The sequence below is a fragment of the Chromobacterium sp. LK11 genome, assembly GCF_001043705.1.
GTDB classification, from domain to species: Bacteria; Pseudomonadota; Gammaproteobacteria; order Burkholderiales; family Chromobacteriaceae; genus Chromobacterium; species Chromobacterium alkanivorans.
Window position 1 is genome coordinate 1 of record NZ_LDUR01000016.1, and the last position, 112,041, is coordinate 112,041.

The 112,041-nt window shown below is 65.4% G+C and carries 105 protein-coding genes, 1 tRNA gene and 1 pseudogene (1 of these 107 only partly in view); 61 read left to right on the forward strand and 46 right to left on the reverse strand.

The window, feature by feature from the left end:
- Window positions 1-127 precede the first annotated feature (127 nt).
- A complete protein-coding gene (locus VK98_RS10745; RefSeq protein ID WP_156187826.1) occupies window positions 128-1,324 on the reverse strand; it encodes an MFS transporter in 1,197 nt (398 codons plus the stop codon).
- Between the two features lie 101 nt (window positions 1,325-1,425).
- Here VK98_RS10745 and VK98_RS10750 point away from each other — a divergent pair, with 101 nt between their 5' ends.
- On the forward strand, window positions 1,426-2,205 hold the full coding sequence (locus VK98_RS10750; RefSeq protein ID WP_053077334.1) for a helix-turn-helix domain-containing protein: 780 nt from the start codon (window positions 1,426-1,428) through the stop codon (window positions 2,203-2,205).
- On the opposite strand, the gene wrbA is transcribed toward VK98_RS10750, so the two are convergent.
- On the reverse strand, window positions 2,202-2,801 hold the full coding sequence (wrbA, locus tag VK98_RS10755) for an NAD(P)H:quinone oxidoreductase (protein WP_048414334.1): 600 nt from the start codon (window positions 2,799-2,801) through the stop codon (window positions 2,202-2,204). The genes VK98_RS10750 and wrbA overlap by 4 nt on opposite strands.
- On the opposite strand from wrbA, the gene VK98_RS23690 reads away from it, so the two are divergent.
- Together VK98_RS23690 and VK98_RS10760 are read left to right on the forward strand one after the other, a co-directional pair.
- On the forward strand, window positions 2,800-2,937 hold the full coding sequence (locus VK98_RS23690; protein ID WP_156187827.1) for a hypothetical protein: 138 nt from the start codon (window positions 2,800-2,802) through the stop codon (window positions 2,935-2,937). The two genes, wrbA and VK98_RS23690, sit on opposite strands and share 2 nt — an antisense overlap.
- Window positions 2,934-4,136 carry a YihY family inner membrane protein gene (locus VK98_RS10760; protein WP_082158910.1) on the forward strand — a complete coding sequence of 401 codons (1,203 nt, stop codon included), beginning with the start codon at window positions 2,934-2,936 and terminating at the stop codon, window positions 4,134-4,136. The genes VK98_RS23690 and VK98_RS10760 overlap by 4 nt, the downstream gene beginning before the upstream one ends.
- Here VK98_RS10760 and VK98_RS10765 read toward each other — a convergent pair.
- Both VK98_RS10765 and VK98_RS10770 read right to left on the reverse strand, forming a co-directional pair.
- The gene (locus VK98_RS10765) at window positions 4,088-4,909 is read right to left on the reverse strand and encodes a DUF3025 domain-containing protein (protein ID WP_369700242.1); all 822 of its coding nucleotides are present in this window, start codon (window positions 4,907-4,909) and stop codon (window positions 4,088-4,090) included. The genes VK98_RS10760 and VK98_RS10765 overlap by 49 nt on opposite strands.
- Before the next feature lie 27 nt (window positions 4,910-4,936).
- Window positions 4,937-7,201, reverse strand: a complete 2,265-nt coding sequence (locus VK98_RS10770; RefSeq protein ID WP_053077335.1) for a diguanylate cyclase — start codon at window positions 7,199-7,201, stop codon at window positions 4,937-4,939.
- A gap of 151 nt (window positions 7,202-7,352) precedes the next feature.
- On the opposite strand from VK98_RS10770, the gene cysG reads away from it, so the two are divergent.
- The 10 genes from cysG to msbA all read left to right on the forward strand — a co-directional run bounded on the left by cysG (window position 7,353) and on the right by msbA (window position 18,968).
- A complete protein-coding gene (gene cysG / locus VK98_RS10775; protein WP_048414042.1) occupies window positions 7,353-8,744 on the forward strand; it encodes a siroheme synthase CysG in 1,392 nt (463 codons plus the stop codon).
- 190 nt (window positions 8,745-8,934) lie between these two features.
- Complete coding sequence (locus VK98_RS10780) at window positions 8,935-9,342, forward strand: PTS sugar transporter subunit IIA (protein ID WP_048414043.1); 408 nt, start codon at window positions 8,935-8,937, stop codon at window positions 9,340-9,342.
- Complete coding sequence (locus VK98_RS10785; protein ID WP_019100446.1) at window positions 9,329-9,598, forward strand: HPr family phosphocarrier protein; 270 nt, start codon at window positions 9,329-9,331, stop codon at window positions 9,596-9,598. The genes VK98_RS10780 and VK98_RS10785 overlap by 14 nt, the downstream gene beginning before the upstream one ends.
- Window positions 9,599-9,620: 22 nt before the next feature.
- The gene (gene ptsP / locus VK98_RS10790) at window positions 9,621-11,360 is read left to right on the forward strand and encodes a phosphoenolpyruvate--protein phosphotransferase (RefSeq protein WP_048414044.1); all 1,740 of its coding nucleotides are present in this window, start codon (window positions 9,621-9,623) and stop codon (window positions 11,358-11,360) included.
- A 19-nt stretch (window positions 11,361-11,379) separates the two neighbouring features.
- Window positions 11,380-12,462: a putative lipopolysaccharide heptosyltransferase III gene (gene rfaQ, locus VK98_RS10795; protein WP_048414045.1), complete on the forward strand. Its 1,083-nt coding sequence runs from the start codon at window positions 11,380-11,382 to the stop codon at window positions 12,460-12,462.
- On the forward strand, window positions 12,459-13,613 hold the full coding sequence (locus VK98_RS10800; protein WP_048414046.1) for a glycosyltransferase family 4 protein: 1,155 nt from the start codon (window positions 12,459-12,461) through the stop codon (window positions 13,611-13,613). Before rfaQ ends, VK98_RS10800 begins: the two co-directional genes overlap by 4 nt.
- 157 nt (window positions 13,614-13,770) lie before the next feature.
- Window positions 13,771-14,745, forward strand: a complete 975-nt coding sequence (locus VK98_RS10805) for a glycosyltransferase family 9 protein (protein WP_197083029.1) — start codon at window positions 13,771-13,773, stop codon at window positions 14,743-14,745.
- On the forward strand, window positions 14,738-16,060 hold the full coding sequence (locus tag VK98_RS10810; RefSeq protein ID WP_048414047.1) for an O-antigen ligase family protein: 1,323 nt from the start codon (window positions 14,738-14,740) through the stop codon (window positions 16,058-16,060). The genes VK98_RS10805 and VK98_RS10810 overlap by 8 nt, the downstream gene beginning before the upstream one ends.
- On the forward strand, window positions 16,053-17,156 hold the full coding sequence (locus tag VK98_RS10815; protein WP_048414048.1) for a glycosyltransferase family 4 protein: 1,104 nt from the start codon (window positions 16,053-16,055) through the stop codon (window positions 17,154-17,156). The genes VK98_RS10810 and VK98_RS10815 overlap by 8 nt, the downstream gene beginning before the upstream one ends.
- A gap of 51 nt (window positions 17,157-17,207) precedes the next feature.
- Window positions 17,208-18,968, forward strand: coding sequence for a lipid A export permease/ATP-binding protein MsbA (gene msbA, locus VK98_RS10820; RefSeq protein ID WP_048414049.1), 1,761 nt, complete (start codon window positions 17,208-17,210; stop codon window positions 18,966-18,968).
- A 111-nt stretch (window positions 18,969-19,079) separates the two neighbouring features.
- Here the strand turns inward: msbA and VK98_RS10825 are convergent, their stop codons facing one another.
- From VK98_RS10825 to VK98_RS10860, 8 genes are all read right to left on the reverse strand, one after another.
- Window positions 19,080-19,463 (reverse strand): FimV family protein, encoded by a 384-nt coding sequence (locus VK98_RS10825; RefSeq protein ID WP_231589254.1) that lies wholly within the window; start codon window positions 19,461-19,463, stop codon window positions 19,080-19,082.
- A 197-nt stretch (window positions 19,464-19,660) separates the two neighbouring features.
- Window positions 19,661-20,740: a 3-dehydroquinate synthase gene (gene aroB / locus VK98_RS10830; RefSeq protein ID WP_048414050.1), complete on the reverse strand. Its 1,080-nt coding sequence runs from the start codon at window positions 20,738-20,740 to the stop codon at window positions 19,661-19,663.
- Window positions 20,741-20,742: 2 nt separating this feature from the next.
- Window positions 20,743-21,303: a shikimate kinase AroK gene (gene aroK / locus VK98_RS10835; protein WP_048414051.1), complete on the reverse strand. Its 561-nt coding sequence runs from the start codon at window positions 21,301-21,303 to the stop codon at window positions 20,743-20,745.
- A 69-nt stretch (window positions 21,304-21,372) separates the two neighbouring features.
- Window positions 21,373-23,487, reverse strand: coding sequence for a type IV pilus secretin PilQ (gene pilQ, locus VK98_RS10840; protein ID WP_048414052.1), 2,115 nt, complete (start codon window positions 23,485-23,487; stop codon window positions 21,373-21,375).
- On the reverse strand, window positions 23,484-24,002 hold the full coding sequence (locus tag VK98_RS10845; RefSeq protein ID WP_048414053.1) for a pilus assembly protein PilP: 519 nt from the start codon (window positions 24,000-24,002) through the stop codon (window positions 23,484-23,486). The genes pilQ and VK98_RS10845 overlap by 4 nt, the downstream gene beginning before the upstream one ends.
- 12 nt (window positions 24,003-24,014) lie before the next feature.
- Window positions 24,015-24,629, reverse strand: a complete 615-nt coding sequence (locus VK98_RS10850) for a type 4a pilus biogenesis protein PilO (RefSeq protein WP_048414054.1) — start codon at window positions 24,627-24,629, stop codon at window positions 24,015-24,017.
- Entirely contained in the window at window positions 24,626-25,216 is a 591-nt protein-coding gene (locus VK98_RS10855; protein WP_048414055.1) for a PilN domain-containing protein, read from the reverse strand. Before VK98_RS10855 ends, VK98_RS10850 begins: the two co-directional genes overlap by 4 nt.
- Complete coding sequence (locus VK98_RS10860) at window positions 25,216-26,253, reverse strand: pilus assembly protein PilM (RefSeq protein ID WP_231589255.1); 1,038 nt, start codon at window positions 26,251-26,253, stop codon at window positions 25,216-25,218. The genes VK98_RS10855 and VK98_RS10860 overlap by 1 nt, the downstream gene beginning before the upstream one ends.
- A 191-nt stretch (window positions 26,254-26,444) precedes the next feature.
- On the opposite strand from VK98_RS10860, the gene VK98_RS10865 reads away from it, so the two are divergent.
- Window positions 26,445-28,808 (forward strand): penicillin-binding protein 1A, encoded by a 2,364-nt coding sequence (locus VK98_RS10865; protein ID WP_048414057.1) that lies wholly within the window; start codon window positions 26,445-26,447, stop codon window positions 28,806-28,808.
- A 60-nt stretch (window positions 28,809-28,868) separates the two neighbouring features.
- Here VK98_RS10865 and gdhA read toward each other — a convergent pair whose 3' ends face one another.
- Window positions 28,869-30,209, reverse strand: coding sequence for an NADP-specific glutamate dehydrogenase (gene gdhA / locus VK98_RS10870; protein ID WP_048414339.1), 1,341 nt, complete (start codon window positions 30,207-30,209; stop codon window positions 28,869-28,871).
- A 398-nt stretch (window positions 30,210-30,607) separates the two neighbouring features.
- Between gdhA and VK98_RS10875 the strand changes: the two genes are divergently transcribed.
- Window positions 30,608-30,964: an NADH-quinone oxidoreductase subunit A gene (locus VK98_RS10875; protein WP_048414058.1), complete on the forward strand. Its 357-nt coding sequence runs from the start codon at window positions 30,608-30,610 to the stop codon at window positions 30,962-30,964.
- Between the two features lie 97 nt (window positions 30,965-31,061).
- Here the strand turns inward: VK98_RS10875 and VK98_RS10880 are convergent, their stop codons facing one another.
- Genes VK98_RS10880 through cobA form a run of 4 tightly spaced genes read right to left on the reverse strand, consistent with a single transcriptional unit; the run spans window position 31,062 to window position 33,851 of the window.
- Window positions 31,062-32,324 carry a hypothetical protein gene (locus tag VK98_RS10880; RefSeq protein WP_053077337.1) on the reverse strand — a complete coding sequence of 421 codons (1,263 nt, stop codon included), beginning with the start codon at window positions 32,322-32,324 and terminating at the stop codon, window positions 31,062-31,064.
- Window positions 32,321-32,533 (reverse strand): DUF2249 domain-containing protein, encoded by a 213-nt coding sequence (locus VK98_RS10885; RefSeq protein WP_048414059.1) that lies wholly within the window; start codon window positions 32,531-32,533, stop codon window positions 32,321-32,323. Before VK98_RS10885 ends, VK98_RS10880 begins: the two co-directional genes overlap by 4 nt.
- The gene (locus VK98_RS10890; protein ID WP_048414060.1) at window positions 32,530-32,958 is read right to left on the reverse strand and encodes a hemerythrin domain-containing protein; all 429 of its coding nucleotides are present in this window, start codon (window positions 32,956-32,958) and stop codon (window positions 32,530-32,532) included. Before VK98_RS10890 ends, VK98_RS10885 begins: the two co-directional genes overlap by 4 nt.
- On the reverse strand, window positions 32,955-33,851 hold the full coding sequence (gene cobA, locus VK98_RS10895; RefSeq protein ID WP_082158916.1) for a uroporphyrinogen-III C-methyltransferase: 897 nt from the start codon (window positions 33,849-33,851) through the stop codon (window positions 32,955-32,957). The genes VK98_RS10890 and cobA overlap by 4 nt, the downstream gene beginning before the upstream one ends.
- Before the next feature lie 90 nt (window positions 33,852-33,941).
- Between cobA and VK98_RS10900 the strand changes: the two genes are divergently transcribed.
- From VK98_RS10900 to VK98_RS23695, 16 genes are all read left to right on the forward strand, one after another.
- Entirely contained in the window at window positions 33,942-34,433 is a 492-nt protein-coding gene (locus tag VK98_RS10900; protein ID WP_269473792.1) for a cytochrome c, read from the forward strand.
- Between the two features lie 33 nt (window positions 34,434-34,466).
- Window positions 34,467-35,894 carry a cbb3-type cytochrome c oxidase subunit I gene (locus VK98_RS10905; RefSeq protein WP_048414061.1) on the forward strand — a complete coding sequence of 476 codons (1,428 nt, stop codon included), beginning with the start codon at window positions 34,467-34,469 and terminating at the stop codon, window positions 35,892-35,894.
- Between the two features lie 40 nt (window positions 35,895-35,934).
- Complete coding sequence (locus tag VK98_RS10910; protein ID WP_048414062.1) at window positions 35,935-36,510, forward strand: cytochrome c oxidase subunit 3; 576 nt, start codon at window positions 35,935-35,937, stop codon at window positions 36,508-36,510.
- A gap of 65 nt (window positions 36,511-36,575) precedes the next feature.
- On the forward strand, window positions 36,576-36,830 hold the full coding sequence (locus tag VK98_RS10915; RefSeq protein WP_048414063.1) for a cytochrome C oxidase subunit IV family protein: 255 nt from the start codon (window positions 36,576-36,578) through the stop codon (window positions 36,828-36,830).
- Between the two features lie 10 nt (window positions 36,831-36,840).
- A complete protein-coding gene (locus tag VK98_RS10920) occupies window positions 36,841-37,644 on the forward strand; it encodes a CbbQ/NirQ/NorQ/GpvN family protein (RefSeq protein WP_048414064.1) in 804 nt (267 codons plus the stop codon).
- A 5-nt stretch (window positions 37,645-37,649) separates the two neighbouring features.
- A complete protein-coding gene (locus VK98_RS10925) occupies window positions 37,650-39,479 on the forward strand; it encodes a nitric oxide reductase activation protein NorD (protein WP_048414065.1) in 1,830 nt (609 codons plus the stop codon).
- A gap of 542 nt (window positions 39,480-40,021) precedes the next feature.
- Window positions 40,022-40,234: a DUF3079 domain-containing protein gene (locus tag VK98_RS10930; RefSeq protein WP_048414066.1), complete on the forward strand. Its 213-nt coding sequence runs from the start codon at window positions 40,022-40,024 to the stop codon at window positions 40,232-40,234.
- Window positions 40,235-40,312: 78 nt separating this feature from the next.
- Window positions 40,313-41,995 (forward strand): nitrite reductase, encoded by a 1,683-nt coding sequence (locus tag VK98_RS10935; protein WP_048414067.1) that lies wholly within the window; start codon window positions 40,313-40,315, stop codon window positions 41,993-41,995.
- A 50-nt stretch (window positions 41,996-42,045) separates the two neighbouring features.
- Window positions 42,046-42,354: a c-type cytochrome gene (locus tag VK98_RS10940; protein ID WP_048414068.1), complete on the forward strand. Its 309-nt coding sequence runs from the start codon at window positions 42,046-42,048 to the stop codon at window positions 42,352-42,354.
- Window positions 42,351-42,668: a cytochrome c gene (locus tag VK98_RS10945; protein ID WP_304413554.1), complete on the forward strand. Its 318-nt coding sequence runs from the start codon at window positions 42,351-42,353 to the stop codon at window positions 42,666-42,668. Before VK98_RS10940 ends, VK98_RS10945 begins: the two co-directional genes overlap by 4 nt.
- A complete protein-coding gene (locus VK98_RS10950) occupies window positions 42,629-43,816 on the forward strand; it encodes a cytochrome D1 domain-containing protein (RefSeq protein WP_048414070.1) in 1,188 nt (395 codons plus the stop codon). Before VK98_RS10945 ends, VK98_RS10950 begins: the two co-directional genes overlap by 40 nt.
- A 2-nt stretch (window positions 43,817-43,818) precedes the next feature.
- Window positions 43,819-44,814 (forward strand): Lrp/AsnC family transcriptional regulator, encoded by a 996-nt coding sequence (locus VK98_RS10955; RefSeq protein WP_048414071.1) that lies wholly within the window; start codon window positions 43,819-43,821, stop codon window positions 44,812-44,814.
- Entirely contained in the window at window positions 44,801-45,802 is a 1,002-nt protein-coding gene (locus VK98_RS10960) for an Lrp/AsnC family transcriptional regulator (RefSeq protein ID WP_231589257.1), read from the forward strand. Before VK98_RS10955 ends, VK98_RS10960 begins: the two co-directional genes overlap by 14 nt.
- An 87-nt stretch (window positions 45,803-45,889) precedes the next feature.
- The gene (nirJ, locus tag VK98_RS10965) at window positions 45,890-47,101 is read left to right on the forward strand and encodes a heme d1 biosynthesis radical SAM protein NirJ (RefSeq protein ID WP_048414073.1); all 1,212 of its coding nucleotides are present in this window, start codon (window positions 45,890-45,892) and stop codon (window positions 47,099-47,101) included.
- A 225-nt stretch (window positions 47,102-47,326) separates the two neighbouring features.
- Window positions 47,327-48,016, forward strand: coding sequence for a Crp/Fnr family transcriptional regulator (locus VK98_RS10970; RefSeq protein WP_048414074.1), 690 nt, complete (start codon window positions 47,327-47,329; stop codon window positions 48,014-48,016).
- A 171-nt stretch (window positions 48,017-48,187) separates the two neighbouring features.
- Window positions 48,188-48,784 (forward strand): hypothetical protein, encoded by a 597-nt coding sequence (locus tag VK98_RS23695; protein ID WP_156187829.1) that lies wholly within the window; start codon window positions 48,188-48,190, stop codon window positions 48,782-48,784.
- Between the two features lie 241 nt (window positions 48,785-49,025).
- Here VK98_RS23695 and VK98_RS10975 read toward each other — a convergent pair whose 3' ends face one another.
- Entirely contained in the window at window positions 49,026-49,415 is a 390-nt protein-coding gene (locus tag VK98_RS10975; protein WP_197083030.1) for a hypothetical protein, read from the reverse strand.
- Window positions 49,416-49,438: 23 nt separating this feature from the next.
- On the reverse strand, window positions 49,439-49,729 hold the full coding sequence (locus tag VK98_RS10980) for a hypothetical protein (protein ID WP_048413730.1): 291 nt from the start codon (window positions 49,727-49,729) through the stop codon (window positions 49,439-49,441).
- 857 nt (window positions 49,730-50,586) lie between these two features.
- Here VK98_RS10980 and VK98_RS23320 point away from each other — a divergent pair.
- Window positions 50,587-51,417, forward strand: coding sequence for an HNH endonuclease (locus tag VK98_RS23320; protein WP_082158918.1), 831 nt, complete (start codon window positions 50,587-50,589; stop codon window positions 51,415-51,417).
- Between the two features lie 326 nt (window positions 51,418-51,743).
- On the opposite strand, the gene VK98_RS23325 is transcribed toward VK98_RS23320, so the two are convergent.
- From VK98_RS23325 to VK98_RS11000, 6 genes are all read right to left on the reverse strand, one after another.
- The gene (locus tag VK98_RS23325; protein WP_197083031.1) at window positions 51,744-52,598 is read right to left on the reverse strand and encodes a DUF2971 domain-containing protein; all 855 of its coding nucleotides are present in this window, start codon (window positions 52,596-52,598) and stop codon (window positions 51,744-51,746) included.
- A 204-nt stretch (window positions 52,599-52,802) separates the two neighbouring features.
- Window positions 52,803-53,291: a hypothetical protein gene (locus VK98_RS23700; protein ID WP_156187830.1), complete on the reverse strand. Its 489-nt coding sequence runs from the start codon at window positions 53,289-53,291 to the stop codon at window positions 52,803-52,805.
- Between the two features lie 255 nt (window positions 53,292-53,546).
- A complete protein-coding gene (locus tag VK98_RS10985; protein ID WP_048414076.1) occupies window positions 53,547-55,115 on the reverse strand; it encodes a sensor domain-containing diguanylate cyclase in 1,569 nt (522 codons plus the stop codon).
- A 324-nt stretch (window positions 55,116-55,439) separates the two neighbouring features.
- The gene (locus VK98_RS10990; protein ID WP_048414077.1) at window positions 55,440-56,858 is read right to left on the reverse strand and encodes an efflux transporter outer membrane subunit; all 1,419 of its coding nucleotides are present in this window, start codon (window positions 56,856-56,858) and stop codon (window positions 55,440-55,442) included.
- Window positions 56,855-59,989, reverse strand: a complete 3,135-nt coding sequence (locus VK98_RS10995; RefSeq protein ID WP_048414078.1) for a multidrug efflux RND transporter permease subunit — start codon at window positions 59,987-59,989, stop codon at window positions 56,855-56,857. The genes VK98_RS10990 and VK98_RS10995 overlap by 4 nt, the downstream gene beginning before the upstream one ends.
- A 15-nt stretch (window positions 59,990-60,004) precedes the next feature.
- Window positions 60,005-61,147 (reverse strand): efflux RND transporter periplasmic adaptor subunit, encoded by a 1,143-nt coding sequence (locus VK98_RS11000; protein ID WP_048414079.1) that lies wholly within the window; start codon window positions 61,145-61,147, stop codon window positions 60,005-60,007.
- Between the two features lie 134 nt (window positions 61,148-61,281).
- Between VK98_RS11000 and VK98_RS11005 the strand changes: the two genes are divergently transcribed.
- Entirely contained in the window at window positions 61,282-62,019 is a 738-nt protein-coding gene (locus tag VK98_RS11005; RefSeq protein WP_048414342.1) for a response regulator, read from the forward strand.
- Window positions 62,016-63,086, forward strand: coding sequence for an ATP-binding protein (locus tag VK98_RS11010; RefSeq protein ID WP_048414080.1), 1,071 nt, complete (start codon window positions 62,016-62,018; stop codon window positions 63,084-63,086). Before VK98_RS11005 ends, VK98_RS11010 begins: the two co-directional genes overlap by 4 nt.
- Window positions 63,087-63,175: 89 nt before the next feature.
- Here the strand turns inward: VK98_RS11010 and VK98_RS11015 are convergent.
- Both VK98_RS11015 and ispB read right to left on the reverse strand, forming a co-directional pair.
- A tRNA-Arg gene (locus VK98_RS11015) sits at window positions 63,176-63,250 on the reverse strand.
- A gap of 19 nt (window positions 63,251-63,269) precedes the next feature.
- Window positions 63,270-64,199 carry an octaprenyl diphosphate synthase gene (gene ispB / locus VK98_RS11020; protein WP_048414081.1) on the reverse strand — a complete coding sequence of 310 codons (930 nt, stop codon included), beginning with the start codon at window positions 64,197-64,199 and terminating at the stop codon, window positions 63,270-63,272.
- 230 nt (window positions 64,200-64,429) lie between these two features.
- Here ispB and rplU point away from each other — a divergent pair, with 230 nt between their 5' ends.
- From rplU to obgE, 3 genes are all read left to right on the forward strand, one after another.
- Window positions 64,430-64,741, forward strand: a complete 312-nt coding sequence (gene rplU / locus VK98_RS11025) for a 50S ribosomal protein L21 (RefSeq protein ID WP_039753142.1) — start codon at window positions 64,430-64,432, stop codon at window positions 64,739-64,741.
- A 12-nt stretch (window positions 64,742-64,753) separates the two neighbouring features.
- Complete coding sequence (gene rpmA / locus VK98_RS11030; RefSeq protein WP_019099926.1) at window positions 64,754-65,029, forward strand: 50S ribosomal protein L27; 276 nt, start codon at window positions 64,754-64,756, stop codon at window positions 65,027-65,029.
- Window positions 65,030-65,174: 145 nt separating this feature from the next.
- A complete protein-coding gene (gene obgE, locus VK98_RS11035; RefSeq protein ID WP_048414082.1) occupies window positions 65,175-66,335 on the forward strand; it encodes a GTPase ObgE in 1,161 nt (386 codons plus the stop codon).
- Window positions 66,336-66,391: 56 nt separating this feature from the next.
- Here the strand turns inward: obgE and VK98_RS11040 are convergent, their stop codons facing one another.
- The gene (locus VK98_RS11040) at window positions 66,392-67,618 is read right to left on the reverse strand and encodes an MFS transporter (RefSeq protein ID WP_048414083.1); all 1,227 of its coding nucleotides are present in this window, start codon (window positions 67,616-67,618) and stop codon (window positions 66,392-66,394) included.
- A gap of 111 nt (window positions 67,619-67,729) precedes the next feature.
- Between VK98_RS11040 and VK98_RS11045 the strand changes: the two genes are divergently transcribed.
- From VK98_RS11045 to VK98_RS11065, 5 genes are all read left to right on the forward strand, one after another.
- On the forward strand, window positions 67,730-68,176 hold the full coding sequence (locus tag VK98_RS11045; RefSeq protein WP_048414084.1) for a helix-turn-helix domain-containing protein: 447 nt from the start codon (window positions 67,730-67,732) through the stop codon (window positions 68,174-68,176).
- A 489-nt stretch (window positions 68,177-68,665) separates the two neighbouring features.
- Entirely contained in the window at window positions 68,666-69,445 is a 780-nt protein-coding gene (locus VK98_RS11050; protein ID WP_048414085.1) for an ABC transporter substrate-binding protein, read from the forward strand.
- Between the two features lie 199 nt (window positions 69,446-69,644).
- Entirely contained in the window at window positions 69,645-70,334 is a 690-nt protein-coding gene (locus tag VK98_RS11055; protein WP_048414086.1) for an ABC transporter permease, read from the forward strand.
- Window positions 70,331-71,044 (forward strand): ABC transporter permease, encoded by a 714-nt coding sequence (locus VK98_RS11060; RefSeq protein WP_048414087.1) that lies wholly within the window; start codon window positions 70,331-70,333, stop codon window positions 71,042-71,044. The genes VK98_RS11055 and VK98_RS11060 overlap by 4 nt, the downstream gene beginning before the upstream one ends.
- Before the next feature lie 15 nt (window positions 71,045-71,059).
- A complete protein-coding gene (locus VK98_RS11065) occupies window positions 71,060-71,827 on the forward strand; it encodes an ABC transporter ATP-binding protein (RefSeq protein ID WP_048414088.1) in 768 nt (255 codons plus the stop codon).
- Window positions 71,828-72,097: 270 nt separating this feature from the next.
- Here VK98_RS11065 and VK98_RS11070 read toward each other — a convergent pair whose 3' ends face one another.
- Both VK98_RS11070 and VK98_RS11075 read right to left on the reverse strand, forming a co-directional pair.
- Entirely contained in the window at window positions 72,098-72,334 is a 237-nt protein-coding gene (locus VK98_RS11070) for a DUF333 domain-containing protein (protein ID WP_048414089.1), read from the reverse strand.
- Window positions 72,335-72,352: 18 nt separating this feature from the next.
- A complete protein-coding gene (locus VK98_RS11075; protein WP_048414090.1) occupies window positions 72,353-73,480 on the reverse strand; it encodes a succinylglutamate desuccinylase/aspartoacylase family protein in 1,128 nt (375 codons plus the stop codon).
- 153 nt (window positions 73,481-73,633) lie between these two features.
- On the opposite strand from VK98_RS11075, the gene VK98_RS11080 reads away from it, so the two are divergent.
- From VK98_RS11080 to VK98_RS11095, 4 genes are all read left to right on the forward strand, one after another.
- The gene (locus VK98_RS11080; protein WP_231589258.1) at window positions 73,634-74,911 is read left to right on the forward strand and encodes a hypothetical protein; all 1,278 of its coding nucleotides are present in this window, start codon (window positions 73,634-73,636) and stop codon (window positions 74,909-74,911) included.
- Window positions 74,911-75,672: a hypothetical protein gene (locus VK98_RS11085; protein WP_048414092.1), complete on the forward strand. Its 762-nt coding sequence runs from the start codon at window positions 74,911-74,913 to the stop codon at window positions 75,670-75,672. Before VK98_RS11080 ends, VK98_RS11085 begins: the two co-directional genes overlap by 1 nt.
- Window positions 75,672-78,482, forward strand: coding sequence for an AAA family ATPase (locus VK98_RS11090; protein WP_048414093.1), 2,811 nt, complete (start codon window positions 75,672-75,674; stop codon window positions 78,480-78,482). The genes VK98_RS11085 and VK98_RS11090 overlap by 1 nt, the downstream gene beginning before the upstream one ends.
- 80 nt (window positions 78,483-78,562) lie before the next feature.
- Window positions 78,563-79,114: a transposase gene (locus tag VK98_RS11095; protein ID WP_048414094.1), complete on the forward strand. Its 552-nt coding sequence runs from the start codon at window positions 78,563-78,565 to the stop codon at window positions 79,112-79,114.
- Window positions 79,115-79,498: 384 nt separating this feature from the next.
- On the opposite strand, the gene VK98_RS22775 is transcribed toward VK98_RS11095, so the two are convergent.
- On the reverse strand, window positions 79,499-79,906 hold the full coding sequence (locus tag VK98_RS22775) for a hypothetical protein (RefSeq protein ID WP_053077338.1): 408 nt from the start codon (window positions 79,904-79,906) through the stop codon (window positions 79,499-79,501).
- A gap of 315 nt (window positions 79,907-80,221) precedes the next feature.
- On the opposite strand from VK98_RS22775, the gene VK98_RS11105 reads away from it, so the two are divergent.
- Together VK98_RS11105 and VK98_RS11110 are read left to right on the forward strand one after the other, a co-directional pair.
- Window positions 80,222-80,491, forward strand: a complete 270-nt coding sequence (locus VK98_RS11105; protein WP_048414095.1) for a hypothetical protein — start codon at window positions 80,222-80,224, stop codon at window positions 80,489-80,491.
- 696 nt (window positions 80,492-81,187) lie between these two features.
- Complete coding sequence (locus VK98_RS11110; RefSeq protein WP_048414096.1) at window positions 81,188-81,526, forward strand: DUF1484 family protein; 339 nt, start codon at window positions 81,188-81,190, stop codon at window positions 81,524-81,526.
- Between the two features lie 234 nt (window positions 81,527-81,760).
- Here VK98_RS11110 and VK98_RS11115 read toward each other — a convergent pair whose 3' ends face one another.
- The 3 genes from VK98_RS11115 to VK98_RS11125 all read right to left on the reverse strand — a co-directional run bounded on the left by VK98_RS11115 (window position 81,761) and on the right by VK98_RS11125 (window position 83,548).
- Complete coding sequence (locus VK98_RS11115) at window positions 81,761-82,228, reverse strand: DUF1842 domain-containing protein (RefSeq protein ID WP_043589836.1); 468 nt, start codon at window positions 82,226-82,228, stop codon at window positions 81,761-81,763.
- Window positions 82,229-82,472: 244 nt separating this feature from the next.
- A complete protein-coding gene (locus VK98_RS11120; protein ID WP_048414097.1) occupies window positions 82,473-83,000 on the reverse strand; it encodes an RDD family protein in 528 nt (175 codons plus the stop codon).
- A gap of 2 nt (window positions 83,001-83,002) precedes the next feature.
- Window positions 83,003-83,548: a gamma carbonic anhydrase family protein gene (locus VK98_RS11125; RefSeq protein ID WP_048414098.1), complete on the reverse strand. Its 546-nt coding sequence runs from the start codon at window positions 83,546-83,548 to the stop codon at window positions 83,003-83,005.
- Between the two features lie 59 nt (window positions 83,549-83,607).
- Here VK98_RS11125 and VK98_RS11130 point away from each other — a divergent pair, with 59 nt between their 5' ends.
- On the forward strand, window positions 83,608-85,641 hold the full coding sequence (locus VK98_RS11130) for a M3 family metallopeptidase (RefSeq protein ID WP_048414099.1): 2,034 nt from the start codon (window positions 83,608-83,610) through the stop codon (window positions 85,639-85,641).
- Between the two features lie 210 nt (window positions 85,642-85,851).
- On the opposite strand, the gene VK98_RS23705 is transcribed toward VK98_RS11130, so the two are convergent.
- Complete coding sequence (locus tag VK98_RS23705) at window positions 85,852-86,028, reverse strand: hypothetical protein (RefSeq protein ID WP_156187831.1); 177 nt, start codon at window positions 86,026-86,028, stop codon at window positions 85,852-85,854.
- Window positions 86,029-86,248: 220 nt separating this feature from the next.
- Between VK98_RS23705 and xth the strand changes: the two genes are divergently transcribed.
- The 4 genes from xth (at window position 86,249) to VK98_RS11150 (ending at window position 89,880) form a co-directional block, all read left to right on the forward strand.
- On the forward strand, window positions 86,249-87,022 hold the full coding sequence (gene xth, locus VK98_RS11135) for an exodeoxyribonuclease III (protein WP_048414100.1): 774 nt from the start codon (window positions 86,249-86,251) through the stop codon (window positions 87,020-87,022).
- Between the two features lie 122 nt (window positions 87,023-87,144).
- Window positions 87,145-87,852 (forward strand): rhodoquinone biosynthesis methyltransferase RquA, encoded by a 708-nt coding sequence (gene rquA, locus VK98_RS11140; RefSeq protein ID WP_048414101.1) that lies wholly within the window; start codon window positions 87,145-87,147, stop codon window positions 87,850-87,852.
- 155 nt (window positions 87,853-88,007) lie between these two features.
- Window positions 88,008-88,538, forward strand: a complete 531-nt coding sequence (locus tag VK98_RS24180) for a hypothetical protein (RefSeq protein WP_048414102.1) — start codon at window positions 88,008-88,010, stop codon at window positions 88,536-88,538.
- A gap of 214 nt (window positions 88,539-88,752) precedes the next feature.
- Window positions 88,753-89,880, forward strand: a complete 1,128-nt coding sequence (locus VK98_RS11150) for an alanine--glyoxylate aminotransferase family protein (protein ID WP_048414103.1) — start codon at window positions 88,753-88,755, stop codon at window positions 89,878-89,880.
- Between the two features lie 112 nt (window positions 89,881-89,992).
- On the opposite strand, the gene VK98_RS11155 is transcribed toward VK98_RS11150, so the two are convergent.
- The 3 genes from VK98_RS11155 to VK98_RS11165 form a co-directional block, all read right to left on the reverse strand.
- Complete coding sequence (locus VK98_RS11155) at window positions 89,993-90,775, reverse strand: ferredoxin--NADP reductase (protein ID WP_048414104.1); 783 nt, start codon at window positions 90,773-90,775, stop codon at window positions 89,993-89,995.
- Between the two features lie 729 nt (window positions 90,776-91,504).
- Window positions 91,505-92,545, reverse strand: coding sequence for a glycosyltransferase family 1 protein (locus VK98_RS11160; protein ID WP_048414105.1), 1,041 nt, complete (start codon window positions 92,543-92,545; stop codon window positions 91,505-91,507).
- Window positions 92,533-93,363 (reverse strand): UDP-2,3-diacylglucosamine diphosphatase, encoded by an 831-nt coding sequence (locus VK98_RS11165; RefSeq protein WP_048414106.1) that lies wholly within the window; start codon window positions 93,361-93,363, stop codon window positions 92,533-92,535. Before VK98_RS11165 ends, VK98_RS11160 begins: the two co-directional genes overlap by 13 nt.
- Window positions 93,364-93,596: 233 nt before the next feature.
- Here VK98_RS11165 and VK98_RS11170 point away from each other — a divergent pair, with 233 nt between their 5' ends.
- Together VK98_RS11170 and VK98_RS24430 are read left to right on the forward strand one after the other, a co-directional pair.
- Complete coding sequence (locus VK98_RS11170) at window positions 93,597-94,259, forward strand: response regulator (protein WP_048414107.1); 663 nt, start codon at window positions 93,597-93,599, stop codon at window positions 94,257-94,259.
- Window positions 94,256-95,608, forward strand: a complete 1,353-nt coding sequence (locus tag VK98_RS24430) for an ATP-binding protein (protein ID WP_048414108.1) — start codon at window positions 94,256-94,258, stop codon at window positions 95,606-95,608. Before VK98_RS11170 ends, VK98_RS24430 begins: the two co-directional genes overlap by 4 nt.
- A gap of 125 nt (window positions 95,609-95,733) precedes the next feature.
- On the opposite strand, the gene VK98_RS11180 is transcribed toward VK98_RS24430, so the two are convergent.
- Both VK98_RS11180 and VK98_RS11185 read right to left on the reverse strand, forming a co-directional pair.
- Window positions 95,734-96,135, reverse strand: coding sequence for a hypothetical protein (locus tag VK98_RS11180; protein WP_048414109.1), 402 nt, complete (start codon window positions 96,133-96,135; stop codon window positions 95,734-95,736).
- 116 nt (window positions 96,136-96,251) lie between these two features.
- Window positions 96,252-98,228 carry a TonB-dependent copper receptor gene (locus tag VK98_RS11185; protein WP_048414110.1) on the reverse strand — a complete coding sequence of 659 codons (1,977 nt, stop codon included), beginning with the start codon at window positions 98,226-98,228 and terminating at the stop codon, window positions 96,252-96,254.
- 120 nt (window positions 98,229-98,348) lie between these two features.
- Between VK98_RS11185 and VK98_RS11190 the strand changes: the two genes are divergently transcribed.
- The 5 genes from VK98_RS11190 to VK98_RS11210 all read left to right on the forward strand — a co-directional run bounded on the left by VK98_RS11190 (window position 98,349) and on the right by VK98_RS11210 (window position 106,434).
- Window positions 98,349-99,626, forward strand: coding sequence for an ATP-binding protein (locus VK98_RS11190; protein ID WP_048414111.1), 1,278 nt, complete (start codon window positions 98,349-98,351; stop codon window positions 99,624-99,626).
- Window positions 99,626-100,150 carry a response regulator transcription factor gene (locus VK98_RS11195; protein ID WP_048414112.1) on the forward strand — a complete coding sequence of 175 codons (525 nt, stop codon included), beginning with the start codon at window positions 99,626-99,628 and terminating at the stop codon, window positions 100,148-100,150. Before VK98_RS11190 ends, VK98_RS11195 begins: the two co-directional genes overlap by 1 nt.
- 204 nt (window positions 100,151-100,354) lie before the next feature.
- Entirely contained in the window at window positions 100,355-101,983 is a 1,629-nt protein-coding gene (locus VK98_RS11200) for a 3-(methylthio)propionyl-CoA ligase (protein WP_082158924.1), read from the forward strand.
- 400 nt (window positions 101,984-102,383) lie between these two features.
- Complete coding sequence (locus VK98_RS11205; RefSeq protein WP_048414114.1) at window positions 102,384-104,261, forward strand: methyl-accepting chemotaxis protein; 1,878 nt, start codon at window positions 102,384-102,386, stop codon at window positions 104,259-104,261.
- 313 nt (window positions 104,262-104,574) lie between these two features.
- On the forward strand, window positions 104,575-106,434 hold the full coding sequence (locus VK98_RS11210) for a tetratricopeptide repeat protein (RefSeq protein ID WP_048414115.1): 1,860 nt from the start codon (window positions 104,575-104,577) through the stop codon (window positions 106,432-106,434).
- Window positions 106,435-106,443: 9 nt separating this feature from the next.
- On the opposite strand, the gene VK98_RS11215 is transcribed toward VK98_RS11210, so the two are convergent.
- The 5 genes and pseudogenes from VK98_RS11215 to VK98_RS22780 all read right to left on the reverse strand — a co-directional run.
- Window positions 106,444-107,826, reverse strand: a complete 1,383-nt coding sequence (locus tag VK98_RS11215; RefSeq protein WP_048414116.1) for an FAD-binding oxidoreductase — start codon at window positions 107,824-107,826, stop codon at window positions 106,444-106,446.
- A gap of 1 nt (window position 107,827) precedes the next feature.
- A complete protein-coding gene (locus tag VK98_RS11220; RefSeq protein WP_048414117.1) occupies window positions 107,828-108,343 on the reverse strand; it encodes a cupin domain-containing protein in 516 nt (171 codons plus the stop codon).
- Window positions 108,344-108,362: 19 nt separating this feature from the next.
- The gene (locus VK98_RS11225) at window positions 108,363-108,986 is read right to left on the reverse strand and encodes a glutathione S-transferase family protein (RefSeq protein WP_048414118.1); all 624 of its coding nucleotides are present in this window, start codon (window positions 108,984-108,986) and stop codon (window positions 108,363-108,365) included.
- Window positions 108,983-110,494 carry a sodium/solute symporter gene (locus tag VK98_RS11230; protein ID WP_053077340.1) on the reverse strand — a complete coding sequence of 504 codons (1,512 nt, stop codon included), beginning with the start codon at window positions 110,492-110,494 and terminating at the stop codon, window positions 108,983-108,985. Before VK98_RS11230 ends, VK98_RS11225 begins: the two co-directional genes overlap by 4 nt.
- Window positions 110,491-110,721, reverse strand: a pseudogene (locus VK98_RS22780) (DUF485 domain-containing protein); the annotation flags it as partial. The gene VK98_RS11230 and the pseudogene VK98_RS22780, both read right to left, overlap by 4 nt.
- Before the next feature lie 216 nt (window positions 110,722-110,937).
- On the opposite strand from VK98_RS22780, the gene VK98_RS11235 reads away from it, so the two are divergent.
- The gene (locus tag VK98_RS11235) at window positions 110,938-111,141 is read left to right on the forward strand and encodes a hypothetical protein (protein ID WP_048414119.1); all 204 of its coding nucleotides are present in this window, start codon (window positions 110,938-110,940) and stop codon (window positions 111,139-111,141) included.
- Window positions 111,142-111,168: 27 nt separating this feature from the next.
- Here VK98_RS11235 and VK98_RS11240 read toward each other — a convergent pair whose 3' ends face one another.
- Window positions 111,169-112,041 carry the 3' portion of a sugar diacid recognition domain-containing protein gene (locus VK98_RS11240; RefSeq protein WP_048414120.1) on the reverse strand. 264 nt of this gene lie beyond the right edge of the window, so only the last 873 of its 1,137 coding nucleotides appear in the window; its start codon lies off the right edge, out of view; it ends in the stop codon at window positions 111,169-111,171.

Here is a 112,041-nt window from a genome sequence, read left to right on the forward strand (position 1 = left end):
CGCTTTCTCAGCCGTTTTCGCCTTGTCTCGCTGTAGCTCGCGAGATCGTAAACACGTTCTCAGACGGCGCCGCAGGCGCGTTGGAAAAATTGAATGGCGGAAGTATCCGGGCAGGGCGGCGCCAGTGTCAAACCTTGTCGCCGCGCAGATCCGGCAGCAGGGCGGCCACCAGGCCCAGCAGCGGCAGGAAGGCGCACAGCCGATAGACGAACTCGATGCCGTGGCTGTCGGCCAGCTGGCCCAGCACCGCGGCGCCGATGCCGCCGATGCCGAAGGCGAAGCCGTAGAACATGCCGGACACCATGCCCACCCGGCCCGGCAACAGTTCCTGCGCGTAAATGATGATGGCGGGGAAGGCCGACGCCAGCACGAAGCCTATGCCCAGCGACAGCACGCTGGTCCAGAACAGATTGGCGTAGGGCAGCAGCAGGGTCAGCGGCGCGATGCCGAGGATGGAGAACCAGATCACCCGCTTGCGGCCGATGGCGTCGCCTATCGGGCCGCCGAAGATGGTGCCCAGCGCGACCGCGAGCAGGAACAGGAACAAATGCAGCTGCGCGGCTTGCACGCCCAGGCCGAAATGCTGGATCAGATAAAAGGTGAAGTAGCTGGTGATGCTGGCGGTGTAGAAATATTTGGAGAACAGCAGCACCAGCAAGGCGAACAGCGTCAGCTTCACGCGCGCCGGCGACAGTTGCGGCGGCGTAGCGGCTGCGGCGGTTTTGGCCTTGCGCTGTTGATGGCCGTACCACTGGCCGATCTTGAACAGCACCGCCATCGCCAGCAGCGCGGCCAGGCCGAACCAGGCGATGCTGCCCTGGCCCAGGGGTATGACGATCAGCGCCGCCAACAGCGGGCCGCTGGCGCTGCCGGCGTTGCCGCCCACCTGAAAGATGGATTGCGCCAGGCCGGGCCGGCCGCCGGAGGCCATGCGCGCCACCCGCGACGATTCCGGATGGAACACCGAGGAGCCGGTGCCCACCAGCGCCGCGGCCAGCAACAGCAGCGGAAAGCTGCCGGCGCTGGACAGCAGCAGCAGGCCGCACAGGGTGGCGCCCATGCCCAGCACCAGCGAGTACGGCATCGGCTTCTTGTCGGTATAGAGGCCGACCAAGGGTTGCAGCAGCGAGGCGGTGCACTGGTAGGTCAGCGTCATCAGGCCGATTTCGGCGAAGCTGAGCTGGTAATTGCCTTTGAGCAAAGGGTAGATCGCCAGCAGCAGCGATTGCAGCATGTCGTTGAGAAAATGGGAGAAACTGATGGCGCCCAGCACGCGGAAGCGAGTGCGGTCTTGGTCGGGCGCGATGGAAGCGGCGGTGGTCATGGACTTGAGCATCATTCAACTAGTGGGTGAATGTCATACTAGCGAGCAAAATAGCGTCCGTCCTGCCAAAATAAGGCAGTTATCTTCGCAAAAGAGGCATTGTGGCGGACTTCGAACATTTGCATGACTATGACGGCGGCGCGGCCCCGGTAGTGGGCAAGGCGCGCGATTACGCGGCCGGCGGCGTGTCGCCGCGTCACGCCCACCCCACCGCCCAGCTGTTGTACGCGGTGGAGGGGGTGATGATGGTCACCACCGATCAGGGGCGCTGGATCGTGCCGCCTACGCGCGGCATCTGGCTGCCCATCGCCACCTGGCATCAGGTGAACATGCTGAGCCGGGTGAGGATGCGCACGGTGTATGTGCGCGGCGACGCCCTGGAGGGCTTGCCGGCGGAGTGTTGCGTGCTGGCGGTGTCTCCCTTGCTGCGCGAGCTGATCCAGGCCGCGACCGGCGTCGCGGTGCCTTATCCGCCGGACAGCCGCGCGGAGCGGGTGATGCGCTTGATTCTGGACGAGATCCGCAGCCTGCCCAGCCTGGCCTTGTCGCTGCCGCAGCCGGCTTCGCCGGCGCTGGATCAGCTGTGCCGACAGTTGCTCAGCCATCCCGGCGACGCGCGCGGCGTCGCCGAGTGGGCGGCGCAGGCGGCGATGGACCCGCGCACTCTGCAGCGCCGTTTTCAGCGCGAGACCGGGCTCAGCTTCGGGCAATGGCGGCGACAGGCGCGGCTGATCGCGGCCTTGGAGCGTCTGGCGCGCGGCGCCAGCGTGCTGGAGGTGGCGCTGGACCTGGGCTACGCCAGCCCCAGCGCCTTCGCGACGATGTTCAAGCGCGAGCTGGGGGCGTCGCCCAGCGCCTTTTTCGACGCGCCGCTGCTTTAAACCGGAGCGGCCAGCTTCAGCGCAATCTCCGCCAGCCGGCGGCCCTGCGCCAGCGCCAGCTGTTTTTCGTCGTCGCTGATCGGCAGTTCGTTGCGCACGCCGGCGACATGGCTGACGCCGTAGGGCGTGCCGCCGGTGCTGGTCCGGGTCAGCGCGGCCTCGGTGTAGGGCAGGCCCACCATCACCATGCCGTGATGCAGCAGCGGCACCATCATGGTCAACAGCGTCGATTCCTGGCCGCCGTGCAGCGAGGCGCTGCTGGTGAACACGCAGGCGGGCTTGCCGGCCAGCGCGCCCTGCATCCATTCCGGGCTGGTGCCGTCCAGAAAGTATTTCACCGCCGCCGCCATATTGCCGAAGCGGGTGGGGCTGCCCAGCGCCAGGCCGACGCATTCGACGAGGTCGGCGGCTTCGACATAGGGCGCGCCGGCTTCGGGGACGGCGGCCTCGGTGGCTTCGCAGACCGCGGACACCTTGGGCACGGTGCGCAGCCGGGCCTGGCAGCCGGGCACGCTTTCGACGCCGCGGGCGATCAGCCGGGCCAGTTCGCGGGTGGCGCCGTGTTGGCTGTAGTAGAGCACCAGGAGGTCCTGCATGGGGTTGGAATCCTTGATTGAGGTGAACAAAAGAACGATTGGCCGCGCGCCGCCGCGCAAGCCGGTGCATGATAAAGCAACTCTTTGCGGCTTGCCTGATCCGCGCTTTGCCATTATTTTGCCGGGATGCAAATGAGTCGAATCGAACCGTATCTGGGCTTCGCGCGCTTCCTGGCCCGGCGCATGGGCAGCCATCGCGTCGCGCAAGTGTCCGGCAGCCTGACCTTCACCACGCTGTTGGCGCTGGTGCCCTTGTTCACCATCGCGCTGACGGTGATTTCCGCGTTTCCGGTGTTCTCCGATCTGAGCACCCGTTTCAAGATCATGCTGTTGTCCACGCTGGTGCCGGAGTTCGCCGGCAAGGTGATCACCGTCTATATGCGCCAGTTCGCCGACAACGCGGAGAAGCTGACCGCCGCCGGCATCGTGATGCTGGGCGTCACCGCGCTGATGCTGATGTCCACCATAGACCGCACTTTCAACGCCATCTGGGGCGTGCGCCGCGGGCGGCCGCTGTTGCAGCAGAGCATGGTGTACTGGACGGTGCTGACCCTGGGGCCGCTGGTGCTGGGCGGCAGCCTGCTGGCCTGGCGCAGCCTGTTCAAGATCAGCAAGTTCGACCACGCGCTGCCGGTGCTGGCCAATGTGGTCGAGGCCGGCGGCTCCATTCTGCTGACCGCGCTGGTGCTGTCTCTGTTGTACCGCATCGTGCCCAACCGTTTCGTGCCGATCAAGCACGCCAGCGTCGGCGCCTTGCTGACCGCGATCTTGCTGGAGGCCACTCGCGCGCTGTTCGGCTTCTACATCGGCCAGGTGGCCAATTACCAGTTGGTGTACGGCGCCTTCGCCAGCATTCCCATCTTCCTGCTGTGGGTGTACTGCCTGTGGATGGTGGTGCTCAGCGGCGCGGTGTTCACCGCCTCGCTGTCCTATTGGGAAGGCGACGCCTGGCGGCGGCGCTTCGAGCCGCGGCGGCGCTTTCTCGACGCGGTGGAGGTGCTGCTGCTGCTGGACGAGGCGCAGAACCGCGGCGAGCTGTTGAGTCCGGTCAAGCTGCGCAGCCAGGTGAAGGTGGGCTACGACGAACTGGGCTGGGTGCTGGACATGTTGAGCTCCCGCGGCTTTGTGCAGAAAAGCCAGCGCGACGGCTGGGTGTTGGGCAAGAAGCTGTCGGCCATCTGCATGGTGGAACTGTTCGAGCTGTTCGTCTATCGCAGCGACAACTACCGCGACGACGATGTCGGCGCCGGGGTGGAAAGCCTGCTGGGGCCGATGACGGCCGAGCTTCAGTCGGTGACGCTGGAGGACTTCGCTCGCCGCGTCGGGCGGAAGTAGTCGCGATTGTCGTAAAAGGCCGGATCTTCGTTGTCCGGCCACCAGCCGGGAACGCCTAGCAGCGGCAAGGGCCACAGCGCTCGCGGCGCCGGCATGAAGGCGTCGTCGTCCAGCCGGCGCGCCAGCGCCTCGTCCAGGTGCGCCAGCCGGCGCGCCTCGTCCCAAACAAAGAACTCCGCCGGCACTTGCAGCGGCAGCGCCTTGCCGCACCAGCCTATATGCGGCCGCAGGCCGACTTCGAACAGCGCGTGGCCGATGGCGTGGACGCCGATGCGGCGGTTCCAGTCGTCGCGGTGTTTCAGGAACAGGTCTTGCCATGCCATATCGTCCAGCATCCGGCTGAAGGCCGGGTCGGCGACGGCGACGATGGCGCCGCATTCGTCCAGCAGCGTGGCCGCGTCGCGCAGCGGGCCGCGCTTGGCCTCGCCGCGGGCGATGGCGCGCAGGTGGCGGCGGTTCAGCGCCAGCTTGCTCTGCGGCCAGGCCAGCCAGGCCAAGGCGTTGAACCAGTCGTGCCAATTGCCGGTGCGGGTGGGAATCTCTCCGGTGTGACCGATGTGCATCTCGTAATAGGCTTCCGGCTCCAGATCGCAGGCGAAGCGCAGTCCGGCCGGCAGCGCGTCCGGACGTTGTTGCCGGTAGCGCTGCAGCAGCAGGTCGTAGTCCGCCTGCTCCGGCCAGGCGGCGGGAGCGATCAGCGCGGCGGCGTCGCGGACGGGCAGATATAGCGGATGGGAGAGGTAGTCGGTTTGCCAGGCGCTCACAGTGGACATCTTGGGAAAGGGATTCAAGCCGCCATTTTAGCGCAACAGCAGCAATTCCTCGCCGCTGATGCAGTTGCGGCCGTTATGTTTGGCCTGGTACAGCTGTTTGTCCGCCCGGCCCAGCACTTCGTCGATTTCGGTTTCGTCGGCGCGCAGCACGGCGACGCCGATGCTGACCGTGTATTGCAGAACGCCGGCCTCGCCGCCCGGCAGGCGGGCGTCTGCGACGACGCGGCGCAGGCGCTCCGCCGCCAGCAGCGCGTCTTCCATCCGCGTGTCGGGCAGCACCGCGGCGAACTCCTCGCCGCCCAGGCGGCCGCAGATGTCGGTGCTGCGCAACACCTTGCGGCAGCTTTGGGCGAAGTGGACGATCACCTCGTCGCCTTTGGCGTGGCCATGGAGGTCGTTGATGCTCTTGAAGTGGTCCAGGTCCATCATCAGCACGGTCAACGACAACTGATAGCGTCGGTTGCGCTCGATCTCGCGGCTGGCCAACGCGATGAACTGGCGGCGGTTGCATAGCCCGGTCAGCTCGTCCAGGGTGGCGAGTTGATAGAGTTTCTTCTCGTGGGCGTCGCGTTGCAGCGCGATGGCGATCAAGTGGGTGCTGCGCTGCGCCAGCTGCAGCTCTTCCGGCTCGGGCTGGCGCGGGTCCGGATGGTAGATGGCGAAAGCGCCGAGCAGGCGGCGATCGCTGGAGAAGATGGGCGTGGACCAGCAGGCGCTCAGGCCGAAGGGGGCCACCAGCTCGCGGTAGCCGGCCCACAGCGGGCTGGTGGCGATGTCTTCGACGATCACCAGGCTTTTACGGTGGACGGCGGTGCCGCAGGAGCCGGCCTCCGGGCCCACCGGCACTTGCTCCAGCAGCTTGCGGTAGCCGGGCGGCAGGCTCTGGCCGGCGGCCAGGCGCAAGGTTTCGCCGACGGCGTCCAAGAGCATGATGGAACAGACGCCGCGGTTCAGCTGCGACTCCATCATCCGGCAGATCTGGTTCAGCGTGTCTTGCAGCGGCGCGTTGCCGGCGATCATTTCCATTACCGCGTTTTCTTCCGCCAGCAAGCGCTCGCTCTGGCGGCTGTCGGTGATTTCGCGTTCCACCGCCAGAATGCTGCGGAGTTCGCCGCCCAGGCCGAACTCGGGAAACAGCCTCACCTCGAAGATGAAGCGCCGGGCGCCCAGGCTCAGCTCCAGCTCGAAGCAGCGCGCCTCGCCGCCGGCGATCAGCAGCTCGCATTCCTCGGCGAAGCGCGCGCGCGCGGCTTCCGGCCAGGCTTTGTCGTGGACGCTGCGGCCTAGGTGTTCCTCGCGCGTCAGCGTCGAGTAGCGGCTGACGCTGCGGTTGATGAATTGGCAGCGCAGATCCAGATCGTAGCGGGCGATGACGTCTTCCGAGTTCTCCACCAGGGTGCGGAACTCCTGTTCGCGCCGCAGCATCGCGGACTCGGCCAGCTTGCGCGCGGTGACGATCTGGCACAGCGCGTGGATATGGCTGATGCGGCCGGTCCCGTCTTTGTGAAACTGGGTGCGTTGCTCCAGCCATTCCCAATGGCCGTGGGCGTGACGCACGCGGAACTCCATGCCGCAGGCGCTTTCCTGCCTTTGCTCCGGATGGCTGAGCAGGGCGCTGAACAGCGAGCGGTCTTCCGGGTGCAGCAGCTCCAGCCAGCGCGAAAACGCCATGCGTTCGGCGTCGGCCGGCAGGCCCAGCAAGGCGTGCAGCGTTTGCGGCGCTCCGCGCACCGCTTGGCCGGCCAGGTCGAACTCCAGCAAGCCCAGCCGCGCGTCCTGCAGCACCAGGCGCCAGTCTCCCAGCTCGCCGCCGGGGCCGTGAACGGGGGACGGTGTCTGCAGGCGCAGCAAGAGGTGGCCGGGGAGCGGGCAGGGCAGGGGAAAGGCCAGCAAATCGGCATGGGCCGCCAGCAGGCCGTCGCGATGGCCGGGATGGTCCGGCTCCAGCAGCAGCGCGAGGTCGTGCCGGCTGAAGCCGTAGTCGGTCAGGTCGCCGTCCTGGCGCGCGGGCGCCGGCGCGCAGCCGGAGACGGCGAGCAGGCGGCCGGCGGCGTCGGTCAGCGCCAGCGGCTGCCGGCTGTCCCGGACCTGGCGGCGGAGCGCGGCCAGCTGTCGCCGGCGCCGCCACGGCGGCACGCCCAGCAGCGCCAGCAAGGGGACCAGCAGCGGCCAGCCGGCGAACCAGTCCTGCGTCGCGGCTTGCGCGTAGTCGGCCCCGAGCAGGCACAGCGAACCCGCGGCGGCAAACAGGCGGCGATGCGGGTTGGCCCGGCGGCGTAAGGCAGGGTTCAAGCGGTTCTCCGGAGGCGCGGTGGCGCGCAAAGCTGCAATGATGGCACCAGGCGCAAAACAGGGCGCTTTTCGTAATATTGATAGCATTCGCCAGCGTCGTTTTTATGCAACAAATGCAGTATGCTGCAAACATTGTTGCGGAGCTGGCCAAATGGATTACTTCCCGATCTTCCTTAAACTGCAAGGCGCTTCCTGTTTGCTGGTGGGCGGCGGCGAGGTGGCGTTGCGCAAGGCGCGGCTACTGTTGTCCGCCGGCGCGGAGCTGACGGTGGCGGCGCCGGAGCTGACGCCCGAGCTGGCCGAGATGGCGAGGCAGGGCCAGCTGACGCATTTGCGCGCCTGTTTCGATCCGGCCCAGGTCAGCGGCCGGCGCCTGGTGGTGGCCGCCACCAACGAGCGCGAGGTCAACCGCCAAGTCTCGGCGTCCTGTCAGGCCTTGAATATCCCCGTCAACGTGGTGGACGACCCCGAGTTGTCCAGCTACATCACCCCGGCCATCGTCGACCGTTCGCCCCTGGTGATCGCCGTCTCCACCGGCGGCGGCGTGCCGGTGCTGGCGCGCTTGATCCGCGGCCGGCTGGAAAGCCTGATTCCCAGCGGTTTTGGCCGGCTGGCGCGTTTCGCCGCCGGCTTCCGCGACCGGGTCAAGGCCGGCATTCCCGACGTCGAGCGTCGGCGGGCGTTCTGGGAGTCGGTGCTGGAGGGGCCGCTGGCCGAGGCGGTGATCAACGGCGACGAGGCCGCCGCCGAGCAGGCGATGGAGCGACGGCTGGAGGACGCCGGCGCGGAGGCGGCGCAGGGCGCGGTCTATCTGGTGGGGGCGGGGCCGGGCAATCCGGATTTGCTGACCTTTCGCGCGCTGCGGCTGATGCAGCAGGCCGACGTGGTCTTGCACGACAATCTGGTGGCGCCGGAGCTGCTGGAACTGGTGCGTCGCGACGCCGAGCGCATTTACGTGGGCAAGGCCAGAGCCAACCATGCGCTGCCGCAAGGCGACATCAATCTCTTGATGGTAGAACTGGCGCAGCAAGGCAAGCGGGTGCTGCGGCTCAAGGGCGGCGATCCGTTCACCTTCGGCCGCGGCGGCGAGGAAATCGAGACGCTGGCGGCGCACGGCGTCGCCTTCGAGGTGGTGCCCGGCATCACCTCCGCCAGCGGCGCGGCGGCGTACGCCGGCATACCGCTGACTCATCGCGATTACGCGCAGTCGGTGACCTTCGTCACCGGCCACAAGCAGGACGGCAGCATTCACCTTGACTGGCCCGCGTTGACCCGGCCGGCCCAGACCGTAGTAGTCTACATGGGGGTCTCCACCGCCCAGGAGCTGTGCCGGGCCTTCATCGAGCACGGCAAGCCGGCGGCGACGCCGGCCGCCGCGGTGGAATGGGCGACCACGGAACGCCAGCGCACGGTGGCCGGCACGCTGCAGGATCTGCCGGAACTGATGTCCCGGCATCACATCGCTTCGCCCGCCTTGATCATCGTCGGCGAGGTGGTGGGATTGGCGGACAAGCTGGGATGGTATCGGACCCGGATCCACTGAGCTTTAAGTTTTGCCGTTGCGCTGCTTGAGAAAAGCGCGCTATACAAGGCGGAGGGCCGCGGGAAAGGCAGACGCCGGCAGACCCGGGAAGAATACTGCTGATACAATGGCGGACTGACGTGTTGATCAACCTTTTTGCTTCAGCGTTCCGGCCTCGGGCCGACGACGCTGCCAACATGAAGAATCAGGCATGGTAGGTGTATTGATAATCGCGCATGGCGACCTGGGGCGCAGTCTGGCGGATTGCGCCAGGCATATCCTGGGCCGAGAGCCGGAAAATCTGGCGGTGATGGCGGTCGACAAGACCGATGACCCGGAAAGCAAGCAAGCTGAAGCCCAGTTGTTGGTGGACAGGCTGGACGCGGGCGACGGGGTGGTGATCCTGACCGATATGTATGGCGGCACGCCGTCCAATATCGCCAGCCGGCTGATCCGGCCTGGGCGGGTGGAGGCGGTGGCCGGGGCGAGTCTGCCCATGGTGGTCCGAGCCTTGTGCTATAGCAGCCAGCCGTTGGAAATCGTCGTCAGCAAGGCGATCACCGGCGGCCTGGAGGGCGTGCTTTATATTATTCCGGGGGAAGGCAATGCTGCGAATTGAAGTGGAAATCATCAACAAGCTTGGCCTGCATGCCCGCGCCTCCAGCAAGTTCACCCAGCTGGCCAGCCGCTACAAAAGCGATATCTTCATCGCGCGCAACAATCGCCGGGTCAACGGCAAGAGCATCATGGGCGTGATGATGCTGGCGGCGGCCAAGGGCGCGACCGTGGAACTGGAGGTGAGCGGGGAGGATGAGCAAGTGGCGCTGGACGCCCTGGTGGCCCTGATCAACAACCGGTTCGACGAAGCCGAATAAGCCGGAGCCTGAGGATGGGACGATGAGCATCATCCTGCACGGGGTGGCCATAGGCGGCGGCATTGCCATTGGCCGCGCCCATTTGATTTCGCGCAGCATGGACGATGTCGCGCATTATCTGCTGGAAGACGAGGAAGTCCCGGCGGAACTGGCGCGTTTCGACGAAGCCATCCGCGACACCCGCAAGGAACTGGAAATGCTGTGGGGCAGCATTCCGGAGAACGCGCCGGCGGAGCTGGGCGCGTTTCTGTCCTTGCACATCATGCTGCTGGGCGACGTCACCATCTCGCGCGAACCGCGCGAAATCATCGAGAAACAGCGCTGCAACGCCGAATGGGCGTTGAAGCTGCAATGCGAGTCCTTGGTCGAGCAGTTCGACGCGATCGAGGAGGACTATCTGCGCGAGCGCAAGAACGATGTGCTGCAAGTGGTCGAGCGCATCTTCAAGAACCTGGACGGCGACGTGCCGCAGCTGCCGGCGCCGGAAGACCTGGTCGACGACCACATCCTGGTGGCGCACGATCTGTCGCCGGCCGACATGGTTTATTTCAAGGACTCCAACTTCGCCGCCTTCATCACCGATGTCGGCGGCGCCACCTCGCATACCGCGATTCTGGGGCGCAGCCTGGACCTGCCGTCGGTGATCGCCTTGCACCACTCGCGCGAACTGATTCGCGAAGACGAGTTGATCATCGTCGACGGCTTGCAGGGCGTGGTGATCATCAATCCGGACGACATTGTGCTGGCCGAGTATCGCCGCCGGCTGCGCGCCTGGCGCGACGCCCGGCGCAAGCTGTCGTCCATCCGCAAATCCAACGCCAAGACCCAGGACGGCACCGCGATCGAACTGCTGGCCAATATCGAGCTGCCGCAGGACGTGGAGGACGTGCGCAAGTCCGGCGCGGTGGGCGTGGGCCTGTTCCGCAGCGAATTCCTGTTCCTGGGCCGCGACACCCTGCCGGACGAGGACGAGCAGTACGAGGCCTACCGGCACGTGGCGGAAACCATGAAGGGCCTGCCGGTGACCATCCGCACCATGGACCTGGGCGCGGACAAAAACCCCAAGTGGCTGAATCACGCGGTGGCGGACAATCCGGCGCTGGGCCTGACCGGCATCCGCCTGTGCCTGGCCGAGCCGCTGATGTTCCGCGAACAGTTGCGGGCCCTGTTGCGCGCCTCGGTGCACGGCAAGATCAAGGTCTTGTTCCCGATGGTGAATTCGCTGCCGGAGTTGAAGCAGGCGCTGGCGCAGTTTGAATACGCCAAGCAGGAGCTGCGCGAGGAGAAGATCGCCTATTCGGAAGAGATCGAAGTGGGCGCGATGATTGAAATCCCGTCGGCGGCGCTGGTGGTGGGCAGCTTTCTTAAGCACATCGACTTCCTGTCGGTGGGCACCAACGACTTGATCCAGTACACGCTGGCGATCGACCGCAACGACGACTCGGTCAGCCATCTGTACGATCCCATTCATCCGGCGGTGCTGAAGCTGATCCTGCACACCATCAAGGCCGGCATCAAGGGCGGGGTGCCGGTGTCGGTGTGCGGCGAGATGGCCGGCGACGCCAGGCTGACGCGCTTGTTGCTGGGCATGGGGTTGCGCAAGTTCTCCATGCATCCGGCCAACCTGCTGGCGGTCAAGCAACAGGTGCTCAACACCCATCTGGATCAGATCGCGCCGATTACGGCGCGCATGCTTAGAACCGAAGACCCTGATAAAATCGCCGATCTTTTGCAACAACTGAATGCCGAGCCGGGCGTCTGATCCGGCTTTTTCCTTTCTTATGCTGAACGATCCCATAGACCTGAACGCCGTGCGGCGGGTGCTGGTCATCAAGCTGCGCCACCATGGCGACGTGCTGCTGACTTCGCCGCTGTTTTCCGCGCTGCGGGAGCAGGCGCCGCATCTGGAGATCGACGCGCTGGTTTATCACGACACCCGTGAGATGCTGAGCCTGCATCCGGCCATTGCGCAACTGCACACCATAGACCGCAATTGGAAAAAACTGGGGCCGCTGGGCCAGTGCCGCGCCGAGCTCGGCCTGCTGGGCCGCTTGCGCGCCCGGCGCTACGATCTGGTGATCACGCTGACCGAGCATAATCGCGGCGCCTGGCTGGCGCGCCTGCTCGCGCCGCGCTGGTCGGTGGGGCCGCAAGGGCCTTACGGGCGCTTCTTCAAGAAAAGCTTCACCCACCGCTATCTGCAGGTGCCGGGCAATCGCCGCCACACCATTGAAATCCATCTGGACGCCTTGCGGCGGATCGGCGTGTATCCGGACGCGGACCAGCGCGAACTGGTGCTGGTGCCGGGGCACAACGCCGAGGCCACGCTGGCGGCCAAGCTGGCCGAGCGCGGCTTGCGGCCGGGCGCTTACATCCTGGTGCATCCGACTTCGCGCTGGTCGTTCAAGAGTTGGCCGGCGGAGAAAATGAGCGCGCTGATCGACGTCTTGAGCGCGCGCGGCGAACAACTGGTGCTGTCGGCCGCGCCGGGCGCGGAAGAGATGGCGATGATCGCCGACATCGAAGCGCGGCTGAAACGGCCGGTGGCCAGTCTGGCCGGCCAGCTGAGCCTGAAGGAGCTGGCGGCGGCGATAGACCAGGCGCGGCTGTACATCGGCGTGGACTCGGTGCCCATGCACATCGCCTCGGCGATGAAGACGCCTTGCGTCGCCTTGTTCGGCCCGTCTGGAGATGTCGAATGGGGTCCGTGGCAGGTGCCGCACCGGGTGGTGTCGGAGCCCGTGCCCTGTCGCCCCTGCGGCAACGCCGGCTGCGGCGGCGGCTGGCGGAGCGAATGTCTGCAGCGCATTGAAGTGGGCGCGGTGCTGGCGGCGGTGGACGCGGTCTTGAAGGAAAGCGCATGAAGCGGCTGGCGATTATCCGGCAGAAGTACAATCCGGCGGGAGGCGCGGAGCGCATCGTCAGCGCCATCGTCAAGCAATTGCAAGCCGGCGGCGAGTTCAGCCCGCTGTTGATCAGCCGCAATTGGGAAAGCCTGCCGGGCGTGGACACGCTGCGGGTCAAGCCGTTTTACCTGGGCAGCGTCTGGCGCGACTGGAGCTTTGCCCGCGCCGCCCGCGCCGCGTGGACGCAGGCCGGCGCCGAGCTGGTGCAGTCGCACGAGCGCATTCCCGGCTGCCATGTGTTCCGCGCCGGCGACGGCGTGCACGCCGCCTGGTTGGACGCGCGGTTGGAGGGCGCGTCCTGGTGGCGGCGGCTGAGCACCTTTTGCAACCCTTACCACCACTTCATGCTGCGCACCGAACGCGCGATGTTCCGGCATTCGGCATTGCGGGCGGTCATTTGCAATTCGGCCCTGGTGCGCGACGACGTGGTCGGTCGTTTCGGCGTGGACCCTGGGCGTTGCGCGGTGATCCACAACGGCGTGGACAGCGACTTTTTCAATCCGGCCGCGGCTCGCGAACAGCGGGTAGCGCTGCGCGAGCGCTACGGCATTCCGCCGACGGCGCCGACGCTGGTCTACGTGGGCTCGGGCTTCGAGCGCAAGGGCGTGGCGCAGGCGCTGCGCGCCGTCGCGCCGCACGCGGCCGTGCATCTGGTGGTGGTGGGCGGCGACAAGAAGCTGGCGCGCTATCAGAGCCTGGCGGCGCGCTTGGGGGTGTCCGAGCGCGCGCACTTCACCGGTCCGCAGCGCGATGTCCGCAGCCATTACGGCCTGGCGGACGGCTTCATCCTGCCTACGCTGTACGAGCCGTTTGGCTCGGTGGTGATAGAGGCGATGGCCTGCGGCCTGCCGGTGCTGACCAGCACCCGTTGCGGCGGCGCGGAGTTGCTGGAGCCGGGCGTCACCGGCTGGTTGGCCGCGGCGGGGGACGCCGCCGCCTGGCAAGACAATGTGGCGGCCTGGCTGGCCGCGCGCGCGGATTGGCCGCGCAGCGGCGAGCTTGCGCGCGCGCGGGTGGCGGGCTTGAGCGAGAGCAATATGGTGGCGCAGATGCTGGCCTTGTACCGGGAGCTGTCGGCCGCCGGCGGCGGGCGCGGAGCTGGCGAATGAGGGACGGGCGATGAGGCCGGGACGCTTTCCCGGGCGCTTGCTGATTTTCGCGGCGCTGTTGTTGCGGCTGCCATTGCAGTGGCTGCGCCGCAAGCCGGACCCCGAGAGCGCGCGCCGGATACTGATTCTGCACCAGTTTCTGCTGGGCGACGCCTTGATGGCGACCAGCCTGCTGGCCAAGGCGCGCGAGCGCTTTCCCAAGGCGGAGATCGTGCTGGCCTGCCCGCCGGGGCAGGCGCCCTTGTATGCGTCGCGGCCGTACGGCATCCGGCCGCTGCCCTGGCTGCCGCGCGATTTCGCTTCGATCCGGCGCTTGTTCGCCGAGGAGCGTTTCGACATCGCCTACCTGATGGGCGAAAACCGGCTGAGCTTTCTGGCGCGCGCGATCGGCGCCCGCTGGATTGTCGGCTTCGCCGGGGAAACGCCGCGTTACAAGAACTGGCTGTTGGACGAGGCGGTGGCGTACGCCGGGCAGCCGGAGGCCTGGACCGATACCGCCGCCCGTTTGATCGACGGGCCCGAGCCCCGGCCGTTTCGTCTGCGGGATTGGCCGACGGAGGCTGAAGGGCTGCCGCCCTTGCCGCCGCGTTTCGTCGTGCTGCACGTCGGCGCGAGTTCGGCGACCCGCTTTTGGCCCGCGTCCAGCTGGAACCGGGTCGCGGCCGCGGTCCGGGCTTGCCGGTGCACGGTGCTGTGGTCGTGCGGGCCCGGAGAGCAGCACTTGCTGTCGGCAGTCGAGGCGGCTCCCGACGATATCGTGATGGCCGGCACGCTGAGCCTGGCGCAATTGCGCGCGGTCTTGAGCCGAGCCAGCGCCTGCGTGTGCCCGGACACCGGCATCGCGCATCTGGCCAAAGTGGCGGGCGCGCCCTTGCTGATGCTGTTCGGACCGGGCAGCGAGACCTTGTTCGGCGCGAGCCGCTTTTTCGCCGGCTTCACCTGCGTCGGCGTCGGCCCCGCATGGTTTCCTTGCCGCAATCAGCGCAGCGTGCATTATCGCGATGTCGATTGGGCTTTGCGTTGTTTCAGAAAATTTGGCGATCAAACCGGCGAATGCCGTCAGGCGCAGTGCATGGCCGCAGTGCCAGCCGGGCAGGTGGCCGAGACCTTGGAAAAACTTCTGCATGCATGATCATCTGAGTATCGAGCCGCGCTGGCATGGCCGCTTGGCGGTTGGCCTGTCCCTGGCGTTTTTGACCTTGGCCAATGTGTCCCACACGATTGCGCTGCGCTATGTGATCTTGCTGGTGATGCTGATCCTGGTGGCGAAAGACTACGCCGGGCTCAGACGTCACTGGCGCGAGCAGCGAGGGCCTGTTGTAGCGATAGGCGCGTTCTTGCTATACGCATTGCTTCACACCCTATTGCTTTCGATGTGGCCGGAAGCCTCCGCCAGCGAATTCCGCAGCCAGTTATTGATCGGAGGCTTGTGGTTTGCGGCTGGCCTGGCCTTGTTCCGCGCGCCTCGCGGCTGGACGATTTCGGACTTGGTCATCGTCGCCGGCTGCGTATTGGCCTTGGTGGAGTTCGGCCATGGCGCTTACGTCTATCTGACGGCTGGGCAGTGGCCGTACAACGAAGTATTCACCACCGCCACCAAGCTGGAGTTCACCTTCTTCATGAACTTTGTGCTGGCGTTCATTGTGGCCGCGTTTTGCTTCGGGCAACGCGGGGCCCAGCCGCTGACGCGCTTTCCACGTTGGGCGCTATGCTTGGCAGCAGCCTTGATCCTGTTCGTCAGTCTCAAAGCGGGCGCTCGCAACGGCATGATTGGTCTTGTTTACCTGATGCTGTCCATGCTGCTGGTTTACTCTGTTTTTGAAGGGGTGAAGACAGGATGGGGCAAGACTTTGGCGATTGCCGTGGTAGTTTTGGCTGCAGTGGGCGGTATCTCGGCGTATACGATCAAGAAGGATAGCCGGAACCAGGTGTTTGTAGAGTCGGCGACTGCCGGATGGCACTATGGCGACACCAAAGCCTGGCTGCGGATGGAGCCCTATCCTAAGTTGTCAAATGGCATGGCGGTAGATGATTCTGCCTATGAGCGAGTGGCCTGGATCCACAGCGGTTTGGATCTCATCGCGGCCAAGCCCATGGGTTATGGCTATAGCCGCAATGCTTTCACCAATGCCTTGACGGCGACGGGTCGTCCCAACCACGTAGGTCATAGCCACAGTGGCTTCATCGATCTGGGCGTGGGTTTGGGCGTGGCCGGCATCGCGCTATGGCTGGCGTTCTGCGGCGTGTTGATCTGGACCGGCTACCAAGCCTTCCGTCTGCGCCGCGATACGCTGGGACTGGTGCTGATGCTGGTGAGCTGCGGTTTCCTCGGACGCATGTTGTTGGAAAGCGTGAACAAGGATCATATGCTGCATATCTTTCTGTTCACCGCCGCCGCCCTGTTGGCGGAGCTGAGACAGCGGGAGAAAGGCGCGGCGCATGAGTGATTGGGTGTTGTTCACCGAGTCCTCCCCCAATGTCGGCGGGCAGGAGTTGCAGCTTATGCAGCAAATGCGCCTGTTGGGGGAGCGCGGTTTTCGTCCGGTGCTCGCCTGCCGGCCGCAGACGCGGGTGATGGAGGAGGCTTGCCGGCGCGGCTTGGAAGTATTGCCGCTGCGTTTTCGCAACAGTCTCCACCTGCCGTCTATCTTGGCCTTGAGCGCCTGGATGCGTCGTCATCGCCCGCGGCTGGCCATCTGCCACAGCGGACACGACAGCAATAATCTGGCCATTGCCGCGCGGCTGACGGGACGCTGCCGGCCCTTCCTGCTGCGTTCGCGCACTTATCAGCCCGGCCAGGCGTCGGCCTGGAGCTATAACCAGCTGATGGACGCGACCATGCTGCCCAGCGCTTATCTGAAGCGCTGCCTGCTGGAAAACCCGGCGATACGAGCCGACAAGCTGCATGTGGTCTACCCCGGCATCGATTTCGCCGCCCTGGACCAAGCCGCCGCGCTGCCCTTGCCGGCAGAGCTGGAGCAGTGGCTGTCCCGTTCCGCAGGCCCCTTGTTGGTGCAGGCGGCGATGTTGCGCGGCGAAAAAGGACATAGGACGGTGTTGGCGGCCTTGGACTTGCTGAAGAACAAATGGCCGGACGCGCGTTATGTGATTGCGGGGGAAGGGCCGGAGCAGCAGGCGATCGCCGAACTGGCGCGGCAACTGGGCTTGCAGCACAAAGTCTTGCTCGCCGGCGTGGTAAGCCCGGTGGCGGCGCTGCTGGCGCGCGCCGATCTGGTGTTGATGCCGTCCAGCTATGAGCCGCTGGGCATGTCGCAGATCGAGGCGTTGGGCCTCGGCGTGCCGGTGATCGCCAGCGATACCGGCGGTATTCCCGAGACCATGCGCCACGGCGAAACCGGCGTGTTGGCGCCGCCGGGAGACGCTGCCGCCTGGGCCGAGGCGATCGACCAGGCGCTGAGCCAGCCGGCAGTGATGAAGGCCTGGGCTCAGGCCGGGCGCGTCGATGTGCGCTCGCGCTTCGCGCCGGAACAGAATTTGCGGCGCATCCTTGAACTTGGCGGTTTGAACGCGCCGGGGATGTGAGGCTCTGATTCATGACCGCCCGCGGACGCGGGCGTTGGACGATAGGAACGAATGAAGAATTCTTTGCATAGCAACTGGGCAATCTACCGCCGTTTGCTGGGATATTTGGGCCGTTATTGGAAGGTCTTTCTGATCTCGCTGGTGTCGATGACGGTGGCGGCCTTGACCGAGCCGGCCTTCGCCCGCCTGATGAAGCCCTTGATCGACAACGGCTTCGTCAACCGCGACCCGCATGCGATCGCCTGGGTGCCCTTGGCCATCATCGGCGTGTTCGCGGTGCGCGGCGTTACCAGCTTCATCAATGAATACACCTCCAGCTGGCTGACCGGGCATCTGGTGCAGACGCTGCGCGAACAGATGTTCGCCAAGATGCTGCGCCTGCCGGTGCAGTACTATGCCGACAACCAGTCCGGCCGTCTGGTGTCGCGGATTTCCTACGACGTCAACCAGGTTACCGAAGCCGGCTTCAGCGTGATCACGGTCACGGTCAAGGACGGCGTCACCGCGATCAGCCTGCTGGCCTGGCTGTTGTACATAGACTGGCAGTTGACGCTGATCTGTCTGCTGGTGCTGCCGGTGGTGTCGTTCTGCATGCGGGTGGTGGGCAAGCGCCTGCGCAATCTGTCGCGCGAGAACCAGCAGAATATGGCCTTGTTGACCCAGGTCTTGGGCGAGGGCATCAGTTGCCAGCGCGTGATCAAGGTCTACGGCGGCGAAGCGCGCGAGAGCGAGCGCTTTCACCAGGCGGCGGCGGCCATCCGCCGCAACGCGGTCAAGCAGAGCGCGGCGACCTCCGCCAACACCGGCGTCACTCAGCTGATGATCGCCTGCGCGCTGGCCGCCATCCTGTATTTCGCCACGCTGCGCGCCCAGGGCGGCGCGTTCACCGCCGGCGACTTCATGTCCTTCTTGACCGCGATGATGCTGCTGTTCGCGCCGGTCAAACGCATCACCGGCATTGCTCAGGCGATGCAGCGCGGCCTGGCGGCGGCGGAGTCGGTCTTCGATTTCCTCGACTTGCCGGAAGAGCCCGATCACGGCCGCACCGCCTTGCCGCGCACGCGCGGCAAGTTGCAGCTGTCGGGGGTGAATTTCCGCTACCCGGCGGCGGAGCGGCAGGTGTTGCGCGATATTAATCTACAGGTCAATCCCGGCGAAACCGTCGCCTTGGTCGGTTCGTCCGGCAGCGGCAAAACCACCCTGGTCAGCCTGATTCCGCGATTTTACGATCCGGACGACGGTGAAATCCGTTTGGACGACGTGCGCTTGCAGGACATGCCCTTGAACGATCTGCGCCGGCATATCGCCATGGTCAGTCAGGACGTGCTGCTGTTCAACGACAGCGTGGCGGCCAATATCGCCTACGGCGAAGCCTCGCACAGCCGCGAAGCGGTGGTGGAAGCCGCGCGCGCGGCCAATGCGCTGGAGTTCATCGAGGCGATGCCGGAGGGCTTTGACACCCTGATAGGCGAAAACGGCGTACGCCTGTCCGGCGGCCAGCGCCAGCGGCTGGCGATTGCTCGCGCCCTGCTGAAGAACGCGCCGTTGTTGATTCTGGACGAGGCGACTTCGGCGCTGGACACGCAGTCCGAAAGACTGGTGCAAAGCGCGCTGGAAAACCTGATGAAAAATCGCACCACCATCGTGATCGCCCATAGACTGTCGACGATTGAAAACGCCGATCGCATCGTGGTGATGCATCACGGCGAGATCGCCGAGGAAGGCTCGCACGCGCAGCTGCTCGCGCGCGAAGGACTCTACGCCAAGCTGCACAGCCTGCAGTTCAAGGACGAGGACGGCGCGGCGGGCTGAGTGGACTCTAGGACGAAATCAAGCCGGCCAGGGCGGAGGCCATGGCCGGTTTGACCGCATCGAGGACTCGGAACGCGTTTACGATCTCGCGAGCTAATCGTAAGCAGGTTCTCAGAGCTTGATTTCGAACAGCGGGTCCTGCGGCGCCAGCCGGCGCCCGTTTTCCTGAATGGTGTGCCAGACCGGCTGACCTTGCACTTGCGATTGAACGTCGCGCGCCAGCAGGCAGTAAGCTTCGCGATTGCATTCGCTGGAATAGGCGCGCAACAGCGTGACCTTGGCCGGAAGATCGTCCGGATTGTCGCGCAGCGAATCTTTCAGCACCCGCACCGCGTCGCGGGTGCGGCCATAGGCGAGAAAAACCTCCGCTTCGCCCACCGGATCGATGCCGCGCTGGCACGGCTTGGTGTAACGTACTTTCTTCCAAAAGAATCGCAGGGCGTAATAACCCGCCATCAGTCCGAAACTGGCGGCGAACGCGCTCAACGCTACCATGTGGCTTCTCCCCTTCCGCTTTGCAACGACTTGGCCTCGCCGGCGGCTCCCCGACATTGTGCGCTCTGGCTTCAAGCTTTGCGCGGGGCTTTCCTGCCGGCCTTCTCCATCTCCAGTAGATTCATTATTCTGATGAAGCGGCGCGAGCGGCAATCCGTAGAAATCCTTATCGAATCTGTACCGATGCCGTTTGAACGCTAACTATTGCCGTCCAGTATTTTCTCGAGTATTGCAGAGGGGAGGCCGGCCTGAATAGTGGCGCGTCCCAGCTGTTGCAATAGTACGAATCGAATGGTGCCCGCTTCGACTTTCTTGTCGTGGCTCATCAGCTCCAGCCAGCGCTCCAGCGGCATCCGCGGGCTCTTGACCGGCAGGCCGGCGGCGGCCACCAGGCGGCGCACGCGTTCGACGTCCGCGGAGGACAGCCAGCCCAGTTCGGCGGAGGCGGCGGCGGCCAGCACCATGCCGGCACCGATGGCCTCGCCGTGCAGCCAGACGCCGTAGCCCAGGCCGGCCTCGATGGCGTGGCCGAAAGTGTGGCCCAGATTGAGCAGGGCGCGCACGCCTTGCTCCTTTTCATCCTGGCCGACGATGTCGGCCTTCATCTCGCAGCTGCGCTTGACCGCGTGTTGCAGCGCGTCCGGGTCGCGCGCGCGCAGGCGCGGCATATTGTCCTCCAGCCAGCCGAGGAAGGCGGCGTCGCCCAGCAGGCCGTACTTGATCACCTCGGCGAGGCCGGCGGACAACTCGCGCTCCGGCAGCGTGTCCAGCAGCGACATGTCGGCGATCACCGCCTTGGGCTGGTAGAACGCGCCTATCATGTTCTTGCCCTGCGGATGGTTGATCGCGGTTTTGCCGCCGACCGAGGAATCGACTTGCGCCAGCAGGGTGGTGGGAATCTGGATGAAGGGCGCGCCGCGCTGGTAGCAGGCGGCGGCGAAGCCGGTCATGTCGCCGACCACGCCGCCGCCCAGCGCGATCAGGGTGGTCTTGCGTTCGGCGTTGCGCGACAGCAAGGCGTCGAAAATCAGGTTCAGCGTGTTCCAGTCCTTGTGCTGCTCGCCATCGGGCAGCACGACGCTGAAGGACTCGATCCGATGTTGGGCCAGCGCCTGTTGCAGCCGGGCCAGATAGAGCGGCGCCACGGTCTCGTTGCAGACGATGGCGACCTTGGGCAAGGGCAGATGGGGAAGCAGCAACTCGACCTGTTCCAGCAAGTCCCGGCCAATGTGAATCGGGTAACGGGTGTCGGGCAGGATCAGGTCGAGGGTAATCACAATCAGCTTCCTTGTGCGGGTCTGTATTTGGGGGGGAGGCCGGCGAGTTGCTCCATCAGGCGGGCAACCAGCAGGCTGACATTCTGCTGCGTGGTGTCGACGACGATGTCGGCCACCTCGCGGTATAAGGGGTCGCGCTCCTGGAACAGGCTTTCCAGCTTGGCCCTGGGGTCGGCGATTTGCAGTAATGGACGGTTTTTGTCGTGCAGGGTGCGGGCCAGCAGATCGTCTATGGTGGCGCGCAGATAGATCACGGTGCCGTGAGCGGCCAGGCAGGCGCGGTTTTGCGGGCGGATCACCGCGCCGCCGCCGGTGGCCAACACGATGTTGTCCAGGCGGGCGAGGTCGGCGATGACCGAGGTTTCTCGGTCGCGGAAGCGCAGCTCTCCCTCGATGTCGAAGATGGTCGCGACGCGAACGCCGGTCCTGGCCTCGATTTCGTGGTCAGAGTCGTAAAAGGTTTTGTCGGTGCGCCGCGCCAAAGCTCGGCCCACCGTGGTCTTGCCCGCGCCCATCAAGCCGACCAGAAAAAAATTGCCTGCCGGTTTCTCCATGGCAGGCATTGTAGCCGAGCTTGGCCGCGCTGTCTTTCGGCGTTGCAGCAGCGCCCAGAGCGCTGCGTGGCCGGGGTTTTATTGATTATTGCCGCTCAGGTCCTCCACCACTCGCGGCGTGATGAAGACCAGCAGCTCGGTGCGGTTGTCGTACTTCTGCGAGCTGCGGAACAGCGCGCCCAAGAAGGGGATGTCGCCTAGCAGCGGCACTTTGTTGACGATGTCGCTGATCTGCTGCTGGTAGATGCCGCCGATCACCACGGTGCCGCCGTTTTCCACCAGCACCTGGGTGGTGACCTTCTTGGTGTCCAGCGCCGGGGTGCCGCCCACGGTCAGCGTCGGGCTGACGCTGTCCTTGTTTACCTTGATGTCCAGCATCACATGATTGTCCGGCGTGATCTGCGGTTTGACGTTCAGGCTGAGCACCGCTTTCTTGAACGAGGTGGAGGTGGCGCCGCTGGACGAGGCCTCTTGATAGGGAATCTCAGTGCCCTGTTCGATGGTGGCCTCCTGGCGGTCCGCGGTCATGATGCGCGGGCTGGAAATCACTCGTCCCTTGTTCTCGGTCTGCAGCGCTTGCAACTCCAGGCCGATGATGGCGGATTTGCCCACGGTGTAAAGCGCGGTTAGCGAGCCGGCGGGGTTGGTAATGGGTAGATTGATGCCGGGCTTGATGACGTAGGGGCTGGCGGTGGCGTTGTTTAGACGGCCATTGGCGTTGGTGATGGCGTTGTCCAGTCCTCCGCCGGAAATGATGCCGTTACTGGTAAAACGGTCATAGGACAGCTTGACGCCCAGATTGCGGCTCCAGTTGTCGGTGGCTTCGACGATGCGCGCCTCGATCAGCACCTGCTTCACCGGCACATCGGTCTTGCCTATGATGTCGCGGATCTTGTCTATGGTGCTGCCGGTGTCGTTGATGATCAGGGTATTGGTCTTGGGGTCGATCAGCGCGCTGCCGCGCTCGGTCAGAATGCTTTCCTTCTTGCCGGTGGTGTTCGTGCCGTCCAGCACCTTCTTGAAGTCTTCCGCCGAGCGGTAGCGCAGCACGAAGGTTTCCGAGCGCACCGGCTCCAGCGTGGCCAGCTGTTGCCTGGCTTCCTGCACCTGCTTGTCGCGCGCCAGCAACTCTTCGCGCGGCGCGATCTGGATGATGTTGCCGGCGCGGCGCTGGTCCAGGCCCTTGGTTTGCAGGATCAGATCCAGCGCCTGGTCCCAGGGCACGTCTTTCAGCCGCAGCGTGATATTGCCGTTGACCGAATCGCTGGTGACGATGTTGAGGCCGGTGAATTCGGCGATCACCTGCAAGACGGTGCGCACTTCGATGTTTTGGAAGTTCAGCGACAGCTTGTCGCCCTTGTACTGCGGTTTCTGATTGACGTCGGCGCTGGCGGCGGATTCCGGCGCCGGCCGGCGGATTTCGACGACCAGTTGGCCGTCGGTCTGGTAGGAGGAGAAGTCCCAGTCGCCCTGCGGCTGAATCTGGATGCGGCTGTTGCCGCCCTGATTGCGGGCGTCGATCTTGGACACCGGGGTGCCGAAGTCGGACACGTCCAGGCGGCGCTGGTTCTGCCTGTCCAGCTGGGAGCCGAGCACGTCCACCAGCAATTGCTTGCCTTCGCGGCGGATGTCGACCGGCGTATTGGCGGACGGCAGCTTGATCTCCACCCGGCCCTCGCCGTTCTTGCCGCGGCGGAAATCCAGCGCCAGCGGCTGAGCATTGGCGGCCTGGACCTGGCTTGGGCGCGCGGCGGCTTGCGGGCTGACGGCGGGACGCTCCACCGGCGTGGCGGCCTGGGCGGCGTTGCCCAGGTTCGGGTTCAGCGTGACCCGCAACGTGTTGCCGGACACGCTGCTGCTGTACAGCGCGTTGCGGCTCAGGCTCAGCACCAGCCGGGAGCGGCCGTTGGCTTCCACCGCCACCGCCGATTTGACCAGCGAGCCGCCGAAGTCTTGCTGCGGCTTGGCCATCTTGACGCTGGCGCCGGCGAAGTCGAAGGCGATGCGCGGCGGATTGGCGATGGCGAAGCTGTTGGGCTGGACGGCGGGGCCGTCGAAGCTGACCTGCAGCACCTGCTGATCGCCGTCGCCGTTGGCCAGCTGGATCGCGGTGATCGCCGGGCCGGCGTCGGCGAAACTGAACAGCAGGGCCAGGCCCAGCCCGGACAACAGTTTGATGGAGTGCTTGCTCATTTGTTTTGCCCTTGTTCGTCCAGGTACATGCTGCTGTTGCGCTGCACCCATTCTCCGTTCAAATCTTCCACGGTCTCAGTCAACTGAATGTCCGTATCGCCGACCTTCTTGATCTGGCCGAAATTGGGCCCGACGAAATTGCCGGCCTGAACGCGGTAGATCGCGCCTTCCGGCGTGCGCACCAGGCCGTAGTTGGCGCCGCCGCGGCGGATGACGCCGACAATCTTCAGCTTGTCCAGATCGTAGTTTTCCAGCGCTTCGCGCGGCCGCTTCATGTCCGGCGCGTTCGCCAGGTTCTGGTTCTTGGCCGCGGCGAGTTTCTGCGAATTGAAGGGATCGAGCAGGTCGAAGGCCTGGTAGGCGAACGGCCGGTAAGACTGCGCCTGGGGCAGCGGCTCGATCTGGCCGCGCAGGCCCTGGGTGCTGGTCTGCATCCACTGGCGCAGATCATCGGTGTCGCTGCTGCCGCAGGCGGCGAGCAGCAAGGGCAGTAAGCAAGCGAGAGTTCTTGTCATGGGCTTGGCGGCTCACTTATTGGGAGGGGCCGGCTGCGCGGCCCGCTCCTCGGGCTCCAGCGCGCGGAAGGTCTTGGCGGTGGCGTCCATGGTCAGGCGCGCGCCCTTGACGTCCGGCGTCAGGCTGATGTCGGCGATGGTGACGATGCGGGACAGCTGGGCCACATCGCTGACGAAGGCGGCCAGATCGTTATAGCTGCCGGTCAGGCGTATGGTGATCGGCACTTCCGCCATCTCGGCCGTCTTGATTTCCGGATTGGGCCGGAACAGCTCGAACTGTAGCCCGCGGCCGATGCCTGCCTGGTTGATCTCGGTCAACAGCGTGTCCATGTTGGACTTGGTCGGCAGCTGTTTGAGCAGGGCGCCGAAGGAGGCGTCTATCTCCTTCAGCTGCTGCTGCAGCGCGTCCAGGTTGACCGCCTGGCGCTTCTTGTCGACATAAGTCTGTTTCAGCTGCTCTTCTTGCTGCTTGGCGGCGTTGAGGCGGTCCAGTTCGTCGCTGAGCACGAAGAAATAGCCGAGGCCGACGAAGCAGGCGACCAGCAGCGCCAGCGCGATGGCCTGGCCTTGCAGCGGCCAGTTGGCGATGTCCTTGGGGTCCAGCGTGCGCAATTCGTCCAGCGTCATGGCTTGGCTCCGGGAGTGGCGGCGGCCTGGCCGGTTTTGGGCGGAGCGGCTTCGCGCAGGCTGCAGTTCAGGGTGAATTCATTGGCGCGCTGGCCGTTGATGTTGGAGGCCTTCACCTCGACCAGCACCGGCGCGTCAAAGACATTGGATTGCGCCAGGCTGCGCATATAGTTGGAAACCCGCGCGCCGGACAAGGCGTAGCCGGACAGCGAGAACTGGTTGCCGGCCTGCTTGAAGCTTTTCAGATAGACGCCGTCCGGAGTTTGCCGCACCAACTGGTCGAAGACGTGAACGCCCTCGTTGCGGCCCTGTTCCAGCCGTTCCACCAACTGCTTGCGCGACAGCAGATCGTCGCGCTGCTTTTTCAAGGTGCCGATATTCTTGATCTGGTTGTCCAGCGTGGAGATTTCGCCTTGCAGGAAATCGTTGCGTTGCTGCTGATGGGACAGGCGGCTGCCTATGATCAGATAGCTGAGTACCACCAGGGCCAGCGAGGCCACCAGGGTCAGCCCCAGCATCAGCTGGAAGCGCAGCCGGTGCGCGGCTCTTTTCTGTTCGCGGTGCGGGAGGAGGTTGATGCGTATCATCAGTCGAACCTCCGCATGGCCAGGCCACAGGCCACCAGCAGCGCCGGCGCGTCCATCAGCAATTCCTTCAGGCGGATATGGCTGGACTGCACCATGGTGCTGAACGGGTTGGCGATCATGGTGCTGATCTGGGTGCGGCCGGCCACCGCGTCGTCCAGGCCCGGCAGCATGCTGCAGCCGCCGGCCAGCAGGATGTAGTCGACGCGCAGGTATTGCGACACGCTGACCGTGGTGTAGAAGAACTGCAGCGCGCGCTGTATCTCTTGCGCCAGCGAGTCGACGAAGGGATGCATCAGCTCGGACTCATAGCCGTCCGGCAGGCTCATCCCGCGTTTGCCGCTTTCCGCCTCTTCATAGCTGATGCCGTAGCGGCGCTGGATGTCGCGCGTCAACTGCTGACCGCCGAACACCTGCTCGCGATAATAGACTTGCTGATTGTTTCGGATGACATTGCAGTGGATGCGGGTGGCGCCGATGTCGAACAGGGCGAAGGTCTGGTTCATGCCCTGTTCCGGCAGTTGCTGCTCGACCTGTTCGAAAGCCGTCATCATGGCGAAGGATTCAACGTCCACCACCTGGGCGCGCAGGCCGGCCATTTCCACCACCGCCACGCGCTCCTCCACTTTTTCCTTGCGGGCGGCGCAGAGCAGCACTTCCAGATCGTCGATGCTGGATGGGGCCGGACCCAGCACCTGATGGTCCAGGTTCACCTCTTCCAGCGGGAAGGGAATGCTCTGATTGGCTTCTGATTCGATCAAGTCCGCCAGGTTGTCGGTCTGGCTGACCGGCACCAGCAGCTTTTTGTAGATCGCCATCGCCGTGGGGATGGCGATGGCGACGTGGCGGGTGGGGCTGCCCAGCCGTTTCCAGGCGCGGCGCAGGGTTTCCGCGATGCCCTCGATGTCCACCAGATTGCCGTCGCTGATCGCGTCCTTGGGCAAGGATTCGATCACATAGCGCTCGACCTGGCAGTTTTTCCCCGAGCGAGACAGCTCCACCAGTTTGACGGCGGTGCTGCTGATATCCAGTCCCAGCATTGGAACATTTTTAGCCTTCCCCAATCCAAGTTGTTCAAGCCAGGGAGGGGCGGATTTGAGTTTGTCGATAAGCATCAGGTGCCTCGATTGGTCCTATGCGACAGTTTTTTGGCCTGTCGCTGCCATTGTTTGTCTTGCGTGCTTTCACAAGACGTTATAATCCGGTTTCCAGTGAAAGCCCATTTGTAAATATGCTAAGACGAATCCTTGCAATACTTGCAGGTCTGTTTCTAGGTGGAGCCGTATTGGTTGCTGGCGCAGGCGCCATTGCAATCATCATAACCTACCCGCGCTTGCCGAGTCTTGATGTACTGACGGACTATCGTCCGAAAATCCCACTTCGGGTATTTTCCGCCGACAACCAACTGATTGGCGAATTCGGTGAAGAACGACGTTCTTTTTCCCGCATCCACGAGGTGCCGCAACTGATGAAACAGGCGGTGATGGCGGCGGAAGACGAGCGCTTCTACCAGCACAGCGGCGTCGATTACGTCGGCGTGGTGCGCGCCGCGGTCGGCAACCTGGTGTCCGGGCACGCCCGTTCCGGCGCCAGCACCATCACCATGCAGGTGGCCAAGAACTTCTTCCTGTCCAGCGAGAAAACCTTCACCCGCAAGTTCAACGAAGCGCTGCTGGCCTTCAAGATCGAACACACGCTGACCAAGGACCAGATCCTCGAGCTGTATTTCAACCAGATCTATCTGGGCCAGCGCGCCTACGGCTTCTCCGCCGCGGCCCAGGCGTATTACGGCAAACCGCTGGCGGACCTGTCCGTGGCGGAAATGGCGATGCTGGCCGGCCTGCCCAAGGCGCCGTCCGCCTACAACCCCATCGTCAACCCGGACCGAGCCCGTCTGCGTCAGCAATACGTGCTGCGCCGGATGCGCGAGCTCAACTTCATCACCCAGGAACAATACGACGCCGCCATGGCCGAGCCGATGAAGCTGGCCAGCCAGAGCGCGGACAGCAGCAGCCAGCCGGCGCAGTACGTGGCGGAAATGGTGCGCCAGGCGATGTACGAACGCTATCGCGAATCGGCGTACACCGAAGGCTTCAAGGTCTACACCACGCTGGACAGCCGCCATCAGAAATGGGCCTACGACGCCCTGCGCGCCGGCCTGGTGGATTACGACCGCAAGATGGGCTATCGCGGCCCGGAGAGCACGGTGGAACTGTCCGGCGCCGAAGGCGAACAGCAGACCGAAGCGCTGGACGACGCCATCAGCGAACTGCGCGACAGCGGCGACATGCTGCCGGCCATCGTGCTGTCCGCCAGCCCGTCCGAAGTGCGCGCCTATATGCGCGGCGGCAAGGTGGCGGTGATCAAGGGCAACGGCCTGGACTTCGCGCGCCGCTCGCTGGGCGGCAAGGTCAGCGCCGCGCAGCAGATCCGCCGCGGTTCGGTGATCCGCATCCGCGCGCATGAAAAAGGCTATTGGGAAATCGTGCAGATGCCGGAAGTGGAAGGCGCCTTTGTGTCCATGGACACCCGCACCGGCGCCATCCGCTCGCTGGTGGGCGGCTTCGACTTCAACCGCCGCAGCTTCAACCACGTGACTCAGGCTTGGCGCCAGCCCGGCTCCACTTTCAAGCCCTTTATCTATTCCGCCGGCATTGAGCGCGGCCTGACGCCGTCCACGATGATCAACGACGCGCCGCTGTCGGTGGTGGGCGCGGACGGCCAGCGTTGGGAGCCCAAGAACGACAACGGCAAATTCGCCGGCATGATCACCATGCGCAGCGGCCTGACCCAGTCCAAGAACCTGGTGTCGGTACGAGTGCTGATGGCCACCGGCACCGATTACGCCCAACAGTACATCCAGCGCTTCGGCTTCGCCGCCAAGCAGCACCCGGCCTATCTGACCATGGCGCTGGGCGCCGGCGCGGTGACGCCGCTGCAAATGGTGGAGGGCTACTCGGTGTTCGCCAACGGCGGCTACCGCAGCAAGGGCTATTTCATCGACCGCATCGAAGACCAGTCCGGCCGCGTACTGGCCAAGACCGTGCCCACGGTCGCCGGCCAGAACGCGCCGCAGGCGATAGACCCGCGCAACGCCTTCATCATGAGCTCCATGCTCAAGGACGTGGTGCGCTACGGCACCGGCTACCGCGCGATGAGCCTGGGCCGCACCGACCTGGCCGGCAAGACCGGCACCACCTCGGATTGGAAGGACGCCTGGTTCGTCGGCTACAACCCCAATCTGGTGGCCGCCGCCTGGGTGGGCTTCGATCAGCCGCGTTCGCTGGGCCGCTACGGCTACGGCGGCACCGCCGCGTTGCCGGTGTGGATCAACTACATGGCCAACGCGCTCAAGGGCCAGCCGGAAGTGGACATGCCGGTGCCGGAGGGCATCGTGGTCAAGGCCGGCGCAGGCCAGCGCGGCGGCGACGAGTACTACTACGAAGAGTTCCAGAAAACCAATCCGGAGCTGAAAGTGGACAACCACGGCGCGGTGCCGGGCGCGGGCGGCGACGCCAGCGGCGGCGCCAGCGAGACGCCGGACAAGCCGGCCGCTCAGGACGCGGTGGAAAACGTCAAAGACCAGCTGTTCTAGAAACGTGTTCCATTCAACGCTGCATAGCCCCGCCTTCCGGCGGGGCTTTTTCGTGTTCGCTCAGATCACGCCTTGCGCCAGCATCGCCGCCGCCACCTTGCCGAAGGCCGCCACATTGGCGCCGCGGGCGTAGTCCACCGTGCCGTCCGGCTGGCCGCCATGGCGCGCGCAGGCCTCGTGAATCTCCTCCATGATGCGGCGCAGCCGGGCGTCCACCTCCTGCGCGCTCCAGGGCAGATGGGTGGCGTTCTGGCTCATCTCCAGGCCGGACACCGCCACGCCGCCGGCGTTGGACGCCTTGCCGGGCGCGTATAGCGCGCCGGCGCGTTGGAAGCGCTGCGCCGCCTGGGCGGAGCAGGGCATATTGGCGCCTTCCGCCACGCAGAAGCAGCCGTTGGCCAGCAAGGCCTCCGCGTCGTCGGCGTCCAGCTCGTTCTGGGTGGCGCAGGGCAGCGCGATGTCGCAGCGCAGACGCCACGGCCTCTGTCCGGCGAGAAAGTCCAGGCCGCGGGCGGCGGCGAAAGCGGCCAGCCGGCCGCGGCGCTGATTCTTGTGTTCGAGCAGCGCCGCCAACAGCTCGGGGCTCAGACCGTCCGGCAGGCTGAGCGTGCCTTCCGAATCCGACAGGCTGACCACCTGGACGCCCAGCGCCAGCAGCTTTTCCGCCGCGTACAGCGCGACATTGCCGGAGCCGGACAAGGCCGCCTGTTTGCCGGCCAGCGTCTGGCCGCGCGTGGCCAGCATGCGCTCGACGAAATAGGCCAGGCCGTAGCCGGTGGCTTCCGGCCGCATCAGGCTGCCGCCATAGCTGGGCCCCTTGCCGGTGAACACCCCGGAAAACTGATTGCTCAGCCGCTTGTGCTGGCCGAACAGATAGCCGATCTCGCGCGCGCCCACGCCGATGTCGCCGGCCGGCACATCGGTCTCGGCGCCGATGTGGCGGAACAGCTCGCTGGCGAAGGCCTGGCAGAAGCGCATCACCTCGCCCTCGCTCTTGCCCTTGGGGTCGAAGTCCGCGCCGCCCTTGGCGCCGCCCAGCGGCAGGCCGGTCAAGGCGTTCTTGAAGGTTTGTTCCAAAGCCAGGAATTTCAGCGTGCCCAGCGTCACCGAGGGATGGAAGCGCAGGCCGCCCTTATACGGGCCCAGCGCGCTGTTCATCTGCACCCGGTAGCCGCGGTTGACCTGGACGCGGCCGTGATCGTCTACCCAGGAGACCCGGAACAGAATGACGCGCTCCGGTTCCAGCAGCCGTTCCAGCAAGCCGTGGTCGAAGAGGTGCGGATGGCCGACGAGGAAATCGTCCAGGCCGTGCAGCACTTCCGCCGCCGCCTGGTGGAATTCAAACTGCTCCGGGTCGCGCAGGCGGACCCGGTCCAATAAAGTTTGCAGAGCATGATGCATGGACAAGACCTTTGGTGTGGCGGGCCGCGCGCGTGACGCCAGCCCTGTGTTGTCATGGGTCGAGAAAGAGCGATCTGCCTGCGCCGGAGTTTGATATGAGTTGTGAGCGAGGTGTCCGGCGAGGCGGCGGTATGTCTGGCTGGCCGCGGGTGGCGGGCGAGCTTGCCGCGGGGCGGCGAGGGCGGGCGCGTCCGATCGGACGCGAGGCCGTGGGCCGCGTCGCTCGGGGTGGCCGGGCGGCGCGGGAAGCCCCAGTGTAACCGATATCCCCGCCGCTCTCCCCCCAGCCTGGTCGTCATGACGGGTCGCTTTCCATCGGTATATTTTCCCTGGGGTGCAAACTTGGCGTTTGGGGGCGGTCTATCTCTTTTTCCAAACCATTCGGAGGAGTAGGCCCCATGCTGCAGAATTACTTTCCCATCCTGTTATTCATCGTCGTCGGGCTGCTGGTGGGAGTGGTGCCGCTGCTGATGGGCAAAATGCTGGGGCCCAACCGGCCGGATCCGGAAAAACTGTCGCCGTACGAGTGCGGCTTCGAGGCCTTTGAAGACGCGCGCATGCGCTTCGACGTCCGTTACTACCTGGTGGCCATCCTGTTCATCCTGTTCGATCTGGAAGTCGCCTTCTTGATCCCCTGGGCGGTGACGCTGAAGGAACTGGGCGGCTTTGGCCTGGGCGCGATGATGGTGTTCCTGGGCGTGCTGGTGGTCGGCTTCGTCTATGAATGGAAGAAGGGCGCTTTGCAGTGGGATTGACGCTGGCCTGAGCCCTTGTCCGAACCCGCGTCCGCAGCGTCGGCGCGGGTTTTGTTTTTGGGGGCGGCTCCGGCGGCTTCAGAAGCTGTTCAACGTCTCACGCCAAGGCGAGTCGGCCGGCGCGGTGGCGACGCAGCAAGGCTGCGGCCAGCCCGGCCCAGTAAAGCCCCAGGCCCAGCGTGGCGGCGAACAGCGGCAGGCGATAGCCGCCGAGGATCCAGGCCAGGCCGCAGCAGACCCAGACACCGTGCATGCCCAGCAGCCGGCGGTGGGAGGCCTCGCCCAGCAATTCATGGGTGGCCGGCAATTGCCGCCTGGGCAGGCCGCGCTGTTTCAGGTCCAGCCAGGCGAGGAAGGGCAGGATCTTGCCCTGCATGGACAGCACCGCGCCCAGGCCGAAGCCGCCCAGCCAGAGCCAGCCGGCCAGCATGGGCGGAGCTTCCGACAGCGGCAGCAGGCGCGCGGCGAGCGCGCAGGGCGCGGCCGCCGTCATCCAGATCAGGCTGGCTCGCCAGCCGCGGCGCAGGGGGTCGGCGCGGCGCTGGCTGCGCCGCAGCGCGTCCAATTGCCGCAGGCCCTGCCACAGCACGAACAGCGCCAAGGCGGCCAGCAGGCCGGAGACGACGGCGGGCGCGTCCCAGATCAGCGCGACGCCGCTCAGGCACTGCAGGCCGAACAACAAGGTCTCCCGCGGCAGCCGCCCCGTCGCCGGCGGCGGCGTGACCAGAAACATCGGGATCACCGTGCGCGCCACCGACAGCACCAGCAGCCATAGCCAGCCCAGCGTCGCCCACAGCACATGGTTGTCCAGCAAGGGGCCCAAGGGCAGCGCGACGCGGCCGCCCAGCAACAAGACCAGGGCCGCGCCAAGACAGGCGGCGACGGCCAGAGCGCACAGCGCCAGCCGCAGGCCCTGGCTGCCGGCGTCCCGCGCCGGGCTGCGCAGCAAGCCGCGCAGGCCGAACAGCGCCGGCGTCAGCAAGGCCGGCGTCAGCAGCGCGGCGCCCGCCTGCAGCCACAGCGGCGACAGACCCAGCTGGAAGCCGGCCACCAGAAGCGCGCAGCCGGCTTGCAAGGGCAGAAAACAAGCCAGCAGCAGCCGGCGCGGATGCGGAATCGGCACCCCCGCCGTCACCGCCAGCAATTGCCACAGGGACCCCAGCATCGCATTGCCCAGCACGCCCAGCGCCAGCGCGTGGGTCAGCGCCAGCACCTCGGGCAGAAAGCGCGAGGGCGCGCCGTCCGGCAGCATCGCCAACAAGGCCGCCGTCGCCAGCAGCCAGCAGGGCGCGGCCAGCATGTGGGCCAGCGGCAGCCACAGCGGCGGCGCCTGTTGGTAGTCCAGCCAGGCCTGGCTCATGGCCGGCTCAGAATCAGCACGACGCCGCCGTCTCCCGACAGTTCAAAGCGATACAGCAGGCCGGCTTTTTCCAGCATGGGCAGCAGCGGGGTGGGATGGTGGGGCAGCACCCAGGCGCGGCTGTCGCCGGGCCGCATTTGTTCGGCGGCGTCCAGGATGATTTCCATAGGTTCGGGCGGTGCCAGGTGGCGCAGGTCTTGCGGGGTCATGGCTGCGCGCCCTCCGCAATCAACTCCGCCATTTCCGGCAGCGCTTGCGCGCACATGGGGTAGAGCACGTTTTCTTCCTTCATATTGTGTTGCTGCATCAGGATGAGCAGGGTGTCGTTCAGGCCCAGGAAAGCTTGCAGATGCTGCGCGGCCAGCGCCTCGTCCATGTCCTCCAGCAAATCCCGCATGTCCTGATGCTCCATGCGCATGATGCGGGTCGGCCCCATGCTGCTGCCGCTGGCGGCTTCGAAAGCCGGGAACAGCGCGTCTTCTTCAACGGCGAAATGCGCTTCCATCTCCCGGCGGAAAGCCTGGAAATGGCTCAGGGCCAAGGGCCAGTCCTGCGCGCGGGCCGCGGTTTCGCAGTCGGCGAAGCGCGCGTCGCAGGCGCGGTGTTGCTCAACAAGGGTGTCGATGGCGCTCATGGCGTGTACTCGTGGGATGGAGCGCGCAGTATGGCCGCGGCGGCGGGGGCGGCAGAATGACCGGGATCAAGGAATCCCAAACCATGGCCCAGCGCCGCGCGCAGCGCCGCCAGCTCCTGATGCAGACGCACCACGCCGCCTATGATCAACAGCGCCGGCGCGCGCAGCCGGTATTGCTCCGCCAGCCGGCCCAGCTCGGACAAGCGGCCGCAGACGCAGCGCTCGCCCGGCATACAGGCCTGCTCGACGATGGCCACAGGCGTGTCCGGCGCGCGGCCGTGGCTCAGCAGCTGCTCGGCGATGTGGGCGGCCTCGCCCAAGCCCATATAGACCACCACGGTTTCGTCCGGCCCGCTGTCCGCGGTCCAGGCCAGCGCCGACACGCCTTCGCGGCGGTGGCCGGTGACGAAGCGGCAGCCCTGGGCGTAGTCGCGGTGGGTCAGCGGCAGCGCCAGGCTGGCCGCCGCGCCCAGCGCCGCGCTGACGCCCGGCACCGCCTCGCAGCGGATGCCGGCCGCCAGCAGCGCGCGCATCTCCTCGCCGCCGCGGCCGAACATGAAGGGGTCGCCGCCCTTCAGCCGCGCCACGCGCAGGCCCTGGCGCGCCAGCGCGATCATCAGCTGGTTGATTTCGGCCTGCGGCAAAGTGTGGCGGCTGGCGCGCTTGCCGACGCAGACGCGCCGGGCCGAGGGCGGCGCCAATTGCAGGATCTCGGCGTCTATCAGGTGGTCGTACAGCACCGCGTCGGCCTGGGCCAGGCGCTGCGCGGCGCGCACGGTGAGCAGATCGGCGCAGCCGGGGCCGGCGCCCAAGAGCGCGACGCTGCCGGGCGGAAAGGGCGGGGCGGCGGCGCTCAGTCCGGCGCGGGGAAGAGGGGTGACGGGGCGGATCATGGCGGTCTCCTTGCGGTTGGCGATGACGGATGGCGCCAGTGTAGGAAGGCGGACGGCCGGAAATCGTTGATTCGAATCAATGCTCCCGGGATGCCCGAATCCGTACAGTTCGGCCCGAGTACCGCGCCGGCGGTGCAAGCATTCGAGGAGGACATGATGAGCGCGAGCTTCACCAAATCGACCGCCCGCAATATTTTTTACGGCGGCTCGGTTTTCTTTTTCCTGTTGTTCCTGGGGCTGACCCTGGACACCACCCTGGCCCTGCCCAGCCATAACGCCAAGGCCCAGCTCACCGAGCAGGCGGTGCGCGGCAAGAAGATCTGGGAGACGCGCAGTTGCGGCGGCTGCCACACCTTGCTGGGCGAGGGCGCTTACTTCGGGCCGGAGCTGGGCAACGTCTACGTGCGCCGCGGCCCGGAATTCATCAAGGGCTGGATGCAGGCGATGCCAACCAACGCGCCGGGCCGCCGCCAGATGCCACAGTTCCACCTGAACCCGGCCGAGCTGGACGACCTGGTGGCCTTCCTGAAATACGCGTCGCAGATCAACACCAATAACTGGCCGCCCAATATCGAGGGCTGATCCCGTCCCATCCCTTTATCTTTGGAGAACACAATGAGCAACGCTACCGTGGCCACGCCGCCGCGCGGCGCGAGCGCAGCCGTCGCGCAGGTGCGCTACCGCTCGCAGGCCGTGGCCAAACCCTATTTCATCGCCGCCATCGGCCTGTTCATCGGCCAGATCGTGTTTGGCCTGATCATCGGCCTGCAATACGTGATCGGCGATTTCCTGTTTCCCGCCGTGCCCTTCGGCACCGCCCGCATGGTGCACACCAACCTGCTGATCGTCTGGCTGCTGTTCGGCTTCATGGGCGCCGGCTACTACCTGATCCCGGAGGAGAGCGAGCGCGAACTGCACAGCCCGCGGCTCGCCATCATCACCTTCTGGGTGTTCCTGGTGGCCGGCGCGCTGACCATACTCGGCTACCTGGGCCTGCCTTACCATGAGCTGGCCCGGCTCACCGGCAACGATTTGCTGCCCACCATGGGCCGCGGCTATCTGGAGCAGCCGCTGATCACCAAGGTGGGCATCGTGCTGGTGGCGCTGTCCTTCCTCTACAACCTGTCCATGACCCTGCTGGCCGGCCGCAAGACCAGCATCAGCATCGTGATGATGCTGGGCCTGTGGGGCCTGGCCGTGTTCTTCCTGTTCTCCTTCGTCAACCCGGACAACCTGGTGCTGGACAAGTACTACTGGTGGTGGGTGGTGCACCTGTGGGTGGAAGGCGTGTGGGAACTGATCATGGGCGCGATGCTGGCCTTCGTGCTGGTGAAAGTGACCGGGGTGGACCGCGAGGTGATCGAGAAATGGCTGTACCTGATCATCGCCATGACGCTGATCACCGGCATCATCGGCACCGGCCACCATTACTTCTGGATTGGCGTGCCGGCTTACTGGCAGCTGTGGGGCTCCATCTTCTCCGCGCTGGAGCCGGTGCCCTTCTTCATGATGACCCTGTTCGCCTTTAATATGGTCAAACGCCGCCGCCGCGAACACCCCAACCAGGCCGCCACGCTGTGGGCGCTGGGCACCGGGGTGATGTCCTTCCTCGGCGCCGGGGTGTGGGGCTTCATCGGCACCTTGTCGGTGGTCAACTACTACACCCACGGCACCCAGGTGACCGCCTCCCACGGCCACATGGCCTTCTACGGCGCTTACGTGATGGTGGTGCTGACCATGATTTCCTACACCATGCCGCTGCTGCGCGGCCGCGAGGCCAATTGCGCGCAGGCGCAGAAGGTGGAAAAAACCGCGTTCTGGGTGATGACCCTGTCCATCGTGGCCATCACTCTGTGCCTGACCGCCGCCGGCGCGGTCCAGGTGTGGTTGCAGCGCATGTCCGCTACGCCGCTGTCCTTCATGGAAACGCAGGAACGGATCATGCCTATCTACTGGGGGCGCTGGGTGTTCGGCATCAGTTTCTTCTGCGGACTGGTGTTGTACGTGATCAGCTTCTTCGTTACCGGCAAGCGCGAGGATTGACGGTGGCGCAAGCAAGGACGGCGACGCGGGAGGCCTTGGCATGGAGCTGAGCGCGCCGCCGGAGCGCCGCGTGCCGGGCGATCTGGCGATGTGGTGTTTCATCCTGGCCGAGCTGGCGGTGTTCGGCGTGTTCTTCCTGGCTTACGCCTGGGCCCGCCGGCAACAGCCGGCCTTGTTCGCGGCAGGGCAGGGCGAACTGGAGCTGGGCCTGCCCACGCTCAACACCCTGCTGCTGCTGGCCGGCAGCGCCGCCATGCTGGCCGCGCTCAGCGCCTTTTCCGCCGACCGGCAGCGCGCCGGACGGCGCTGGCTGGCGCTGACCCTGCTGGCCGGCGGCGGCTTTCTCGGTTTGAAAGGCTATGAGCTGGTGGGCAAGGCCTTGCAAGGGATTACCTTGTCCAGCAACGACTTCTGGATGTTCTACCTGTCGTTGACGGTGTTTCACTTCCTGCACGTGGTGTTGGGCATGGTGATCGTGGCGGCGGTGTGGCGGCTGGCCCGCGACGGCCGTTACCAGCCGGGATCGATGGACGAGGTGGAAACCGCCGCCGCCTACTGGCATATGGTGGATCTGGTGTGGTTGCTGTTGTTCGCCCTGGTCTACGTGGCGAGATAGAACGCCCGCGCAAAGCCTTATTTCGCATCAAGGCGGCCGCCGCGCCGCATCGGCATCATGCCCTCATGACTCATCCCACTCCTCTCGCGCAAACCGGCCTGTGGCTGTTGTTGTCCGGGCTGACCCTGCTGGCCGCCTGGCTGGCCGAAGGCGGCCGGCCGCCGCATCTGGCGCTGATCGCGCTGGGCCTGGCCTGGCTCAAGGGTGTGTTGCTGGTGGAGCGCTATATGGGCTTGCGCGACGCGCCTCGCTGGCTGCGCGCGCTGGTGCAGGGCTGGCTGGCGCTGGTGTCGGCCGCGCTGCTGCTCAGCTTTATCTGAAGGAACGCCGATGAACGCGCCTGAACTCCTGACTATCCCCGTCCCCTTCTATCAGCCGCAAGGCGCCGAGTGCGAGCTGTTCGAAGCCGCCTGGCGCCAGCAACTGCCGGTGCTGATCAAGGGGCCCACCGGCTGCGGCAAGACCCGCTTCGTCGCCCATATGGCGGCGCGGCTCGGCCTGCCGTTGATCACCGTCTCCTGCCACGACGACCTGAGCGCCGCCGACCTGGTGGGCCGCCACTTGATCGCCGACGGCGCCACCGTCTGGTGCGACGGCCCGCTGACCCGCGCGGTGCGGATAGGCGGCATCTGCTACCTGGACGAAGTGGTGGAAGCGCGCAAAGACACCACCGTGGTGCTGCACCCGCTGACCGACGACCGCCGCATCCTGCCGGTGGAACGCACCGGCGAAGTGCTGCAAGCGCCGCCGGGCTTCATGCTGGTGGTGTCCTACAACCCCGGCTACCAACACGTGCTGAAAACGCTGAAGCCCAGCACCCGCCAGCGTTTTGTCGCCATGAGCTTCGATTTTCCGCCGCCGGAAGTGGAAATCGGCGTGCTGATGCTGGAAAGCGGGGTGGGCGAAGCGCTGGCGCGCCAACTGGTGACGCTGGCTGGTCAGTTGCGGCGCTTGTCCGGCTACGACCTGGAAGAAGCCGCCAGCACGCGGTTGCTGGTGTACGCCGCCAAGCTGATCCAGGCCGGCCTGCCGCCCTGGCAAGCCTGCCGCACCGCGCTGGCGGAACCGCTGAGCGACGACGCCGACACCGTGGCGGCGCTGCTGGCGGTGATCCAGACCCAATTCCCCGGCTGAGCGGCATGGAAGACATTGTCGGCGGCTGGTGGGACAAACTGGCGCGGCGCGCGGCGCGGCGCGGCTTTCCGGAATACGCGGCGGAGCTGGCGCAAGTGACGGCGCAAGCGCCGCTGTTTTTCCGCGCCATGGGCGGCGACCCGGCGCTGGCGCTGCGCACCACCGTGGGCACCGAGCACGGCGCGCGGCGCGGCTGGCTACAGCGGCTGGCCGGCACCGGCGCGCGGGTGGAACTGGCCTGGCGCGACAGCCAGGCGCTCTATCTGCCCGAGCGCATCGATTGTTTTCCCAGCGCGGCCCTCAACCGCGACTGCTACTTCTGGCTGCTGGCCCAGGCCGCCTACGCCGCCGACTGCGACGGAGACTGGCTGAGCCGCAACCGCCTGGCCGCGGCGCGCGCCTTGGCGGACATGCCGGGCCTGGCCGCCGTTTACCGTCGGCTGGCGGCGGCCGCCTTGGCGCAGCGGCCGAACCCCTCCGACCTGCCGCCGGCGGAAGCCGCGGTGGAGCGCGCGATACAGGCGGCGTTGAGCCGGCCGGAGCAGGCGGTGACGCTGCCGCCGTTGAGCCGGCCGCCGCAGCCGGTGCCGCTGTGGTTGCATCCGGAACCGCCGCTGACGGAGGCCGAAGGGCAGGGCAGCCGCCACGCCGACGGCGAACGCGGCGGCGGCAAGGACGCCCAACGCCAGCGCCGCCGCTATCGCGCGCGGCGCATGGAACAGGACCAGCGCAAGAACGGCATGCTGATGGTGTTCCGCGCGGAAAGCCTGTTCACCTGGGACGAATACGTCAAGGTCAACCGCCACAATGACGACGACGATGACGGCAACGGCGAAATCGCCGCCGAAGACATGAACCGGCTGACCCTGGGCCAGGACGCCCATACCCGCGGCAGCCGGCTGCGCTTTGATCTGGACCTGCCGGCCGCCGCCTACGACGACACCCCGCTGGGGCCGGGCATCAAGCTGCCGGAATGGCACTGGAAGCGGCAATGCCTGGTGGAGGACCACTGCCTATTACGGCCGATGCTGCCGCGCGACGCCGCCCCGGCTCCGTTGCCGGAGCGCTTGCAGCCGCTGGCGCGCCGGCTGCGGCGGCAATTCCAGTCGCTGGCGCCGGAGCGCCGTCGGCGCAGCGGCGAAACCGCCGGGCCGGATATCGACCTGGACCGGCTGATCCGCTTCCTTGCGGAACGGCGCGGCGGCGCGGCGCTCAGTGAGCCGGCGCTGTACCAGGACTGGCCGCCGGGCGAGCGCAGCCTGGCCTGCCTGACCCTGGCCGATCTGTCGCTGTCCACCGAAAGCTGGCTGGGCGAAACCGGCCGGGTAATCGACGTGATCCGCGACAGCCTGCTGCTGTTCGCCGAGGCTCTGAGCGCCAGCGGCGACGACTTCGGCCTGTACGGCTTTTCCTCGCTGCGGCGGCAGGAAGTGCGCTTGCAGATCCTCAAAGACTTTGCCGACTGTTACGACGACGCCGCCCGCGGCCGCATCCTCGCCATCCGGCCCGGCTACTACACCCGCATGGGCGCGGCCATCCGCCAGTGCACCCGCATCCTGAGCCAGCGGCCGGCGCAGCGCCGTTTGTTGTTGCTGATCTCGGACGGCAAGCCCAATGATCTGGACCACTACGAAGGCCGCTACGGCATAGAAGACACCCGCCAGGCGGTGCTGGAAGCCCGCCGCGCCGGCCTGACGCCGTTCTGCGTGACCATAGATCGCGAAGCGGGCGACTACCTGCCGCATTTGTTCGGCCGCAATGGTTATGCGCTGGTGCGGCAGGCGGAGCGGCTGCCGCAGGCGTTGACCAGGCTGTATGCCAGCCTTACCGCATGAACGCAGCAAACAAAACCCCTGATGCTGCGTTGCGCCGACTTGCCGTACTCAATGTACTGTCTGCGTCGGCGCGCCTTGCCTCAGGGATTTTGTTAGCCGTTCTAGTGGGCTGAATGGCCATTGTTTGATGTCGCGCCAAGTCCATCTGCGCTACGCATGGCATGGTTCCGTTTCTTTTTCACGTTCCCGAGGGGCGGGTTAAGAGACGCAGGCAAATACGAATTCGACGCGCCCCAGCTCCCTTCAAGCCTGCCGACGGGTGGCAGGCCCGAGGTTTTAAGCGGCTGCTTGTTCGAGCACCGCGATGTTAGCGCGCCATCACTGAGCGAATCAAAGATTCGCACGTAGAGAGTTCAGCCGCGCCTCGGGACTGACGGGAACCGGCGGGAAGCCGTAGGCCAGGCTTGCAGGGCGGCCTTTAGGGTAAAGGGAGATTTGGCCGCGCAAATCTCCCTTTCCGTTTGCCGGGCGGAACCGGCCCTAAATCATCATCCGCGAAGCGGATTCGAAAATGATGAACATCGCGAACACAGAAGGATTCCATGGCCAAAAAATTCCCGCTGCACCCCGCCCACCCCGAACGCATCTGCTGGGGCTGTGACCTCTATTGCCCGGCCAACTCCCTGCAATGCGGCAACGGCTCCAGCCGCACCCAACATCCGGCGGAAGTGCTGGGCGACGACTGGTATCAATACGGCAACTGGGGTCTGGAAGATTCCCCGGTCACCGGACAGGACGGCTCCGGCAAGCGTTGATTCGAATCAAGGCTGTCCATATGCGTCCGGGATGATCATGCTCGCAAAAGGGTTATTCCTAACGCTGGAGCGCATGCCATGAAGTCTCCTAAGCAGTCCCTGTTCACCAAGGGCGCATTGCTGGCCCTGTTGCCGCTGGCCGCGGCCCCCGTCTGGGCGGACACCGCCGCCCCGCCCGCCGGCGAGGCGATGCATCAGAACGCCAATGCCAAAGCCCCGCCGATGACCGAGGCGGAATTCACCCGCGGCAAGCAAATCTACTTCGAACGCTGTGCCGGCTGTCACGGCGTGCTGCGCAAAGGCGCCACCGGCAAGGCGCTGACGCCGGACATCACCCTGGCGCGCGGCACTGAATACCTGAAAACCTTCATCAAATACGGCTCCCCGGCCGGCATGCCCAACTGGGGCACCTCCGGCGAATTCAACGATCAGCAAGTGGACCTGATGGCGCGCTACGTGCAGCAAGAGCCGCCCACCCCGCCGGAGTTCGGCATGCAGGACATGCTGGCCACCTGGAAAGTACAAGTGCCGGTGGACAAGCGTCCGCGGCGCAAGGAAAACCAGCTGGACATCTCCAACCTGTTCTCCGTCACCCTGCGCGACGCCGGCGAAATCGCGCTGATCGACGGCCACAGCAAACAGATCGTCAGCGTGATCAAGACCGGCTACGCCGTGCACATCTCCCGGCTGTCGAAATCCGGCCGCTACCTGTACGTGATCGGCCGCGACGGCAAGATCAACCTGGTGGACCTGTGGATGGCCAAGCCGGACAGCGTGGCGGAAATCCGCATCGGCCTGGAAGCGCGCTCGGTGGAAACCTCCAAATACCGCGGCTACGACGACAAGCTGGCGGTGGCCGGCGCTTACTGGCCGCCGCAATACGTGATCATGGACGGGGCCAGCCTCAAGCCGCTGAAAATCGTCGGCACCCGCGGCATGACGGTGGACAACGAATACCACCCGGAACCGCGCGTGGCCTCCATCGTGGCCAGCCATTACAAGCCGGAATTCGTTGTCAACGCCAAGGAAACCGGCAAGATCATGATGGTGGACTACTCGGACCTGGCCAACCTCAAGACCACCACCATAGACGCCGCCAAATTCCTGCACGACGGCGGCTTCGACGCCAGCGGCCGCTACTTCATGGTGGCCGCCAACGCCTCCAATAAAGTGGCGGTGGTGGACACCAAGCTGGACAAGCTGGCGGCGCTGGTGGACGTGGGCAAAACCCCGCACCCCGGCCGCGGCGCCAACTTCACCGATCCGCAATACGGGCCGGTCTGGGCCACCAGCCACCTGGGCGACGACAGCATCAGCCTGGTGGGCACCGATCCGGAGAAACACAAGGCCCAGGCCTGGAAAGTGGTGCGCACGCTCAAAGGGCAGGGCGGCGGCTCGCTGTTCATCAAGACCCATCCGCAATCCGCCAATCTGTGGGTGGACACCGTGTTCAACCCGGACGCCAAGCTCAGCCAGAGCGTGGCGGTGTTCGACATCAAGCACCTGGACAAGGGCTTCTCCATGCTGCCGATAGGCGAATGGTCCGGCCTGAGCGACGGCGCCAAGCGCGTGTTGCAGCCGGAGTTCAACAAGGCCGGCGACGAAGTCTGGTTCTCAGTCTGGAGCGCCAAGGACAAGCAATCCGCCATCGTGGTGGTGGACGACAAAACCCGCAAGCTCAAGGCCGTGATCAAGGACCCGCGCCTGATCACCCCCACCGGCAAATTCAACGTCTACAACACCCAGCACGACATCTACTGACCCCGCCAGCACGCCCGCCGGGTCAGCCCCGGCGGGCGGAGGAGACCGCAATGAAAACAAGCCTGATCCTGGCCTGCGCCGCCCTGGCGCTGCACGCGCTGCCGGCCGCCGCCGCCGCGCCGGAAGCGCTGCTCAAGCAACACAACTGCCTGGCCTGCCACGCGCTGGACGCCAAGCTGGTGGGGCCGTCCTACCAACAGGTGGCCGCCAAGTACAAGGGGCAGGACGCCACCGCCAAGCTGATAGACAAAGTGAAGAAGGGCGGCTCCGGCAGCTTTGGCCCGGTGCCGATGTCACCCAACCCGCAAGTGCCGGATGCGGACCTCAAGGTCATGGTGCAATGGGTGCTGAGCCGTTGACGCGCCTCGCGGCGGCGCTGCTGCTGCTCTGCGGCGCCGCCGTCGCCGCGCCAACCGCCCCCGCGCCGGAGCGGGCGGCCCAGCTGCGCCACCTGGCGCGTCAGGACTGCGGCGCCTGCCACGGCCTGAGCCTGCGCGGCGGCCTGGGCAGCCCGCTGACGCCGGAGGCGCTCAAGGACAAACCGGACGCCAGCCTGGCCGCGGTGATCCTGGCCGGCCGGCCCGGCACGGCCATGCCGCCGTGGCGGCCTTTTTTGACGGAAGAAGAAGCGATATGGCTGGTTTACTGGTTAAAGCAGGGCGCGCCGCCCTGATCCCGGCCTTGGCCGCGCTGCTGGGCGGCTGCGCCGCGCCGCGCGGCACCGGCGACCTGGGCGTGGTGATAGAACGCGCCAGCGGCAGCGTGCAAGTGGTGGACAACACCCGCGCCGAAAGCCTGGGCCGGGTGGAAGGGCTGGGCGATCTGTCCCACGCCTCGGTGGTGTTCTCGCGCGACGCGCGTTACGCCTACGTGTTTGGCCGCGACGGCGCCATCAGCAAAGTGGACCTGCTGCGCCGGCGGCTGGAACGGCGCGTGGTGCAGGCCGGCAACAGCATAGGCGGCGCCATCTCCTCGGACGGCCGCGTGCTGGCCGCGCAAAACTACCAGCCGGGCGGGGTGCGGCTGTTCGACGCCGCCACGCTGACGCCGCTGGCCTCGGTGCCCGCCGCGCCGGGCGCGGACGGCAAGCCCTCGCGCGTGGTGGGCCTGGCGGACCTGCCGGGCCGGCGCTTCGTCTACGCGCTGTTCGACGCCGATGAAATCGACGTGCTGGACGCCGCGGACCCGGCCCAGCCGACACTGACCCGCTACCGCGACGCCGGCAAGCGCCCCTACGACGGCCTGGCCAGCATGGACGGCCGCTACTTCCTGGCAGGGCTGTACGGCGAAGACGGCCTGTCCCTGCTGGACACCTGGCGGCCGGAACAAGGCGTGCGCCGCATCCTGGCCGGCTACGGCCGCGGCCAGCAGCCGCTGCCGGTGTACAAGATGCCGCATCTGCGCGGCTGGGCGCTGGCCGGGGATTACGCCTTCCTGCCCGCCATCGGCCGCCACGAAGTGCTGCTGGCGGACAACCGCAGCTGGGCGCAACTGGCCGCCATACCGGTGCTGGGCCAGCCGGTGTTTGTGATGGCGGAACCGTCCGGGCGGCGGGTCTGGGTCAACTTTGCTTTCCCAGACAACGACAAGGTGCAAGTCATCGACGTGCCCACGCGCAGCGTGATCGCCACCCTGAAGCCGGGCAAGGCCATCCTGCACATGGAGTTCACCCCGCGCGGCGACGCGGTGTGGCTGTCCAGCCGCGACGAGGACAAGCTGGTGGTGGTGGACACCGCCAGCCTCAAAGTGCTGCGCGAACTGCCGGCGCGGAGCCCGTCCGGCATCTTCTTCAGCTGGCGCGCCAGCCGCATCGGGATGTAGCCATGGTTATTTCAGACGCCGATCCAGTCCTGCTGCGGCTGATCAACGGCTGCCAGCGCGGTTTTCCGCTGCTGCCGCGCCCCTTCGCCGCGCTCGCCGCCGGCATGGGCCAGGGCTGGGGCGAAGCCCGGCTGCTGGCCGCGCTGCAAGACGCCCAGGCGGCCGGCCTGCTGGCCCGCGTCGGCGCGGTGTTCGCGCCCAACACCGTGGGTAACAGCACCCTGGCGGCAATGGCGGTGCCGGCGGAGCGGCTGGAAGAAGTGGCCGCCTTCGTCAGCCGCCAGCGCGAGGTCAACCACAACTACCAGCGGGACCATCATTACAACCTGTGGTTCGTCGTTGCCGCCGCCTCCTCGGCCGGCGTGGCCGCGGCGCTGAGCCGCATCCGGCTGGCCACCGGCATCCTGTCGCTGGACCTGCCGCTGCTGCGCGAATACCACATCGACCTGGGCTTTTCCTTCCTGGCGGAGTCCGCCGCGGCGGCGGAAGCGCCGGCGGCGGCGGACGACCCCGGCCTGTCCGCCGGCCAGCGCCAGCGGCTGCTGGCGGCGCTGTCGCCGGGCCTGCCATTGACCGAACGGCCTTATCAAGCGCTGGGCGCGCAATGCGCGCTGAGCGAAGCCCAGACCCTGGCGCAAATCGCCCACTGGCGGCAGCAAGGCGTTATCCGCCGCTTCGGCATGGTGGTGCGCCACCCGGAACTGGGCTACCGCGCCAACGCCATGTGGGTGTGGCGGATAGACGACGACGCCGAACGCGAGCGCGTGGCGCTGGCGCTGGCGACGGAACCGGCCGTCACCCTGTGCTACGAACGTCCGCCGCGGCCGCCGGACTGGCCTTACCAACTGTTCACCATGGTCCACGCCCGCGACGCGCAGAGCCTGGACGCCGCGCTGGCGGACATCCGCCGCCGGCACGGCCTGGAACGGCTGCCGCAGGCGGTGCTGCGCTCCACCCGGCGCTACAAACAAACCGGAGCCTGTTATGGATACGCCTGAAGCGCTGACAATGCTGGACACGCTGGACGCCTTGGACGCGCGGCTGATAGACCGGCTGCAAGGCGGCTTCCCGCTGGTGTCGCGCCCCTACGCGGCGACCGGACGCAGCCTGGGCCTGGGCGAAGACGGCCTGATCCGCCGCCTGCGCGCACTGCTGCACGCCGGCGTGCTCAGCCGCTTTGGGCCGATGTACCAGATAGAACGCCTGGGCGGCTGCTTCGTGCTGGCCGCCTTGGCCGCGCCGGAAGCTCGCTTCGACGAAGTGGCCGCCGCCGTCAACGCGCTGCCGGCGGTGGCGCACAACTACCGCCGCGAGCACCGGCTCAATATGTGGTTTGTACTGGCCGCGGACAGCGCCGCCGCCATCGACGCCGCCCGGCGCGGCATCGAACTGGTCACCGGCCTGGAAGTGAACCTGTTTCCCAAAGAGCGGGAATACTTTGTGGGCATGCGTTTCCAGGTGGGCGGCGCGGCTCCGGTGGGCGCGGCCGCCGGCGCGCGGCGGGCAGGCGAGCCGGCTGTGTTGAGCGAGGACGACCGGCGGCTGATCCGCGCCACCCAGGCCGGCCTGCCGCTGTGCCGCTACCCTTACCGCGACATTGCGCGGCAACTGGGCTGGGCGGAAGCCGAAGTGACGGCGCGGCTGGCGCGCTGGCTGGAGCAGGGCGTGGTGCGCCGCATCGGCGCGGTGCCCAACCATTACGCCATCGGCTACCGCGCCAACGGCATGGCGGTGTTCGACGTGGCCGACGAGCAAGTGGACGCGCTGGGCGCGCAACTGGGAGGCCTGGACGCGGTTAGCCACTGCTACCGCCGTCCGCGTCGGCCGGGTTGGCCGTACAATCTGTTCGCCATGCTGCACGGCAGCGAGCGGCCGGCGGTGCTGGCCGCGGTGGACGACGCGCGCGCCTTGCTGGGCGAGGCCTGTCGCGGCCACGAGGTGCTGTTTTCCAGCCGGATTTTGAAGAAAACGGGCTTGAGGCTTTGATACGCTCCAGATTCCATTGACCCGCGTCAAGGAGCCGCCGCCGCCCCCGGCCGCACACTGAGCCATCTTCCCGCGGCGGAGCCGGCCATGTTGCGATTAACCCAATACCTGCGCCTGCTGCGCGAGCCGGCGGCGTCCCAACCGCCGGGCCGCGCCATGCCCGTCGGCCCGCAAGGCCCGGTGGTGATCTGGAACCTGATCCGCCGCTGCAACCTTACCTGCCAGCACTGCTACTCCACCTCAGCCAACCGCGACTTCGCCGGCGAACTGAGCACCGAAGAAGCCTATGCGGTGCTGGACGACCTCCACGCCTACGGCGTGCGCGTGCTGATCCTGTCCGGCGGCGAACCGCTGCTGCGGCCGGACCTGCCGGCCATTGCCCGGCGCGCCAAGGCGCTGGGCTTTTATATCGGCCTGTCCAGCAACGGCACCCTGATAGACCAGGCCGCCGCCGCCACGCTGGCGGACATCGGCTTTGATTACGTGGGCGTCAGCCTGGACGGTATCGGCGCCACCCATGACCGCTTCCGGCGGCTGGACGGCGGCTTTGATCTGGCCTTGCAGGGCCTGCGGCTGGCGCGCGACGCCGGCCTGAAAGTGGGCATCCGCTACACCATGACCAAAGACAACGCCGCGGACCTGCCGGCGCTGCTGCAACTGATGGCGGACGAAGACATAGACAAGTTCTACTTCTCCCACCTCAACTACGCCGGGCGCGGCAACAAACACCGCGCCGACGACGCCCGCCACGCCCGCAGCCGCTGGGCGCTGGAGTTGCTGATCCAGCAGGCGATGGCCCAGCTGGACGCCGGCCGGCCGCGGGATTTCGTCACCGGCAACAACGACGCGGACGGCGTCTACCTGCTGCACTGGGCGCGCCGGCATTATCCGGAGCGGGCCGACGCGCTGCTGCGGGCGCTGCGGCGCTGGGGCGGCAACGCCAGCGGCGTCCACATCGCCAATATCGACAACCTGGGCAATGTGCATCCGGACACCATGTGGTGGAAAGTGACGCTGGGCAATGTGCGGGAACAGCCGTTTTCCGTGATCTGGCAACAGCCGCATCACCCGCTGATGAGCGGCCTGCGCCAATCCCCGCGCCCAGTGGCCGGCCGCTGCGGCGCTTGCGGCCACCTGGATATCTGCAACGGCAATACCCGGGTGCGCGCCTGGGAGCTGAGCGGAGACTTCTGGGCGGCGGACCCGGCCTGTTATCTGAGCGATGCGGAAATCGGCGTGGAGCCGGGCCGCCACGCGCGGCCGGCGCTGACGCCGTGGAGCCGCGCGGCCCAACATTGAGGCTAGCGCCGTAGAGCCTGTTTACGACCTCTTCGAGAGGGATGATGGTTCAAAACGTCGAATACGCGGTTTCCCACCTATCCATGCAACGCTTCAACATATTGAAGCTGCCGGCAAGACTTTTTCTAATCACATCGAACTAGGCGGCTGCTGCCAATGGCGCATGGTCCTTGGCGGAGCGCGCTTTTATAGTGAGAACCTACCCCATCATCGAGCCACACCGTCATGAGCCATCTGGACATCCCTTCCTTCCTGCGCCACCAGCCGCTGTTTCAGCAACTCTCCCCGGAACAGATCCAGGCGCTGGTGCCGCACACCCAAGAACTGCGCGGCCTCAAGGGCCAGGTGATCTTTCAGAAGGGCGACCCCTGCGACGGCATGTTCCTGGTGGTGTACGGCCGGGTGAAGCTGGCGCTGTCCTCGGCGCAGGGCAGCGAAAAAGTGATGGAAATCATCCACCCCGGCCAAAGCTTCGCCGAGGCGGTGATGTTCCTGGGCCGGCCTTGCCCGGTAATGGCTCAGTTTCTGGAAGACGGCATGCTGCTCAAAGTGGAGGCGGCCGGCATCCTGCAAGCGATAGACCACGACCCGGCCTTTGCCCGGCGCTTGCTGGCCGGCCTGTCGCTGCGCCTGCACGGCCTGGTGCGGGACGTGGAGCGCTACTCCATAGAAAGCTCCTTGCAGCGGGTGATTGGCTATCTGCTGCAACACATCCCGGAAGACGGCGACAGCCTGACGCCGCAGGTATCGCTGCCGGTGAACAAGAGCCTGATCGCCTCCCGGCTCAACCTGACGCCGGAGACTTTCTCGCGCATGCTGCACCAGTTGATTGAGGCGGAGCTGATCCAGGTGGACGGGCGCGACATCACGCTGGTGGATGTGGACAAGCTGAAGGCGTTTGGAAATTGTGCTTAAGTGGGGAAGAATGATTCGTTTTGCTTTATGAATAGCTATAGCAGTATTTTCTTAATAATGGAGGTAGCTAAGAAACCGAATACTAATTTCACTTTAAATTATCTTCTTGGAGTCCGATCCTGCTGGAAAGTGCTATGATTTCATCATTAAAAGCAAGTAAAGCTAGTCGCAATGGAAAAGAAATCATTTAAGCTCATACTGTTAACCGCATTCTTTACGTTGGTTGGCAAGGGGGGGTATGACCTCGTAATAGAAGATGTTAAAAATAACTTAATTCCTAAGGGCTGGGTGGCTGGGGCATTTTCTACAATGTGGGCTTGGCTTAGTGAGTCTTTAGAAGTAACAAGAGGTTGGTGGTATTCGTATAATGCTATTCTGATTTTGGCTGTCTTTTTTACAGTAGTTTGGGTTGTAAAATTTCTCAATAAGTATGATGCACTAGTAGAGGCCTATGAGCAGCTTGAAGAAGAGTTGTCAAATAAGGTTTTAACTAATGGAAAGGGGCTTGCTTCTCTTTCAAATGATGAAAAGGTTGTGTTAAGTTACTTTGTGCATCAATTGAATAATAATGTTAAAAAAATACCATCAAGTAGTCTCGCTGTTTTGGCTAAAGGAGATTTGTCGAGGCTTCGGGTGGATAATGCAGTTCGACAACTGCACAACAAAGAGTATCTGAGGTTTTATCGGCCGCTCGCTCGTTCACAAGAAAGTGGGTATTACCTAAGTGACAAAGGACTGGAGCTTGCTGTTCAGTATGAAGCCAGCTGAAAGCCACTCACAGACTGATTCTGGCGGCATGCCTAGTTGTGGCTCATCTTGTGCCTTTCTCACGACTCTGGCTGCCTTTTCGGTCGTTTCCGCCTTGCCTTGCTCTTGCTCGCTAGAGCGTAAATAAGTTCTAAGACGCCCCACGCCGCTTCTTGCAGGGAGGACGACGCGCAGCGGTATCCACGCGGAACAGGCTAGACGCAACCGCTCCGCGGGATAGCCGCGCGTTGGCGGGGTTCGCCTACAGCTTCACCCACAGCGCGGGCTGGCTTCGGACGGCCAAAGGCTCCGGCGCCGGCGCGCCCACCAGCGCCTGACGGGCGGTGACTATATTGCTGAAGCCCGCCAGGCGATAGCATTCCCGCGCACAGGTGTCGCGGTTGGTCCACTTGCCGGACGCCCACATCCGCAACAAGGCGACGCGGGCCGGTTCGTGTTCGCCACGCCATTTGTCCCACAGGTAAAAACTCGTCTGCGCCTGCCGGATCTCCAGATGGATGGCGGCGGTGTCCGCCGGATGGTCCGGGTGATCGTCCGTCAGCGCAATGGCCCCGATCCGCTCTTCATAGGCGGAGATCAAACTGGCGGCGCGTTGGAGGACGTCGCGGTGCTGGATCAGCAGCTTCATCATGGCAATGCTCTCTCTGATAGCCATCACTGCACGCCGTTAAGATGTTCCAGCCCTTGTTTCAAGCGCTGCTGTATCGGTTCCAGCAAGGCCAGCGCTTCCTCGCTGCTGAACAGCAGCGGCTCGTCGCGGCGCTCCAGCAGAGTCACCAAGGCCTGCAGCCCGGTGTGGGCGGCGCGCATGTCCATCACGGCGCGAAGCAGGGCGGAGTCCAGCTCAATGTAATAGTGGTTCAGTTGCCAGCTCAGATCGCCCAGCAGCGCCTCGTCGGAGGAAACGACGGGCAAGCGTTGCAGGCAGAGGCGCAGTTGCTCCATGACCGGGGCAGCGGCGGGTGTGGCGGCTTGGCCTGCGCAATGGGGGCAGGCGGGAGGCGGCATGGCGGGGGGAAAGGTAGAGAAGGTCATCACGGTCTCCATGTCATCTGTGGAAACCTGCCCAGGCGAGGCTGGGGCAGGCACATGACAAGGTTGCAAAACCGGTTCGTTTAACCAATAGACCGGCAGCCCCGAGAGGCTCCCTGCCACGGCCCGCCCCGAATGGGTACGGCGTGGCAGCAGACGTAACGGTGCCAAAGCGGACACGATTTAGTCTGCGGTTAAACGATTTTGGGTTTGCAAGCCCTGCGTCGCGTATTGGGCACGACGCGGGACCAAGCCTAAACAGGCTGGGAGGGGGCGTCAAGGGTGGGGGCGATGAAAGGGAAACTAAGATTGCTGGCTTTGGAGTTTTCCTCTCGACTTCTGGTTTGGGTGAGATCTGGTTTGCCTATGAGTTTGGGTTTTGGTTAAGGGACATCCTTTTTATGAAGTTAGGGGGACGCGTTCTATTGACTTAAGACACAAGGGGGCAAGGAGATAAGGGGAATTATTCGGTAGGGGTGTGGTTTGGGTGAGTCAATGGTTCTTGATGGTGTAGAATGGCTGTGGCTATTAATAACTTCTCATTTTTCGATTTGATGGTGTCTGTTTATTATTTTGATGCTTGCAAAAGATTTAATAAATCGAGTGGGGAATTGCTTGGCTGTGCAGCCTGCTGGATTGAGTTTGGCAATGTGGATTCTGCTTATGGTGGGTTTGTTCGAGAGACATGACGTAAATGTACGTAAGTTCATGTTTGTTGCCTGATAATCTGTATTCAAATTCATTGAATTCAATTTTAGAGGGGATTGTAAATGTCAATACCTGAGTCTGTAGTCGTAGATGTGTTGGTTAGATCAGCAAGGCATTGCTGTATCTGTAGACGATTTTCTCCACTTCAAATACAAATTCATCACATTGTTGAACGGTCTAATGGCGGTACTGATGATGAAGAGAATTTGATTCCAATTTGTATTAATTGTCATTCTTTTGTTCATGTAAAAACCCAAATGACAAGGGAGTTTGGTCCTGATGAACTGAAAGGCCACCGTGATGAGGTTTACGATATGGTGGCAAAAGGTAAGTTGCCGGTGCAGCCACAAATTACTGGAGGGGAAGTGCACGCTATTTCAGCAGCTATAATTGGAACATTACATGCTGAGAATAAGAGTCGTGATATATCTGATCGTGCAACTGAAATTCTTCTCGCAGCGGCTTGCGAAGAGGCTCCTATAGAGGTGGTGAATAATGAACATGGATCTTATATTAGAATAGGCGGCCAGATTTTTTTCTTCTCAGAGAGCGATGGGAAGCAGTATCCAGATGAATTTTTTGAGTTGGCGAAAAAGGGGTATTTAAGTCTAAATGGTAATTTGGCGAAATTAACAGAAAGTGGTGTGTTTCATGTGCAGGAACTAGTCAAGACAACAGCAAAATTTGTAGAAAAGAAAGTTAAGTGTTTGTGTTGTAGTTTGCATTTTACAATACATTCTTGGAATCCAGATGGACATAGAGCAAAAGACCTGCACTGTCCAGAGTGTGGGCAGTCGGATGGGGCCTTTATTGTTTGGTCTCAATGGAAGTTTGGATTTATTTTTCAGCAAGTTCCTGGAAATTCTGTGCAATGGGATGTTGGAAAGGTATAGAGAATAGAGTGTTATAGAGAGAGTTTTGGAGTGTTAATGAGAACTATAGGGAGTATTGTGGCTATTTGTTTGTGCGATTTTTAGTGTTGACGGGAGGTGGTAACTGTTCGATTGAAATAATGCTAGAAAAAATATGTTTAGCGGTTTAAATCGACGCGTTCTAACTCGAAAAGCTTGGTCCCCGCAAAGCTCCCAGCCTCTCACCCCGCCCCCTCCACCCTATTCCGCCCATTCTCCTTGGCCCGATACAAAGCCTCGTCCGCGCGCTGGACGATGGCTTTGTGGGTGGCGTCGGCATCACAGCTGGGGCTGCTTAGGTTTTCCTCTTACGTTGGAATCAATTTTTTCATCATAGGAACGACAGAGACCAGCGGGGCCTTATGTGAGAATTGGACTTGAGCAAGTTCCACATTAGGGTAGAGCTGGTGCAGCAGCATCATGGTTGGTTTCCACTCGGGGAAATCAGTGCGTACGAAATATACCCGTTTGAGTATGGCCTTCAAGATGGGTAGTGGCCCTGCAGCCGGGGAAATCATTCTTAACTCGGATTCGTGTTTCCAGTCAGCATGCTTAGTTGACACTGCACGCCCCATTGAACGTACCATCCAGTTCCTATTGAATAATTCGGAGAACGAGTGCTTTTCAATTGCATCCACTGTCCAATCAGGATGTTCCTCTCCCAGTGCCAAGAGGGCAAGGCGTAAGTCGTCGGCACGATTGTGGACTCGTGGCTCGACTGAGTATTGAATTTCAGTCGGTATTAGTTGGTAAGTTGCAAGCAGTTCATCAGGCCATTCCAACTCAAAGCAGAAGCCTTTTGAGTCGTTACTGTAGTAAGCCCACATGGGCTGATTGTCGGGCCTGCGAGCAGAAGAAAACAGTCCCAATTTCTGACATGCCTCCTTGAAATGTTCATCTTCACGGGCCATGTGCAGATCAAATTCGGAGGCAAACGATTCATCTGGTACGAATCCAACAGGCTCCTGGCGGCTCTTGGCCAGTTCAGTCAACGTCTCTGCTAAAGTCACTGAGAATTGAGACGATTTGGCGGGTTCAAACTGCGCTTCAAGGGAGTCATTCAATTCACTTGGCTTTGCGAAATATGCCGTTCCGTCCGAAAGGCTACGTAATGCAGCAGGTCCGGATCGATACTTGAAACTAACCCGTCTCAAAGCTGGCATCGTTTTATTCCTTTTGAAGTCGGCCAAGTGAGATGTGAAAAGCATCGTGACTAAGGGCAGGGAGGTAATATGCATGCCCAAGATCTGAAGCAGAGTCAGTGTCTTGCTTCGTCCGTGAGCTGCTATTTTTCTAGAGGCCTATTTCGTTCCTTTGCTACTGGTCTCACCTTGAGAAAGCAGATGCTCGTGCTCTTGAGCATAGAGCTATGTGGCGGCATTTTCAAATTGCTTCGCCCCGATGCGTCGTACTGACAGGAAAAAATTATCTGGGGGTTCCGGTAACTCTATTGTGATTGGATTTTCTCTCCAAAGATCGTCATCGGCATAAGTTACGTAGTTAAAATCAAAATCATGATTAACGCCAACCACGTAGCTAGGATGAGGGTTGCCTAGCTCATAGTGAATTGAGTAAACATCAAACCGGATGCCGGATGTCTGGCTTGCATCGTGTGCTTCCCAAAAGCTAGGAAGTAAGCTGCGTGAAATTTTCTCTGCAAAATGTACTGCATTTGGGATGTCTTCCCAGGTTCCAATGATGGTTTTCTGAGCTATTGCAATGTACGGGGAATGAGAAATCCCCTTGGGGTGCTGTACATATACTAGCCGCTGGCCAAATTGGTATTCGCACTGAGAAACGCAGGGAGAAACGTCCCAGTGGCCGAGCATAGGTTCGGAAGAGAGATCAAGAGTCACGGTAAATAATGCCTGATATTGAAAATAACTCGTTGTTGGAGCAAAGAGCGTCCATGGGGGGCTATCGGGTTGATTAGTTTAGGATTCATGACTGTCGTTGACGCATTTTGTGACTCTAATACCCGCTTGGGGATGCCGAATTCAATGATAGCTTGTGGCCGATAGCCGTCATGCTAGCGTAAAAGCATACCCAGCCGCATGGCCAACAAGCCCTCACTCAATCAGCCACCTTACAGCAACACCCCAATAGCTCCCTCACCCCGCTCCCTCCACCCGATTCCGCCCATTCTCCTTGGCCCGATACAAAGCCTCGTCCGCGCGCTGGACGATGGTTTCGTGGGTGGCGTCGTCGTCGCGCGCGGTGGCCGCGCCGATGCTGACGGTGACCACGCCGGCAGCGGTGTTGGCGGCGGCGGCCACCGCCGCGCGCACCCGCTCGGCCAGCACCAGCGCGCCTTCGGCGTCGGTGTCCGGCAATAGCAGCAGAAACTCCTCGCCGCCGTAGCGGGCGGCGAAGTCGGTGGCGCGCGCCGCGCCGTTCAGGGCGGCGGCGATCTGTTGCAGCACCTGATCGCCCACCGCATGGCCGTGGCTGTCGTTGACGCGCTTGAAGTAGTCGGCGTCCAGCAGCAGCACCGAGTAGGGCGCGCGGCTGCGGCGGAAGCGTTGGTATTCCGCCGTCAGCTGTTCCGCGGCGGCCATGCGGTTGCCCAGGCCGGTCAGCGCGTCGCTGCGCGCCATCTGTTCCAGCTGCGCCGCTCGTTCTTCCAGTTGGCGATTGGCTTCGCTCAGCGCCTCGGTGCGCTCTTCCACTTTTTGTTCCAGGCCGGTGTTGGCGGCGGCCAGTTCGCCGCGGCGCGCCAGCAGAGCGGCGGTCATCTGTTGCATGGCTTGGGCCAGCTGTTGCAGCTCGCGGGCGCCGCTGCGCAGGCTCCAGTCCGCTTGTTCGTCGCCGGCGCTGACGCGCTGGGCGGTGTGGGCCAAGGTTTCCAGCGGGCGGCTGAAGGCGGCGGCCAAGCGGTAGACCATGGCCATCAGCAGCAGGGTGACGATCCAGCCGGGCAGGGTCAGCGCGGAGCGCAGCCGGCTGAGGGTGGCCGGCGCTTGCGGCGGCGCTTGGCGGACGATGACGCGCCAGCCGGGGCCGGGGGCGTCGTCTATCTTGGCGTCGGCGTAGAGATAGGTTTCGCCGTCTGCCCAGTCGCCTTGTTGGTAGCCCGGCCCGCTTAGCGGCGCGGGCATGTCCGCCCGGTCCGGCGCGCCGGGCGGAAACAGCGGGGCGTTGTTCTGGTTGACGATGAAGATTTGCGGCGCTCCCCCGGCGCTGTGGCGCGGCAGGCGGTCGGCGATCAGCTTGGCCACCCAGGCCCAGGAGCTTTGGGCGGCCAGCGCGCCGCGCAGCTTGCCGGCTTCGTTGTGCAGCGGGGCGGCGAATTCGATGCGGGGGGACGGCGCGCCGCCGCTGGCGGAGACGATGCGGCCGTCCGGGGCGATCACGCCCAGCCAGGTGTAGTCCGGGTTGTGCAGTCTGATCCGCTCCAGGCCGCCGCGCAGCGCCGGGCTGTCCAGCGGCGCGCTGAGGAAGACCGGGGTTTGCGTGTGCAAGGCTAGTTCCCGCCGCCGTTGGCTGAGGCCGGCGGCCAGGGATTTGGCGATGCCGCGCGCGGTGGCTTGCAGCGCTTCGCCCTTGTCTTGCAGCAGGCCCTGGTTGATTTGCGGTTCCAGCGCGGCGTCCAGCAAGGAGGCCAAGAGGAACAGGCCGCCGAACAACAGGCTGAGCCGCAGCCGGAAACTGCGCGGCCAGAGGTGGGAGAGAAGCTTCATCTTGGTGCGGCCAATGGGGTGGTACAGCTTTATGTTTGTATCCGCGGGCGCGGGATTGCAAGGCGGGGGGCGGGGTAAAAAAAATGCGGCCAACTAGGGCCGCACAAATGGAGGGGACAAGGGGTGGCCGCTGGCCGGCGGCGCAAACGCCGCATCAGGGGTTTGTTCGCCGCTCTTAGAACGTGTTTACGATCTCGCGAGCTAAGGCGAGACAAGGCGAAAACGACTGAGAAAGCGGAATGTACGCGTGGTACATGAGCATTTCGAAGCGGGCACTCATCGCACAATCTCTCTACCGATGCGCAGCAGATCGTAAACAGGTTCTTACTTCTCGGTGAGGCCGCCGCCCAGCGCTTTGTACAACGCAATGGCGTTGCTCAACTGGCCGCGGCGCAGGTCCAGCAGCGCTTGTTGCGCCGCGTAGAGCTGGCGCTGGGCGTCCAGCAGTTCCAGCCGGCCGTCCACGCCTGCGCGGTAGCGCAGCCCGGACAGCTCGGCGCGGCGTTCCGCGCTGGCCACCACTCGCGCCTGGGCGTCGATCTGGCGGCTGAAGGTTTCGCGGCCGGCCAGGCCGTCGGCCACTTCGCGGAAGGCGATCTGGATGGCGCGTTCGTATTCGGCCACGGCGCTGGATTTGCGCACTTCCGCCAGCCGCAGTTCGGCGCGCAGCCGGCCGCCCTGGAACAGCGGGATGTTGATTTGCGGCGCAAAGCTCCACACGTGCTGGCCGCCGTCGAACAGATTGCGCAGGCCGGGGCTGAGGAAGCCGGCGGAGGTGCTGAGCGACAGCCGCGGGAAGAAGGCGGCGCGCGCGGCGCCGATGTCGGCGTTGGCGGCTTCCAGTTGTTGTTCGGCTTGCAGGATGTCCGGGCGGCGGAACAGCAGTTCCGAGGGCAGGCCGGCGGCCAGCCGGGTCACCACCGGCTGGCGGTCCAGCGGCAGCGGCTCGGGCAGGTCTTCCGGCGGTTCCGCGCCCAGCAGCAGGCGCAGCGCGTTGCGGGCCTGGTCCGCGGCGCGGGCGCGCGCTTCCAGGTCGGCGTCGGCGCTGGCCACCTGGCCTTCGGCCTGGGCCACGTCCAGGCCGCCGGCCTGTTGCGCGTCCTTGAGCCGGCGCGCCAGCGCCAGCGATTGCCGCCAGTCCGCCTGGGTGCGTTCCGCCAGCGCCAGTTGTTCGCGCGCCAGCCGTTCCGCGAAGTAGGCGTCCGCCACCGCGCCCACCAGGGCGATCTGCGCGGCGCGGCGGCCGTGGTCGGTGGCCAGGTAGCGGGCGAAGGCGGCGTCGGACAGGGAGCGCACGCGGCCGAACAGGTCGATCTCAAACGCGCTGACGCCCAGGTTGACGCCGTACTGGTTTTGCACGGCGGCCGGGGTGATCGGATCGGTTTCGCGGTTGACCGGGGTGCGCTGGCGGGTGAGGCCGGCGCCGGCGTCCACGGACGGCAGCCGCGCGGCGCGCTGGATGCCGTACTGGGCTTCGGCGGCTTCCACGTTGAGAGCAGCCAGGCGCAGGTCGCGGTTGTTGCGCAGCGCCAGCTCGATCAGGCTTTGCAGCCGGCGGTCGCCAAACATCGCGCGCCAGCCCAGGTCGGCGGCGTTGGCGCTGAGGTCGGCCGCGTCGGCCGTCGCCGCGTAGCGGGCCGGCACCGGCGGTTCCGGCTTGCGCAAGGGCTGGGTCAGCGAGCAGGCGGAGACGCTCAGCGCCAGCGCCACGCTCAGGGACAGGGGGAGGAGGGGTAATCTCATGATTCTGCTTTCTGCTCCGGGGCCGGGCGCGGCTTGCGCCAGCTGGCGAGGCGCGCTTGCGCGCTCATCACCACCACGAAGAATACGGGTACGAAGAAGATGGCCAGCACGGTGGCGGTGACCATGCCGCCAAACACGCCGGTGCCGATGGCGTTTTGGGTTTCGGCGCTGGCGCCGGTGGCCAGCATCAGCGGCAGCACGCCCAGGCCGAAGGCCAGCGAGGTCATCAGGATGGGGCGCAGTCGCAGCCGGGAGGCTTGCATCGCCGCTTCCACCAGGCTTTTGCCTTCTTCATGCAGTTGCTTGGCGAACTCGATGATCAGGATGGCGTTCTTGGCGGACAGGCCAATCACGGTGATCAGGCCCACTTTGAAGAACACGTCGTTGGGCATGCCGCGCAGCATCACCGCGCCGATGGCGCCGATCAGGCCCAGCGGCACCACCAGCATCACGGACAGCGGGATGGCCCAGCTTTCATACAGCGCGGCCAGCACCAGGAACACTACGATCATGGACAGCGCCATCAGCATCGGCGCTTGGGACGCGGACTGGCGTTCTTGCAGCGATTGGCCGGTCCAGGCCAGCGCGAAGCCGGGCGGCAGTTGCGTGGCCAGCCGTTCCATCTCGGCCATGGCCGCGCCGCTGGAGTAGCCGGGCGCGGCGCCGCCGGAGAGGCGGGCGGAAGGGTAGCCCTGGAAGCGCACCAGTTGCAGCGGGGTTTCGGACCAGGCCGGGCGCACCACTTCCGCCAGCGGCACCATGCCGCCGCTGGCGTTGCGCACGTAGAGCTTGAGCACATTGTCCAGCTGCATGCGCGCCGGGGCGTCGGCCTGGATGATGACTTGCTGCATGCGGCCGGCGTGCGGGAAGTCGTTGACGTAGGTGGAGCCCATGGCGGTGGACAGGGTGTCGCTGACGCTGCTGAAGGACACGCCCAGCGCCTCGGCTTTCTGCCGGTCTATGTCCAGGCGCACGCTGGTGCCGGCCGGCAGGCTGTCCGGGTAGACGCCGCTGACGATCTTGCTGCGGGAGGCCAGCTCCAGCAGTTTGGCTTCGGCCGCTTTCAGCGCGGCGTGGCCCTGGTTGGCGCGGTCTTGCAGCCGCAGGCTGAAGCCGGAGCTGGTGCCCAGTTCGTCGATGGCCGGCGGCAGCAGGCTCATCGCCGCGCCTTCGGTGGTGGCGGACATCCGCTGTTGGGCGCGCATGGCTTCTTCCACGGTGCTGCTGTCGCCGCGTTGTTTCCAGTCTTTGAGCACGGCGAAGTTCAGCGCGGCGTTGGGGCCGGAGCCGGAGAAGCCGTAGCCGATGATGGAGATGCTGGACTGGAGCGCAGGGCGCGTCGCCAGATGGTCATCGAGCGTTTTAACCACGTCGCGGGTGCGCTCGACGGTGGCGTCCGCGGGCAGGAGAAAGCTGGTCATGAAATAGCCCTGGTCTTCTTCCGGCAGGAAGGAGGAGGGCAGCGCCTTGAAGCCGGCGGCCAGCGCGCCGGAGATGGCCAGGAACAGCAGCATCACGCGGCCGGCGCGGCCTATCAGCCGGCCGACGCGGGTTTCGTACCAGGCGGTGAGCTGGGCGAAGCGGCGGTTGAACCAGCCGAAGAAGCCGCGCTTTTCATGGTGTCCCTGCGGGATGGGCTTGAGCATGGTGGCGCACAGCGCCGGGGTCAGCGTCAGCGCCAGCAGCGCGGAGAACAGGATGGCCACGGCCATGGACAGCGAGAATTGCTGGTAGATGACGCCGACGGAGCCGCTGGACAGCGCCATGGGAATGAAGACGGCGGTGAGCACCAGGGTGATGCCGATGATGGCGCCGGTGATTTCCTTCATCGCCTTGGAGGTGGCGTCGCGCGGGGACAGCCCTTCTTCCGCCATCAGCCGTTCCACGTTTTCCACCACCACGATGGCGTCGTCCACGATGATGCCGATGGCCAGCACCATGCCGAACATGGTCAGCACATTGATGGAGAAGCCGGTGGCCAGCATCACGGCGAAGGTGCCCAGCATGGCCACCGGGGCGACGATGGCCGGGATCAGCGTGTAGCGCGCGTTTTGCAGGAATAGATACATCACCAGGAAGACCAGCACCATGGCTTCCAGCAGGGTGTAGATCACTTTTTCGATGGAGATCTTGACGAAGGGCGCGGTGTCGAAGGGCACCGAATAGCTGATGCCGGCCGGCATGGAGGTGCTCAGCTCGGCCAGCCGCGCCCGCACCGCTTCCGCGGTTTTGACCGCGTTGGCGCCCGGCGCCAGCTGCACGCCGGCGAAGGAGGCGGGTTTGCCGTTTTCACGGCTGACGAAGTTGTAGCCCTGGGAGCCTATCTCCACCCGCGCCACATCGCCCAGCACCACCTTGGAGCCGTTGGCGTTGGCGCGCAGCACGATGGCGGCGAACTCTTCCGGCGCGGTCAGCTGGCCTTGCACGGTGAGCGGCACGGTGACGCGCTGGCCGGGCAGCGCCGGCGCGGCGCCCAGGCTGCCGGGGGCGATCTGGACGTTTTGTTGGGCGATGGCGGCGGTGAGCTCGCTCATGGACAGGCCGTAGGTGATCAGCTTGGCCGGGTCCACCCACACGCGCATCGCTTGCTCGGTGCCGAACTGCTGCACGCGGCCCACGCCTTCGATGCGGCGCAGTTCTTCGGCGATATTGCGCGACAGGTAGTCGCTGAGCGCGCCTTCGTCAAAGCGGCCGCTGTCCGAGCGCAGGCCGATCAGCATCAGGAAGCCGGAGGAGGCGGATTCCACCATCACGCCGTTCTGGCGCACCGGGGCGGGCAGACGCGGTTCCACCGCCTTGAGCTTGTTCTGCACGTCCACCTGCGCCAGCTCCGGGTCCGTGCCCGGTTTGAAGGTGACGGTGATCTGGGCGATGCCGGAGGTGTCGGCCGAGGATTCGAAGTACAGCAGGTTCTTGACGCCGGACAGCTCGCGTTCGATCAGGCTGAGCACGCCGTCGCTCATGGTCTGCGGCGTGGCGCCGGGATAGCTGGCGGTGATGGTGACCGAGGGCGGCGCCACCGAGGGGTAGCGCGCGATCGGCAGCTGGGGGATGGCGATCAGCCCCAGCAGGATGATGAACAGGGCGATCACCCAGGCGAACACCGGGCGGCGGATGAAGAATTGAGACATGGCTATCTTCCCCGCTCAGCTTTTGGCGGCCGCGGGCGCGGCTTCGCTGGCGGCCACCGTCGCGCCGTCGGCAAGGCGTTCCATGCCCTCGACCACGACCTTTTGCCCGGCGCGCAGGCCGGAGCGGATGCGGTACTGGCGGTGGGCCAGTTCGCCCAGCTCCACCACGCTTAGCCGCGCCTGGTTCTTGGCGTCCACGGTCCACAGCTGGGTCTTGCCGCCGATGCGCACCACCGCCTGCTGCGGCACGGTCAGCGCCGCCGCGTAGCTGGCGCGCGGCACGCGGGCGCGCACGAACATGCCGGGCAGCAGCCGCCGCTCGGGGTTGTCCACCAGCACGCGCAGCAGCACGTCGCCGGTGCCGGCGTCCACGTTGACGCCGGAGAACAGGATGCGGCCGTTGAGGCCGTAGGGCGCGCCGTCGTCGCGCAGGATGGACACCGGCAGGCCGTGGCCGGCGCTGTCCGGCTGGGCGGCCAGGCTTTGGCGCACGGCTTCCAGCGCCGCCGCCGGCTGGCGCACGTCCACATAGACTTGGTCTATCTGCTGGATGCGCGCCATCGGGGCGGCGTCGCCGCCGCCCACCAGTGCGCCTTCGGTGACCAGGGCCTGGTCGATGCGGCCGGAGATGGGGGCTTCGACGCGGGAGAATTTCAGGTCCAGCTGGCGGCGGGCCAGCGCGGCGCGCGCTTGGGCCACGTCGGCGGCGGCCTGGTCGCGTTGGGACGCGGCGTCGTCGTAGACCTGGCGGCTGATGGCGTCGCTCTCCACCAGCGGTTTGAGACGGGCGGTTTGCACCCGCGCGCGCGCCAGCGCGGCTTCGGCCCGTTGCAGCGCGGCGGCGGCGGTGTCCACCTCCGCCTTGAACGGCGCGGGGTTGATCTGGAACAGCGGCTGGCCGGCGCGCACTTCGGTGCCTTGCTCAAACTGGCGGCGCAGCACGATGCCGCTGACTTGCGGCCGGATTTCCGCCACCCGCACCGCCGCCACGCGGCCGGGCAGATCTTCGCTCAGCTTGAGCGGGGCCGGGGCCGCGGTCAGGGTGCGCACCGGGATCGCCGGCGGCGGGGCCTCGGGTTCGGCTTGTCCGCAGGCGCTCAGCAGCGCCGCCGCCAACAGGCAGCCGCCGCCGTATAAGCTGGCTCGTTTACTCTTCATTTCCACTCCAATCAAGCATGGACGGCAGGCCGCCCGTATAAAGTCAGGCGGCAGTATGCCGGGGCTGGATGGGGGTTCCCGTGTGGTAGCATGGAGATTCGATGGAGATGCAGACAGGATGCGAAATCGGCGCCATGACTCAGACAATGCGACCGCCCGGCGCGGGCCAAGACCGCCAGGCCTTGATCCTCGTCGCTGAAGACGAACCCGAGATCGCGGAGATTCTCACCGCCTATCTGACGCGCAGCGGCATGCGCTGCGCGCACGCGGCGGACGGCCGGCAGGCGCTGGAGCTGCACCTGTCGCTGAAGCCGGACCTGGTGCTGCTGGACGTGCAGATGCCGCGCGCGGACGGCTGGCAGGTGTTGGCGGAAATCCGCCATCGCGGCGACACGCCGGTGATCATGCTGACGGCGCTGGACCAGGACATCGACAAGCTGATGGGGCTGCGCATCGGCGCCGACGACTACGTGGTCAAACCCTTCAACCCCGCCGAGGTGGTGGCGCGCACCCAGGCGGTGCTGCGCCGCTCCATGTCCCGCGCGCGCCAGGCGGAGCCGCAGGTGCTGCGCGCGGCGCCGTTCGAGATCGACCTGGAAAATCACGAGGTGGCGGTGCTGGCTGGCAAGCAGCGCCATGTGCTGACGCTGACCCTGACCGAATTCAAACTGCTGGCGCAATTGGCGCGCGCGCCGCGGAAGGTGTTCAGCCGCGCCGAGCTGCTGGCCGCCTGCCTGCCGGAAGGCGACGCGCTGGAGCGCACCGTGGACAGCCATATCAGCAAGCTGCGCAAGAAGCTGGAAGAGTGCGGCGTGGACGGCGTGCCGGTGGGCGTGCGCGGCGTGGGTTACAAGCTGTGGGGCGCGGAATGAGGCTGGCGGGGCTGAGCCGGCAGATCGCGCTGTCGATGGCGACGATGGCCTTCTGCGTGACCGTGCTGGTGGTGGTGACCGGCTTCACTTTCTACTATGTGGCAATGACCTACTGGCCGGTGCATTTCGAATCGCCGGGCTGGAAGATGACGATGCCGGAATGGGTGTGGCTGATTTCCAGCACCGTGGCGGGCCTGGCGCTGTCGGTGGTGATGGGCTTGCGCCTGGCGCGCCGCATCCTGGTGCCGCTCAACTCGGTGGCGGAGGGCATACGCCGCGTCGCCCAGGGCGATCTGGACGCGCGCGCGGCGGCCGGCGACCGTTCGCTGCGCGAGGCGGCGACGCTGGCCGACGACTTCAACGCGCTGGCGGACCAGCTGCAGCGCATGACCAAGGAGCAGGCGTTCTGGAACGCCGCCATCGCCCATGAGCTGCGCACCCCGGTGACGGTGCTGCGCGGCCGGCTGCAAGGGCTGGCGGAAGGGGTGTTCACCCCGGACGAGAACCAGTTTCGCCGGCTGCTGGCCCAGGTGGAGAGTCTGGCCCACCTGATCGAGGACTTGCGGGTGGTTAGCCTGGAGGAAAGCGGGCATTTGGACATCGAGATGCGGGACACCGATCTGGCCGCCGAAGTGCGCGCGGTGGTGGAGGTGTTCGAGGACGCGCTGCTGGCGGCCGGTTTGCAGGTGGTGCTGGACCTGGACGAGCGCCCGGCGCATTGCGACCCGGTGCGCATCCGCCAGGCGCTGTTGGCCTTGCTGGACAATGCGCGCCGCTACGCCCAGCCCGGCTTGCTGCGGGTGCGGCTGAGCCTGGCGGGCGGCCAGTGCCGTTTGCGGGTGGAGGACGAGGGGCCGGGCATTCCCGAGGACTTCGCGCCGCATGTGTTCGAGGCCTTCCGCCGCGCCGACGCGGCGCGCCAAAGCGGCAAGGGCGGCAGCGGCCTGGGGCTGGCGGTGGTGGCCGCCATCGCCCGCGCCCACGGCGGCGAGGCGCGCTGCACGCCGGCGGGCGGCGGCAGCCGCTTCGAGCTGAGCTGGCCGCAGCCGGGGCGGCCATCGCCCTGATCCGCGGGCCGAGGGGGACGCAAGAAAGCCGCGCCGTTTGCCGGGCGCGGCTTTTTGATTTGTGGCGCTTGCTGCTTTGCGAGCAGAAGTGGCGCCCCCGACAGGAATCGAACCTGTAACTGCCCCTTAGGAGGGGGCCGTTATATCCATTTAACTACGGAGACGCTTAGAGAAACTGCTGGATCAGGCGCTGCGGTCGACTGACAGGCGGGCCAACTCCACCAAGGCCTGGCGGGTGTCCGATTCCGGAACCGGCGCCAGCGCGGCAACGGCCTGTTCGGCCACTTTGACCGCTTCGGCCCGGGCGTAATCCAGCGCGCCGCAGGATTGTACCGCAGCCAGCACGTCCTGGAAACGATCGCGGCTGGCGTGTTCCAGCGCGTCGCGCACGGTGGCTGAGGCTTCCGGATTGCCGTTGCGCATGGTGTAGATCAGCGGCAGCGTCGGTTTGCCTTCGGCCAGGTCGTCGCCCAGGCTCTTGCCTATGGTGTCGGCGTCGCCGCTGTAGTCCAGCACGTCGTCGATGATCTGGAAGGCGGTGCCCAGGTACATGCCGTATTCGGCCATCGCCTGCACCTGTTCGGCGCTGGCGCCGGCGCTGAGCGCGCCCACGCGGGCGGAGGCTTCGAACAGCTTGGCGGTCTTGTACTTGATCACGCGCAGGTATTCGTCTTCGGTGACGTCGGTGTTGCCGATGTTGAGCAGCTGCAGCACTTCGCCCTCGGCGATGATGTTGGTGGCTTCCGCCATCACCGCCAGGATGTCCATATTGCGGGTGGTCACCATCATCTGGAAGGCGCGGGTGTAGAGGAAGTCGCCCACCAGCACGCTGGCGGCGTTGCCGAACAGCGCGTTGGCGGTTTCGCGGCCGCGGCGCAGGTCGGATTCGTCCACCACGTCGTCGTGCAGCAAGGTGGCGGTATGGATGAATTCGATCATCGCCGCCAGCTCGTGCAGTTGTTCGCCGCCATGGCCCAGCGCGCGGCCGGACAACAGCGTCAACACCGGGCGCAGGCGTTTGCCGCCGGCGGAAATGATGTATTCCGCTACCTGGCGGATCAGGACGACGTCGGAGTGCAGCCGGGCGCGGATGACGCGGTCAACGGCCTGCATGTCGTCGGCTATCAGTGTACGGAAAAGCGGGGTGGACACGATTTCAACCAGTTATTTGAGATGGGTACGCCAAAGCCGAGAATGTTACCAGAAAAGCCCCTCCAGCCGCCACGGCGCGTACTCTCTAGGACTAAGTCGATGAAATCATTGACAACTTGACGGGGTGTCCGTATAGTTTCGCGTTCTCCCGCAATAGGCGGCGAGATTTTTATATTCAGGAGCTCATGCGAATGTATGCGGTCATAAAAACCGGCGGCAAGCAGTACAAAGTTGTCGTTGGTGAAAAACTCAAAGTAGAACAGATACCTGCAGACGTCGACAGCCAGATCGTACTTGAAGAAGTGCTGATGATTGCTGACGGTGAACAGGTTGTTGTAGGCGCCCCGATGATTGCCGGCGCCACTGTTAAGGCCACCGTTGTTTCCCACGGTCGTGGCGACAAGATCCGCATCTTCAAGATGCGTCGTCGCAAGCACTACCAGAAACATCAGGGTCATCGTCAAAACTTCACCGAAATCCGCATCGACGCGATTTCGAAGTAAGGATAAACAGTCATGGCACACAAAAAAGCAGGCGGTAGCTCCCGCAACGGTCGTGACTCCGAAGCCAAACGCCTGGGCGTTAAGGTTTACGGCAGCGAACTGATTCCGGCAGGTTCCATTATCGTGCGTCAGCGCGGCACCCGCTTCCACGCAGGTGAAAACGTTGGTCAGGGCAAGGATCACACCTTGTTCGCCAAGGTTGACGGTTACGTTGAATTCACCATTAAAGGTGCAATGAAGCGCAAGATCGTTAATGTGGTTCCGTACACCGGCGTAGACGGCGAATAATTTTTCGCTTTCTAGGGATCTACAAGATCCTCCGGGGAAAGCCCTATCCTGCGATAGGGCTTTTTTCATACCCGAGGGGCAAGGCGTGAGGGTGGCCGCGAGTCCATCCTGACCCCTGACTCCTCGCAAGACAGAGGTTGAAAACATGAAATTTATCGATGAAGCCCGCATTGAAGTGTTCGCGGGCCGCGGCGGCAACGGCGTGGCCAGTTTCCGTCGCGAGAAGTTCGTACCCTTCGGCGGCCCGGACGGCGGCGACGGCGGCAAGGGCGGCAGCGTGTACGCGGTGGCCGACGAGAACGTCAACACCCTGGTGGAGTTCCGCTTCGTCAAAAAATACCTGGCCGAACACGGCGAGCGCGGCCGCGGCGCGGATTGCTACGGCAAGGGCGGCGACGACATCGAACTGAAAATGCCGGTGGGCACGGTCATCACCGACCACGACACCGGCGAGCTGGTGGCTGACCTGACTCATCACGGCCAGCGCATCATGATTGCGCGCGGCGGCAAGGGCGGCCTGGGCAACATCCATTTCAAATCCTCCACCAACCGCGCGCCGCGTCAGTGCACGCCGGGCGAGCAGGGCGAGCAGCGCACGCTGAAGCTGGAGTTGAAAGTTCTGGCCGACGTGGGCCTGCTGGGCATGCCCAACGCCGGCAAGTCCACCTTCATCCGCGCGGTGTCGGCGGCGCGCCCCAAGGTGGCGGATTATCCGTTCACCACCTTGCACCCCAATCTGGGCGTGGTGCGCATGGACGATACCCGCAGCTTCGTGATCGCCGACATTCCGGGCCTGATCGAAGGCGCGGCGGAAGGCGCCGGCCTGGGCCACCGCTTCCTCAAGCATTTGCAGCGCACCGGCCTGCTGTTGCACGTGGTGGACGTGGCGCCGTTCGATCCCAACGTCGACCCGGTGCGCGAGGCGCGCGCCATCGTCGAGGAACTGAAGAAGTACGACGACGAGCTGCACGGCAAGCCGCGCTGGCTGGTGCTGAACAAGGTGGACATGCTGCCGGCGGACGAGCGCGAGCTGACCATCTCCGCCTTCCTCCAGGCCTACGGTTGGCCGGAAGAGCAGCCGGACGACCGTTTCGGCTTCGATATCAAGGCGCCGCGCGTGTTCAGCATCTCCGCGCTGAACCACGAAGGCACCCGCGAGCTGACCTTCGCCATCATGTCCTATCTGGACGTGGTGCGCGCCGAGCAGCGCAAGCAGGCGGACGAGGCGCAGCAGCAAGCCGCCGCCGCGCGCCAGACGGTGATTACGCCGGATGCGGCGATGCATCAGGACACGACCGAAGACTAAAACGGTACGTAGCCGTCTTTCGGCAAGCAAAAGGCCAGTCTCGCGACTGGCCTTTTTCATTTCACCGCCACAGTGGGCGTCAGCCGCCGCGTCGCCCACCAGAACAGCAGCGCCAGCAGGCTGACGGCGGCGCCCAGCCCGCACACGGCTTGCCAGCCGGCATGGGCGTAGGCCGTGGTGGCGCCGATGGCGCCCAGCCCGCTGCCCACCGCGTAGAACAGCATGTAAAGGCCGACCAGCCGGCCATGGGCTTCGGGGCGGGCGCGGAAAATCAGGCTCTGGTTGGTGACGTGCAGCGCCTGGCCGCCCAGATCCAGCAGCAGGATGCCGACCAGCAGCGCGGCAAGCGATTGCTGCATCAGCGACAGCGGCCACCAGGCCAGCAGCAGCAGCGCCAGCGCCGCCGCGCTGGTGCGTTGACCCTGCCCGCGGTCGGCCCACTGACCGGCGCGCGCGGCGGCCAGCGCGCCAAGCGCGCCCACCAGGCCAAGGGCGCCGATGGCGGTGTGGGAATAGTTGTGGGGCGGCGCGCTCAAGGGCAGCGCCAGCGCGCTCCAGAAGATGTTGAAGGCCGCGAACATCAGCAGCGCCAGCATGCCGCGCACTTGCAGCGCCTTCTCGCGCCGCAGCAGGGTCAGCATGGAGGCGAGCAGCGCCGGGTAGCGCATCGCGTTCGCGGCGGGGGCGAGCGCGGGCAGCCGCCGCCACAGCGGCAGCGCGATCGCCAGCATCAGCGCCGCGGCGCTTAAATAAACACCGCGCCAGCCGGCCAGGTCGCTGATGGCGCCGGCGAACACCCGCGCCAGCAGCAGGCCGATGAAGACGCCGCTTTGCGCCGCGCCGACGACGCGCCCTTGCTCATGGGGCGCGGCGGCGCTGGCCGCGTAGGCGATCAGCCCCTGGGTCATCGCCGTGCCCAGCAGGCCCACCGCCAGCACGCCAGCCAGCAGCGCGGGCGCGGTGCGCGCCATCGCCACCGCGGTCAGCGCGGCCGCCAGCGCCAGCAGTTGCGCCGCCATCAGGCGGCGGCGCTCCAGCAGGTCGCCCAGCGGCACCAGCAGCAGCAAGGCCAGCGCGCAGCCGGCCTGGGTGGCGGTGACTACGCCGCCCACCGCCGCCTGGCTGATGGCGAAATCCCGGGCCAGCGCGTCCAGCAAGGGTTGAGCGTAATAGACGTTGGCCACGCTCAAGCCGCTGGCGGCGGCGAACAGCCATACCAGGCTGGCGGGCGTGTTCGCTGGCTTGTGTTTCAAGAGTGGTGATGAGGCGTGCCTGGCGTTCATGATCCCGAGTCCGTTCAATCTGGTTGCAAAATGAAACCGATTGAATGCTAGGGCAAGCAGTTTTAAAATGCAACTGATTGATCCCGCCGCCGCATAACCCAAGGAGAGCCCATGACGCGCCACAACACAATGAATCAGGAGCCATGTCCGGTGGCGCGCAGCGTCGACGTGATTGGGGATCGCTGGTCCTTGTTGATCGTGCGGGACGCTTTCGACGGCGTGCGCCGCTTCGGCGATTTCCAGCGCGGTCTGGGCATGGCCCGCAATATCCTGTCCGATCGGCTGCGCAAGCTGGTGGACGCCGAGGTGCTCGCCACCCAGGCGGCCTCGGACGGCTCCGCTTACCAGGAGTATGTGTTGACGGCCAAGGGGGAAAGCCTGTTCGCGGTGGTGCTGGCCTTGCGCCAGTGGGGCGAAGGGCATTTGTTCGAGGCGGGCGAAGGCCATTCGCTGTTGATAGACAAGCGGACCGGCCAGCCGGTGCCTCTGATGTCGCCCAAGACCCAGGACGGGGCGGCGCTGCTGCCCGCCGTCACCGAAGTCCGGAAGTTGACGTGAGTGGATCCGGCGGCGGGCGTCATTCCGCGCTCAAGCTTGCGGCATGGCCCGCCGTCTTTTCCCATCCCCGCATTGCCATCCTTCCGGGCGGCGGACACGGCGCATGCCGATCATTTGTTCTTGTCGATACTTCTTCATTTGCAGTCACGCCCATTCCGATACCAAGCGTTACTTGAGTTGGCGGCTGGATGTTGTATTTTTTCCTCAATAAAGCGCGGATTTGTTCCGTGGCCAGGAATCTAAAGTCATTAATCTTGCCGTGAGGCATGACAAAAGACTGGTCTGGGGCGTCCTTGCCGGCGGGTGCGAGAGACGGTATAGACAAATTGCTCTATTTATATAACATGAAGCGCTCAGCCCCTCCGGGGGCGATGCCGGATCAGAGGGCGAAAAGCCCCGAACGCTTTAACTTGTGAAATGCATATGCCCGGCTGCGTCGGCTCGGGATTTTCACCGTTGGCTGTTGATGAAGTCTATGAGGAGAAACAAATGAAGAAAGCATTGGCTGTGATGGCCTTGGGTCTGATGACCGCGTCGATCGGGGCATGGGCCAAGGACTGGAAGGAAGTCCGTTTCGGCGTGGACGCCAGTTACGCGCCGTTTGAATCCAAGGCGCCCAATGGCCAGCTGGTGGGCTTCGACATCGATCTGGGCAATGAAATCTGTAAGCGCCTGAAAGCCAAGTGCGTGTGGGTGGAAAACGATTTCGACGGCATGATCCCGGCCTTGAAAGCCAAGAAATTCGACGGCGTGCTGTCCTCGATGTCGATGACGGAAGCCCGGATGAAGGAAATCAGCTTTTCCTCCAAATTGTTCAACACTCCGACGCGCATGGTGGCCAAGAGCGGTTCCGGCTTGATGCCCACCCCGGCTTCGCTGAAGGGCAAGCGCGTGGGCGTGGAGCAGGGCACCATCCAGGAAGCTTACGCCAAGAAACACTGGGCGCCGGCCGGCGTGGAAGTGGTGCCTTACCAGAACCAGACCCAAGTGCTGTCCGACCTGACGGCGGGCCGCCTGGACGCCTCGCTGCAAGACGCGGTGCAGGCCGACGAAGGCTTCCTGAAGAAGCCGGAAGGCAAGGGCTTCGCTTTTGCCGGCAAAGAACTGGTGGACCCGAAAACCCTGGGCGAAGGCGCCGCCATCGGCTTGCGCAAGGAAGACAAGGAACTGAAGGCCGATATCGACAAAGCCATCGCCGGCATGCTCAAAGACGGCACTTACCAGAAGATTGAGAAGAAATACTTCAACTTCGACGTTTACGGCAAGTAAGCGGCAAGAACCTGGTCAAGGCCGCAGCGCCGCTGCGCGGCGGACTTTGAACAGGTAGCCAAGCCGCCGACAAAACCGCTGCATTGGAACCCGCAGCGCCTCCGTGGCCGGAGCCGGCCATCCGTTTTGTCGGCGGCTCGTCTTTTGCGCAAGTCAGGACCGGCCCGGCGCTCGCCGCCGCTCCTGAAAGGGGAAGAGCATGTTTTTGCATGGATTCGGTTCCATTATCTGGGAAGGCACGCTGGTGACGCTGGAGCTGGCGGTGCTGTCCTTGTTGCTGGCCTTTCTGATCGGCCTGGTAGGCGCCGGCGCCAAGCTGTCCAGCAATCCCTTGCTGAGCGGCGTGTCCACGCTGTACACCACCTTGATCCGCGGCGTGCCGGACCTGGTGCTGATGCTGCTGATTTTTTACAGCCTGCAGATCGGCATCAACCATCTGACCGAATGGCAGGGCATGGAGCGGATTGACCTCAATCCCTTCGTATCCGGCGTGGTGACCCTGGGCTTCATCTACGGCGCCTATTTCACCGAAACGCTGCGCGGCGCCTTCATCTCTGTGCCCAAGGGCCAGCTGGAAGCCGGCACCGCCTACGGCATGAGCCACTGGCAGGTGTTTTCCCGCATCCAGTTTCCGCAGATGATGCGCTTCGCCTTGCCCGGCATTTCCAATAACTGGCAGGTGATGCTGAAAGCCACCGCCCTGGTGTCCATCATCGGCCTGACCGACGTGGTCAAGGTGTCGATCGACGCCGGCAAGAGCACTTACAAAGTGTTCTTCTTCACCCTGGTGGCCGGGGCGATCTACCTGTTGCTCACCACAGTGTCCAACTTCGCGTTGATGTGGCTGGAGCGCCGTTACTCCATGGGCGTGCGGGAGGCCGAGCTATGATAGACATCATTCAACAATACTGGCGCCCCTTCCTGTGGTCGGACGGCTACCATTTGTCCGGCCTCGCCGTCACCATGTGGCTGCTGGTGCTGTCCATCGCCTTCGGCTTCGTCGTGTCCATCCCGCTGGCGGTGGCGCGGGTGTCCAAGGTCAAATGGCTGGCGCGCTGCGTCTGGTTCTACACCTATGTGTTCCGCGGCACGCCGCTTTACGTGCAGTTGCTGTTCTTCTACACCGGCATGTACAGCCTGGACGCGGTGCGCGAGGTGGGCTTCCTCAACCACTTCTTCCGCGAGGGCTATAACTGCACCATCCTGGCGTTCGCGCTCAACACCTGCGCTTACACCACCGAGATCTTCGCCGGCGCGATCAAGGCCACCCCTTACGGCGAGATCGAGGCCGGACGGGCCTACGGCATGAGCAAGTTCACCCTCTACCGCCGGGTGATCATTCCGTCCGCGCTGCGCCGCGCGTTGCCGGCGTACAGCAATGAAGTGATCCTGATGCTGCACGCCACCACTGTGGCCTTCACCGCCACCGTGCCGGACGTGCTGAAAGTGGCGCGCGACGTCAACGCCGCCACCTACGACTCCTTCAACGCCTTCGGCCTGGCCGCCCTGATCTATCTGGGCGTCACCTTCATCCTGGTGGGCCTGTTCCGCAAGGCCGAGACCCGATGGCTGGCCTATCTGCAGCCGGCGAAAACCTGAGAAACGGACTAGAAGATGGACAAGCTGACTATCCAGAACATCCACAAGAGCTACGGCAGCCACGAGGTGCTCAAGGGCGTCTCGCTGACGGCCAAGGCCGGCGACGTGATCAGCATCATCGGCTCATCCGGCTCCGGCAAAAGCACCTTTCTGCGCTGCATCAACTTCCTGGAGAAACCGAACCAGGGCAGCATCAGCCTCAATGGCGAGCCCATCCGGCTGGCCACCACCAAGAACGGCGAGCTGACGCCGGCGGACCAGAAGCAGCTGCAGGGCATGCGTACCAAGCTGGCCATGGTGTTCCAGCACTTCAATCTGTGGGCGCACATGACGGTGCTGGAAAACGTCATCGAGGCGCCGGTGCACGTGCTGGGGATTTCCAAGGAGGAAGCCACCCAGCGCGCGATCAAATACCTGCGCAAAGTGGGCCTGGACGAACGCGCCCAGGACAAATACCCGGCGCATTTGTCCGGCGGTCAGCAACAGCGGGTGGCGATTGCGCGCGCGCTGGCGATGGAGCCGGAGGTGATGTTGTTCGACGAGCCCACCTCGGCGCTGGACCCGGAGCTGGTGGGCGAGGTGCTGAAAGTGATGCAGGCGCTGGCGGAGGAGGGCCGCACCATGATCGTGGTCACCCACGAGATGGGCTTCGCCCGCAATGTGTCCAATCACGTGATGTTCCTGCACCAGGGACGGGTGGAGGAGGAGGGCTGCCCGGACGAGGTGTTCGGCAACACCAAGAGCGAGCGCTTGAAGGCCTTCCTGTCGGGCAGCCTGAAGTGATCTTAGAACGTGTTTACGATCTTGCGAGCTAAAGCGAGACAAGGCGGAAACGGCTGAGAAAGCGGAATGTACAGAGGGTACATGAGCATTTCGAAACCGTACTCACCGTGTCACGTGTCACGACGCGCAGCAGATCGTAAACCGGTTCTTGGTTTTACCCTGCTCAAGGGGGATACAGCCCGCCGGCGCAACATGACCGGCGGGTTCGTTGTTTTCAGGCTTGTGGATAAATCAGGGAAACCGAAAAAACTGTGGATAAGCCGGGAGCGGCTATTTGGGATGGTCGGCGCGGAACAGCGTCCATTCCTCCACCGTGCGGCCGTCCGGCAGCTGGCACAGCGCGTACTCGTTGCCCTGGGCGTCTTTTTGCGGCAACAGCTTGCCGCCCTTGTCCACGCAATAGACCGAGGCCGGATTGGCCATGCCCACCGCCGGGCGCTCAGGCGGCTTGGTCTGGCTGCAGGCGCTCAGGCCCAGCAGCGCGGCGGCGCAAATCAAGATTCTCATGCGGTTTTCCTTTCAGTGTCAGGCCGACAACAGCTTGCCGGATTTGAAGGCCTCGCGGCTGGCCACCTTGGCCAGCGACAGGCCGGCGGTGGTGTAGGTGCGGGCGCTGGTGGCGTACAACATGCCCGGCCGGTTGGCGCGGATCTCGCTGCAGCGGTCGCTTATCGGGTCTATCACCTCGGCCAGCAGCTCGCCGCTGGCCACCTCGCTGCCCGGCTGGGCGTGGTAGACCACCACGCCGGCGTGCGGCGCGTACAGGTTTTCCGATCCGGCCAGCGGCGTGGCCGGGAACGGCAGCCCCGGCAACGGCGGCGCGGCTTCGGCGATCACGCCGCGGTGGCGCAGGAAGTCGAGGATGCCTTCCGCGTCGCGGCGCGCGTAATCGTGATGGACGTCGATTTCGCCGCGCAGTTCCACCGTCACCGCCAGGCAGGCCATGTCAATCTGCGCGTCCAGGCCCTCCGCCGTCGCCAGATCGCGCAACTGCCACCACAGCTGGCCGCAGGCTTCGTCGAAGGGATGGTCGCCGGAGTCGGTGGCCAGCAAGGTGGCGCAAGCGCCCAGGTAGCGCGACAGCGGCTCGCACTGTTCCCACAGAGGGGTGCCGGTGTACAGGTGCAGGCCGGCGCGGCAGTCGCAATGCAGGTCCAGCACCACGTCGGCGTCGAAGGCCAGCTTCATCAGCGTGTGGCGCAGCGACTGCAGCTCGCTGTCGGCGCGCAGCGCGCCCAGTTGCTGGCGCGCCTCCGCGCGGATCAGCGCGGTATTGGCCTTGCCGTCGCGGCCCAGCTGCCCTTTCACCGCCTCGAAAATCGTTTCGGACAACACCGGGTAATGGCGGTTGAAGTTCTGGCCGCTTTGCAGATCGAAACGGCCCAGCATCTTCTCGCTCTGGTTCTGGTTCAGGCCGATGGGGTTGGCCACCGGCACCAGGATCACCTCGCCGCGCAGCAGGCCGGCGGCGTCCAGCCGCTGCAAGCCTTGCTTCAAATGCCAGGCGGTCAGCATGCCGGGCAGTTCGTCGGCGTGCAGGCTGGCCTGGATATAGATTTTCTGGCCGCTTTGCGGCACGCCGAAATGGAAGCTGGTCAGATCGCGCTGGCTGCCCAGGCTGGGCGACAACAAGGGCTGGCGGTGGGTATACATGGATTCTCCTTGGCGGTGGGCGGCTCTGTCGTCAAATCTTATGCCAAACCGCCCCGGGCAAGATAGGGCCGCCGCGCGGACATGCGTTGACGAACGAGCATGCCCCCCGGACAATCATGGCTTTTGCCATTCCACGCCCGCGCGCGTGGTGGAGTGCCTTTGGATTCTCTCTCCGACTTCTTCCAGCCCGGCATTGAGCCCGCCTCCTTGCAGGCGGTGTCGCGCCTGACCGGCGCCTGGCCCTATCTCGCCGTCTTCGTCACCCTGTTCCGCGGCGGCGACGAAGAAGTGCTGATGCGGCTGCTGGTGTTGCGGGAACTGGGCGGCCGCGCCGAAGCGCCGCTATGGACGCCGCAGGAAATCGCCCAGCGTTTCGCCTATCTGAACGACACCAAGCTGGCCACCATTCTGGGCCGGCTGCGCGAAGGCGGGCTGCTGGTCTACGACAGCGACGGCGGCGTCTACCAGTTGTCCGAAGGCGCGCGCGTCGCGCTGGCGGCATTGGCCACCATGGTGGATTTCGCCGGCGACGATGTGGAACTGGGCTATCTGACCAGCCAGGTGGCCGCCGGCCAGGCGGTGGGCCAGGTCTCGGACGAAGCGCTCAAACACCTGCTGGCGCGGCTGAACGAACTGTACGCGGAATTCGAGGAAGCGCTGGAATCGCAATCCGAATTCCGCATCCGCGCCGCCCAACACCGCCTGGAGGCGGTGTGGCGCTGGGTGGCCAAATCCACCGAGGTGGTCAAGAGCCTGACCCAGGACGACACGCTGAGCCTGCTGGTGCTCAACCAGGCCCAGGCCATCGCGCTGGCGCAAAGCCGCATGCTGGCGCTGGCCGGCACCTTCGAACGCCGGCTGGCGCAATTGGCCGCGCAGCGCGTGCATCTGGGCGGCTCCGGTCTCACTTCCACCGACATCGCCGACTGGCTGCGCCGCATGGCGGCCGGCCAGCTGGCGCACAAGCTGGACGCCTGCCTGTCCATCGCTCCCGAGCCCGCCTTCCTGTCCACGCCGGAGCTGGCCGACGTGGCCGAGTTCGAACTGCTGGCGCGCGAGCGCGCCAAGGCCGGCACCATGACGCTGCCGGGCGGCGAGGCCGCGCCGCTGGCCGACGCGCCGGAAATGGAGCGCTTGCTGGAGGCCGAGGCCATGTACGACGTCTTGCTGGAGCTGGGCATGTCCGGCGCGACCGACGCCCACATCAGCCAGGCGGTGCTGGCCGACAGCTACAACGAAACCGCCTACCGGCTGTCGCTGCTGTCCCTGATCGGCGACCCGGAAACCAGCAACGACCAAAGCATAGTCGCCGCGCTGGCCAAGCTGCCGTTCAGCCTGCAAGGCGGCGAGCGCGTGATCGAGCCTGACCACCCGGAAGTGGCGTCGCTGTCCGACGCGCGCCTGGTGGCCGCGGCGCAAAAAGGTTCTTAATGGAAACAGAAATCAAAACCCTGACCGCCCGTCTGCTGGCGCACCGGGTGGTGCCGCGCGGCGACGCGCTGGCGAAGAAGGCGCTGCTGGACGACAGCTTCCGCCTGGAACTGGACAAGAGCCTGGCCGCCGTCGGCCTGCGCCTGGTGGAGAACCCCTACGCCGAGCACGTCGCCGTGGCGCTGCTGCCGGAAATGACCGAGCCGGTGTTCGGCTCCGGCGACGCCTGGCTCAACAACAACCTGGGCCTGCCGCGCGACGGCGTGGCGCTGCTGGTTATTCTGTGGTCCTTGATCATCCTGCCCAAGCGCGAGCGCCAGATCGCCCGCGTCGAAGCCGGCAAGGAAAGCCAGAGCGATATGTTCGGCGCGCAAAAGCCGCTGGAAACCGGCGAGGCCGTGTCCACCGGCGTGTCCGAGGACGCGCTTTACGCCGACTTCGGCAAGGCGCTGGGCGGCCGCACCCGCTTCAACGCCAACCTGGGCCGCCTGGTCAACCTGGGCTTCATCGTGCGCCGCAACCGCTGGCTGGACGAAGGGCCGATGCTGGACCTGATGATTGACTACGCCCAGCTGGCGCCGCGGATCATCGAAGGCGCGCTGGCCGACGTGCTGCTGCGCCGCGAAGGCCGCGACGCGCTGGCCGACAAGCGCACGGAAGCGGTCGAGGACGAGTCCGAAGCCGAAGCCGTCGACGACTCCGCCGGCCCGCTGTTTGACTTGCCGCCGGACGAGGACGCGGCTCACGAGGAGACGCGCTGATGTTCCAGATGAAATCGGTGGAAATGGTGCACTGGGACTTCTGGCAGCGGCTGACCGTGCCGCTGGACGCGCAGATCGTCACCATCATCGGCCCAAACGGCTCCGGCAAGACCACCTTGCTGGACGCGATGCGCACCCTGCTGGCGATCAAATGCTCGGGCAAGCGCGATTACAAGCGCTATGTGCGCAACAACAAGGAACCCTTCGCCTATCTGCGCGGCGTGGTGGACAATCCGCGCCGCCCCAGCGGCGGCCTGTATCCAACCCCCTTCTTCCCCATCGTCGCCGACGCCGTCACCCTGCTGTGCCGGATCAAGAAACAGGGCGGGGACTGGGTGCGCCACTACGCCATCCTGGACGGCGACGTGCCGCTGGAGCTGGCCGAAGGCCAGGCCCAATGGATGGGCGTGCAGGAATACCGCCGCCGGCTGGAAATGGCCGGCCTGACCCCGGCGGTGGCCGAAGTGCTGGCGCTGGAACAGGGCGACACCGACAAGCTGACCGAATACAGCCCGCGCCAACTGCTGGACCTGGTGTTCCAGGTCTTCGGCGACAAGGACGTGCTGGACAACTACCAGCGCGCCCGCGACGAGCAGCGCGCCACCGAGCTGGAGCTGGAATCGCTGAGCCGTCAGGAGGAAGCGCTGCAGACGCGGGTGGAAACCATGAAGACCCGCGCCAACCGCTATCTGGAATGGCGGCAGCTGCAAACCGGCATCGCCCGGCTGCGCGACGAGGCGCTGCCGGTGCTGGCCTATCTGGACGCCAAGTCCGCGCTCGGCAATGTCTGGAAAAACTACCGCGGCAACTTCCACACGCTGAACCAGGCCCAGGGCGAACACGCCGACACCTTGCAACTGGTGGCCAAGCTCAAGGCGGCGGAAGTGGCCGCCGACGCCTCGCGCAAGGCGGCCGAAACCGCCCGCGTCGGCGCGCAGGAAGCCTTCATGGCGGCCAAGGGCGAACACGCCGGCGTGGCCGGCCAGCTCAAGGAACGCGACCGGCTGCAAGCGCTGGCCAGCAAGGAGTACGGCGCCGACGCCGCCCAGCTGGCCGACAAGCTCTCCGCGCTGCGCGGCGAAGCCGAGCAGTTGAAAGACGGCCTGCGCGAACTGAAAAAGCAGCGCCAGGACAGTTCCCAGCACCTGGAGGCGCTGGAAATCGGCCGCGGCCGCGCGCCGGAAGACGTGCGCCAGTTCAAGGCGGCGCTGGACGAGGCCGGCATCGGCCACCTGATGCTGTCCGACATCGTGGAAGTGATGGATCCGGACTGGCAGGCGGCGGTGGAAGCGCTGCTGCGCGGTTATCGTCATGTGGTGCTGCTGGAACGCGAATCCGACCGCCGCGAAGCCTGGCGCATCGGCGAGAAACTGCGTTACCGCCACTTCGTGGTGCCGGAACGCAGCCGCCCGCCGCGCGCCAACGCCGGCAGCCTGATGGAAGTGGTGCGCTTCTCCGCCGACGCTCCCGAGTGGCTGTACCGTCAGCTGAACAGCGTCAGCCGAGTCGACGACGCCGAGCAGGGCGCCGACGTCAGCGGCGACTGGATCACCCGCGACGGCTACTTCCGCGAACGCCGCGGCGCGCGCCACATCGGCGTGCCGGCGCATGAATTCGCCTTCGGCGAAGCCGCGCGCCAATCGCGGCTGTTGGCGGTGCGCGAAGCCTTGAAGGCATTGAACGTGCGCATCCTCGCCGACGAAGAGCGGCTGGTGGCCGCCACCCGTGAGGCCGCCGGCCTGGCCGAATACCTGGGCGGCATGGACGCCATCCGCCAGCTGGACAGCCGCGCCGAAGAATTCGCCGCGCTGGAAACGCGCAAGCAGGGGCTGGAAAGCGAAATCGCCCGCCTGGGCGCGGCTTTGGGCCTCGCCAGCGCGGAGAAGGAAGCCGCCGACCAGCGCTACAGCGACGCGCGGCTGGCGCACGACCGCGTCTGCCAGCGCGAGCAGGACAGCCTGGCCGCCTTCCGCCAAAAACAGCAGGAAGTGGAGCAGGCGCGCCGCCAGGTGCGCCGGCTGCTGTCCGAGCTGCGCGAATGGGCGGAGCGCTTGCCTGACGCGGCGCTGGCGCCGGAGAACGTCGAGGCGCTGGAAAGCGAGTTCGACACCGCCGCCGACGCCAAGCATCAGCTCAACTATTTGGAAGAGCGGCTGCAAAGCGGGGACTGGGAGCAGGACGAAGCCGTGCTGGCGCTGAAGGACAAGCTGGTGGAGGACCTGACCGGCCTGGACCGCGAACGCCAGCGCCGCCAGAGCGAAGTGGACCGCTCGCGCGAACTGACCGACGAAGCGCGCGCCGCCTATATGGGCAAGCTGCGCGCCACCGTCCGCGTCTACGGCCAGAACGTTAAGCGCCTGGGCGAACTGGCCGGCATCCAGGTGGAAGTGGAGCTGCCGCAGCTGTCCAACGACGACGCCGCGCTGGCCCAGGCCGGGCTGGTGCTCAAGTTCAACTTCGACCAGAAGGGCCTGATGGGCATGAACGACGGCGAAGCCTCCGGCGGCCAGCAGGTGATGAAGTCGCTGATCCTGCTGATCGGCCTGATGATGGACGAGTCCAACCCGTCCGGCTTCGTCTTCATAGACGAACCGTTCGCCCACCTGGACATCTTCAACATCGACCGCGTCGCCGGCTTCCTCAAGGCCACCGAGGCGCAGTACCTGATCACCACGCCCAACACCCACAACATCAATATCTTCGCGCCGTCGGAACTGACGCTGGCCACCCGCAAGAAACGGCCGGGCGAGCAATGGGCGCCGCCCATCCTGCAAACCCGTCGCCGCGCGGACGGCGGCGAACCGGCCTGAGCCAGAGCAAGCAGCCGCCCCTCAGGGGCGGCTTTTGCTTGTTAGCATGGGCGGATCCTAGCCTTGCCAGGAGAGAGCCCATGTCCAATTATCGACGCGATCGCAGTGCTGGCGGCAGCTGGTTCTTCACCGTCAACCTGGCGGATAGACGGCAGCGCCTGCTGCTTGACCACGTTGACGCGCTGCGGGAAGCCTTCCGCTATACCTTGCGTCGCCATCCATTCCGCATCGAGGCCATCGTGATCATGCCCGACCATCTGCATGCGGTGTGGACTCTGCCGGCCGCGGACGCGGATTACCCTTTACGTTGGCGTTTGATCAAAACCATGTTTACCCGATCGTTGCCGCCTGAGGAGAGGGTCAGCGCTTCGCGCCGGGACAAGGGCGAGCGGTATGTCTGGCAGCGGCGTTATTGGGAACACCGGCTGAGGGATGAGCAAGACTTTGCCCGCCATATCGATTACATCCACAACAACCCGCTCAAGCATGGCTATGTCTCCAAACTCGCAGACTGGCCGTGGTCTTCGTTCCATCGTTACGTGAGGCATGGATTATTGCCGGAAGATTGGGCCGGAGGCGATGACGAAGGGGACGGGTTTGGAGAACGGAGGGCTTCCATTGCAGGGGATTGAGGCGGTAGGTCTTGTTCCCGCGTGGGTATCGCTTCGCTCCACCCACCCTACGAGGAGCGGTGGGTAGGGTGGGAGGAGCCGAAGGCGATACCCACCAAGCTCCGCCATCGAAACCCGAGAGTGGGCCTTGCCACATCCGCGTGGGTATCGTTGCGCTCCACCCACCCTACGACGAGTTGTGTGTAGGGTGGGAGGAGCCGAAGGCGATACCCACCAAACCCCGCCATCGAAACCCAAAGCTCAATCTTGCCACATGTCCGCGTGGGTATCGCTGCGCTCCACCCACCCTACGGCGAGTGGTGTGTAGGGTGGGAGGAGCCGCAGGCGATACCCACCAACTGCCGATATCCAAGCAGCTTGCTGGGCTGGGGCTATCGTCGCCGCTCACGGCTGGTTGTAGCTGTACTCGATGCCGTTGATGGTGGACTTGAAGCCGTAGCGCGGGAAGGCCGGATTCGGGTTCTTGGCGAGGTAGGCGTCCGCCAGCGCCTCGGCCGCCTGCCGGTAGAACTTGGTCTGGTTCTTGTTGTACCAGGGGTCGTCGTGGGGATTGGGGCTGAACTTGTAGCTCTGGTCGCGGCCGCCGGCGATGTAAATGCGGATGCCGCGCGCGCCGGGGCCGGAGCCGCCGCTCTTTTGCTCCACGTAGTTGAAGGTGATGCCGCTGTTTTTGTAATTGGACAGGCTGCCGCTGATGTTGGCGGCCAGCGCGCCGCTGGCGGTCAGCGACAGCGCGCTGACGGCCAGCAAGGCCGCGACGCGGCGGAACAGGAAGTTGAGTGGGGGATGCATGGTGCTCCTTCGGATCATGGTTGAGAACCGTCGGCAAGCGAGCGGCCTTGCCGGCGAGGCGTTAGCGTCGTGCAATAGCGCTTAAATGTCGCCTATTTATACGAATGGCAATTATCTTTCATTTTTTAATGCCATTTGGATTGTGAAGATAGGCGAGCGCGGAGCGATCAGCAAGCGTTGCATGCCAGTCCTTAAGGCCGGGCCGCCCGGGCGACGATGGCGCGCTTGAGCGGGACGGGATCGCGGGATGGCGGCCCGCCGCCTCTGGCCTATGCTGAGAGGGAGGCATGGGCGTTGCGGGAAAGCGGGTTTGAAATGGAAGAACGCGACTTGGTGGGCAGCGCCATTCCCATGGCGCAGCTCAAGCTGGAACTGCGCGCGAATGGCGTATTGGTCATTTCGGTGTACGAGATCGACGACGAAGAGCCGTTTTTCGTCTACGAGTCCGACAACGACTTTGATCCGGAGGCGATTTTGAGCGCCGCGGAGCGGCGTCTGGACCCGGTGCGGCTGGATGTGTTCAAGCATGTGTTCTTCCAGGCCCGGGACGATGTCGAGGACGGCCGGGACGAGGGCGACGGGTAGAGGGCTCCCGCGCGGCTTCGTCCATTGCAGGCCGACACCCCGCTCAGCCGGGGTGTTGTTTTTTACGCCGGCCGCCATGGCTTTGACCCTGATGAACCGGCAAGTACAATCTTGGCCGTGCCGTTCAATTGGCGGAGCCGGACTTGGCGACCTGAATGTATGCATTCCTCTGTCGAGAGTGGTTTTCTTGCACCTATTTAAAGCAATGTAGTTGTGTTTCCTATGGCAGGCCGTGGCAGGAAGACCTTGATGGTCTGCCGGTTCTCAGTGCGCCGGTTCGCTAACCCTGTCACGTGCCTGTTTTCCCCATGTGTGGCGGATGTTCCCGCGGCTTAGCCGGGAACGGTGGCCGCCATGGCCTTGACCCTGATGGACAAGCAAGTAACAATCCTTGCCGTGCTGCCGCCATAGCGGCACCGGGAGTGGAAACCCGTATTGCTGTAAGAAGGCAGACGCGTAGTATGCGCGCGTCTGGTGGCCATTCCACGCCTGCAAGGCGGGGGGTGGCAGGGAGGCCCTAGCGCCTGCCGATTGCCTTCTTGTCGGTTTTCCACCCCTGTCACCTGCCCGCCACCTGAGTGGAAACGGGTGTCGGGCCGATCCTTTCGAAGAAGGAGGCCCCATGCTTATCCGCTATTCGTCTCATTTCTCATTACCGTCCCCCTTGCCGTCTCCGCACTCTGAGGAGGCCCGGCCATGACTGCGCTGCCACTTGCCGCCTCCTCCCAGAGCCCGCGCCGGGAGCTGGCCCGCACCTTGAGCCGTCTGCATCAGATGCGGATGGAGCACGAGAGCCTGGCCTTGATCGACACCCAACTGGCCTGGCTGGATTACGCGATCGGTGAAATCGACGATGCCATGGACCACGTCATCCAGTGCAGCCAGGCGCTGGCCTTGCTGTTGCAGCTGCTGAGCCTGAGCGGCCAGGCGCAATTGCCGGGCCGTACGCTGTGGGCCTTGCTGGAGCCGGTGCAGCGTCGGCTGACCGAGGCTTGCCTCGCGCTGGACGATCAGTTCGATCGGCCGCGAGCCTGAGCCAGGGCCAAGACGCCCAAAGCCCGCCTGGGGGCGGGCTTCGGGTACTGATGGATGGCCCGGTCCCGGAACCGGGCGCATGCGCTTAGAAGCTGTTTACGATCAGCTGCGCGTCGGTAGAGACATTGTGCGATGAGTGCCGGCTTCGAAATGCTCATGCACCACTCGTACATTCCGCTTTCTCAGCCGTTTTCGCCTTGTCTCGCCTTAGCTCGCGAGATCGTAAACATGTTCTTAGCGCAGGTTCAACGCTTTGATCGCGTTGTTGATTTCATCCGCCAGGCGTACTTCCTGACCCAGCTGCTCATGCCATTGCTGGTTCTGGAAGAAGGCGTAGCGCGCCTTGGAGTTGTTGCCAGCTTGCCAGCCGTCTTTCAACTGGCCGTCGAAGAAGAACTGTTCCAGCAGCGCGTGGCCGGCGGCGTGCGCCTGGTTTTGCGCGTGCTGCTCGTGCAGGCGCGGCGCGCCCACCAGATGCAGTTCGATGTCGCGGCCCTGCTCTTCGTAGCGGCCCTGGATCGGGTGCTCGAACACCAGCGGCTGCAGCGTGGCGTGGGTGATGGTGGCGCGGCCGGTGATATGGCGCGACGGGGTGTACACGGTCAGATCCAGCCGCAGGTTCAGGCCGCCCGCCTGGCCGGGTTTGTTGACGTTGTAGCTGACGATGAACAGGCCGGATTTTTGATCGCGATCGATAGTCATGTTTGGACTCCTTGAGATCAATAACATCAGAGAAGTTGGAGCGCCCGGTGGGGCGTCCAGGCCCAATGGCGATGTGCGAACCGTGGCGGTGACCGCGGCTGCCCTGTAGTTATATAACCTTTGATTTTATTTTCAGCCGTACTTAATGGCAGTTGGAAATAAAGAGGGGATGGGGCTGGCGCGCGGGGCTAGGGCAGGGAGGGGAGGAACAGCGCGCCGCCGGGGCCGGCGGCGCGAGGGGAAATCAGCTTTGTTGCTCAAAGCGCACAGGCTGTTTGCCCAGGCGCTTGGTCCGCACCACCACGGTGCCGGCGATCTTGTCGTGCCAGCCCTGCTTGCGGGCGTCCAGGCCCACCCAGATCAGGCCCAGCAAGAAGGGGAAGCAGGAGACGAAGTAGCCGAGATAGCGCAGCGCAGCCTGGCCCGGCGTCATCGGCGCGCCGGTTTTGGCGTCCACGATGCGAGCGCCCAGCAGCATCTTGCCCGGGGTGCTGCTCTTGAACCACCAGAAGGCCAGCACCGCCGCCGCCGGCAGCACCCAGTTGAGCATCAGGCCGGCCAGGGGGCTCAACTCGAAACCGCCTTGCATCATGAAGGCCTGCATCATCCAGCCGTCGCCGCTTTCCGCCACGCGGCTGGTTTCGCCGCCGCCGCCGGCCAGCAGCCAGATCGCCGGCGCCAGCACCAGGCACAGCAGCAGGGTGTCGATCAGGCTGGCCAGCACCCGCAGCCAGAAACCGACGTATTCCAGTTCTTCCGCGCCTTCTTGCATCTTCAATCCTCCAGATTGGGTTTGTGCTTGGCCGCCACGCGCAGATAGTGTTCGGCGGAGTATTGGAAGTGGGCCAGCTCTTTTTCGGTCAGCGGCCGCGCCTGCTTGACCGGGTTGCCCAGGTAAAGATAGCCGGACGCCAGCCGCTTGCCCGGCGGCACCAGGCTGCCGGCGCCGATCAGCACCCGCGGCTCGATCACCGCGCGGTCCAGCACGATGCTGCCGATGCCGACCAGTACTTCGTCGCCTATGGTGCAGCCGTGCAGGGTGACGTGGTGGCCGATGGTGACGTTGCGGCCTATCACCAGCGGCGCGCCGTCCGGGTCCGCGGCGCTCTTGTGGCTGACGTGCAGCATGGCGAAATCCTGGATGTTGGAGTTCTCGCCTATGCTGATGGCGTTGACGTCGCCGCGGATCACCGCATAGGGCCAGACCGACGCGCCTTCCGCCAACGAGACTTCGCCGATGACCACCGCAGCCGGGTCGATGTAGCAGCTGTCGTGGATTTGCGGCTGATGCCCGTCATAAGGGCGGATATTGCTTTTCATCGGTCTGTCCTCATCTGAAATCGGGTAAAGTTCCTATCATACCCCCACAGGATGCCAATATGAGCCAGAACCCCTTGCTGGACTTTTCCGGACTGACCCGTTTCGCGGAGATCAAGCCGGAGCACATTTCCCCCGCCATCGACGAATTGCTGTCCGCCGCGCGCGCCGCGGTGAAGCGGCTGACCGCGGAGCAGGGCGCGCCCAGCTGGGAAAGCTTCGTCGATCCGCTGACCGACGCCACCGAGCATCTGGGCCGCGCCTGGGGCGTGGTGGGCCATCTGAACGCGGTGGTGAACACGCCGGAGCTGCGCGAGGCTTACAACGCCAATATTCCGCGCATTTCCGAGTTCTGGACCGAGATGGGCCAGAACCTGGACTTGTTCGCCCGCTTCAAGGCGCTGGCGGCCAGCCCGGAACACGCGGATTACAGCGCGGCGCGCAAGAAGATCGTGTCCAACGATCTGCGTGATTTCCGCCTGTCCGGCGCGGAGTTGCCGCAGGCGGAAAAAGAGCGCTTCGCCGCCATCCAGACGCGGCTGGCGGAGCTGTCCGCCAAGTTCGAGCAGAACGTGCTGGACGCCACCGATGCCTTCAGCCTGTACATCGAGGACAAGGCCGAGCTTGCCGGCGTGCCGGAGGATTCGCTGGAGCTGTTCGCCGCCGCCGCGGCCGGCGACGACAAGAGCGGCTACAAGATCACCTTGCAGTTCCCGTTCTATTTCCCGGTGTTGCAGTACGCGGACAACCGCGCGCTGCGCGAAAAGCTGTATCAGGCCAATGTGCAGCGCGCGTCGGAGTTCGGTCCGGCCGAACGCGACAACAGCCCCATCATCCGCGAGAAGCTGCAACTGGCGCGCGAGGAGGCCCAGCTGCTGGACTTCGCCAACTTCGCCGAGCTGTCGCTGTTCACCAAGATGGCGGAAAGCCCGGAACAGGTCATCGCCTTCCTGCGCGACCTGGCCGCGCGCGCCAAGCCGTTCGCGATCAAGGACCGCCAGGAGCTGGAGGCTTTCGCCGCCGCCGAACTGGGCCTGGCCAAGCTGGAGGCCTGGGACCTGGCCTACGCCGCGGAAAAACTGCGCGTGGCGCGCTACGCCTTCTCCGAGCAGGAGGTCAAACAGTACTTCCCGGAGAGCAAGGTGCTGCCCGGCCTGTTCGGCGTGGTGTCCACGCTGTTCGGCGTGGAGGTGCGCCCGAGCAGCGCGCCGGTCTGGCATCCGGACGTGCGCTTCTTCGACATCCACAAGGACGGCCAACTGGTCGGCAGCTTCTATTTCGACCTGTACGCCCGCGACGGCAAGCGCTCCGGCGCCTGGATGGACGACGCGCGCGGCCGCCGCAGCAAGAGCGGCCAGGTGCAGACGCCTATCGCCTATCTGACCTGCAACTTCACTCGCCCGGTGGGCGACAAGCCGGCGCTGTTCACCCACGACGAAGTGATCACCTTGTTCCATGAGTTCGGCCACGGTCTGCACCATATGCTGACCCGCGTCGACGAACTGGGCGTGGCCGGCATCAACGGCGTGGAGTGGGACGCGGTGGAATTGCCCAGCCAGTTCCTGGAAAACTTCGCCTGGGAATGGGACGTGGTGCAGGACATGACCCGCCACGTGGACAGCGGCGCGGCCTTGCCGCGCGAGCTGTTCGACAAGATGCTGGCGGCCAAAAACTTCCAGAGCGGCATGGCCACGGTGCGCCAGCTGGAGTTCGCCTTGTTCGACTTGCAGCTGTACAGCGTCTTCGACGCCGACAAGGGCGACTGGCTGGCCTTGCTGGAGGAGGTGCGCCGCGAGGTGGCGGTGAATTTCCCGCCGGCCTACAACCGCTTCCCCAACAGCTTCAGCCACATCTTCGCCGGCGGCTATTCGGCTGGTTACTACAGCTACAAGTGGGCGGAAGTGCTGTCCGCGGACGCCTACGCGGCCTTCGAGGAGGCCGGCGGCGCCAATCCGGACACCGGCAAGCGCTTCTGGGACGAAATCCTGGCGGTGGGCGGCAGCCGTCCGGCGCTGGAGTCCTTCCGCGCCTTCCGCGGCCGCGATCCGCAAATCGACGCCTTGCTGCGCCATTCCGGCATGGTGGAGACGGTTTGAAACGGCCGTTTTATGCCGGGAGAAAAATATTCCGGGCTTTGCCGGAACTCTTGTGAAGCGCCGCGGCTCTAATTTTTTGCTCAGTGGGTTATCTCCAGAGCAGCAAGCGAGCCAGACGCATATCAGGGTAGATTGATATAGTGTCTATTGCGCGCCTCCGTGTAGAACGGAGGCGCCTTTTTTTTGCCGCGGATCGCGCGGCAAAAAGAGTCAGCTGTCTCGCTCGGGTTTGGCGGACGGCGTCAGCGGCTGCAGGGTGTGGCGGTGCTGGAAGGTGGGGGTCCGCATCGAGAACGGCGGGGTCAACGGCGCCAGACGAGGGCGGTTGGGATTGCGCGTCGGGCATAATGCCTGTTGCGCGTCGTGCTGCTTGTGCTTGATAGTCAAGAACTTGCTCCGGTTACGACGACGCTTTCGATCATAGGCCGGCGTTCCGGGCCTTGGCAAATTCCCGTCGCCCGGCTGTTGTTTATTTGTTTAAACACTTTTGTTTAATCAACCATCAAATATTCGACGCCGGCGACTGTCGTCGCCCAAAGCTTGGCAGTGCCGCGCGCTGCGGTTATGGTGTCGGCCTTTGCATGAACAACACTTGGAGAGCCCGTCGATGCGTTTTGCCACCTGGAACGTCAATTCCCTCAAGGTCCGCCTGCCGCAGGTGATCCAATGGCTGTCCGACAGCCCGGTGGACGTGCTCTGCCTGCAAGAACTGAAAATGGATCAGGACGTGTTTCCGCTGGCCGAGATCGAAGCGGCCGGCTATCGCGCCGCCTGGTTCGGTCAGAAAACCTACAACGGCGTGGCCATCCTGGTGCGCGCGCCGCTGGAGCTGGAAGACGTGGTGCGCGGCATCCCCGATTACGGCGACGAGCAGCGCCGGGTGATCGCCGCCACGGTGAACGGCATCCGCGTGATCTGCGGCTATTTCGTCAACGGCGAGGCGGTGGATTCGCCCAAATACCCGTACAAGCTGGAGTGGCTGGCCAATCTGGAGCGTTACGTCGCCGCCGAATTGCAGCGCCATCCGCAGTTGCTGCTGCTGGGCGACTACAATATCGCGCCGGAAGACCGCGATGTGTACGACCCGGAGAGCTGGCACGAGCAAGTGCTGTGCAGCACGCCGGAGCGCGAGTCCTTCCGTCGCCTGATCGCGCTGGGCCTGAGCGACAGCTTCCGCCTGTTCAACCAGGAGGAGAAGCAATACAGCTGGTGGGATTACCGCGCGATGATGTTCCGCCGCAACAAGGGCGTGCGCATCGACCACATTCTGGTCAGCGACGCGCTGAAGCCGCGCGCGCTGGAGTGCGTGATCGACAAGGCGCCGCGCAAGTGGGAACGCCCGTCCGACCATACCCCGGTGGTGCTGACGCTGGCGGATTGAGTCTCCCCCGCTCTAAAGGCCGGCCTCAGCCGGCCTATCCGTCAGCTTTCTTGGCCTGCCTCAAAAATACCGCCGGCCGGTTTTGCTAGTCTGGAGCTTTTCCGCTTTCAGATGGCTGTGCGATGACCCAAAACCACCCCAAACTGCCGGTAGACCCGTATTACGAGGGCGTGCCGGAATACATGACCCAGGTGTACGACTGGGCTTACGTCAACCCGCGCAAGGCCGGCTGGCTGGACCGCAACCTGGTGGTGCGCGTGTTGCTGTTCTTCAACGATCAAAGGCTGATGCGCGCCTACCTGGAGCAGATCCGTCCCGGCGACAAGGTGTGGCAGGTGGCCCACGTCTACGGCGACCTGGTGCAGCGGGCAGCGGACCGGGTGGGCGGCGACGGGCGCTTCGTGCTCACCGACATCACCCCGGTGCAGATCGAGCACGCCGAGCGCAAGCTGCGCGACCGGCCGCAGGCCGCGGTGGTGCGCGCCAATGCCGGAAATTACCGGCTGGAGTCCGACGACTTCAACTTGATCTGCAGTTTCTTCCTGCTGCACGAGGTGCCGGATCATCTGAAGCGCGCCATCGTCGACAATATGCTGTCCCAGGTGCCGCCCGGCGGCCGCGCGGTCTTCGTCGACTACCATAGGCCCAAGCCGTGGCAGCCGATAGGCTGGCTGCTCAAATGGGTGAACCGCGCGCTGGAGCCGTTCGCCGAGGCCTTGTGGAATCATGAGATCCGCGACTACGCGCAAGAGGCCGACGGTTTCGACTGGAGCAAGCGCACCTTGTTCGGCGGGGTGTATCAGGTGACGACGGCCAAGAGGAAGCCTTGAGGGCGCGCCGTACTTGACGTTACACGGGCTTACAAGCGACTAACAGACCCGGGAAGGGGGCAGGGCTAGGATACGTCTCAAGGAAGCGCCGAATCCGGCGCGATTGATCGGTGAACGGGAGCCCAGGCTCCCAAGCCTGAAACTGGAGATGCATCATGAACAAACTGACTCTGCTTGCCCTGACCGCCGCTTTCGGCCTGAGCTCCGCCGCTGGCTTCGCCGCCGAAACCGCCAAGCCGGCCGCTTCCGCTCCGGCAGCCAAGATGGCTCCGGCCGCCAAGAAAGCTGAAAAGCACCCGGCCAAGATCCACCACGCCAAGAAAGGCGAAAAGGTAGCCGCTTCCGCTCCGGCGCAAAAAGCCCAGGCCGCCAAGGCCGAAGCCTCCGCTCCGGCCAAGGCCAAGCACGCCGCCAAGAAACCGCACGCCAAGCATGCGAAGAAGGCCGCTTCCGCCGCCGCTCAGAAAGCCCAGGCCGCCAAGGCTGAAGCTTCCGCTCCGGCCAAGAAGCACGCCGCTAAAAAGCCGCACGCCAAGCACGCCAAGAAAGTAGCTTCCGCTCCGGCTCAAAAAGCCCAGGCCGCCAAGGCCGAAGCTTCCGCCCCGGCCAAGAAGGTCGAGAAGAAAGCCGCTCACAAGAAGCACGCCGGCAAGGCCAAGAAGGCCGCTGCTTCGGCTGCCAAATAAACCGGACTTCGCGTCTGGCTCGCTAAAAAAACAGGCCCCTCAGGGAGGCTGACATTCAAAGGAGGCTGCGGCCTCCTTTTTCTTTTGGCGCGCAGCCGTTCGGGCAGGCGCGCCCGGCGGCCTTATGCTGTTACACTCGAGCGGTTCGATGCCGGCCGCATGCCCCGGCCTTGAAACCGCTTTCGTCCGTTCATTTCGCGCTTAAGGAGCTTCCATGTTAGCCGCCCCGCAAGTTTCCGCCTTCCTGCCGCCGCGCCGCATCCTGATGGGGCCGGGTCCGTCCGACGTTTATCCGGAAGTGCTGGCCGCCCAGGCCCGTCCCACCGTCGGCCACCTGGACCCTCTGTTCGTCGGCATGATGGACGAGGTGAAAAGCCTGCTGCAATACGCGTTCCAGACCGCAAACCCGATGACGGTGGCGCTGTCGGCGCCGGGCTCGGCCGGCATGGAGGCCTGCTTCGTCAACCTGGTGGAGCCGGGCGAGAAGGTCATCGTCTGCCGCAACGGCGTGTTCGGCGAGCGCATGCGCCAGAACGTGGTGCGGCTGGGCGCGGTGCCGGTGCTGGTGGACAGCCCCTGGGGCCGACCGGTGGATCCGGACGCGGTGGAGAGCGCGTTGAAGGCCAATCCGGACGCGCGCTTCCTGGCCTTCGTTCACGCCGAGACCTCCACCGGCGCGCTGTCCGACGCCAAGACGCTGTGCGCGCTGGCCAAGCGCCACGGCTGCCTGAGCATCGTCGACACGGTGACCTCGCTGGGCGGGGTGGAGCTGCGGGTGGACGAATGGGGCGTGGACGCGGTGTATTCCGGCAGCCAGAAGTGTCTGTCCTGCGTGCCCGGCCTGTCGCCCTTGTCTTTCTCGCCGGCGGCGGTGGACAAGCTGCAGGCGCGGCAAAGCCCGGTGCCCAGCTGGTTCCTGGACCAGACCCTGGTGATGGCCTACTGGGGAGGCGGCAAGCGCAGCTACCATCACACCGCGCCGGTGAACGCCTTGTACGCGCTGCACGAATCGTTGCGCCAGCTGGCCGGCGAGGGTCTGGAGGCGGCCTGGCAGCGCCACCGCGACATGCATCTGATCCTGCGCGACGGCCTGGAAAAGCTGGGCCTGAAGTTCGTGGTGGACGCGGCGGCGCGGCTGCCGCAGCTGAACGCGGTCTATATCCCCGAGGGCATCGACGACGCGGCCACGCGCAACCGCCTGTTGCAGGAGTACAACCTGGAGATAGGCGGCGGCCTGGGCGATCTGGCCGGCAAGGCCTGGCGCATCGGGCTGATGGGCTACGGCGCGCGCCGCGAGAACGTGGCCTTGTGCCTGAAGGCGCTGGAGAGCGTGTTGAAGTAAGAACCGCCTCCATGTCCGGCGGGCGCCGCGAGACAGGGCGCCGGCCGCTGGAATAGAAAAACGCCATCCTTCAGGGATGGCGTTTTGCTTGCGGCGGGAGCCTGGCTCCGGCTTATTTTTCGACGAAGGCGCGTTCGATCGCGTAGTCGGCCGGCTCGCCCATGCGCGGCGATTCCTTGAAGCCCATGCCGTTCAGGATCTCGCACAGATCGTGCAGCATGGACGGGCTGCCGCAGATCAGCGCGCGGTCGTGCTCCGGATTCATTTGCGGCAGGCCGATGTCGGCGCACAGCTTGCCGTTGGTGATCAGATCAGTCAGCCGGCCCTGATTGCGGAAGGGCTCGCGGGTCACCGTCGGGTAGTAGATCAGTTTCTCGCGCACCATCTCGCCGAAGAATTCGTTCTCCGGCAGTTCCTTGGTGATGTAGTCGTGGTAACCCAGTTCGCTGACCCAGCGCACGCCGTGGGTCAGGATCACCTTGTCGTAGCGCTCGTACACGTCCGGGTCCTTGATGATGGACATGAACGGGGCGAGGCCGGTGCCGGTGGACAGCAGATAGAGGTTTTTGCCGGGCAGCAGATTGTCCTGCACCAGGGTGCCGGTGGGCTTCTTGCTGATCATCACGGTGTCGCCCACCTTCAGGTGCTGCAGGCGGGAGGTCAGCGGGCCGTCCTGCACCTTGATGCTGTAGAACTCCATGTGCTCTTCGTAGTTGGAGCTGACGATGGAGTAGGCGCGCATCAGCGGCTTGCCGTTGACTTCCAGGCCTATCATCACGAACTGGCCGTTGATGAAGCGCAGGCCGGCGTCGCGGGTGCAGGTGAAGCTGAACAGGGTGTCGTTCCAGTGATGGACGGACAGGACCTTTTCGGAGGTCAGGTTGGGAGAGGACATAAGGTTTGCTGCTCGCTAATTTATGAAGTAGAAGCTCGAAAAGTATTGGGGCCGATTTTAACCGGTTTGTCGCTTCGCCGCTCGCTCTTGCTGGGCAAGCCCGGCGCGACCGACGTTAAATTCAATTGGAACAGCATGTTAACCGACATTGCCGCCGCAGCCGAACGATTGTTTTCTGATGTGTTTATCGCTGTGCGTTATTTGTGGGCGGCGCAACGAAAGAGGGCGTCACCATGGCGGGACGCCCTCTCAGACAACTTAACAGAGAAAGACTATGCGCTTTACCCTTGCAGAACTGCACGACCACCGCTTTACCGCAAGGCCGTTACCAAAGATCGGGCTGTGCAAGACAGCGCTACGACGTTGCCGTGTCGTGGCGGCGCCGCCATCATGGCAGCTTGCCGCGCACCGTGTCCTTGATGGACATCACAGAAAGACCAACCGCTTCTTTCTTAAATGGGCAAATCGACAAACGGTAATCACAAGTTTATTGACTCTGGATTTGGCGGGCCGGCCGGGCCGGTGTCGCATGCGCTCCGTCTTGGAGGCTGGCTTGGCGTTGCGGACTGTGCCGATTTGGCTGGCCGTGGTTATTGGCCAATGCTCAACGCGTGGAAAACTGGATGGCCGCCGGCATACTGCCATGAAAGCATTCGGAACCCTCCCTGTCGTGTTGACCTTCTCACTATAGACGCTGACGTTTCCAATGCAAGCCGGCGGACGGCGGCCTCAACTGGCCTTAGGGTCGGCCAGCGGCGCGGCCAGCGTCAGCCGCGCGGGGCGCAGATGCTGTTCGAACTGGCGGCTGGCGGCCTGCCAGGAGTAGCGCTCGGCGACGGCGCGCACGTGGCCGCGGTCCAGTTCCAGCGCCTTCAGGCAGGCGGCGCGCAGGTCGGCGTCCAGCACGCCGGCGCCGCTGTCGCCCACCACGTCCAGCGGGCCCGCCACCGGGTAGGCGGCCACCGGCGTGCCGCAGGCCATCGCCTCCAGCAGCACCAGGCCGAAGGTGTCGGTCAGGCTGGGGAACACGAAGACGTCGGCGGCGCGGTAGAAGCGCGCCAGTTCGTGCTGGGGAAAGATGCCGGCGAAGTGGACGTCCCGGTATTGCTGTTTCAGCCGCGCCAGTTGCGGGCCGTCGCCCACCACCCATTTGCTACCCGGCAAGTCCAGCTTGAGGAAGGCTTCGATGTTCTTTTCCACCGCCACCCGGCCGATGTAGACGAAGCGCGGCGGCGCGGTGCCGTCCAGCCGCTCGCGCGGGCCGGGGCTGAACAGCGCGGTGTCCACGCCGCGGCTCCACAGCTTGACGTTGCGAAAGCCGCGGGCGTTCAAGTCGTCGGCGATGGATTGGGTGGGCACCATCACGCAATGGGCGGCGTTGTGGAAGCGGCGCATCCAGGCGTAGCTGACGGCCAGCGGCAGCCGGCAGCGAGCGTGCACGTATTCCGGGAAGCGGGTGTGGTAGGCGGTGGAGAAGGCCAGGCCGTGGCGCAGGCAGTAGCGGCGCGCGGCCAGGCCCAGCGGCCCCTCGGTGGCGATGTGGACGGCCTCCGGCGCGAAGTCGGCGATGCAGGCGGCGACTTTGCGGTAGGGGAACAGCGACAGCCGGATGTCCGGGTAGGTGGGGCAGGGCAGGGTGCGGAAGTCTTGGGGCGTGATCATTTCCACCCGGTGTCCGAAGCCGGCCAGTTCGCGCGCGGTTTCGGTCAGCGAACGGACCACGCCGTTGACCTGGGGCAGCCAGGCGTCGGTGACGATCAGGATGCGCATGTCGGCTCCTTGTGGTCGGCTTGCGCCGCTTGGGGTTGCGGCTCGGCGGCCGGCTGGCCCAGCTGGGTCCAGTACAGCACTTCCAGCCGCCCGTCGGGGTGTTCCACCAGCGCGGACAGGCTCTCCACCCAGTCCCCGCTGTTGCCGTAGAGTATGCCGTCGATGTCGCGCACCTCGGCCTTGTGGATGTGGCCGCAGATCACGCCGTCGAAACCGCGCCGGCGCGCCTCGCCGGCGAGGATGATTTCGAAGTTGCTGATGAAGTTGACCGCGTTCTTGACCTTGTGCTTCAGGTATTGCGACAGCGACCAATAGGGCAGGCCCAGCTTCAGCCGCGCCCAGTTGAAGCCGCGGTTCAGCTCCAGGATCAGGGTGTAGAGGGTGTCGCCGACATAGGCCAGCCATTTGGCGTACTGGATCACGCCGTCGAATTCGTCGCCGTGCAGGATCAGCAGCCGCTTGCCGTCGGCGGTGCGGTGCTCGGCCTCCTGGCGGATGGCGATGCCGCCGAAATCCAGGCCGGCGTACTGGCGCGCCGCCTCGTCGTGGTTGCCGGGCACGTAGATCACCTTGGTGCCCTTGCGCGCCTTGCGCAGCACTTTCTGCACCACGTCGTTGTGGCTTTGCTTCCAGTACCAGGATTTTTTCAGCTGCCAGCCGTCGACGATGTCGCCGACCAGATACAGGTATTCGGATTCGTGGCAGCGCAGGAAATCCAGCAGATGGTCGGCGCGGCAGCCGGAGGTGCCGAGGTGGACGTCGGAAATCCAGATCGCGCGCAGTTGTCGGGCGCTGTCGGGGGCGGGGTCTGGCTGCATGGCGGCTCCGTCGGCCTGTGGACTGCTGGCGATGCTGACAGCGGCAGGTGACAGTCGCGTGAGATTTCGGTGACGACGCGATGAAATTTCTTGAGCGCGGCCTTTTAAGATTGTCTTAAGCGCGGTCTGTTGCAATCCGTTGCGGCAATCGGGCATCGCGGCGGCGCTTGTGACGGCGGCGAGAGCGCGTTAGGCTGCCGGGACCTTGAACGCCCGGCGACGGGGAGACGGATATGCGGGTTTTGGTGGTGGAGGACGACGCCCAGATCGGCGACGGCTTGAAAATAGGCCTGGAGCAGCTGGGTTTCGTCGCGGACTGGTTTCGCGACGGCAAGCAGGGCCTGGCGGCGCTGGGCGCCGCGCCCTACGACGCGGTGGTGCTGGATCTGGGGCTGCCGGGCATGGACGGCATGGACATCCTGTCCGCCTGGCGACGCGCGGGCCAGGACGTGCCGGTGCTGGTGTTGACCGCGCGCGACGCGCTGGCGGACCGCGTCGGCGGCCTGGACGCCGGCGCCGACGATTACCTGGTCAAGCCCTTCGCGCTGAGCGAGGTGGCGGCTCGGCTGCGCGCGCTGCATAGGCGCCGCCACGGTCAGAGCCATCCGGAATGGCGGCACGGCCGCCTCTGTCTGGACCCGGTGGCGCGCGCGGCCACGCTGGACGGCGCGCCGCTGGAGCTGACCGCGCGCGAACTGGCGCTGCTGGAACTGCTGCTCAGCCACAAGGGACGGGTGCTGCCGCGCGAGCTGATCGAGGACAAGCTCTACGGCTGGGGTCAGGAACTGGAAAGCAACGCGGTGGAGGTGCATGTGCACCATTTGCGCAAGAAGCTGGGCAGCGCCTTCATCCGCACGCTGCGCGGCGTCGGCTACACCCTGGGAGATCCGGCATGAGGGGGCCGCGCAGCCTGCAGGCGCGGCTATTGCTGCTGCTGTTGCTGATCGTGCCGGCGATCTGGCTGGTGGCTTCCGCCACCGCGGCCTGGCTGGCGCACGAGGAGGTGGACGAGCTGTTCGACACCCAGATGGGGCAGTTCGCCCGCCAGCTGTTGCTGGTGGATGTCAGCGAGGACTCGCTGATCGACCTGCCCAAGCTCAAGCATCTGCTCAAGCACGCCGACAAGGGGCAACTGGAAAACGACGACTTCGGTCTGGCGGTCTGGGACCGCCGCGGCAATCTCTTGCTTAGCGACGGCCGCGGCCGTCGCTTCGATTTCGAGCCGGAACGGCGCGGCTTCTACGATTACCGCGGCAAGGACAGCGATCACAACTGGCGCTTGATCTACCTGGCCGCGCCGGACGGTTCGCGGCTGGTGGCGGTGGGGCAGAAGCAGGGCCTGCGCCACGACATGGTGCTGAAGGTGGTGTCCGCCCAGCTGCTGCCTTGGCTGGTGGGCTTGCCGGTGATGCTGCTGCTGATCCTGCTGGCGGTGCGCCGCGAACTGGGGCCGCTCAAGCGGCTGGCCGCCGGCATCGCCCAGCGCGCGCCGGACGACAGCGAGCCGGTGTCGCGCGAGGTGCCGCGCGAAGTGCTGCCGCTGGTGGACGCGCTCAACGCCTTGTTCGCCCGCATCGCGGCCACGCTGGAACACGAGCGCCGCTTCACCGCCGACGCAGCGCACGAGCTGCGCACGCCGCTGGCGGCCTTGAAAGTGCAGGCCGAGGTGCTGGAGCTGCTGCCGGACGAGGGCCGGCGCCGGCACGCGCTGCGGCAGTTGATGCTGGGCATAGACCGCGCCACGCGGCTGGTGGAGCAGTTGCTGGCGCTGTCGCGCCTGGACCCGCTGAGCCACCCGCGCCAGGGCGAGCCCATCGCCTGGGCGACGCTGGCGGAGCGCCTGCTGGCGGAGATGACGGCGGAGGCGGCGCTCAAGGGCGTGAGGCTGGAGACGGAATGGCGCTGCGTGCCGGAACGGGCGCTGCCTTTGAGCGGCGACGAAACCCTGGTGGGACTGATGCTGCGCAATCTGCTGGAGAACGCCATCCGATACGGCGGCGAGGGCGGCGAGGCGCGGTTGGTGCTGGCCGAGGACGCGGTCAGCGTGCAGGACCGGGGTCCGGGCGTGGCGGCGGAATGGCTGGAGCGGATACGCGAACGTTTCTTCCGGCCGCCGGGCCAGGACGTGGCCGGCAGCGGCCTGGGCCTGTCCATCGTCGAGCGGGTGGCGGAGTTGCACGGCCTGCGGCTGAGCCTGTCCAATCGCGAAGGCGGTGGCTTGGAGGCCTGTTTGCGGCGGCGCTGAGGCTGCGGCAATTCGCCGCATGGGAGGGCCGGGCGAATCCGGCTATGCTGGCTGCGCTGGCCCTGACGCAGCCAGCGTTCTACATTTGGTTGCGGCCCGCCGGTTTCGGCGGGCTTTCTTTTTGCCTAGCTCGGGCGGGACGACGCGCCGAAGCGCATCAGCCAGAACAGCGCGTTGCAGACGCCGCCGGCCACGGCGCCGAGGTAGAGATTCATCAGGTCGTTGTACAGCAGCGGCTCGGCCAGCCGCGCGTAGACGAAGGTGACCGCGCTGCCGCTGAAGGCGCCGGGCAGAAAGGCGACCAGGGCCAGCAGCCAGCGCGGCCAGTGTTGCTGCCAGCCGGCGATGGGCCGGGCCAGCAGCATGCGCAGCAGGCAGAGCAGCAGGCCGAAGCCCAGCGCCGGAATCGCGCCCATCAAATAGGCCATCATCGGCACCACGCCGCTGGCCAGCAAGGCCACCAGCGGGCCGAGCAGGATGAACAGGGTCAGGCCGCAGGCGAGGATTTTCAGATAGGGCGTTTTCATCCGGCGGGAGAGGGCGGTGGCAAAAGGCCTCCAGCCTAGCAGACTGGAGGCATCGCGGCGAGAGGGCGCGCGATCAGAGCCGGTTCAAAGCCTGGCGAGCCAGTATGAGCAGGCTCTCAGAACTGTAGCTGCACGCGGCCCCACACGGTGCGGCCCGGCTCGTTGACCTGCAGGGTGCGGTCGTAGCCGGCCACCATCGCGCCGCCCTTGCTGACGCTTTCGGCGTAGGCCTTGTTGAACAGATTGTCGACGCCGAACAGCAGTTTGGCGTGCTTGTTCAGCTTCAGGCCGCCGTCCAGCGACACCACGCCGAAGCCCGGGGTCGCGCCGATGTCGGTGCCGACGATATTGCCCTGGCCCGGGGCCACGCGGTCCTGGCGCTGCACGCCGCGCACGGTCAGGCCGGCCGCGTATTTGCCGTTGTCCCATTTCAGCGCCGCCTTGGCGTCCAGCGGCGGGGTCTGTCCCAGCGGGCGGTTCTCGTCGAGGTTGGCGGCCCAGACCCAGGCCAGGCTGCCGGACAGCGTCCATTCCGGCGCGAAGCGCCAGCTGAGATCGCCTTCGAAGCCGTAGCGGCGCGCGTCGATATTGCGGGCCTTGTTGCCGATGCCGCCGGCGATGCCTTCCACCAGGATGAAGTTCTGCACGCGGCTGGCGTAGGCGGACAGCGAGCCTTGCAGCTTGTCGCCGCGGTAGAGCAGGCCGGCATCCAGCTGGCGGTTGGTTTCGCTGTTCAGGCTGTCGTTCTTGTTGCGCTCCCAGAAGTCCGGCGCGCGCTCCGCCTGGCCAAAGCCGAGGTAGCGGGTCCAATTGCCGGCGCTGTGTTCGTAACGCAGGAAGCCGGCGTTGAGCTGGTACTGGGTCTCCTGGCGGGCTTGGGCCGGCTTGCCCATGGCCGCGGCCTTGGGCTCGAACACAGCCTGGGTCTGGTCGCGGCGCAGGCCGGCGATCAGCTTGCCGCCGTCGCCCAGCGGGCGGCTGGCTTCGGCGTAGACGCCGCGGTTGTCGAAGCTTTGGTTGGGCGTGCGTGGCTGGTCCACGTACTGGCCGGCGTTGGGGCCTTTGCCCATGCGGCTGCGGTGGCGGTCGCGCAGCCAGTCGAAGCCGGCGCTGACTTCCCAGTCGCCGAAGGCCATGTCGGCGGCCAGGCGGCCGGTGTTGGCGCTGCGGTCCGGGTTCATCGCCGCGCGGTCGGCCGGCGGGGTCTGCGGGCGCAGCGAGTAGTTGTCCATCACGTGATCGACCTCGCTGTGGCCCAGTTGCAGCCGCACGGCGTCCAGCCAGCCGCTGAGGCGGCGGCGCTCGGCCTTGAAGCTCCAGGCGTCGCGGTCGAACTTGCTGCCGTCCATACCGCGGTCGGCGTAGGCGGCCTGGCCGCGGCTGCGGTCCAGCGCCAGTTCCAGCGTGGTGTCCTGATCCGGCGTCAGGCCGGCGATCAGGGTCTGGCTGTCGCGGTCGAAGCTGGAATGAACCTTATCGCCGTTGCCGTCCTTGTAGTCGCCGCCGTGGTTGCGGCTGGCGATGGCGCGCACATAGCCCAGGCTGGAGCCGAAGGCGGCGTCGGCGTAGACGTCGTTGCGGTCGGCGTTGCCGCCGGTCAGGCTGCCGTTGAAGCGCACGCCGGCCTCGTCGAAGCGCTTGGTCTTGCGTTCGAAGTTGACACCGCCGCTGATCAGGCCGGGCCCGAGCTTGACGCTTTGCGGGCCCTTGACCACGTTCACCTCGTCATAGGCGTCCGGATACAGATAGGCGGTGGGCGGGTCCATGCGACCGCCGCAGCCGCCGAACACGAAGTTGCCGTCGGCGAGAATGGCCAGGCGCGAGCCGCCCAGGCCGCGCAGCAGCGGGTCGCCGGAGGCGCCGCCCTTGCGGATCACGTTGAAGCCGGGCAGGCCCTTGAGCAGGCCGGCGCCGTCGGCGGACGGCAGCGGCTGGCGCGGCGCGCGCGGGTCCACCGACATTTTCAGCGGCTGTTCCGCCTTGGTGGCGGTGACCAGCACTTCCTCGCCGCGGAATTCCGGCAGCTCCTGGGCAAAGGAGTGGCCGACGGCGAGCGCCAGCGGGATCGGCAGCAAATACGGTTTTTTAGTCATTTTTTAGAAACTAACGTTAACAAATTTAGAGGTGACAATTCTAAGTTGCGGGGTGCGGCGGCCCAATGCGGCAAAGTGTCGCAGCGCCCCTGAGCGCGCCATGGTGATAAAGTGTCGGCCATGATTGCCGGACTCCCTGTTTCCTCTCCGCGGCTGGGCCTGACCGCGGACATCGCGCGCTCGGCGCGGCTGATAGGCTGGCTGCGTTGGCTGATGCTGTTGCTGGGCTCGACGGTGGCGCTGGTCTGCTGGTGGCAGCACGTCTACCTGCCCTGGCCTTTGCTGTCCCAGGCCCTGCTGACCCTGGCCGCGGTCAACGTCTGCCTGCCGTGGTGGCTGCGCCACGGCGGCGACCCCATGCTGGCCCTGCGCCTGGGGCTGGCCGCCGACGTGCTGGTGCTGACCGAGCTGCTGGCCTTCACCGGTGGCGCGGCCAACCCGCTGGCCTCCTTGTTCCTGCCGCCGGTGCTGTTCGCCGCCTTGCTGTCGCCGGGCCTGTTCGCCTGGGGCCTGGCGCTGGCCAGCGTCGCGGCCTACGGCCTGCTGTTCGAATGGCATCTGTCCTGGCCGGTGGATCACGGCAACGCCCTGCATATCTTCTCCATGCATTTGACCGGGATGTGGTTGAGCTTCGCGCTGTCGGCGCTGTTGATCGCCGGCTTCGTGTCCTGGCTCGCGCGACAGCTGGCGCTGCGCGAGGCGGCCTTGGCGGCGGCGCGCGAAACCCAGCTGCGCGACGAGCAATTGCTGGCGGTGGGCATGCAGGCGGCCGGCGCCGCCCATTCGCTGTCCACGCCGCTGAACACCATGACCCTGCTGGTGGACGAGTTGCTGGCCACGCGGCAGCGTGACGCCGAGCTGATGGAGGATTTGCGGCTGATGAAGGCGCAGCTGGCCAATTGCGGCAGCGCGCTGGCGCGCTTGAAGCTGGGCTCGGAGTCCGCTCCGGGGGAGACCGCGCTGTTCGCGGCCTTGGCCGAGCGGCTGGCCGGCTGGCGCTCGCTGCGGCCGGACGTGCGGCTGGACTGGCAGACGCCGCGCGGCCCGGACCCGCTGGTGGCGCTGGACCCGGCGTTCTGGCCGGCGTTTTTCAATCTGATCAACAACGCGGCCGAAGCCGGCGGCGGCGAGCTGACGGTGGCGGCGCGACTGGAACAGGGCGCCTTGCTGCTGGACATCGTCAACCATCAGGGCTGTTTGACCGAGCAGCAGCTGGAGCGCGCCGGCCTGACTCCGCTGCCGTCCGACAAGCCGGTGGGCATGGGGCTGGGCGTGATGCTGAGCCACGCCACGCTGGCGCGGCTGGGCGGTTCGCTGAGCCTGCTGAACCGGCCGGAGGGCGGCGTGCACGCGCAGGTGCGGCTGCCCTTGCTGGCGGACGATAAGGACGGAGTTTGATGCTGGATTTTCTGTTGGTGGACGACGACGAGGCCTTCGTCGCCATTCTGGCGCGCTCCCTGAGCCGGCGCGGCTTTCAGGTGGCGGCGGCCCAGAGCGCCGCGCAGGCGCTGGAGCTGGCCGGCCAAGCGCCGGCGCGCATCGTGCTGGACCTGAACCTGGACGGCGACAGCGGGCTGCGCCTGCTGCCTGCCCTGCACGCCGCCTGCCCGCGCAGCGCCATCCTGATCCTGACCGGCTACGCCAGCATCGCCACCGCGGTGGAGGCCACCAAGCTGGGCGCGGTGCAATACCTGGCCAAGCCGGCGACGGTGGACGAGATCCTGGCCGCTTTCGAGCAGCAGCAGGCCAATCCGGAGCTGCCGCTGACGCCGCAGCCGATGTCGTTGCGACGGGTGACCTGGGAGCATCTGCAACGGGTGCTTAGCGAGAACGACGGCAATATCTCCGCCACCGCGCGCGCCTTGAACATGCACCGACGCACCTTGCAGCGGATGCTGGCCAAGAAGCCGGTGAAGAGTTGAATCCCGGTTGTTGCATTGCTACAGCGCCGGCCCGCCGCGGCCGATTGGCCGAATGCGGACGGCGGCGGTCTTTGTTCTTCAATTACCCGTCAATGACGAGGGTATAAATCCGGCTTGGCCGCGCCATCAGAAAAATTGATTGGAGCGTCCACTCTAGCCGCCGTATGGTGAATGTCCATAACCATGCCAATGGAGGGGACAACCATGCTTCGCGGACAGATGATGGACCGGCCTTTGCTGATTTCCGACTTGCTGCGCCACGCCGAAACCTACCATGGCGACACGCCCATCGTGTCGCGCACCGTGGAGGGGCCCATCCATCGCTACACCTACCGCGAGGCGGCGCGGCGCGCGCGCCAGCTGGCCAACGCGCTGGCGGCGCTGGGCGTGCGCCAGGGCGATTGCGTCGGCACCCTGGCCTGGAACGGCTACCGCCATTACGAAACCTATTTCGCGGTGTCCGGCTACGGCGCGGTGTGCCACACGGTGAACCCGCGGCTGTTCGCCGAACAGATCGCCTGGATCGTCAACCACGCGGAAGACCGGGTGCTGATGTTCGACCTGAGCTTCCTGCCGCTGGTGGAGCAGATCGGCCCGCAGCTGGGCATGGTGGAAACCTTCGTGCTGATGACGGACAAGGCGCACATGCCGGCGCAGACGGGGCTGCCCAATCTCTTGTGTTACGAAGACCTGGTCAACAGCCACAGCGACCAGTTCTCATGGCCGCTGCTGGACGAAAACGCCGCGTCCAGCCTGTGCTACACCTCCGGCACCACCGGCAACCCCAAGGGCGTGCTGTTCTCGCACCGCTCCACCGTGCTGCACGCCTACGGCAGCGCCTTGCCGGACAGCTTCGACATCTCGGCTCGCGCCTGCGTGATGCCGGTGGTGCCGATGTTCCATGTCAACGCCTGGGGCCTGCCCTACAGCTGCACCATGAACGGCAGCAAGCTGGTGCTGCCCGGACCCAAGCTGGACGGCGTCAATCTGTACGAGCTGATCGAAACCGAGCAGGTCACCGTCACCGCCGGAGTGCCGACGGTGTGGATGATGCTGTTGCAGCATTGCCAGAAGAACCATCTGAAGCTGCACTCCCTGAAACGGGTGATCGCCGGCGGTTCGGCGGTGCCGGAAAGCATGATCGAGCAACTGGCGGAGCACGGCGTGGAAATGCGCCAGCTGTGGGGCATGACCGAGCTGTCGCCGTGCGGCACCACCGGCACGCCCAAACTCAAGCACGAGGGGCTGGAGCCGTCTCGCCTGCACGCGCTGCTCTCCAAACAGGGGCGGCCGATCTACGGCGTTGAGCTCCGCATCGTCGACGACGCCGGCAAGCCGCTGCCGCACGACGGCGTGGCCTTCGGCAATCTGCAGGTGCGCGGCCTGTGGGTGCTGTCGCAATACTTCCGCCGCGAACTGGACGCCAGCCACAGCGCCGACGGCTGGTTCAACACCGGCGACGTGGTGACCATAGACGCCGACGGCTTCATGCGCATCACCGACCGCACCAAGGACGTGATCAAGTCCGGCGGCGAGTGGATCAGTTCCATCGAGCTGGAGAACATCCTGGTGGGCCATCCGGCGGTGGCGGAGGCGGCGGCCATCGGCATTCCGCATCCCAAGTGGGACGAGCGGCCGCTGATGGTGGTGGTGCTCAAGCCCGGCTCCGACGCCTCGGTGGAGGAATTGCTGGGCTTTTACGAAGGCAAGATCGCCAAATGGTGGACGCCCGACGACGTGGTCTTCGTCGAGGAGCTGCCGCACACCGCCACCGGCAAATTGCAGAAAGTGCGGCTGCGCGAGCAGTTCCGCGATTATCGCTGGCGGGATTGATCCGATCAGCCGAATAGGGTGGACGAAATAGAGTAATTACGCTACAGTAGCGGCTGCACTGAAAACCGTATGGTTTTGAGGTGTTAGCCCCTCGAAATGTCGGCCGGTCCGCCGGACGACGTTTCTTCCTCGTGTTGGCCCCTGCCGTTGTCAAACCGCAGGGGGTTTTTTTTGCCCGCCGTCCGCTCCCGCCTTGTCTTTTGCCTCTGCGTTTGATCAAACAAAATCATAATCTGTCACAACCCTACCCATATTTGATATTTATAACGGGTGACATCCGTTAAACTGATCAGAATATAAATCAACAATAACAATTGGCTGCCAACGGTAAGGGGAGTGTCGCCGGAAACGCGCGGCATCAAAGCCATGGTTGTCAATCACGCGAGAAAAAAGGACTGTTATGAAATCGCTCCGTAGCCGGCTGATTGCCCTGAACGCGCTATTGATGGCGCTGTTTGGTTTGGTGCTGGTGGTCATCGTCTTCGTGCAGATGCGCACGGAAATATTGCAGGGTCTGGATCAGGAGTTCGAGGCCAGCCTGATGGGACAAAGCGCGGTGGTGACCACCTGGCTGGGCGAGAAAAAACAGCAGATCGTCGCGCAGAGCACGATGGCGTCCGAGTCCGACGCCATCCGCTTCCTCAAGACCGGCGCCAAGGCCGGCGGTTTCAACGTCAACTACGCCGGCTACGCCGACGGCCGCTCGCTGTTTTCCGACGACTGGACGGCGCCGGCCGACTACAAGGTGGCGGACCGAGACTGGTACAAGCGCGCCAAGGACAGCGGCCAGGCGGTGGTGACCGACCCCTATCTGGACGAAGCCACCAAGAAACTGACGGTGACCATTTCCGCCCCGTTCAACCACAACGGCGTCTTCGCCGGCGTGGTGGGCGGCGACGTGATGGTGGACGCGCTGGTGAAATCGGTGCTGGGCCTGAAAGTGCGCGGCAACGGCTACGCCTTCATCGTGGACAAGAAGGGCACGGTGATCGCCCACCCGCAAACCGACCTGGCCTTGAAGCCCATCACCAGCGTGGCGCCGGAACTGACGCCGGAGCGCTTGGCCGACATCGTCAGCCACGACCAGGCGTCGGAAGTGCAGATCTCCGGCCAGGCCATGTTGCTGTCGGCGCAGGAAATCCCCGGCACCAATTGGGTGATGGCGCTGGCGGCGGACCGCGCCACCGTGCTGGCGCCGTTGACCACCTTGCTCTACACCATCGCCGGCCTGACCGCGCTGGTGTTCGTGCTGATGATCCCGCTGGCCAGCCTGGTGATAGGCCGCATGCTGGCCGGCCTGGTGCGCCTGAAAAACGCGATGGAGGACATCTCCCACGGCGAGGGCGATCTGACCTTGCGGCTGAAGGACGACGGCCAGGATGAAATCGCCGCCACCGCGCGCGCCTTCAACACCTTCGTCGCCCAGCTGGCGCAGCTGTTCCGCGGCCTGAAGCAGGACGCCGCCGGCGTGGTCAACGGGGTGCAGGACGCCAGCCAGCTGGTGGCCGGCGTGGCCGACAGCTCGCGCCACATTTCCGACGTGTCCTCGTCCAACGCGGCCACGCTGGAGCAGATCACGGTATCGATCTCCCACATCGCCGACAGCGCGCGCCAGGCCGACGAACTGACCAGCCTGACCGGCGCCAGCCTGGAGGCCAGCGCCAGCAATATGCAGCGCCTGTCCAGCGGCATGGAGGGCACGGTGCAGTCGGTGCGCGGCCTGGAAACTATGCTGTCCTCGCTGGACAAGCGTTCGCAGGAAATTTCCGGCATCACCAATGTGATCCGCGACATCGCCGACCAGACCAATCTCTTGGCCTTGAACGCGGCGATCGAGGCGGCGCGCGCCGGCGAACAGGGCCGCGGCTTCGCCGTGGTGGCCGACGAAGTGCGCAAGCTGGCCGAGCGCACCGCCCAGGCCACGCTGGAAATCTCCAATATGGTCAGCGCGATCCGCGACGAAACCGGCCGCGCGGTCAACGACGTCAACCAGACCGTGGCCGCGGTGGACGAGGGCGTGGAACTGACGCGCGAAGCGGTGGCCAAGATCGAGGAAATCCGCGCCTCCATGCTGGACGTGGTGGCCAAGATGAACGAAATCTCGGATTCGACCAGCGAGCAGCACAAGGCCACCACCTCGATCGCGCAAAGCTCGGAGGCGATCAACGGCCACGTGCTGGAAAACGACGACGCCTTGCAGAACGTCAGCAGCACGCTGACCGGCTTGTCGCTCAATGCCGGCAAGATGAACGCCGAGTTCGACAAGTTCCGCCTGTAAGACGGCGAAGGCAACAACACACGGCCGGGGAGCATGCTCTTCCGGCCGTTTTCGTATCTGAAGGCGCCGCCTGTTTGCACATCCAGCCCAGTTCGGCCGGTAGGGACGGGTTTGAGGCTTGAGGCGAGGTGGGCTTCATTGCCGCTTATCCAGAGAAAGGGCCGTTGCGTCTGGAAAATCCAGGTCAAGCATGGCGAAGGGCATTACAGCGGGAAGAGATGCTGGTTACTATGCGGGAGACGATATTCAGCGGATTTCAAAAAGCGCTTATCGGGACGACGCCGGCCAGGCGCGTTCCGGGCGCTGAAAACTTATGACCGAATCGACTTCCGACGCCCTGCGAGCGGGCGCCTTGCTGGCCGCCGGCGACCTGCACGGCGCGCTGCTGGCCGCGCAAAGCGGCTTGCAGGCCCAGGCGGACAACGCAGAATTGTGGAACCTGCTGGGCGTGTGCGCCGCGCGGCTGGAGCAACTGGCGATGGCCGAGCAGTGTTGGCGCCAGGCGCTGCAATGCGATCCGCGGACTCCGGACGCGCATTACAACCTGGGACGTTGCCTGATGGCGCAGGGCCAGCTGGCGCAGGCGGAGGCGCATTACCGCGCGGAACTGGCGCAGCGCCCCGAGCACGCCGCCTGCCAGGGCAATCTGGGCGTATTGCTGGAGGAGGCGGGGCGGTTGGACGAGGCCGAGGCCCAGTATCGGCTGGCCTTGCGGCTGCGGCCGCAGTCCGCCGCCCATTGCTTCAATCTGGGCCGCTTATTGTATCGGCGGCGGCCGGAGGAGGCCGAGGACTGGCTGCGCCGGGCGCTGGCCTGCGCGCCGGACGACGTGGACGCGCTCAATCTGTTGGGACAGCGGCTGGCCGAGCGCGGCGAGCGGGCCGAGGCGGAGACGCTGTTGCGCCGGGCGCTGGTGCTGGAGGCCGGCCATGCCGGCGCGCTGACCAATCTGGGTTTGCTGTTGCAGGCGCAGCGGCGTTGGGCGGAGGCGGAAGCCTGCCTGGGCGCGGCGGCGGAGCGCGCGCCGGAACAGGCGCAGGTGCTGGGCAATCTGGCCTTGTGCCTGTGGAGGCAAGGGCGCAGCGCGGAAGCGGAGCCGCTGGCGCGCCGCGCCTTGGCGCTGGAGCCGGTCGGAGCGGAAGCGCACCAGCAATTGGCGCTGGCTTTGGCGCAGCAAGGCGGTTGGGAAGAGGCCGAAGCGACGCTGCGCGCCGGGCTGGACGCTCAGCCGCTGCACGCCGGGCTGCGCCGCAATCTGGCTTATCTGCTGCTGACCCAGCGGCGTTGGGGCGAAGGCTGGCCCTTGCACGAGGCGCGACTGGAAACCGCGCCGTCGCCGGCCCTGGCGTCGCCGCGCTGGCGCGGCGAGGAACTGGGCGGTCGCCGGCTGTTGCTGTGGTTCGAGCAGGGCTACGGCGACGCCTTGCAGATGGCGCGTTACCTGCCGCAGTTGTTGCGGCGCGGGCCTGGGCGGGTGATCGCCGCCTGCCGTCCCGCCTTGCTGCCCTTGCTGGAGGCCCAGGGCTGGCCGGTGGAGTGGCTGCCGATCGCCGGCCTGGACGGACCGTGGCCGGAGCATGATTGCCATGTGTTTTCGATGAGCTTGCCCGGCCTGCTGCAGCCGGAGCCGACGCCGGAGCCGGCCTATCTGCGCGCCGACGCCGCCGCGCGCGCGGCCTGGCGCGCGCGCTTGCCGGCCGGCGGCCGCAAGCTGGGACTGGTGTGGCGCGGCCGGCCGGAGCACGAGTTCGACCATTGCCGCTCCTTGCCGGATCTGGAGGCGCTGGTCCCGCTGCTGGCGCTGCCCGGCGTTCAGTGGCTGGCCTTGCAGCCGGACCTGAGCGAGACGGAGCGCGACTGGCTGCGCGCGCGCGGCGTGCCGGCGCTGGGGGATGAGCTGGCGGACTTCGCCGCCAGCGCCGCCTTGCTGGCGGAGCTGGACGGGGTGGCGACGGTGGACACCGCCTTCGGCCACCTGGCCGGCGCGCTGGGGCTGCCCTGCGCCTTGTTGCTGTCGGCGCGGCACGCCGACTGGCGCTGGGGACTGGAGAGCGAAACCACGCCCTGGTATCCGGGACATCGTTTGTTCCGCCAAAGCGAGCCGGGGGACTGGGCGGAGCCGTTGGCGCGGCTGGCGCGGGCGCTGCCGGACGGCTTGGGGATCAGCGCTTGAGCCGCCGGCTCACAACCACTTGCCCGGATTCATCAGCCGCTCCGGGTCCAGCGCGGCCTTGAGCGCGCGCATCAGCTCCAGAGCCAGCGGGTCCTTGTAGCGTTCCAGCCACTGCGGCTTGAGCTGGCCGATGCCGTGCTCGGCCGCCAGCGTGCCGCCCAGCCGGTAGACATGGTCGTAGACGATGGCGTTGACCGCCGGCTCGTCGTCGAACAGGTCGGCGTTGCCGGGCCGAGTGTAGCTGATGTTGTAGTGCAGATTGCCGTCGCCGGCGTGGCCGAAGGCGACGATGCGCACGCCGGGATAAGCCCGGCGCAGCGCGGCGCCGCAGTCGCGCACCAGTTGCGGCAGCGCCGAGGTGGGCACCGCGATGTCGTGCTTGATGCTGGGGCCGTCCTGTTTCTGGATTTCCGAAATCTCCTCGCGCAGCAGCCACAGCTTGCGCCGCTCGGCCTCGCTTTGCGCCACCACGCCGTCGCGCGGGGTCTGCCCGGCCAGCCATTCCAGCAGCGCCTCGTTCAGCGCGGCGTCGTCGCCGCCGTCGGACAATTCGATCAACAGCAGCCACGGCGCGGTGAACGGCAGCTGGCCGGGACGGTGGCGTGCTATCGCCTGCTGGCAGTCCGCCTCTATCACCTCGAAGGCGGTGAGGCGGTCGTCGAAGCGCTGACGCAGGCCGTTGAGCCAGACGATGGCGGTTTCGATGTCGTCGACGCCGATCAGCGCGGTGGCGCGGGCGCTGGGCTGGGGGAACAGCTTCAGCGTGGCGGCGGTGATCAGGCCCAGTTGGCCCTCGGCGCCGATGAACCATTGCTTGAGGTCCAGGCCGGTGGTGTCCTTGCGCAGGCCGGCCAGCGCGTCCAGCACTCGGCCGTCCGGCAGCACCACCTCCAGGCCCAACGTCAGTTCGCGCATAGTGCCGTAGCGCAGCACCGCCACGCCGCCGGCGTTGGTGGACAGGTTGCCGCCGATCTGGCAGCTGCCTTCCGAGGCCAGCGACAGCGGAAACAGCCGGCCGGCCTGTTCCGCCGCCAACTGCACCTCGCGCAATGTGGCGCCGGCCTCCACGGTGATGGCGTTGTTGTCTGGGTCCAGCTTGCGCACCGCGCGCAGCCGCCGCATCGCCACCACCAATTGGCGGCCGCTGGCGTCAGGCGTGGCCGCGCCGCAGGTGGAGGTGTTGCCGCCCTGCGGCACGATGGCCACCTGGTGGCGGCGGCAGAGCTTGACCAGCTCCGCGGCCTCGGCGGCGCTGCCGGGCAGCGCCACCGCCAGCGGGCGGCCCTGGTAGCGGCGGCGCCAGTCCAGGGTGTAGGGCGCGGTGTCGGCGGCGTCGGTCAGCAGATGGGCCGGGCCGATCAGGGACGCGGCGGCCTGGAGAAAATCGTTCATGTCAGAAAGGGCCTCCGGCCGCGCGCAGCAGGTCGGGCAGGCCGTCGTGATCGCCCAGCGGCCGCTCGGGCGCGTCGCCCCAGTGCAGCGCGCCGATGGCGGCGTTGCGCGCCGGGTGCAGCGGGTAGTGCACCTGATTGTCGGCGCGATTGACGTCGCCGACGCAGAGCAGGCGCACCGGTCGCTCGGTATTGTTGATGAAGGTGTGGGCCAGGCCGGTGCCGGCCTTGAAGCCCACCGAATCGCCGGGCCGCAGCCGGTGCAGCGCGCCGTCCAGCCAGACGTCGGGTTCGCCCTCCAGCACGTGGACGAACTCGTCCTCGGTTTTTTCGGCGTGCGGCCAACTGGTGCGCTGGCCCGGCTCCAGCAATTCGTGGTGGATGCCGAGGCGGGCGAAGCCGTAATGCTTGCCCAGCGCCGCGCCGCGCGCCAGCGGCTCCCGGCTGTCGGGGTAGCTTTGCGAGTCGGCTTCGATCAACTCGCTCCAGTGTCGGATGCAATCGGGACGGGACGGCATGGGCGGGCTCCGTGGAGGCTCAGTCGGGAATGTCCGGCGCCATCAGCACGTCGGGGTGCTGCCAGCCCGGCTGCTGGGCGATGCGTTCCAGCCAGGCCTGGACCTGCGGCCAGCCGGCGACGTCGAGGCCGGTGTCGGCCAGCCACCACAGATAGGCGCTGGCGGACAGGTCGGCGATGCTCAGCCGCTGGCCGGCGAGGAAGGGCTGTTCGGCCAGGGCGGCGTTCAGGGTGTCCAGATCGGCGCGCGCGCGCTGTTCCAGCCAGGCCTCCACTTCCGGCTGCGGCAGGCGGTTCAGCCGCGACCAGCGCAGATTGGGCACCGACAAGCCGACGCGGTTGGCTTCCCAGCTCAGCCATTCGCGCACGGTTTCGCGGCTGCCGTGCTCGCCGCTGAGCTGGCCGAAATTATTGGCCAGCCATTGCAGGATGGCGTTGGACTGGCACAGCACGGTGCCGTCGGCCACCAGCACCGGCACTTCGCCGAAGCGGCTGGCGGCGCGGAAATCTTCCGGGCGCTGCTCGCGCGGCACGGCCAGGTCCACGTGGACGTAATCATGGGAAACATCGGCCAGCATCAGCGCCAGGCGCACCTTGTAGCTGTGGCCGGACAGGCGGTTGCCGTAAAGAGTCAGTGTGGTCATGAGCGTTGGGATCGATTCGAAGTTTCGCTAGCCGATGATACCGCCGTTGCGCCGCGGCGCGAACCCAGCCAAGCCAGCGCAAAGGCCAGCGGCACCGAGAACAAGGCCGGGTTGGCGTAAGGGAACAGCGGCTTGGCGTGGCCCAGCGCGCCCACCCAGACCGCCGGACCGGCCACGATCAGCGCCGCCGCCGCGGCCAGCCCGCCCAGGCTGCCCCACAGCGCGCCGCGAGCGCTGAGGCCGGGCCAGTGCAGGGCCAGCAGCAGCACTGGGAAGTTGGCGGAGGCGGCGATGGCGAAGGCCAGGCCCATCAGGAAGGCGATGTTCTGTTGCTGGAACAGCGTGGACAGCAGCAGCGCCAGCAGGCCCAGGCCGACGGTGGCCCATCGCGACACCCGCAGTTCGGCGTTGGCGTCGGCGCGGCCGCGCCGCCACCAGGCGGCGTAGAGGTCATGGCTGATGGCGCTGGCGCCGGCCATGGCCAGGCCGGCCACCACCGCCAGAATGGTGGCGAAGGCCACCGCCGCCACCAGGCCCTGCCAGACGGGTCCGCCCAGCAGGGTGGCCAGGTGGATGGCGGCCATATTGCCGCCGCCCAGCAGCTTGCCGGCGGCGTCGTGGAAGCCGGGCTCCGGCGTCACCAAGGCCAGCGCGCCGTAGCCGATGACGATGTTGACGGCGAAGAACAGCGCGATCAGGCCGGTGGCGAAGCAGGCGGACTGACGCGCGGCGCGGCGGTCCGGCACGGTAAAGAAGCGCATCAGCACATGGGGCAGGCCCAGCAGACCCAGGCACAGGCCCAGGCCCAGCGACAACACTTCCAGCGGCTCGCTCAGCGCCGGACTGGGCAGAAAGGCCTGCGGCCCGCGCAGCGCCTCGACGGCGGCGAACAGCCGCGCCGGATCGCCGCCGAAGCGCGCCAGCACGCCGCCGGCCAGCAGCAGCGCGCAGCCGAACATCAGCGCCGCCTTGACCATCTGCACCCAGGTGGTGGCCAGCATGCCGCCCAGCGCCACGTAGAGCACCATCAGCGCCCCCACCAGGCTCACGGCGGCGAGATAGGGCAGGCCGAACAGCAGCTCGATCAGTTTGCCGGCGCCCACCATCTGCACGATCAGGTAGAACAGCGTCACCGTCAGCGAGTTGACGCTGGCGGCCAGCCGCACCCCGTCGTGGTCGAAGCGCCGGCCCAGCACCGCGGCGACGGTGTAGCAGCCGCTGCCGCGCAGCTTCTCCGCCAGCAACAGCAGCAATAGCGGCCAGCCGGCCAGGGTGCCGACGGCGTAGGCCAGCGAATCGTAGCCCTGGGACAAATACATGCCGGCGGCGCCGAGGAAGGCCGCCGCGGACAGATAATCGCCGGCCAACGCCAGGCCGTTCTGCCAGCCGCGGATGCGGCCGCCGGCGGTGTAGAAATCGCCGGCCGAGGCGGTGCGCCGCGCGGCGGCGGCGGTGATGGCCAGGGTCAGCAGCACGAACAATAGGAAAAAGGCGGAGGCGTGGCTCATGAAGGCTCCGAGTCGTCGGCGCGGCCGGCGGCCAGCGCGTAGCCGGCGGCCAGCAGGAAGAACAGCAGGAACATGGCCAGCGCCAGCAGGACGGACGCCGGCCAGCTGGCGAGCTTGGCTTCCAGCCAGGCCGGGCGCAGCGCCAGCAGCAGGTAGTAGCCCAGGCAGCCGGCTGCGGCGGTCCAGGCCAGCCGGCGGGAGAGTGAGGTGGTCCGCGTCATGGCAGCGAATTCGGGAGAAAAGCGCTAGTGTAGCGCATCCGGTCGCGCCGACGCCTTCCGGCCCGAGGACGACGATGCGCTGCTGGCCGGCATGATGGATCCGATGGAGAAAACCACCGCCCAGGCCGGGGCCGCCATCGACGAGGCCTTGAGTTGCATCGAAGCCTCCAACCGCGGCATCGCCACCATGGAGGCGCGCGCCAACGGCAAGCGGGTGGCGTGATGGGAGCGGCCGACAAGATGTGGGACGCCTTGACCACCGTGATCAAAATGAACGACAAGGTGGAACGGATGGCCGGGGCGATGAAAAGCCAGCAAGCCAAGATAGAAAGCCTGGCCGAGCGGGTGATCCGCCTTGAGACGCTGCTGGAGATCGCGCTGGCGCAGCAGGGCGCGAAGCCGACGCGGCTGAAGCGGATAGGCTAGCAGCCAGAGGGCGGGGACGACTGAGCTTCAAGCCAGCAGCAGCGCGATATAAAGCCGGAAACGGTCCTCGTGCCGTTGCAGGTCCAGACCGGTGATCTCGGCGATGCGGTCCAGCCGGTAATCCAGGGTGTTGCGGTGGATGTGCAGCGCCCGCGCGGTGGCGCCGGGATGGAATTGGTGGGCGAACCAGATTTCGGCGGTGCGGCGCAGTCCGCTCTTGCCGGTCTGCTCCAGCCGCCGCAGCGGCAGTCGCAGTTGCTGGGCCTGCCAGCCGTGGTCGAGGTCGGACAACAACACCGGCAGCGCCAGATCGTAATAGCTGTGCGAGCGCCGTTCCGCTTGCCGTTGCCGGCCGATTCGGGCGGCGGCGCGCGCGCTGCGGCAGGATTGAGCCGCGCCGTCGCGGCCGGGCAACGCAATGCCCATGCCCAAGTGGTAATCCGGCGCTTCCGCCTGTTCCAGCCAGGCGCTCAGCGCTTGCAGCCGCCGCTGTAGCTGTGCTTCGCGTTCGGTTTCGTCATTGTCGTCGCAGGCCTCCACCAGCACCAGTTCATAAGGACCGGCGGCCGCGCTCAGCAAGCGCGGCCAGCGCACGGCAAGCGCCGCTTGCAGCTGGTGCAGCGCCGCCTGGGCCTGGTCGGCGGCCAAGCTCTCTTCATCCAGCTGCAGGCTCAGCGCCACGTGGTGTTGCTCCAGCCGCAGTCCCAGCCGTTGGGCCCAGGCGTCCAGCGCCGCGCCGGATTCCTCGCGTATCCATTCCAGCACGAAAGCCTCGCGCTGGCGCGCGTCGTGTTGCAGCGCCCGCTGCAACTGCGCCTGCTCCAGAATCATCTCGGCGGTCAGCCGCACCAGTTCGCCGAACTGGCGCACCTGATCCGGCCGGCCGGTCAGGCCGACCAC

Coding starts and splice junctions, on each gene's coding strand:
- VK98_RS10745 (WP_156187826.1), bottom strand. CDS start 1,324: ATGACCACCGCCGCTTCCATCGCGCCCGACCAAGACCGCACTCGCTTC.
- VK98_RS23690 (WP_156187827.1), top strand. CDS start 2,800: ATGGGGTTGGAATCCTTGATTGAGGTGAACAAAAGAACGATTGGCCGC.
- wrbA (WP_048414334.1), bottom strand. CDS start 2,801: ATGCAGGACCTCCTGGTGCTCTACTACAGCCAACACGGCGCCACCCGC.
- VK98_RS10760 (WP_082158910.1), top strand. CDS start 2,934: ATGAGTCGAATCGAACCGTATCTGGGCTTCGCGCGCTTCCTGGCCCGG.
- VK98_RS10765 (WP_369700242.1), bottom strand. CDS start 4,909: ATGTCCACTGTGAGCGCCTGGCAAACCGACTACCTCTCCCATCCGCTA.
- cysG (WP_048414042.1), top strand. CDS start 7,353: ATGGATTACTTCCCGATCTTCCTTAAACTGCAAGGCGCTTCCTGTTTG.
- VK98_RS10780 (WP_048414043.1), top strand. CDS start 8,935: ATGGTAGGTGTATTGATAATCGCGCATGGCGACCTGGGGCGCAGTCTG.
- VK98_RS10785 (WP_019100446.1), top strand. CDS start 9,329: ATGCTGCGAATTGAAGTGGAAATCATCAACAAGCTTGGCCTGCATGCC.
- ptsP (WP_048414044.1), top strand. CDS start 9,621: ATGAGCATCATCCTGCACGGGGTGGCCATAGGCGGCGGCATTGCCATT.
- rfaQ (WP_048414045.1), top strand. CDS start 11,380: ATGCTGAACGATCCCATAGACCTGAACGCCGTGCGGCGGGTGCTGGTC.
- VK98_RS10800 (WP_048414046.1), top strand. CDS start 12,459: ATGAAGCGGCTGGCGATTATCCGGCAGAAGTACAATCCGGCGGGAGGC.
- VK98_RS10805 (WP_197083029.1), top strand. CDS start 13,771: ATGGCGACCAGCCTGCTGGCCAAGGCGCGCGAGCGCTTTCCCAAGGCG.
- VK98_RS10810 (WP_048414047.1), top strand. CDS start 14,738: ATGCATGATCATCTGAGTATCGAGCCGCGCTGGCATGGCCGCTTGGCG.
- VK98_RS10815 (WP_048414048.1), top strand. CDS start 16,053: ATGAGTGATTGGGTGTTGTTCACCGAGTCCTCCCCCAATGTCGGCGGG.
- msbA (WP_048414049.1), top strand. CDS start 17,208: ATGAAGAATTCTTTGCATAGCAACTGGGCAATCTACCGCCGTTTGCTG.
- VK98_RS10825 (WP_231589254.1), bottom strand. CDS start 19,463: ATGGTAGCGTTGAGCGCGTTCGCCGCCAGTTTCGGACTGATGGCGGGT.
- aroK (WP_048414051.1), bottom strand. CDS start 21,303: ATGCCTGCCATGGAGAAACCGGCAGGCAATTTTTTTCTGGTCGGCTTG.
- pilQ (WP_048414052.1), bottom strand. CDS start 23,487: ATGAGCAAGCACTCCATCAAACTGTTGTCCGGGCTGGGCCTGGCCCTG.
- VK98_RS10845 (WP_048414053.1), bottom strand. CDS start 24,002: ATGACAAGAACTCTCGCTTGCTTACTGCCCTTGCTGCTCGCCGCCTGC.
- VK98_RS10850 (WP_048414054.1), bottom strand. CDS start 24,629: ATGACGCTGGACGAATTGCGCACGCTGGACCCCAAGGACATCGCCAAC.
- VK98_RS10855 (WP_048414055.1), bottom strand. CDS start 25,216: ATGATACGCATCAACCTCCTCCCGCACCGCGAACAGAAAAGAGCCGCG.
- VK98_RS10860 (WP_231589255.1), bottom strand. CDS start 26,253: ATGCTGGGACTGGATATCAGCAGCACCGCCGTCAAACTGGTGGAGCTG.
- VK98_RS10865 (WP_048414057.1), top strand. CDS start 26,445: ATGCTAAGACGAATCCTTGCAATACTTGCAGGTCTGTTTCTAGGTGGA.
- gdhA (WP_048414339.1), bottom strand. CDS start 30,209: ATGCATCATGCTCTGCAAACTTTATTGGACCGGGTCCGCCTGCGCGAC.
- VK98_RS10875 (WP_048414058.1), top strand. CDS start 30,608: ATGCTGCAGAATTACTTTCCCATCCTGTTATTCATCGTCGTCGGGCTG.
- VK98_RS10880 (WP_053077337.1), bottom strand. CDS start 32,324: ATGAGCCAGGCCTGGCTGGACTACCAACAGGCGCCGCCGCTGTGGCTG.
- VK98_RS10885 (WP_048414059.1), bottom strand. CDS start 32,533: ATGACCCCGCAAGACCTGCGCCACCTGGCACCGCCCGAACCTATGGAA.
- VK98_RS10890 (WP_048414060.1), bottom strand. CDS start 32,958: ATGAGCGCCATCGACACCCTTGTTGAGCAACACCGCGCCTGCGACGCG.
- cobA (WP_082158916.1), bottom strand. CDS start 33,851: ATGATCCGCCCCGTCACCCCTCTTCCCCGCGCCGGACTGAGCGCCGCC.
- VK98_RS10900 (WP_269473792.1), top strand. CDS start 33,942: ATGCCCGAATCCGTACAGTTCGGCCCGAGTACCGCGCCGGCGGTGCAA.
- VK98_RS10905 (WP_048414061.1), top strand. CDS start 34,467: ATGAGCAACGCTACCGTGGCCACGCCGCCGCGCGGCGCGAGCGCAGCC.
- VK98_RS10910 (WP_048414062.1), top strand. CDS start 35,935: ATGGAGCTGAGCGCGCCGCCGGAGCGCCGCGTGCCGGGCGATCTGGCG.
- VK98_RS10915 (WP_048414063.1), top strand. CDS start 36,576: ATGACTCATCCCACTCCTCTCGCGCAAACCGGCCTGTGGCTGTTGTTG.
- VK98_RS10920 (WP_048414064.1), top strand. CDS start 36,841: ATGAACGCGCCTGAACTCCTGACTATCCCCGTCCCCTTCTATCAGCCG.
- VK98_RS10925 (WP_048414065.1), top strand. CDS start 37,650: ATGGAAGACATTGTCGGCGGCTGGTGGGACAAACTGGCGCGGCGCGCG.
- VK98_RS10930 (WP_048414066.1), top strand. CDS start 40,022: ATGGCCAAAAAATTCCCGCTGCACCCCGCCCACCCCGAACGCATCTGC.
- VK98_RS10935 (WP_048414067.1), top strand. CDS start 40,313: ATGAAGTCTCCTAAGCAGTCCCTGTTCACCAAGGGCGCATTGCTGGCC.
- VK98_RS10940 (WP_048414068.1), top strand. CDS start 42,046: ATGAAAACAAGCCTGATCCTGGCCTGCGCCGCCCTGGCGCTGCACGCG.
- VK98_RS10950 (WP_048414070.1), top strand. CDS start 42,629: ATGGCTGGTTTACTGGTTAAAGCAGGGCGCGCCGCCCTGATCCCGGCC.
- VK98_RS10955 (WP_048414071.1), top strand. CDS start 43,819: ATGGTTATTTCAGACGCCGATCCAGTCCTGCTGCGGCTGATCAACGGC.
- VK98_RS10960 (WP_231589257.1), top strand. CDS start 44,801: ATGGATACGCCTGAAGCGCTGACAATGCTGGACACGCTGGACGCCTTG.
- nirJ (WP_048414073.1), top strand. CDS start 45,890: ATGTTGCGATTAACCCAATACCTGCGCCTGCTGCGCGAGCCGGCGGCG.
- VK98_RS10970 (WP_048414074.1), top strand. CDS start 47,327: ATGAGCCATCTGGACATCCCTTCCTTCCTGCGCCACCAGCCGCTGTTT.
- VK98_RS23695 (WP_156187829.1), top strand. CDS start 48,188: ATGGAAAAGAAATCATTTAAGCTCATACTGTTAACCGCATTCTTTACG.
- VK98_RS10975 (WP_197083030.1), bottom strand. CDS start 49,415: ATGATGAAGCTGCTGATCCAGCACCGCGACGTCCTCCAACGCGCCGCC.
- VK98_RS10980 (WP_048413730.1), bottom strand. CDS start 49,729: ATGGAGCAACTGCGCCTCTGCCTGCAACGCTTGCCCGTCGTTTCCTCC.
- VK98_RS23320 (WP_082158918.1), top strand. CDS start 50,587: ATGTCAATACCTGAGTCTGTAGTCGTAGATGTGTTGGTTAGATCAGCA.
- VK98_RS23325 (WP_197083031.1), bottom strand. CDS start 52,598: ATGCCAGCTTTGAGACGGGTTAGTTTCAAGTATCGATCCGGACCTGCT.
- VK98_RS10985 (WP_048414076.1), bottom strand. CDS start 55,115: ATGAAGCTTCTCTCCCACCTCTGGCCGCGCAGTTTCCGGCTGCGGCTC.
- VK98_RS10990 (WP_048414077.1), bottom strand. CDS start 56,858: ATGAGATTACCCCTCCTCCCCCTGTCCCTGAGCGTGGCGCTGGCGCTG.
- VK98_RS10995 (WP_048414078.1), bottom strand. CDS start 59,989: ATGTCTCAATTCTTCATCCGCCGCCCGGTGTTCGCCTGGGTGATCGCC.
- VK98_RS11000 (WP_048414079.1), bottom strand. CDS start 61,147: ATGAAGAGTAAACGAGCCAGCTTATACGGCGGCGGCTGCCTGTTGGCG.
- VK98_RS11005 (WP_048414342.1), top strand. CDS start 61,282: ATGACTCAGACAATGCGACCGCCCGGCGCGGGCCAAGACCGCCAGGCC.
- VK98_RS11010 (WP_048414080.1), top strand. CDS start 62,016: ATGAGGCTGGCGGGGCTGAGCCGGCAGATCGCGCTGTCGATGGCGACG.
- ispB (WP_048414081.1), bottom strand. CDS start 64,199: ATGCAGGCCGTTGACCGCGTCATCCGCGCCCGGCTGCACTCCGACGTC.
- rplU (WP_039753142.1), top strand. CDS start 64,430: ATGTATGCGGTCATAAAAACCGGCGGCAAGCAGTACAAAGTTGTCGTT.
- rpmA (WP_019099926.1), top strand. CDS start 64,754: ATGGCACACAAAAAAGCAGGCGGTAGCTCCCGCAACGGTCGTGACTCC.
- obgE (WP_048414082.1), top strand. CDS start 65,175: ATGAAATTTATCGATGAAGCCCGCATTGAAGTGTTCGCGGGCCGCGGC.
- VK98_RS11040 (WP_048414083.1), bottom strand. CDS start 67,618: ATGAACGCCAGGCACGCCTCATCACCACTCTTGAAACACAAGCCAGCG.
- VK98_RS11045 (WP_048414084.1), top strand. CDS start 67,730: ATGACGCGCCACAACACAATGAATCAGGAGCCATGTCCGGTGGCGCGC.
- VK98_RS11050 (WP_048414085.1), top strand. CDS start 68,666: ATGAAGAAAGCATTGGCTGTGATGGCCTTGGGTCTGATGACCGCGTCG.
- VK98_RS11055 (WP_048414086.1), top strand. CDS start 69,645: ATGTTTTTGCATGGATTCGGTTCCATTATCTGGGAAGGCACGCTGGTG.
- VK98_RS11060 (WP_048414087.1), top strand. CDS start 70,331: ATGATAGACATCATTCAACAATACTGGCGCCCCTTCCTGTGGTCGGAC.
- VK98_RS11065 (WP_048414088.1), top strand. CDS start 71,060: ATGGACAAGCTGACTATCCAGAACATCCACAAGAGCTACGGCAGCCAC.
- VK98_RS11070 (WP_048414089.1), bottom strand. CDS start 72,334: ATGAGAATCTTGATTTGCGCCGCCGCGCTGCTGGGCCTGAGCGCCTGC.
- VK98_RS11075 (WP_048414090.1), bottom strand. CDS start 73,480: ATGTATACCCACCGCCAGCCCTTGTTGTCGCCCAGCCTGGGCAGCCAG.
- VK98_RS11085 (WP_048414092.1), top strand. CDS start 74,911: ATGGAAACAGAAATCAAAACCCTGACCGCCCGTCTGCTGGCGCACCGG.
- VK98_RS11090 (WP_048414093.1), top strand. CDS start 75,672: ATGTTCCAGATGAAATCGGTGGAAATGGTGCACTGGGACTTCTGGCAG.
- VK98_RS11095 (WP_048414094.1), top strand. CDS start 78,563: ATGTCCAATTATCGACGCGATCGCAGTGCTGGCGGCAGCTGGTTCTTC.
- VK98_RS22775 (WP_053077338.1), bottom strand. CDS start 79,906: ATGCATCCCCCACTCAACTTCCTGTTCCGCCGCGTCGCGGCCTTGCTG.
- VK98_RS11105 (WP_048414095.1), top strand. CDS start 80,222: ATGGAAGAACGCGACTTGGTGGGCAGCGCCATTCCCATGGCGCAGCTC.
- VK98_RS11110 (WP_048414096.1), top strand. CDS start 81,188: ATGACTGCGCTGCCACTTGCCGCCTCCTCCCAGAGCCCGCGCCGGGAG.
- VK98_RS11115 (WP_043589836.1), bottom strand. CDS start 82,228: ATGACTATCGATCGCGATCAAAAATCCGGCCTGTTCATCGTCAGCTAC.
- VK98_RS11120 (WP_048414097.1), bottom strand. CDS start 83,000: ATGCAAGAAGGCGCGGAAGAACTGGAATACGTCGGTTTCTGGCTGCGG.
- VK98_RS11125 (WP_048414098.1), bottom strand. CDS start 83,548: ATGAAAAGCAATATCCGCCCTTATGACGGGCATCAGCCGCAAATCCAC.
- VK98_RS11130 (WP_048414099.1), top strand. CDS start 83,608: ATGAGCCAGAACCCCTTGCTGGACTTTTCCGGACTGACCCGTTTCGCG.
- xth (WP_048414100.1), top strand. CDS start 86,249: ATGCGTTTTGCCACCTGGAACGTCAATTCCCTCAAGGTCCGCCTGCCG.
- rquA (WP_048414101.1), top strand. CDS start 87,145: ATGACCCAAAACCACCCCAAACTGCCGGTAGACCCGTATTACGAGGGC.
- VK98_RS24180 (WP_048414102.1), top strand. CDS start 88,008: ATGAACAAACTGACTCTGCTTGCCCTGACCGCCGCTTTCGGCCTGAGC.
- VK98_RS11150 (WP_048414103.1), top strand. CDS start 88,753: ATGTTAGCCGCCCCGCAAGTTTCCGCCTTCCTGCCGCCGCGCCGCATC.
- VK98_RS11155 (WP_048414104.1), bottom strand. CDS start 90,775: ATGTCCTCTCCCAACCTGACCTCCGAAAAGGTCCTGTCCGTCCATCAC.
- VK98_RS11160 (WP_048414105.1), bottom strand. CDS start 92,545: ATGCGCATCCTGATCGTCACCGACGCCTGGCTGCCCCAGGTCAACGGC.
- VK98_RS11165 (WP_048414106.1), bottom strand. CDS start 93,363: ATGCAGCCAGACCCCGCCCCCGACAGCGCCCGACAACTGCGCGCGATC.
- VK98_RS11170 (WP_048414107.1), top strand. CDS start 93,597: ATGCGGGTTTTGGTGGTGGAGGACGACGCCCAGATCGGCGACGGCTTG.
- VK98_RS24430 (WP_048414108.1), top strand. CDS start 94,256: ATGAGGGGGCCGCGCAGCCTGCAGGCGCGGCTATTGCTGCTGCTGTTG.
- VK98_RS11180 (WP_048414109.1), bottom strand. CDS start 96,135: ATGAAAACGCCCTATCTGAAAATCCTCGCCTGCGGCCTGACCCTGTTC.
- VK98_RS11185 (WP_048414110.1), bottom strand. CDS start 98,228: ATGACTAAAAAACCGTATTTGCTGCCGATCCCGCTGGCGCTCGCCGTC.
- VK98_RS11190 (WP_048414111.1), top strand. CDS start 98,349: ATGATTGCCGGACTCCCTGTTTCCTCTCCGCGGCTGGGCCTGACCGCG.
- VK98_RS11195 (WP_048414112.1), top strand. CDS start 99,626: ATGCTGGATTTTCTGTTGGTGGACGACGACGAGGCCTTCGTCGCCATT.
- VK98_RS11200 (WP_082158924.1), top strand. CDS start 100,355: ATGCTTCGCGGACAGATGATGGACCGGCCTTTGCTGATTTCCGACTTG.
- VK98_RS11205 (WP_048414114.1), top strand. CDS start 102,384: ATGAAATCGCTCCGTAGCCGGCTGATTGCCCTGAACGCGCTATTGATG.
- VK98_RS11210 (WP_048414115.1), top strand. CDS start 104,575: ATGACCGAATCGACTTCCGACGCCCTGCGAGCGGGCGCCTTGCTGGCC.
- VK98_RS11215 (WP_048414116.1), bottom strand. CDS start 107,826: ATGAACGATTTTCTCCAGGCCGCCGCGTCCCTGATCGGCCCGGCCCAT.
- VK98_RS11220 (WP_048414117.1), bottom strand. CDS start 108,343: ATGCCGTCCCGTCCCGATTGCATCCGACACTGGAGCGAGTTGATCGAA.
- VK98_RS11225 (WP_048414118.1), bottom strand. CDS start 108,986: ATGACCACACTGACTCTTTACGGCAACCGCCTGTCCGGCCACAGCTAC.
- VK98_RS11230 (WP_053077340.1), bottom strand. CDS start 110,494: ATGAGCCACGCCTCCGCCTTTTTCCTATTGTTCGTGCTGCTGACCCTG.
- VK98_RS11235 (WP_048414119.1), top strand. CDS start 110,938: ATGGGAGCGGCCGACAAGATGTGGGACGCCTTGACCACCGTGATCAAA.